Consider the following 96,719-nt stretch of genomic DNA (forward strand, 5'->3'; position numbering starts at 1 on the left):
TCTGCTGCCCCACACCATGCCCTTTATCGAGTTTGATAATGCTGGTGTATGCAACTGGTGCCGCAACAGCCTTCTGACGCCGCTGAAAGAGCGTGACGAACTGGATGCGCAGCTCGAAAAATTACGCAACATCACAGATCGCCCCAATTGCCTTATGGCGGTCAGTGGCGGACGAGACAGCTGCTATGGTCTTCACGTTGCAAAGACAGAACTCGGGCTGAACCCGATTGCCTTCACTTACGATTGGGGCATGGTGACAGACTTGGCCCGACGCAACACTTCGCGCGTCTGCGCCAAACTGGGCATCGAGCATATCATCGTTTCGGCGGACATTCCTCGTAAGCAAGAGAACATCCGCAAGAATATCGAAGCATGGCTCAAACGGCCGGAACTTGGGATGGTTCCGATATTCACAGCGGGTGATAAACAGTTTTATCAGCACGCGAACCGCTTGCAGAAAGAACTGGACGTGCCCGCGATTATCTTTTGCGAGAACGGGCGCTACGAGAAGACTTGGTTCAAAGCGGGGTTTGCCGGCATCAATGAGGGGAATCGGCGGCTTTGGAACCTGTCGATGATCGAAAAGTTCCGTTACATGTCGTATTATGCAGGTCAGTTTCTGCGGAACCCCGCTTATCTGAACCGCTCGCTACTGGACAGCATAGAAGCGTTCATCTCGAGCTATTTCCTCAAGCATGACTACATTCAGCTTTTTGACTATATCCCGTGGGAAGAAGAAACCGTCGAACGCGTTTTGATCGACGAATATGGTTTTGAAGTCCCAGAGGGTTGTCCGACTACGTGGAGAATTGGCGACGGAACGGCACCGTTCTACAACTTTATCTACCGCACGGTTGCTGGGTTTACCGAGTTTGATACCTTCCGCTCAAATCAAATTCGCGACGGTAAGATCACACGAGAATTCGGTGCCGAACGTATTCAAATCGAAAATGAACCCAGGATGGACGATCTTCGCGAATACCTGGCGACCGTTGGAGTGAATTTCGACAAAGCCATGACGAGGATTCTGTCAATCCCCAGACGGTATTGATTCACGGGGCATATCAGACGTGCGACCATTCTTTGAAGCCGGAATATCAAGTCGTACCGAACAATCTGGGTTTCCACACCCGTAGCAGATAAAGCTGCGCGATCTCTGCGATTCCCGTTGCTACCGCTGCGCCTTGTGGGCCGAAATACGGGATCAGCACGAGGTTGAACACCAAGTTTAGCATTGCGAGGATCGCAAAGAACGCTGTTTGTAAGACTGGTTGCCCTCCCTGGGTGAACGATTGATTGAGAACTATCGCAGGAGCTGCAACTGTCGTCGCGAGGCCCATGATCAAAAATACTTCGGTGGAGGTTCGACTATCTTCGGCACCCAGCAGCACTGGGGCGGCAAAAATCAGCAACCCCGAAGCGCATATCAGCGTGACGATACTGATTGCCCTGCCAACTAACGCCAAGGACGAATACAACTCGTCAAATGCAGCCCTGTCTTGATGGAACAAATAGTTGGCAACCCGCGGATTAATGACGCTTTGGACCGCAGCGAGAAGCATACGCAATCCGTCTGCAAACATCGCGCCAAGAGCGTACATGCCCACAACCCTGTCGGATGCCAGAAGACCCAGAACCAAAACATCTATCCTACTGTTCACATCCGACAGCAATCCGATTAATGCACCCCGCCAACCACGTCCGTTCTCGCTGATCATGATCGCAAATAGTCTACTAAACTCCAGACGTGTTCCCCTAGTATAGAGCCAAAGCATCACCAGCATGAGCGCAAATATTAGTGCCTCGGATGCCACAAACAGCCATCCAAACCACCCTGTCGGTGCGTGCAGGATTAGCAAAGCCAGAAATGCCAACAGCATAGTTGGCATACGAATACCCTGCAGGACCGCATAGGTTTTGAGATGTTCCATCCCATTGAGCGAGTGAACGCCAACCTTGTTGAGGCCAAACAACATTACCCCTAACCCGACCGCAGGCATGGTTTCTGCCAGCTCCGGGCTGTCGAGAACTGAACCGATGACCGGTGCCCCGTGCCACAGCAGCAATGCCATCAGCATGCCAACCGCGAGAACGGGCAAAAAAGCTGCTATCAAATAGGTACGTGCGCTGGGGTCCGATGCGCCATGGCGGGAAAAATAGTATAGTGCCGCAAAGGCAAAGCCACCCGCCGATACCTGACCCAGAATAAGGAAAAACAACAGGGATTGGCTGAATACGCCGAGCCCCTCAAAGCCGTAGTACCTACCGATCAACAGGTTTAGCGCAACACCTGAAGCCGCCAGAGCAGCCACAGAGCCGATGTTGGCGAACAAAGTTGCCGGGTCACTGACTTGGCCCAATGCCTGACGAATGTTTTGAATTGCCCCGTTTATCACGACAGGATTAATAGGCGTCTTAGATTGAATGTGCCAGTGTATGTCAGGCGGAATAAGCGGGGAATTGTCATTTTCACAGCGTCCTGTCTAAGTGCAGGCACCTGCGCCCTGACGATTGGGCAATGTCTACGAAAGGTGCGCTTTGTCCTCTATTTGTCATAATAGTCGCGAAACCAGTCGACAAATTTCTGAATTCCATCTTTGAAATCGGTCTGAGGGCGATATCCGGTCAGACGCTGCAGCAGGTCCGCGTTTGCCCAGGTTGCCGGGACATCACCCATTTGGATGTCCATGTAGTTTCTGATAGCTTTCTTACCCAGACAATCTTCGATTGCGTCGACAAAATCCAGCAACCGCACTTTGTCCGAGTTACCTATATTGACGACGCGGTAAGGTGCAACCGGGCTTAGGCTGTCACCTTCTTCGATGTCTTCCGGATTCTCCGGACGCACCGGCACGGCTTTGATTAAAAGAGAGATCGCGCGTACCAGATCGTCAACATATGTGAAATCGCGGTACATATCGCCGTGGTTGTAGATATCGATCGGCCGGTCATCCAGTATCGCATCGACAAATTTATAAAGCGCAAGGTCAGGCCGACCCCATGTGCCGTAAACCGTAAAGAACCGGAACATGGTTGTGGGCAGATCCCAGAGATGGGCATAGGAATGGCCCATGCTCTCATTTGCTTTTTTGGTCGCCGCATAGATCGTCAACTGCGTATCTGCCTTTTCGCATTCATCGAACGGCATTTCTGTGTTGGCACCATAAACCGAGGACGTTGACGCCATGAGCAAATGTTGAACTTTGTGGCGACGTGCGGCTTCCATGACATTAAACGTGCCAACGACATTGCTGTCGATATATGCGCGGGGATTTTCAAGGCTATAACGGACACCGGCCTGTGCCGCGAGGTGAACGATGACATCGGGCTCGAAGCCGTCGGCGACGACATCGAATTTCTCCGCGTCTTCCAGCATTCCTTCATCGCAGGAAAAATTGGGGTTCTGCAACAGTGCGGCATGGCGGCGTTGTTTCAAACGGACGTCATAGTAATCTGTCATCCCGTCAAAGCCATGCACTCTGTCTCCATTCGCGAGCAGCAGTTTGGCAAGATGAAAACCAATAAACCCGGCTGTGCCGGTAATCAGAACTTTTTGCACCCGTCTGTTTCCTTGTTTTGTTGCTTAGTTAAGAACACCCTAGGGCTCTGGATGCGAGTTGAGAGCCTTCTCAAATCATTATTCCAGCCATTCGGTCAAGCGATGACCCAGCATAATTGCGCCCGCACGGGTCAGATGGCCTCCGTCATATGAAATCAAAAGCCCGTCCTCGTTCGTATTGCGACACGTTTTACCATTGCCGCACATCAGGTTTGAGATGTCCACGAATTGTGCCGGTGATAGAGTTTCGTTCATGGATTGATTAGTAGCCAAATGGCCTTGGCTCATTTCAACCATTATGTTCTCGTTGCCGGTTTCGAATTCCGTCATGTAGCGCTTGAGAGACATACCGGAACCGAAGTTCTTGCGTCCCATAACCCGAATTCTTGCCAGTGTCACGTCGCCAAGGTTTTCAAGACTTTCAGGCAGATTCTCGACTTGCCAATCTTTCCAGCTGGATACCAGCCAAATTTCATCCGCATGCTCTATCCGGGCTTGCAGCGTTTCGTCCTCGTAGCCTGGCCTTTTTGCACACAACTCACGATCTTTAGGAGCGATAAGATCCGTGAAATCACGTTTCAGGAACAGGTTACCGCAGCGCCCAGATATGTAGAAGGTCGAAAGTTGAAACTTGTCTGCCAATGGAGATTCCAGCACGGCGTTAAGCATGTCCTGCGCGTAGCTGTCACCGATAATCAGCAACTTTTTTCGTTGATCAGTCCCATCAAACTCTGCATTTTGGAATTCTGAGAACTGCCCGCGTACATAGTTTGCTGGATCATCATATTGTTCGAATACGGCTTGATGGTTTGCGGCATAGCGACCCGGTACACCCTGCGTCCAAGTGATAGTCAGCCCAGCCACGATCAGCATGACCCCGGCCGTCCCTGCCGGCAACATTATTGTCATACCGGGGAAAATCGGACCTTTTCTAAAGGGCGTTTCAACAAACTTGTAGCTAAGGAATGCAAGCAGCAGCGTTAAGCCACACAGCACTGCCATCAACCAAAGCGGCGGCTCATGCCAACTCAGATATCGGGCATAGGCCAAAACGGGTTGATGCCAAAGATATGCAGAATAGCTGATCAATCCGACACCTATGCAAACCGGATTGGCCAAAATAGGGAAAGACCACGTGCCTCGACGCTCGAACAAGATGATCAGAACGGTTCCCAGCACAGGTGCTAATGCATAAGGGCTAGGGAATGGCGTGTGTTTGTCATAGAAATGGATAGCATACAGGATCAGCGCAATACCCAGAACCGATAGAACTCCGGACAGGGCCGAACTTGGTCGCCACGGGTTTGGGCGTCCCATATAAAGTGCGGCAAGCGCGCCGGCCATCAACTCCCAAGCGCGGGTTGGAAGCAGGTAGAATGCGGCTTCGGGTTTGCTCAACGCGCCGAGATCCCATGTGACAAATGCAAAACTGACCGCAAAAATCAGACTTAGCACGACAAAGACAATCTTGAGGCCAAATCGCCAGAGCAGCGCGAGCGCAATCGGGAAGAAGATATAGAATTGCTCTTCCACAGCCAATGACCAGGTATGCAGAAGTGGTTTTAGTTCGGTCGCGGTGTCAAAATATCCGCTTTCCATCCAGAAAAAGAAGTTAGACCAGAACGTTGTGACCGCAAAAACGCTGAGTGAGAAGCTTTTGAGATCTGCCGGAAGCAATATGAACCAACCCGCGACAAAGCTTACCACCACGACGCAGAAAAGGGCAGGAATGATGCGCCTTACGCGACGCTCATAGAACTTAAGGATCGAATAGCGACCCTGTTCAAGATCGCTAACGAGAATTGTTGTGATGAGATACCCAGAGATTACAAAGAACACATCTACGCCGACATAACCTCCTGTGAAATAGGGGAATCCTGCATGAAAAAGGATAACCGGGATCACTGCAAGCGCGCGGAGGCCGTCAATTTCTGGCCTGTATTTCATATTTTAGCACCACCCATAAGCTGTTTTAACAGCATTCAGCTGAGCGGCGCGCGAGAATTTGTTCAGGATCAAACCCGGACTACGCGCATGCACAGATGCGCGCCAATCTTCATTTTGCAACCCGTCAATAACGGCCTGAGCCAATGCATCAGCGCTTCGCATTGTCAGCCTTGCGGTGTCATGGTCGGCAATTGCTTCGTTTATGCCACCAACATCCGGGGCGACAACGGGCAATCCTGCGAGTTGAGCCTCGATCACCGCGTTTGGCAGGCTTTCTGTACACGTGGTCATTAGGAACAAGTCCATTTGCCGCAGATAGTCGAACAAGCCCTCGGACACCAGGCCGGGCAGTACGAACTGATCTGTCAGCCCGGCTGATGCAATGGCTTTTTCGATGTCTTTCCGCAGGGGTCCATCACCGACCATTAGAAAGCGGGTACCCGGGATTGCGGTGTTCACTCTTTTGGCGACCGAGACCCATAGCAGCGGATCTTTCACCGGAGAAAACCGAAAGACGCCGCCAACAGTCAATTGTTGGCCGGAATCTGGATTTGGTGGGCTCAGTTCCTCAAAGCCAAGTTCTTTGGGCTCAATGGCGTTGTAAATGGTTGTAAAGCGCGTATCGGGCAGACCTGTTGCTTGGGCCCAATCATTAGCAGCGGCCCTGCTGTTTGCCGCCAGAACAACCTGCGGGAACCCCGCGCATAGTTTGATGGTGTATTCGGACAGCCTCTCGCGCAGGCTTTCGATCTCGGACCCCGACGACTGCTGGCCGCGTGTCATCGATCCGAAATGCACAACAACACGCGGCGTACCTGAGATAACCGCTGCCAGCGCAAGTTCGGCGTGTAGGCCGCCTCTTATATGCACAACCTCCGGACGCAACTCGTAAAGGGTGCCCAAAGCCGCGCGAAGCCACCGCATTCCTATCGCTTCAGATAGTGACGCAACACTCTGTAGAGTAGGCTCGTCTTTCCACGGGTCGGGCAGCGAGACCGGCATGTCATCAAATTGATGATTTGACAGTTTGCTATACCCGCTTGGAAGCTTGTAAACGTTTTTGGGCTGCTCTTTTGTGAGCATATGCAAAGACGAAACCAAAGGGTCCTGAGCAAGGTTTGCGATTAGATGTGTAACCTGCCTCTCGGCTCCGCCAATTCCCAGCGAATGATTGTACAACAGAACTCGACCGGCGTGCGCCTTGTAGGGTTGCGTCGGTTGCTCTTTTTGGCATTTGACCCAATGCCTAAGTACCGAAAAGGCGATGTCATGTTCGGGATCAACCGATATGCCTTGCTTTGAGAACGCGTCCAATGCAGATGCAATGCGCGTGGAAAGGTGTTCATTGATGCTAAAGTGTTTGAGGTCTGAACTAACTTCCGCCGCCTCAGCGTAACGGCGAAGATCAGCCAATGACAGCAGCGCACTTCTTTCCGCGACTATGTCTATGTGCCAGTTTTCGCGATCCCCCAAAATTTCTATCGCGGATTTCGGTCTCCAGGATTTCCATAGCCTGAAAGCCATGTCTGAACGCGAGATTTTTTCGCGGCCATATAATTTGTACAGCCAGCTTACATAACGCTTTACGACATCCTCCTTGCCCAAAGCGTGCAACAGCTTGGTTCGCTGGAAATGATCATTGGGGCGAGCATAACGTGTGCGACAAATTTTGCGGCAAAGAAACATTGCTTCGGAGTACTCACGCTCTCGAATCAGTTCTTTAATTTGCGCTCGTGCCTGGTGAATCTCACGCTTTGCTTTCTTGTGTCGCCGCTTGCGGATGAAACCAGGTAGCCGAAGCCGTATCGAGAAAGGGATTCCGCTTACTTTATATAAGCTTATATCACCCAATCTCATCCGCTGCCCCATAGTCTTTTTGAAATACTTTTTGATAACCGTTGGTTGGTTTGAACACTACGCCTCTCAATCAAAGATGCTTATAGTAAGAAACCTAAAAGATTCAACCACGGGAAGCCCGTTCACTGGCATCAGGCGGTAAGCAGCGACATCTATTGAGTTTCCCGAATCATCATAGTAATTTTGCGGAGTTTTTTGCCCCGCACTTTCGAATGTCGGGGTATTGTGTGGCGATAACTTTTTCGTAGCATTTGTACCGGACTTCAGCTTTAGGAACACAGGTGAATACCCCTAGAAGAAAAAGCGGACGCAAAGGACGCAAGCTGTCTCGCTGGGCTCGTTTCCTGAGAGCTCTGCAACGACCCCAGATATTGTTTCTTTCTAAGAAAAGAAAAGCAGAGATGAGCAGCAGCATAGTCACTGCGTATGATCTGCTTTTTGCTGAGGGCCTTGAAAAGTCACTTGCACACCTTAGACGAAATGGCCTTTACCATTCGCCCGGAACGCAAGAGATGTTCAAGGCTATCGCCGCATCGAACGATTCGATATGGACTGAGAACTTCAACCTCTGGCTGAAACCGCACAGCCGCTCATCTATTAAACTGAAGCCTGGGGATGAGGCGAGGTTCTTTCGCATCGACTTTGAAGACTTGCCGCCCGTTTCTGGTGAATTGCCGAAGATATCCGTGTTCATGCCTGCCCACAATGCTGAGGCAACGATCAAGCAGACCGTGCAATCAATATTGCAGCAGACATGGACAAATCTGGAACTGATCGTCGTGAATGACAAGAGCACGGACCGTACCCCTGACATTCTTATGGACCTGGCACGGCAAGACCACCGTATTGTTGTTATCCATAGCTCGGCCAATGTTGGCCCCTATGTTTCCAAGAACCTTGCTCTTAGTAAAGCAACCGGCGACTTCATTACATGTCATGATGCAGATGATCTGGCTCTGCCGGATAGATTGGAACGGCAAATCCGGCCACTGTTGGACAACCCAACGCTTGTGGGCACCTATGGTCATATGATCCGAGTGGACGAGGCTGGGCGCCTGAATCACCCATCTCGCATGCTTAATCACAGTTTCGATGGAGTTTTGCGTCGCGCATTGATCTCGCTGATGTTGAAGCGAGACGTATTCTCGAAGGTTGGTTTTTGGGATAGTGTGCGCTTTGGTGCTGACTCTGAGTTCCTTGCGCGCGTCGAACACTCGTTCCCCGATCTGGTTCTTGAAGACAGAACTTGTACAATGCTTTGTCTTAACAGGGAGGGTAGCCTCACGAATAACCCGACAACCGGTATTGCTGTTCGAACCGGGCTTTCGCCAATTCGGATTGAGTACCGTGATAGCTGGAGGAAATGGCATCAAGAGCACAGGAACGAAGTACTCTATCGCTCTTTCAGCAATCAAACACGGGAGTTCGAGGCACCTGAGGGGATGGCTATCCCGCAAAATGACATCTTGAAAGTTCAAGGTTAAGTTGGGTTTAGACTTTTGGTCGCGACTTAGTCGTCGCGGTGAGGGGCTGTTGGAGTTGTCACATTAACTGCCGTCCGACCAAAGAATGCTGGCACCCATTTGGACCGAATTTCCAGTCAAATTGATCACGCCAATTCGATCCACTAAGCCATGGTTGAAAGAAGAAAATGCGAAGATACCTGACAAATGGGTTGCTTGAACTGAACAATGCTCAGCCTAGGGTTCAATCCGCTGTGTGTTCTTGGGCGGAAGAAATTCCCTTTTTGTCGGCTCCGATGCCGGTCGCGCGGCTGCCGCAATCGGCTATCCTCTGGTTGAGACCACCAAGCTCAATGGTGTTGATACCCAAGCCTAACTGAAACGGGTCCATGCCTAAATAGTCTGTCAAAAGCCACCCGCCTCAACGAAGTCATACCATGACGTCACATTGCGTAGGTGGTGCAACAGGGATCCGCGCTGCCCAGACAAAGCACACAGACCGAACCGTCGCATGTAGGGCCGACTTGACCTTGGAAACCCGCCGATGCAAAAGTGAATAACGGGATTGGTGGTAAGATCGCAGGCTCGTAAGGGCTTACTTGCCCTGGTGGATCGTTCCCCGGGCCCAATGTCATTCTCTAGCTGCCTCCCATAGCGGAGCCAAGGCGAATTTATCGAGTTCGGGTTGCAACACGGGGTGCTGCCGAATCAGGAAATGACGAAGAAATACACCGATGAATAGCGGTATTTCAAATCTGGATTATTAGCCTACCTATTTCCGAGAAAAGCTGACCTGTTCACTGCGGCGAAATATATGGTGATCGAGGTTGCTGACTGGCACACGGATAGGACCACGGCCGTCAACCAGATGTGACAGGCCGATTTCACCTGCTTTAAGATCATCGGTTAGGGTTGGTATTGACTGAGCTCGATCCTGGATGATTGCATCTATTAGATCATTTTCTGGAAGCTCCGCATAACCACGCGAGCGGGCGAAGTCACCCACTCATCCTGACAACAGATACCGGGACAAAATCTAACGATGGCACCGGGCCAATAAAAACGAGCCTCGCCAGAAAACCACAGTTTGCCTGGTGAATATGAACGTCAGTTCGACTCTTTCGTCAATTCCCATAATATCCAGCACAACCACGAGAGCCTTAACAATATATACCCGACGATATCTACTTCGGGCGCAATAAATCCCCATCAGAGAAAGGTACTAAATCAAGAAACCAACAATTCAGCAACGCCGCTTGCTACATCAAAAACAAGCGTGCATTCAAACACACAAACACATCAAGTGGGGCACTCCTGCGAACAAAGTCTCAGAAGAGCCTAACCAATCATGAGCGCACGCCCGCCTTTGAATTGGTTGTTGAGATCAAACAAAGTCAATATGCGTTTCAAAGTGATCTAACAGGAGGCAAGCTTTGCTCGAACAACTTAAATCTGACTTCAAGCGAAGCTCCCCGCTAATTCGAATATCGATCATAGCTTTGTTCCCTCTCTACCTGCTGTACAGGCTGCACCGATATCGGCGAGACATTAGGCGCAACCGCATCAACACTTCTTTCAGCGTGCAGCGGATGGGTGACATAAGCGGTACTTTGCGTGATGTGAAACAAGAGCTCATTGATCCAAAACTGGAATCTGAGATCAACGATTTGGCGGATACATTCGCGCTCTGTCGGATTGTCGGCAACGATCTCGAGCCAAGGCACAAGGTTGGCCAAAGTCTCTCAAATGTGCGCTTTATTTTGGACAATGAACCAGAATTCGATGGCGTAAAAAAGTTATGGTTGCTCAACAGGATATTTAACACCGAGACTGAAGCAAAGATTATCAGCTTACTTGAGGAACGAGGGCAGACCTATCGACGTATCGCCTTTGATCCAGAAGAATATCAGTCTATCGGGTACAGCTTCGATAAGTTCAAACAGCCTGATATGTTCTACGACGGACATCTTGAAATAGATTCAACCAGTACGCGCACGACGCAGGCAATTATGCAGGCTTACCGCGTCCGCAATAACTATGTGATGCACAACAACGGTGCACGAAATGCAGCTCTCGAGTTTTGTCTGGAATACGGCAAGTGGGCGCTGCCTTTTGATGGGAATTGCTTCCTTACGTCCTCAGGATGGGCGCGGCTGCATTCGAACATCTTAGAGGCCCGGGACAAGCGATATTTTGTTGTTCCAATGGCAAGGATCACCAACAATCAAGATTTGCTGGAACCTAACAATACCTTTTCTGCGGAAGAAGAGCCCCAATTGGTTTTTCGATGCGATGCACCATTGAGGTTCAACGAGGACCTTCCCTATGGTCGTCGTCCAAAGGTTGAGCTTTTCATGCATCTTGGTATCGAGGGTCCGTGGAAGCGATGGCCTGTGGAAGATTTCGACATTCCGCCACGCCGAGTTCACCCTGATGGTCATCGGGTTGGGCAAGCCGGTTGGGTCGCGCGGCTGGCGTCAGGAAAAGCCCACCTTGAACAGGCTGATCGGAAGGCATTTGTTAACCGTGGTCTCGCACGCGCTGCTGCGATCCGTTCGACTTTGGACATGTTGTCGATGCGTCCAGTCCGTGCGGCTCTAGCGCAAGACCAAGCCCTGACTTATGACCTGACCACGGCTGATCCGGCACAGTCAGAAGATTGGGCAGCTGTTCGGGAAGCTGCACAGCAGGCTTTAGACCGAGGGCCCTTTTCGGTTACGCAAAAACCCGAGCCCGGCCCCTCTGGCGATCTTCGCGACTATTTTCATCCAGCGCCATATTGGTGGCCGAACCCAAATTCGAAAGATGGTTTGCCCTATGTCAGGCGCGACGGTGAACGATTGCCGGGCACGGAACTTTATGAAGCAGAGAGTGGCCGCTTCGACCGAACACGTCTGCAACGCGTCTTCGACGACACCACAGCCCTTGCATTAGCGAGTACATTACAAGACGCCGATCCGAGTTTCCACGCACACGCCTGCTCAATTCTGAGGACGTGGTTTCTGGACGCTGAAACTGGCATGAAGCCCAACCTTTCTTATGCGCAGGTTCGGCTGGGTCACCAGGGTAACATGGGGGCTGCCCATGGGGTTATTGAAACCAAAGATTTTTATTTTCTTCTTGATGCGGTTCGGCTTCTTAGAGATTCGCACATAACCGACCGCATGAAAGAGTGGAGCTCGGAGTTTTTTGATTGGTTCACTGATAGTGTGCAAGGTCGCCAAGAATGCAGAGCAGCCAACAACCACGGGACATGCTATGACTTGCAGGCCGCCAGTCTTGCCGCATTTCTGGAAAAAGAAGATATTCTGCAAGCCATTGACTTACGAGCGCAAGCCCGCGCAATTTCTACGATCACCCCTGATGGAGATCAACCGCACGAACTGCAGCGCACGCTGACGCAGCACTATTGGGCTTTCAATTTACAGAGTTGGGTTAACCTGTTCGACCTTCTTTCAGCTGCAGGGCTGCGCCCTTGGCAGAGTGAAGCTGGCGAGAGGGTGCGGGTTGGACTACGCCGCATGTTGATGCTGTCAAAACAAAACTGGGAGCACCCCCAGATCAAGCCATTCGACAGCAATAGATTGCTACCTTTGAATGAGACACTGAAGAACCAAACAGGTGAGGATATCCTCGGACGCGCGGAAAGTGATGGGCCTGTCAGTTTTTTTCCTCATGATGGGGTTGCCCCGTTCTGGCGTTTGACAAGGCTAGGGCGCTGAGAAAAAAGTAACTAGCGCATCCTTAAATGCTGCGTCAGCTAAGGAGCTTGCAGTATTGCCGACAGCTGCAATCTCGCCAAAGCACGAAAGATCATCAAAAACTGCAGGATCGACCATAACACAAAGCGAGCGCGCACTTTTGTTGGCGGGCAAGTTTCAGATTATTAGGCGAATCTCGGTGTTCCTCATGCTTGCTTCGTTTGAGTTATTCAGTGGTTCCGCTTGGCAGGCATTGACCACAATTCAATCAATACGAAGAGGCAGAAACGGCTTTTACGTCCAAACGATCGGGATCCACGAGCAGGGTCACAGCTTAGCCTCAGATATTTAGCTTTGAGGCGGAATTTTAGTCCATTTAGGTTGTTGCCTTTTAATCGCCGGGCTGTCCACTTGATGACTGCTCTGAGTGACTTCTTTTTGATCCGTCTAATTTCGCTCTGCTCGCCCAGAGACATGCATATTCTTGCAATGCGGCCGGCTCGTCTTTGTGCAGCGCCATTAAAGCGCAGGCTGCCCACATCGCTACGTCATATTCCGAATTGGAGCGTTTCAGCCGGTATGCATTTGCGGCGGCACTGTTTGGGGTTGATGGTTCGAACATCAGTTCCTGAGCCGATCACAAAAAAGTATATATTGTTAGAAAGCCGGAAAAGATCCCAATTGAGGCAACCGTGAAGTTTAGAGAGAAGTTTAACATCGGGTCTTCCAATCTAGAAAGTTTGGCAGGTGCCGTATAATCGTCGGCGACATAACATACTGTTAGTATGCCGGAATGTCTTTGAATGGATCGAAAACGCATCGTTAACATTGCGTTAACAATTCGCGCGATTTCGGAGCTTTGTAGGTTGTAATCGTGCAGATCTACTGATCTTCGTCCGCCTCAAGCGGACAGCGCCTTCGTTCGGATCGATGCAAATATTTGAGGAAATGCGCCAACAATCTGCTACTCGACGCATTTCAATGAGTAAAAAGTGTATGAAAAAACTTAACCCTATTAGACGCTTAAGGGCGGTTAGAGGAACTCTCTATCAGTCACTGTGCTTGCAATATTCACTCGATGAAATCATAGCTCGATGTTGGCGTGCCTCCTCGGGGAACTTGGCTAAAGCATCAATACAATGCGGTTCGTTGATGGGTGCAAACCCCTCCATCTCACTGGCCAGCCGTCAAAATCAATTCACATTGGCGAACATAATTCTCCAACAAAACCATTCACTGAATATCCCGACCGTAACGGGGCTCCCCAAAGCGAGCGCTAGATATTTTTGAGGTGCCCGCCGCTCTTGTGGCTCAGAGTAGCATCTCGATTTTCGCCCCTGGAAACCGCGACGCCAGCGCGTTTGCTCCGCTATCCGGAGTCAGGCAAAGGGCGGTTGATAGTCCATCGGCAACAGCGGCCCGCGCCGCGGATACTGATACTGCGCGTTGCATAACTTTGTGCCCTTTCGGGTTCAGGATATGGCCATGTTTGCCCTGTAACATCGTACCGCCGGGCGCTGAGGTTGCGACAGCTCGATCCTGAAGCCTGATTCGTTTGGCCACCGTGCCATCGGGGGCGGCCAGCCCCACGCGCCATGGTACGCTAGTGTATCGCTGGCCAAGAGCGGCGACCTCACCCATATCCACCAATACATCGCGCAGATCGAAGGACCGCAGCAAAGCAGCAATCCGGTCGGTGATCGCACCTTGCGCAATCCCGTTCAACGTGATCGCCGAATGTCTGGGATATGGCAGGCGGATTCCATCCGAACCGACGTGCACGTTGTTCCATCCAATCGTTGCGTGCGCGCGTTCCACACTTGGCTGCTCCGCTCCGCTGGCCAGCGCTAGCCACAGCGGCTGGATCGTCGGATCAAACGCCCCGTCCGAGGCTTCGTGAAGCACGGAACACAGGCTCAGCACCTCCAGTAGCTCAGGCGCAGGTGCATTCAAGTGACCGGTGCGGTTCAGCTGGCTGATCTGCGAATGTGGTCGGTAGAGGCTGAAGATATCCTCAAGCCGGTTCAATTCGGCCTCGACCGCGGCAAAGATCGGCGCGGCCTGTACATCCGTCAGGCCTTCAAGCCGCAGGCTGGCAGGTGCGCCCAGCGCGATGCCGTGCCATTGGGCCGAACCGCTGGCGGCTGCGGGCATAGCGGCGCAGGCGGCAGTTATGGTCAGGAAGCGGCGGCGAGTCAAAAGGGTCATGCGGGGGTCTCCAGAATCAAGTCCAGATCGACGGGTCCAAGGACTTCGGCATCGGGGATCTCGGGCAGGGGCAAAGCAGACCCGCCATAGCGCAGGATAAACGCTTCGGCCTCGTCGAGTTTCGCAAATGGGACGACCTCGCGTGCGCCCATGCCTCCGGCGACATCTGCGCCGACGACAAAGGTCGCACCATCGGCTGCGATCCAGTTAGAGATGCCCGGTTGCCCCCAGCTGGGGGCGACACCCATGTCGCTGACGTAAACAGCGGTGATCTTGGCATCGCGCTCGGGGCTTTTCAGATAGGCGAGCATGTCGCGCACCTGAGCAAAGAACAAAGGTGCAGGATAGCCCTCAAGATGAATCTGACCTTTGGGCCCGCCATGTTCCGCGATGTTCATCTGGCAGAAATAACTCAGCGCATCCGGGGTCAGATCAACCGGGTCAGGGGCCTCGGCGACCTCTTCCTTGCAGGCCGCCAACGCGACCAAGGCGATCAGGGCGAGGCGCTTCATGGCTCAACCCTCCGGAATGCGATCCGGGCGAGTGCAAAGCCTATCGCCGGCCAGATCAGCAGTGAAACGGGCGCAGCCCAAACCGGCAGAGCTTGCGCCGCCCCGGTCATACCTGAGGCCATGGCAACACCCTCGGTCGCGGCGATATTCCACAGACGGAATGCGTCGGCCGGGTTGGCCACCATCACCCATGGAAAGACGGATTGGGTGAAAGTGCCGCCCTTGTCCATGACCACGGCCCCCAACAGGCCCAGATCATAGAGGACGACAAAAACCAGCCAGAGCCCGGCCGACAAACCTGCCGCCGCCGTGGCCCCCTTTGCCAGGGCGGACAACAGGTATCCAAGCGCCAGAAAGACAGCGCCCAGCAGGATGGATGTGAGGATGAGGCGGACCAGCGCCATCAGGCTCTCTGGCCCCGCGCCGCCAAAGAAGGCGGCTATTGCGCCTGCGGTGCCGAAACCGATGGTCATGGCAAAGGCCAGCGCGGCGAGGTGGGCGGTGAACTTGCCCAACAGGATTTCTCCGCGCCCGGCCGGGTAAGACAGCAGCAGCGAAAGGCTGCCGCGATCCACGTCGCCGGCGATGGCGTCAAAGGCAATCATCAGCGCCAGCAGCGGCGCAAGATAGACCGACAGCGTGGTCATTGACGCGACCGAGACGGTCAGCATGTCGACGCCTAGCGTGCCGGTAGGTGCGCTGCCAGCAAAGGTCAGAGCCAAGGCGAACAGAACCATGATCAGCGTTGCGACCAGCAGCCAGCGGTTGCGACGCAGGATTAGCATTTCAGTGCGGGTGATGGCGAGGAAGCGGGTCATTGCAAATCCTCCTGTGCGTAGTGGCGATAGAGGTCTTCCAGCTTGGGCGGGGTCATTTCCACATCCGCTACTGCGTCACCCAGTCCAGCGATCCGGCGCAGGGCCTCCATCTTGTCTTCGGGAGTGCAGAGCAATTCAATGGATGCCCCATTGATCCGGCTGCCGCCCAGCTCAGCGGCCAGCACATCCGGATTGGCGCTGGCGCGTACCTTCAAGCGGATCGGTAGACCAGCCAGAGCGGACAGATTGTTCAGGGTGTCGTCGGCGACCATCTGACCCTTGCGCATGATGGCGATCCGGTCGGTGCGCGCCTCGACCTCGGTCAGCGCGTGTGAGGCAATCAGAACGGCGGTGCCTTGGGCAGCTAGTTCGTCGATGATGGCGTACAGGTCCTGCCGAGAAATCGGGTCCAGCCCGCTTGTCGGTTCATCCAGCAAGGCCACTTTCGGTTGGCCCAACAGCACCTGCGCCAGGCCCAAACGTTGCCGCATGCCTTTGGAATAGGTGCCGATCCGACGGTCCAGAGCGTCGCTCAGGCCGACACGATCCAGCAAACCGGACACATCGGCTTTTGCGCCTGAAAGCTGCGCAAACAGGGTCAACTGCTCACGCCCGGTTAGCGCGGGATGAAATGACACCGCCTCGGGCAGATAGGCCGTCTCGCGCCGTGCCTGAGCACTACCGGGGGTGGCGTCTCCGATCCGAATGGCTCCGCCATGGATCGGCGTCAGGCCGAGGATAGATTTGATCAGGGTCGACTTGCCCGCGCCGTTATGGCCCAGTAGCGCAACGCGCTGGCCAGGGGCAAGAGACAGGGTGATATCGTCAAGAACGCGGGTTTTTCCACGGTCCTTGAGAACATGGTCGATTGACAGGGCCTTATCCGTCATGAGGCACCTTTTTCATAGCTGGGGGTTCAGGGGCTTGCATCAATGGGTTGCTGTCCATCACGCCCCCCGGCAGCAGTGCCGGAAAGGCCGATTGTGACCAGCGCACCAACTGCACGGCAGGCGAGCCGAGCAGCAACTTGGCTGAGGGTTGGGTCCACAGCACATGGTCCATACTGTCATTGGGGCGATAGGGGGCATCGGCAATGCCGTTGCCATCCACATCATAAGCGGCGAAATCGGACCAGTAATTGCCGCGCCCATCTTCTGACCATTCGACCCATTTGGTCGAGACGTATTTCACCTGCGTCCGGTTCCCGATGAATGAGTTGCCAACGATACGGTTGCGCTCAGACCCAGCAGTAAAGTGAATACCGATGCCGCATCCCTGGAACCAGTTGTCGGTGAATTCGTTCTTGTTCGAGTTATAGAGGAAGGTGCATTTTTCCTTGGCACCTTTCACCACGTTGCCGGTAATGGTGCTCTTGTTGGCATAGTTCAGCATCACGCCATGTTCGCGGTCACCAATCGAGACATTGTTGGCCACGGTCACATTGGTCGTGAACATCACCGCATAGCCCAGATCGTTGCCGATCGAGACATTGTCGCTGACAATAGAATTATCAGCATACATGTAGTGCACCGCAAAGCGCAGGTCGCGGAACAGGTTGTTGGTGAAGGTGTTCTTCTTGGACGAGTTCACAAAGATTCCGTCGCGCCCGTACCGGATGTCATTGCCATCAACCACTGCGCCGGGGGCATTCCAGACATAGACGCCATTGCCGCGGTCGTTCATCCGTTGATCCAAACGTCCTTCGATCCGGTTGCCACGCACGATGCTGCCTTTGGCCCCGTGAATATCGACGCCGTAGAGGTTGCCCAGCAGCACGTTATCCTCGACCACGGGCGCCTTAGCCGTTTTGGTCAGCTGGATACCACTGTCGATACCCTCATGGCTTGAACCGGAACCGATAACTGTCAGACCACGCACAGTCACGCCCGGCCCGGTCACGGTGATGACGCTGCCGTTTCCTTGCCCGTCTATTGTGGCCTGTCCCAGCCCGTCGAGGGTTACGGGCCGGTCCAGAACCAGTGTTTCGGTGTAGACACCGGGGCTCAGGCGGAGGGTGTCTCCATCCGCCGCCTGCGCCAGTGTTTCTTTGATGGCCCCCGCCCGGTTGGGCACATCCCAGTCCGCCGCCCAAAGGGGCGAGCCGAGCAGGAGCGGTATGAGCAGGGGCCAACGCATGGGTTATGCTCCCTGCGGCTCAACGAGCATCCGGCCGCGCATTTCCATGTGCAGCGCGTGGCAGAACCACTGGCAATAGAACCAGTGTACGCCCGGACGGTCGGCAGTGAAGGTGATCGACGCGGTTGCCATCGGTCCGATCTCGAAGGCGATGCCGTAGTTGCCCAGGCAGAAGCCGTGGGTCACGTCGTCCACGTCATCCAGGTTGGTGACGAAGATTGTTACCTCGTCGCCCTGTTTGACGGTGAACTTCTCAAGGCTGAAGGTCGGGGCCTGCGATGTCATGTAGACCCGCACCTTGTTACCGTCCCGGATCGGTTCCTCGGCGCCTTCTTCCAGATCGATGCCATCGGCTTCGGCCTGTTTGCGGGCGTCTTCCCAAGTGAGGTCGTTGCGGTCCCAGACGTTGACCGGGTTGACGATGTCACTGCGAACGATGATCGAGTCATGAGGTTCGGCAAAGGTCGGCCCGTCGTGAACCACCTTCATCTCATCCGACGAGATGTCGATCAGCTGTTCGTTCTCGGGCTTCAGCGGACCCACGTTCAGGAAGCGGTCTTTCGAGAACTTGTTCATCGAAATCAGCCACTTGCCATCGGCATCCTTGGTCTCACCCATCGATGTCGAGTTGTGACCCGGTTGATAATGCACATCGACCTTCGAGATGATCGGATCGACATCCTCACCCGCGTAGGCGCGGATCGCCTTGTCCATGTTCCACTTCACGATCTGGCTGTCGAGGAACAGCGTGGTGAACGCGTTGCCCTGACCGTCATACGCGGTGTGAAGCGGGCCAAGACCCAGCTGCGGCTCACCCACGATGCAGGACCGTGGATCGGCATCGCTTTCGAACAGGGCGTCCAGCTTGGTCACATCCATGATCGACACGGTGGGCGACAGCTTACCGTTGATGCAGACATGCTTGCCATCAGGCGCGGTGTTGATGCCGTGGGGCGAGTTCGGGATCGGAATGTAGCGGGTGTATTTCTTGTTCTGACCCTTACGTCCGTCCAGAACCTTGACGCCTTTCAGTTCCTGATAGTCGCCAGCCTCGATGCCTTTTTCGATTTCCGCGAGGTTGAAGACAACGACGTGATCCAGCTCGTTCTCGGTCATCTCGGCCAGGTTCATACCCATTTCCGAGTTGTACGAGGTCGAATAGGCGTATTTACCCTGATAATCGCAGTCGGTGTTGTCGAGATTACCCGACACGATTACCTGCCACGCAACTTCCATGGTGTCACCGTCCAGCGCGGTGAAGATGTTCACGTATTGCGACGGATCGTCCAGCACGGAGCCGTCATTGACCAGCGGAGTTTCATCTTCACCGTTGGCAAAGACATAGCCAGTGCGCGGGAATTTCTGCGGACGCAGACCGTGGATCGCCTTGGCATTCGGGATCTCGGTGATCTTGTCGCATTTCATCACATCGCAACGCACACGGGCAACGCGGGTGTTGGCCTTGTCGTTCATGAACAGGTAACGGCCGTCATAGGTGCCGTCGGTGAACGACATATGCGGGTGGTGCAGGTCGCCGTTGTCATAGGTTTTCATGCCACGCTTGGCGAGGAATTCCTTGGTTTCCGGCAGCAAGCCATCGGTCATGATCTTAAGCGACTCGTTGGTCTGACCCCAGCCAGTTGCAGAGCAACGGTTAAACACCGGCACCCGCATCAGCTCGCGCATGGACGGGAAGCCCAGGATGCGCAATTCGCCGGTCTGTCCCGAGGACCAGAAGCCGTAATATTCGTCCAGTTCACCGGGCTCCAGGTTGGCATTGGCCGCAGCGCTGGCCTGTTTCGCGGTCATCAGGGTCGAACCCAGGCCGGTCCCGGCCAGCACGGCACCGGTGGCGGTTGCCCCCAGCATCCCGCGGCGGGTGATGTTCAGTTTGTTGTCTTGTTCCGACATGATCGTTCCTCCTTTTTAGGAAACGGATTGCGGTTTGGCGTTCGGATGGTTCGCCGGTGGTTGCCCGAGGGGGGTCTTGAGGTTGACCGACCCTGTCTTGGCCCGCCGCTTAAGCTGGCGGATAACGACGGGACATTTGTCCTCGGACTGGTAGAGCACCTGACAATGCAGGCAGGTGACGCACTCGTTCGGGTTGATCTCACCAGTTGGGTGGATTGCCTGAACGGGGCATTCGTTGGCGCAGGTCTGACATGGGCTGCCGCATTCCTTGTAGCGGCGCAGCCAGTCGAACATGCGAATTCGGGCGGGGATCGCCAGCGCTCCACCCAGCGGGCAGAGGTAGCGGCAATAGAACCGTTCGATGAACAGCCCGATTCCCAGCAGTGTCAGCGCAAAGACCACAAAGGGCCAGTCGCGCATGAACTTCAGAATGATCGCAGTCTTGAAGGGCTCGATCTCGGCATAGGTCTCAGCCAGCGGGATCGAGACAAAGCTGAGCCCGAAGAGACCAAGGAAGATCATGTATTTCGCAGGCCATAGGCGTTCGTTCAGTCCCCATGGCAGCGTCCATTGTGGCACTTTCAGTGCGCGCGCGATCTTGTTGGTCAGTTCCTGCAGGGCACCAAACGGGCACAGCCAGCCGCAATAGGCCCCGCGCCCCCAAAACAGCAGGGCGGCGGCCACGGCAAACCACTGGATGAAGACCAGCGGATCCAGCAGGAAGGCATCCCAGCTGAAACCGGTGCGCAGGCTGCCGGCCAGCGCCATCAGGTTCACAACACTCAGCTGCGCATTGGCGTACCAGCCGATAAAGAACAGCGTCAGGGTCAGATATCCGATGCGGAACCAGTAAAAGACCCGGGCGTTCATCGTGGCGTGGAACTGGAAGAAGAAGGTTGCGGTCAGCACCAACAACATGACGCCCAGACCGGCAATCTCGACCGTGCGATCCTTCCAGATGCGTTTCCACAAGGCGGCTTTTGCTGCGGCTTCGCCAGTGGCGTCATCCACAACAGTGGGGACTGCGACTGGCAACAGATACTGCTCGGGCAGCTTGTAGCCCAGATCGAAGGTCAGGAAGGTTTTTTCGACCGCACCCACGGCCCGTTGCACCAGCAATTGCAGGCGGAACGGCTCGGCGGGGTTGAACTCGGCTTCGGCGGGGATCTTGAATATATCTAGCTCGGTGAAACTGGGCGCATCCGGGGCGGCAACCCGGCCAAGGCGCTCTTGCTGCTTGTCGAAGAACCGCACCGAATTATCGCCCTGTATAAGCTGAATCCGGTCGAAGATTCCGCCGCGGACATACCCTGATCCCTTGAAGCTGTAGGACCCGCGCCCCAGCACCAGAATGGCCTGTTCGCCTTCGTCCAGCCATTCGACAAGGTTCTGATATTCGGCCTCGCCCAACAGTGATTTGCCGATCGATGGAACCGAGACCAGCGCCACGTGCATGTCGATGAATGTGTCATCCGGCTCGCCCGGTTCAGGGCGTTTGATGGCGCGCTGATCGCCAGTGGCTTCAAAAGCTGCGTTGACCTGACCGACATCCAGTGTCAGCCGCCGTATCGAGCCGTCGCCCGAAAGCGTTGCCCAGTCATATACAGCGTCCTTTGCCATATCGACTTCGCGTTTCGGCCCGTCTGCCTGTAGCGGAGACAATCCGCCCAGCCCCAGCGCACGCGCCACCTTGATCCCACCACGCACGAGGCTGTCATCGATCACCATGATCGTCACTGTCGCGCCCGAGATAATGTCGAGGTCATGCCCCTCGCCACCGGTTTCGGCCTCAACCTTCAGGTCCAGACCGGCATAGCCTTCGGTCAGCTCAACCATCCTCGAGTTCGGGATGCCGATCAGAACGATGGGTTCCGAGTGTTTGACCAGCTGCACACCGGTCAGCACCGCGTCGTCATCGATGGCGGCAACCACATGGATCGGTTTACCGGAATATCCGGTGGTGCCCACGAAGTCAGAAGTCAGGAAGGCCCAGGCAACGGTCTCGCCGCCCTTCAGGACGGGGGCAACCGGAACGTCATCACGGACCGGCCCGAAGGCATCAGCACCGGGGGCCAGATCGGCGGGTTCGATATCGGGCAGGAAGCTGGCAAGGCTGTCGGCATGGGCGCTGATCGCCATCAGGCAGGACAGGGCAAGGGCCAGCAGGAAATGGATTGCGCGACTTACGACCACGGCGCACCTCCGATACTTAGGGTGGACGCCATGGACGCGCGCGGGGCGCGTTCAGTTGTTTCTTGGGTCGGGCACGGGGGTCCCCGGGTTTCGGGCCACAGCCGATCCGAGTTGTACAACAAGGAAGATTTGCTGTTCTGAACCTGTACAACACGGAAGATTCCGATTTGCGGCACTTGCGCCAGCTCGGGCACGGGTGCCGCGCTGGTGACCGCGCACAGCGCGCAATCGGCGCATTTCGGGCAGTACGCGGTCGGGTCTTCGGTGTCCTCCTCAAGGTCAACCTCAACCCAGACCGCGCCGCCTTCCGAGCAGATCTCCACCCAGACACTTTCACCGGGACTCGCCAGCGCCGGTCCAAAGGTCTGCAACAAAAGAAGGAGCATGCCCGCCAACCCAGCTGCCGCGCGAACCGCACGGGCAGGGAGATTGTGCAAAGGGACGAGGGCAGGCATGGAGACTCCGACTCGGGAAGCTATGCTGCGTGTTCTAGGGGATTCTCTCGGCGCGATACTTGACTTAGGTCAGGTTCTGGAAACTTTCGATTTTAACATTTGAAATCAACTATCTGCCTCATCCATCAACCCGCGCACCCAACGCCCCGCCAACCACGCGGCAGGTATGCCCAATGGGATCGACCACAGGATCGCGGGCACCGGCCCGATGGCACCAAATCCAGCGCTGTGCAGGATCAGCCCGGCCAGAAACAGGTTGATGGCCACGGTCAGAGCCGTGGCCGGGTAAAGCAGGATGGCCAGTTTCCAGACCGGCCATTTATCCTCAGTGGCTGGTGCCTTCCGAGAAGGTGATTTTGTTCCAGACATTGTACTTCCCAGACGGTTTACGCATCGGCAGGCGGCGGACCTCTTCCAGCGTCTGCGCGTCATAGACGATCACCGCGCCGTCATCTTCCCAGATCGAAACCAGCGCGTGGCTGCCATCCTTGGTGAACTCCACATGCGCCACGGTCTTGCCTGGCGCAGGGCGTAAAGTTTTTACGATTTCAAGGCTTTGCTTGTCGATTACATGCATGGCGTCCTTGTTCGGCCCAAAAAACACATCGGCCCAGACGTAAGGCGAATTCTCATGGCTGCGCATGAAAAAGCCGGGCCCTTCGGTCTTGATCCGCTTGACGGTTTCCCATGTCTCCATGTCGATCACCGAGACCGTGCCATCGGTCAGATGCGGCGTCGCCATCACGGTGGAGTCGCCATGTTTCCAGGTAATCCCCGAACCTAGGTGAGGCATCCCAGGCAGGTCCAGATCAGCCACTTTGTGGCCAATCACCAGATCGATCACCTGCCCGCCCTTGCCATCGCGCGAGGCGCCCATGACGTATTCATAGCTCTGATCAAAGAAGAAATCGTCCAGATAATCGGGCGTGGTAATCTTGCGCACCGGGAAGGGATCGGGGTTCTTGAACTGACCCTCAATGCGGAAATCATGCCCCAAACCGGATTGCGGTGGGTTCGCCCCGTAGAATACTTCCCAAATCTCGGGCACGTCTTTCAGCGCGAGAACGAAGCTTTCGCGCGGCGGTGCCTGATAGACCGCCGAGACGCGGCTGGGTTTTCCTTTTTTGCTTTTTACATCAATGACTTTCGCTACAGACAGGTCTTCGGTGGATAGCAGTGTCAGAGAGTTCGGCAAATAGTTCGCCACGGCCACCCACTTGCCGTCTCCTGACATGGCGATGTTGCGGCTGTTCAAGCCCGCACGCACGCGGCCCACCTGTTTCAGCGCCCAGATGTCATATTTCTGCACCCAGCCATCGCGGGACATGATGAAGACATAGCGCCCGTCCGGGCTGAACTTCGGCCCGCCATGCACGGCAAAAGGTGTCTCGAACCGGTCCAGAACCTCGAAAGTATCCCCATCCAGAACGCTGACATGGTGATCGCCGGTCTCAACGGCCAGAGTGATGTTCATAGGATCGCTGCCCCAGACCGGGGCATCGACTGAGATATAATCCTCATCCAGAGTTCGGCTGGCCATGATATCGGCCTCGCCCCATTCGGGATCGGTCTCCAGCGGTGATTTCAGCCACCCTGCTAGTTCCTCGATCTGCAGCGCGTCCAGTTCATACGAAAACGCCGGCATCTGTGTCGCGATACGCCCCTCGGCGATCACAGCGGCCACACGCGGCCCTCGCATCCGTTTCAGCGTTTCGGGAATAAGCGCCGGACCGACCCCACCCAGACGGTTCTCGCCATGGCATGAGGCGCAATGCTCGGCGTAATCAGATGGAGCATCGGCCCATGCGGTGCCCGCTAGCAGTAGCGAGCAGAAAGCGCCGATTTTCAGAGTGTCAAAAGAACTGATGCGCCGGATCATGGCTTTTCCCCCGGAACGGCGTGACCTGCAGGCGCTCGCTCGCGCCATCCACGCCGATTTCTTCGTTCGACAGATAGCAGGCCGGATCTTCGGCCCACGGATCACCAGTAAGTTGCAGCGCCCGGATGCGGGTGTTTCCGCCGCAGACGTCCTTTAACTGGCAGGCCCCGCAACGCCCTTTCAAAGGACGCGGACGGGTGCGCAGCATGGCCAGCATCGGGTCGTCACCGGTCCAAAGTTCTGAGAACGATTTGGTCTTCACATTGCCGACTGTGTAATCGGACCAATAAGTGTCGGGATGCACGCGGCCCAGATTGTCGATATTGGCCACGCCCAGCCCGCTGGAGTTCCCGCCCCACGCGGCCAGATGCTCGCGCACATGGGCGGCTTTGTCATCGTCGAAATGCGTCCGGACCCAGTTCAGGAAATACCCGGCATCGGCGTCGTTATTGCCGGTCACGATATCCAGCGGACGACCGCCAGACGCAGCCTCCCACGCACGTTCCAGCAGGAGGTCCAGACCCTTACGGGTGCGCAGGTGCTCGGCATCTTCGCCTCGGTTTTTGTCGCCGCGCCCGGCGTAGACAAGGTGAGACAGATAGAACTTGTCGACTCCCTCATCATCGCACAGCTGCAGCAGGTCAGGCAGGTGATGTTGCGTTCCTTCGGTCAGGCAGAACCGCAGGCCCACCTTGATGCCGCGTTTCTTGCATTCGCGCACACCGCGCAGGGCGTCGGCAAAGGCGCCTTCGACTCCTCGGAACCAGTCATTCGTGGCTCCGATGCCGTCCAGCGAAATGCCGACATAGTTGAAGCCCACGTCGGCAATCATATCGGCGGTTTCGTCGTAAATCCGTGTGCCGTTGGTCGACAGCGCCAGCATAGGCACCAATTCACGGGCGCGTTTGGCGATATCGTAGACGTCGAACCGATCCAGTGGTTCCCCACCCGAGAGGATCAAGGCCGGGACGCGAAACTGGCCCAGATCCTCAAGGGTTACCATGGCTTGCTCATGGCTGAGCTCACCCGGGAACGCCACATCCGCCGAGACGGTATAGCAATGGCGGCATTTCAGGTTGCAGCGCCGTGTCAGGTTCCAGATCACCACCGGTTTCACCGGGCCGGGGCGGCGTCTGCGCACTGGGGTCGGTTTCACGAGCTGGTGCATGTATTCGGTCAGGCGGAACATATCTCAGCCTTTCTTTTTCAGGCGCAGCCCGGTCTTTTTCAGGATGCGCGTGGAATAAAGGATATCTTTGGCCCGGCAGGCATCGCCGAGGATGGCGGCAATCTCGGCACGCTTCTCCTCGACCTCATCCCGGTCAGCGCCATGAACCATGGCGAACAGATTGTAAGGCCAGTCAGGCAAGGCGCGCGGGCGTTCATAGCAATGGGTGACGAAGGGCAGGGCACCGATCTGCGATCCGAGTTCGGCAACGCGGCCATCTTCGACATCCCACACAGTCATGCCGTTCGAGGTCATGCCCAGTTTATAGTGGTTGGGGGCCGCAGCGATGCGCCGGATGACACCGCGCGATTTCATATCGGCCAGACGGGACATCAGAGTCTTTTCATCCAGGCCCAAGCCGTCGGCCACCTGGGCGAAGGGGGCGGGCACAAGGGGCAGGCCGCCTTGCAGCGCCTCGATAATCTCTCGGTCTTTTTCGTCGATCATGCCGCCACCCGGAAGCCGATGAAGAATTCCTGAAGTTTGGGGAATTGCAGGACCGCGATCCCGGTTTCCCGTTCGATAGCCTCGGCTGTGGCTGCGATCCCTTCGGGTGTTTCGGTCGCCAGAACGAACCACATGTTCAGCCGATGCGTGCGTTCATAATTATGGGCAACCTCGGGATGCGCATTGACTTTGGTCAGGACGTTTTCGAAATCCTGTGAGGGCACGGCCATGGCGCACAGACAGAAGGCTCCACCCATCGCAGCAGCGTCAAAGAAGGGACCAAAGCGGGTGATTACGCGCTCGTCTTTCATGCGGGTCAGGCGGGCCAGCAGGTCGGACTCTGCGATCCCTATTTCCTGGGCAATTGCAGCGTAAGGATGCGCTGTCAGCGGCAGGTCATCCTGCATCCGGTTCAGGATCGCGCGATCGGTGTCGTCGAGCGTCATGCGGCGGCCTCCTTCGGTTGGATTAACGCACCGGTCTGTTTGAAACAGCGGGTCGAGAACAGTACTTTGCGCTGCGCACCAAATAGTTCGGGCAGGGCGGCGGCCCCGGCCAAAACCTCCATTGCCTCAGGGCGCGAACGCGCATGGATCATGGAATAGAGGCGATAGGGCCAGATATCCTCGACCGGGTTGCGCTCATAGCACAGTGTCACACCGGGATGCGCTGCCAGTGCCGGGCCAGCGCTGCTGACCTGCTCGGCCGGCATATCCCAGACCACCATTGCATTGGCGGACCAGCCTAAAGCGCGGTGGCGTACGATGACGCCCAGGCGAGAGACGATCCCGGCCCGGTGCAAGGCGGCTACGCGATCCATTACGTCTTCTGTGTCGCGGTTCAGGGTCCGAGCCAGCGCAGCATAAGGATCAGAGACCAGCGACAGGCCAGAACTGAGGGCCTGCAACAGGGGTCGGTCGCCCTCTCGCATGGCTGAACGATCCACTTTCCGCGGGCCAGGAGCATTGCGGGTCTCGCCCGACATACGAAAGCCCAGATCAATGTTGAACGGCCGCACTAGCCGCAAATCCAGAACCCGCAGCCCCGAGCGCTGCGAGATCCGGGCGAGGGTGTCGTTCACATGTGCCCGGTCCGGGCCGGTGGCCACGAACCAAAGGTTCCAGTCATCCTCGCGCTGGTAATTGTGGTTCACACCGGGTTCCGCATCGATCAGCGCCGCGACCTCTTCCAGCCGTTCTTCCGGAGCCGCCACAGCCGCAAGCGTACTGGCGGAAACCGCGCCGGGTGCAATCGTCGCGCCAACCCGCGTTATGCGTCCGGTTTTGCGCATCCGCGCAAGACGATCGAGCACTTCGGCCTCTTCCAGCCCAAGCGCGTTGGCCAGAACCTGAAACGGGCGCTCTACGATGGGAAAATCACGCTGGAAATCGTCCAGAAGACGGCGGTCGATCGGGTCGGTGATATGCTGCATGTCAAAGCCCCGTTCTGTGCGCACGCGCGGTGAAGAAAATGCCCGAGGGGCTGTCGGCCTCAATCTCGCGCAGCTTTTCAAAGGTCTGGGTGTCGTAGACCATGACTTTGTTGGCATCGCGGACGCTGATCCAAACCTCATGCCCTCGAGGCGTGAATTCCATATGCAGCACGGCGGGGCCGGGTTTGAACTCGTGGATGATTTCCTTGCTCACTGAATCAATGACCTGAATTGTATCATTCAACGGGTGGGCGAAATTCACCCAAACCTGCCGACCGTCGGGTCGGGCCATGGCAAAGACCGGCTGGCCGTGGGTCTGCGTGCGCCCGGTCTCGGTCAGGGTGTCGGAATCGATCCAGAGAACCTCGTGATGGCCGACAGCCGGCAGCACGAATTCGCGGCCGGTCAGCGCCCAGCCTTCGAGGTGGGGCATCTTGTAGACCGGCATCTCTTCCTGTCCGCGCCCATAGTTGGGCAGCACGCGGATGGGTTCGGGCGTCTCGGCCCAGAGGTCCAGCGCGGTCAGGCCGTCCTCGCCGAACAGACCCGTGATATAGGTGCGGCCGTTTGCGGTGATCAGCGCGTCATAGGGGTTTTTGCCCATATCGGTGATCTTGGTAATTGCGGGGTCACCCTTGGCGAAATCGGCGATCCAGGTCTCGCCCGTATCCCACATGGTAAAGACAAACCGGCGACCCGGTGCGTCGACCAGACCGATGGTTTTGCTGTCAGTTGGGATATCGGCCACCATCTCCAGCGTCTCGGCGTCAAAGACACGCACGCCACCGGGTTCATAGTTCGATACGGCGACCAGTTTTCCGTCATCCGAAATCGCGCCGCCAATGGCATTGCCCGCCTGAACGACGCGGTTCACGATCTGGCGGGTGACGATGTCTACTTTGGTGAGCCCACCGTCACGCCCGAAAACATAGGCAAAGCGTTCATCGGGCGAGTAGACCAGCGAGGCATGGGACAGATCGCCCAACCCTTCGATCCGGGCCAGTGCGGCGCGGTCGGATTGGTCCACCAGCAGAACTGAGCCTTTGGCGCGTTCAATGACAAGACCGAGATCGCCCGTCGCGGTGGGCTCAGCTTGGGCTGTGGTCATGAGCAAAGTGGTGGCGAGAGTAAGAATGAGCTGTTTCATTGTGCCTCCTGTGCCAGCAGATAACGCGCGATCCATTCAGCCTCTTCTTCGCTGATCAAAGGACGCCATGGGGGCATCGCGGTGTCGGGGATGCCATCGAGAATCACGCCGGTCAGAACGTCCGCGTCGTAGTGCTCCAGTGTCTCGGATCTCAGATCAGGGCCGAGACCGCCTTTCAACGACAGCCCATGGCACGAGCCGCAGTCCTGATGGACAAGACGTTTCAGCGCGTTGGGGTCAAGAGTGTCGGCGGCAAAGGCAGATGTGGCCACAAGCACAGCCGTTGTCAGTACAGCGCGCGCGGTCCAACCTGGACCCTTGGCAGCACCATCGGGCAGCGACCGACTGCCCCCTGATTGCCTGGAACCAAACTTAGCCATGCGCCTGCTCCAAAAGTTCGGCCACGGGCCGTTCTGCGTATAGCGATACGACCTTGCCGATGATGAACAGCGTCGGTGCTTTCAGATCAGCGTCGCGCACATCCGCTGCCAATCGATCCAGCCGGGATACCATGCGGCGTTCATCCGGTGTGGTCGCTTTGCCCACTGCCAGAACCGGGGTCGAGCCGGGCAGGTTTTCGGTCATCAGACCCATGGCGATCTGGCCGATATTGGCGACGCCCATATAGACAACCAGCGTCGAATCCGGGTCGGCCAGACGTTTCCAATCCAGATCCAGCACCTTGTCGGCCTGCCGATGCCCAGTGACATATTGCACCGAGGTCGCCAGCCCGCGATGGGTCAGCGGCACGCCGGTGGAACAGGAGGCCCCCTGTGCGGCGGTGATGCCCGGCGCATATTCGACCGGGATGCCGTTAGACATCAGATGCGCCGCCTCTTCCGAGCCACGCCCGAAGATCATCGGGTCGCCGCCTTTAAGGCGCGCAACGGTGTGACCGGCGCTGGCTTCTTCGACGAGGATTTCGTTGATGCGATCTTGCGGCACCGTATGGCATTTGGGGGCCTTGCCAACCGGGATCAGCCGTGCGCCCTCGGCATGCAAGTTGAGGATATCGGTCGAGACCAAACGGTCATAAACAACAACATCTGCCTCTTGCAGCATCCGCAATGCGCGCAGGGTCATCAGTTCAGGGTCACCGGGGCCTGCGCCAATCAGAAAAACCTTACCGCTCATGTGCAAACTCGCTTGGTCTGAATGTCTTCGGAGCCCGGAATTCCTGCGCGATCAGGGGACGTTGCTGGGTGAGCCGGGCGTGTCATGCGGCCAGACTGGCGAAATCGAAAAGGAACCTCCTTGACTAAAGTTAAGGAGCGCAGGAATTGATCCCGCGCTCCTCTCTCTCATGCCTGTATGGTGCCTCGGCTCAGGGTTCGACGGTGATCATGCCGATCATGTTCTGCGTTTCCCAATGGGGTCCGCACAAATATTCCTGCGGGCCGGGGGTGAGGAAGGTCAGTTCAACCGTTTCCTCAGGAAACAGCCTGTCGCTTTCGGGTTCGCTGCCATCTTTTAGCAGGACCGAGTGGCTGGTGCGTTTGTCCACGTTGACCCAGCGCACCGTGGTGCCTGCTTTCACGGTCAGCTCGACCGGGCAGAAGGTGTATTTGTACATCAGCACCACTTCCGCATCCTCAACGGAGGATGAGGGCTGACCAAACAGCTCGGCATAACGCTCTTCGGCTTCAGCACACAGCTCAGCGGTCTCATCCGCCCAGGCAGGTGCGGCCAGAAACAGCAAAGCGGGAAGAAGGTGTTGGGGTTTCATCGTCCAAGTCTCCTCTTCTAAGCGAAAGGGGCCGGTTTGCCCGGCCCCTGTTCCTTATTGTTTGACCACGTTGATGAAGGCGCTGTCGTCATCCAGTGCCAGGCTGGTATCCAGCGTTACGTGATGGAACCGTGCGGCGGCAAAGTCATCGTGGATAGCAAAGCCGACTGTGTAGGTCTGACCGACCTCCAGCGGCACGTCACCAGGCGCGCCCGAGTTCAGTGGGCGGGTGAAGACCACGGTCCACATGCCCGCGTCGAGGCTGGCCGAGGCGGCGATTTCGCCGTCATTAACCACGCGCTGTTCCAGCAGATAACCGTTGGTGGCGCTGCCGTCTGCATAGACGCGCATCAGGTCCAGATAGGTTCCGTCGGCCAGATACTGCTCGATCTGCTCAGCGGCTTGCAGTTTGTCCCAGCCACCCAGCGCCTTGCCACGACGGCCCTTGATCTCGACCTCGGTCCGGCTTTCGCTGATGTACTTGGTCACCGTGTCCTGCGTGTTCAACCGACCCGAGACATCGCCATTTGCGGCAATCGCCTCGGCACCCGGATCAAAGGGCATATAGCTGTTATCGGCGTGACACGACGCCCAACACCCCACCTGTTCGCCCAGTTCGATCCCTGTGCCGGTGATCATCATGGCAACCTTGATCTGGTTGTCGGGGTCCATTTTGCCACCATCAACGAAAGGTGCGGGATTGTGCCCGGCATCCGGCCACTGCAGTCGGACATAGAGGTTCTGATCATCATGCGCGGCCTGTACGGTCGCATCGATCACGCCCCGTTTGCCGGGGATCGGCGTCGGCTCAAGCTCACCACCTGCGACGATTTTGTTGCCGATGGTATCCAGCTCTTTGGCGTGACAGGTCGTGCACTGATCACCTCCTTTAGTCAGCGGCCGTGCGCCACCGTGGAATTTGCCATTCTGCACCCATTCAAACGAAGCTTGACCGGGGTAGAACAGCTTGAGATCTGCGGCGGCCACAGCGTTCCAATCGATATCCGACCCGACATCGCTGCCACCTCCACCACCCGAAGGCGCTGCGGCCTCTTCGCCGCCGGCTTTGGCGCGCTCCTCGGCCACCGCCGCATCCACCGCCGCCGCAATCTGTGCCTGCACGGCCTCATGCTGTGCCTGTTTGGCAGCTTTTTCGGCCTCAGCTTCGGCAGCTTCTTTGGCTTCGATCCGTTCCAGGCTGGCCAGGTATTCCGGCGGTATCTCGCGGATAAAGGACGGGTTCGGGGCCTCAAGCTTTTCCAGATACTCCTCGTCAGCCCGATCCCGGGCGTCCGAGTGTGCAATCCCTTTGTGACAGTCGATACAGGTTTGCCCGACGGTCATCGCATTCAGGTGCTGCTGACGCGCACGGGGTTTTTGGAACTCGGGCATCATCGACTCGAAGTCATGGCAGTTGCGACACTCGCGCGAGTCGCTGGACTTCATCCGTTCCCACTCGTTCATTGCCAGATGTACACGCTTGGCTTCGAACTTTTCGCGTGTGTTGATGGTGCCGACCATCTTGCCGTACAGCTCTTTCGACGCCTTGATTTTGCGGATGATCTTGTGGGTCCAGTCCTTGGGCACGTGGCAATCGGAACAGACAGCGCCTACGCCGGAACGGTTCACGTCATGGATCGTGCCCGTATATTCCTCATAGACGAAATCGCGCATCTCGTGGCACGAGATACAGAAATCTTTGGTGTTGGTGGCTTCCATGGCGGTGTTGAACCCGCCCCAGAAGATGATGCCGCCGACAAAAGCTGCGGCAATACCGGCCACGGGCATTCCCCACAGGAAATACCGGCGCCAGATCGGTTTTTTCTTATCCGGTTCGGAGGTCATATCCGTGCTCCGTTTTGGCTTTCTTATCTGGCCTTTGATGGCAGGCCGGTGAGTTTGGCTGATGGGTCAAACGAGGAAAGGGCGGGCGAGGGGCCCGCCCTTTCCGGTGTTGGTTCTCAAACCGTCAGGTGACGTGGTTCGAACGGTTGTAGACGTTGAACTTACCGGTCGGAGCATAAAGCCCTTCGATGCGGCCGATTTCTTCCAGTGTCTTGGCGTCGAAGATTACGATCTGACCATTGGGTTCTTTCGAATCCGACAGGTTCCATTTGGAGACCCAGACCTCGGTTCCATCCGCGTTGAATTCGAAGTGAACAGCAGCGCTGCCTTCGTCTTCGGTGATCTGGATGGTTTTCACGATCTCACCGGTCTCTTTCGAGATGACCTGAACAGATTGCTGAATTTCCGGCTCGGGGTGTTTAGTCTGGTCAGCCCAGATGTAGTCCGAGTTCGGGTGGGTACGGACAAACAGGCCGGGGCCGTCTGTTTCCACTTCGTAGCAGGTTTTCCAGGCCTGATCCGGATGACCTTCGGGGTCGTTACCCCAGACCGTTACGGTACCAACACCAAGGTGGGTTGTACCAGCCACCGGACCACAGTTCGGGTCGACCCAGTTGGCGCCCGGTCCCGGGTGCGGCAGGGCTGCAGTGTCAATCATCGCTTCCAGCTTGTGGGTCTCGGTGTCGACGACGACCATCTTGTTCGACGCGTTCGCGGCGATCTGGAAGTACCGGCCTGTCGGGTCGAAGAACCCGTCGTGCAGGAACTTGGCCGAGTTGATCTTGTCGATCCGCAGGTTGTCCAGGTCGGTATAATCGACCTGCCACAGCTGGCCGAGCTCTTTCACGGCAACGATCCAGGTGGGTTCGTTCGGCGTGGTGTAGATCGCGGCTACGCGGGCTTCTTCCACATACTCGCCGTCTACGTTGGTGCCGCGTGTCGAAACGACCTTTACCGGTTCCATGGTCTGCGCGTCGACGATCGCGAAATGCGGCGGCCAGTAGCCACCACCGATGACGTATTTGCCGTCGCCGGAAACGGCAACGTCGCGTGCGTCATAGGCGATTTTGACCTCGGAAACCAACATGTTCTCAGGCTTCTGCCAGAGGTCGATCTTGGTCATCTTGCCGTCGCGGCCCATCGTGTACCAGAAGCGGCCGGGATGCTCAGGCTCAGTGATCGAGTGGTGCTCAGACGCTTTCAGAACGTGTACGGCATAACCGGTCGGGATGTGGGTTAGCACTTCTTTGGTGTCGCCGTCGATAACAGCCACTTTGCCCACGTCACGTTCGATGACGACGAAGAAGTTTTCCCAGTTGCGGCCATGCAGCGGCTCGGTCGGATAGTCGGCCTCTTCCACATAGACCTTGCGGGTCTCTTTCATCTGCTCCAGCGACATTTCCGGCGGCTTGGGGGCCTCCATCATAATATATGTCGCCATATCCTTGATTTCCTGCTCGGTCATAATGTCCGAGAAGTTGTTCATCCCGCCTTCGGTTCCCCAGGCGATGATCTTTTCAAGACGCTCCTGACCCAGCTGAAGCGTACCGCCTTCTGTGACGGTGCCGTCTGCTGCAGTTTTTTTCCAGTGTGGTTCCAGGTTCTTACCGGTCGCACCTTTGCGCAGAACGCCGTGACAACCTGCGCATTGTTCAAAATAGAGCTGCTTGGACGACTCAAATGCTTCGTCGCTCAACGTTGGCTCTTCGGCAAATGCTGGCGCGGCGACAGAGCCCAGCAGCATTGCCAAACCGACCCCAAAGGCGCGGCCGGTCTTATCGTAGCTGATTCCAAGTGACATGATCACTCTCCATTTGCGTGGTGAGGCAGGTTGCAGCCTGAAACATTGGCGCCGATCACTCCTTGACGAAAGTCAACGGAAGGGTCGCAAACTGGAAAATGAAGGTCCTGATTAGCCTTCAAATTATGAGAAAAACCTATGTTTTAGGGTCATGTTTCTCCGGGTGCTTGATTTCGGTTAAGTCCGGCGCGGGTCGGTTTTGCTAGACCGAATCCAACAGCCACTAAGGCCGAGGAGAGCAGGCATGCCGGCAATGATCGCGCGGGTACTGGGTGATGGATTTCGCGTCTTTTTTCTGTCAGCGGGGCTATTCGGTCTATTCGCGGGTGGTGCTTGGGGTGTGTGGCTCACGACTCAGACCGGGTTGGTCGATTACGAATATCCGACCTACGCCATGAGCCCACCAATGTGGCATGCGCATGAGATGATATTTGGATATGCCACGGCTGCCCTTGGAGGATTTTTACTGACAGCGGTGCCAAACTGGACGGGTACGCCGGAAGCAAGGGCACAGTTTATTGTTATCGCCGCGGGTATCTGGTTGGCCGGACGGATCGCGATGTGGTTCTCCGGGGCTTTGCCGCCGGGTCTGGTCGCTGTCTTCGATCTGGCCTTTGTACCGATTCTGGCGGCAAAGATCGCAAGCCAACTGATCCGACGCCCCAAGCCGCAGAACATGATCTTTCTGTTGTTGCTCAGCTATTTCTGGATTGCCAATCTGCTAACCCATCTGGATTGGATGGGCATGACTGGCGGTTCGCTGGACATAGGATTGCGTGTAGGATTGCTGACGCTGTGCAGCATGATCGCGATACTTGGTGGACGTATAACGCCAGCTTTCACCCGGAATGCGATGAAGCGCGCTGGCGAGCCGGAAGCCGCGTGGCCGGTGTCGGTAGCTGCATTAGACAAAGCCAGCATGGGATTGGCGCTGCTACTACCGCTCAGCGTTTTTCTCTTCGGATTGGGTAAGATAGCGGGTGGCATGGCCGTAGCGCTTGGCATAACCCAAATCCTGCGCATGTCACGATGGCGCGCGCGCTGGGCCATACGTCAACCGATCTTGGTTGCCCTGCATCTGGGTCTGGGAATGCTGGCACTGGGGTTGGTTTTGTGGGGGGTGGCGGTTCTGGGTATCGGCAGCGAAATCGGCGCGTTGCACGTTCTGGGGATCGGTTGTGTCGGAGGCATGACCCTAGCTGTGATGAGTCGGGCTGCTTTGGGCCATAGCGGCCGCGCACTTGTTGCCCCACCACCTATGGCGGTCGCCTACGGTCTTATGGCTTCGGCTGCTATTTTGCGCTGGGTTGGTTCAGTGACCGACCAGGGGTATCTGGTCATGATGTTGGTATCTGACGGTCTGTGGATCAGCGCTATCGTTCTTTACCTGATCACGATGTGGCCTGCTTTGACAGGGCCACGTATTGCTTCCTGACTGTAGGCGCGCCGATGAATCCGTATCAAGACGGTCGGATCAAGGCTATGTCGTTTTTTTTGTGCCGTCGCAGCAATGAGTGGATTTTTCTTCCCTGCCTGGGAATCTGGCGCGCAGCCACAGGTTGATGATCCTGCGAGGCCAGTTCAGGGAAAAGCGCAACAATTTCAACCAGTGCTTCCGGGTGTATAGCCTTTAGCGCCTGTTGCCCGGTGAATAGGCTTTCGGATGGCGCACCTTCGGCCAACACGATCTCATGCCGGTCGAAGAGCATGTGATGGTAGACGACATTCTGAGCGTCCTCTTCGACAGTAATTCCCGAGATGCCAACAAGCTTGTGGGCTGGGACCAGGACTTCCTCGCTGTCGAACATGCGAATCGCGATGTTCGAACGGATCAGCATGCGGTGCTGGGGTGAGACCAAAAGATCACGACGTGGCAGGCCGCTGCCCAGACTACCGGCAGCGATCCGGATAGGGCGTAATCTGGGTTTGCGAGCCAGTTCAGACGCATCAAGCGTTCGCGATCCAATCCAACGAATAACTTGGGGACCGTGATCCAAGGTGACGACTTTGTCACCAGTGGATAGTGTTTCGATCGCGCGAGGTCCGGTTGGAGTATCTATCAGCGTGCCAGCGCAGAAGCAGGGAACAACGGTATCTACGTCAATATTCGCGCCGTTGTCGACAACCGAGCCAACAGTCAGCGTTGTATTAAGTGGGGGTACATCACCGATAAAGCCGAGAAAATAGCCTTGTTCCGCCGTTGGGAAATCGAAATCGCCATCGCCGTTTTCATCCCAGTCCATAACACCGATCTGATAGGTGTTGACGCCATCATTTACTTCGATCGTGTAGTCCCAGATAAACACCTCTCCCAAATAGGTCTGGGTCGGGTCGTTCGGGGATTCATTGACGATATTGTCGCCTTCAATAGCCGACCCATCCGCACCATCGTCAATCGTGATCTGGTTATATTGGGATATCTGAAACGTGGCCCCAAGCGTCGCAAAGGTCGCTGTGTTGTCTGTCATCGTCGTGTCAGTACGAAAGGCACCGTAGATATTAATTGGCATTGATATTTTCCGCCTGGCTTGAGTGGGCCACAGGCCGAAGGGAAAACTCCGACCGACAAAGAATTCTGCAAGAGACTGACCACCCTAATTGCAGTTTTCAAGGTTATTATTCGATTAAAAATATCGGTTTAATGAGGGAAAACTGCTGTTGTTTGATCAAAATAGATCGTTGTTGGCCTCTGATGACCAAAGATTTGGAATGGGGAACGCTCATCCTCTGCAGTCTTGACTTTCGTTAAGGCAGTTCCACTACCCACGCGGCATTGTCTCCATACTAGCTAATCTGCGCAAAGGAGAGCGCAATGCGAGAAGTCATGACAAAGAGCATGGCTCGCAACATATTCTATGGCGGGTCACTGTTCTTCATCCTCATCTTTCTGGCCCTGTCGGCCCATTCGCACTTGTATATCGTCAACTCCGAGAATTCGGCAAAGCTTGATGAAAGTGTGGTCCGGGGCAAGCATGTCTGGGAAAAACACGCCTGCATCAACTGTCACACCATCATGGGTGAAGGCGCCTACTATGCGCCGGAAGTCGCGAATGTGATGACCCGTTGGGGTGTGCTGGACGACCCGGAATCAGCCTTTGAAGCACTTAAGGGCTGGATGGAAGCACAACCGACCGGCATTCCCGGTCGTCGACAGATGCCCAATTTCAACCTCAGCGACGAAGAGATCCGTGATCTGGCGAACTTCCTGATCTGGACCGACAATATCGACGCTCAGGGCTGGCCGCCCAACGAGGCAGGCTGAGAAAGGGAACGGAGCAATGAAATACGAATCCCAAAAAATCGCCTATGCCTACTTTGCGGTAGCTATGGCCCTGTTCGCGATACAGGTGATCGGCGGCCTTCTGGCCGGTTTCATCTATGTATTCCCGAACTTCCTGAGTGAGCTTCTGCCGTTCAATATCGTGCGGATGCTTCACACCAACTCTTTGATCGTCTGGCTGATCCTTGGCTTCTTTGGAGCGGCCTACTTCCTGATCCCGGAAGAGGCGGAACGTGAAATCCATTCACCCAAGCTGGCTTATCTGCAGCTGATCATTCTTGTGGTCGGCACGCTGGGCGTGGTCGTGACCTATGTCTTCAACCTGTTCGAAGGCAATTGGCTGCTGGGCAAAGAGGGGCGCGAGTTCCTTGAGCAACCCAAATGGGTCAAGATGGGTATTGTCGTTGCCGCGCTGATCTTCCTGTACAACGTGTCGATGACAGTTCTGAAGGGCAAGAAGACTGCCATCACCAACATCCTGTTGTTGGGTCTGTGGGGTCTGGCGCTTCTGTTCCTGTTTGCCTTCTACAACCCGGGCAACCTGAGCCTCGATAAGCAATACTGGTGGTATGTCGTTCACCTGTGGGTTGAAGGTGTGTGGGAACTGATCATGGCCTCAATCCTCGCCTACCTGATGCTAAAGCTGACCGGTGTAGACCGTGAGGTGGTCGAGAAATGGCTTTATGTCATCGTCGCCGCCGCTTTGTTCTCGGGCATCCTTGGGACAGGTCACCACTACTATTGGATCGGTACCCCTGCGTACTGGCAATGGATCGGTTCGATCTTCTCAAGCCTTGAGGTGATCCCGTTCTTCGCAATGATGGCATTTGCCTTCGTCATGGTCTGGAAGGGCCGTCGTGACCACCCCAACAAGGCCGCTCTGCTATGGTCGCTGGGCTGTGCCACGCTTGCCTTCTTCGGTGCTGGTGTCTGGGGCTTCCTGCACACACTGCATGGGGTGAACTACTATACCCACGGTACACAGATCACCGCCGCGCACGGTCACCTGGCCTTCTACGGTGCCTATGTCTGCCTCAACCTGGCGATCTTCAGCTACGCGATGCCGATCCTGAAGAACCGTGATCCCTATAATCAGGTTCTAAACATGGGTTCGTTCTGGCTGATGACCAGCGGCATGGTGTTCATGACCTTCGTCCTGACCTTCGGCGGAACCGTACAGACGCACATGCAACGTGTGGTCGGTGACTACTTCATGGACGTACAGGACCAGATTGCGATCTTCTACTGGATGCGTCTTGGCTCTGGTGTGGTTGTAGTGCTTGGTGCGCTGCTGTTCATCTACTCGATCTGGGTTCCCCGGAAAGAGGTGGTCGAACCCGGCCCAATCGAACGCGACCGGCTGGAAAGCGATCCTGACCACGTCGCAGCGGAGTCATGAAGATGGACGGCTCCATGAAACTGAACGAGGGGGTGGCAAACGCCCCCTTCTACCTCGCCCAAGGTGATGAGTGCGATGTGTTCACCGCCGCTTACAACAACGACCTGCCGGTTCTGCTGAAAGGCCCGACAGGCTGCGGCAAGACCCGTTTCGTGGCCCACATGGCCGCAAAACTTGGCCGCCCGCTGTACACCGTGGCCTGCCACGATGACCTTGCCGCTGCCGACCTGATTGGCCGCTACCTGTTGAAAGGTGGAGAAACCGTCTGGGTCGATGGCCCCCTGACCCGTGCGGTGCGCGAAGGTGCGATCTGCTATCTCGATGAGGTGGTTGAGGCCCGCAAAGACGTGACCGTCGTGCTGCACCCGCTGACCGACGACCGGCGCATTCTGCCGATCGACCGCACCGGCGAAGAACTTGAGGCCGCCCCCGGATTCATGCTGGTGGCCTCATATAACCCCGGATACCAGAATATCCTGAAAACCCTGAAACCCTCGACCCGGCAGCGGTTTATTTCGCTGGAATTCGACTTCCCATCGCCTGAGATGGAAGCCGAAGTCGTCGCGCAGGAAAGCGGGCTGGCGCTGGAGCGCTGCAAGCCCCTGATCCGGTTGGCGAACAAGCTGCGTGGGCTCAAGGGTCGGGACCTTGAGGAAGGCGTTTCCACCCGTCTGGTTGTCTATGCCGCGACGTTGATCGCACAGGGCATGTCAACCGACCGCGCCATCCTTGCCGCTATGATTGAACCTCTGACTGATGACGAGGACATCAAACGCGGGCTCCTCGATCTTGTCACGGCTGTCTTTGGGTGAGGCCGGCCGATGGTCAGGATCGATTTTGAGCCATGGGAACCCGAAGAAACGATCGGGAAACTGTGGCACACCCTTGCCAGCCGCCTTGATGCACCAGAGGTGCATGATGGAGCCGCGGTCGACCTCTCTGAGGTCGCAGGGCGGCTGGCCGTCCTCTTCCGAGGGCTTGGGGGTAGTCCGGGCGTTGAATTGCGCCCGGTCTCACCCGAGGTTTCACGTCACCGTCTAAGCTGGCGCCGCAAGCTGGCAACCGAGGCCGAGCTAATGCCGCGCGCCTCGTTCGATGGCGAAGTTCTGCGCCTGCCGGACCGGCTGGCAGTTTTCCCCGCGCGCGAAGCCAATGGCGCGCTTTTTGTCTGGCTGGCCGCTGCTGCCGCCCATGCCGGAACCCGGATTGATGAAGATGACCCTCTGCGCGCTGACCTGCGCGCGTTGATCGCCGCGCAGAGCATGGTCGAAGCTACTTTGGACGACGCCCCCGGCCTGCGCCCACTTTACACCGAGCTTTGCAAGGGTGTTCTGCATCACCGCGATATCCCCGGCCTGCCTCCTGTGGAGGCCGCGGTCGAGGAACTGGTTCGTTACATGCTGGGCGATCCCGCACCCCTGTCAGAGCGGGCCGAGCAGCTTCTGACCTTGGATGATGATCTGACCGCCCCACGTGGATATCAGCATCTCCGCCCTGTTCCCCTGTGGCCCGAACTGCGCGCCGTCGGATTTTCCGAACACAACGAGGTCGAAAACCCCGATACCGAAGGTCCACCTGAGGAATCAGGGGAGAAAACCCACCGCGCCCGCCGCCGTAAATCGGATCAGGCCAACCGCAGTGACAGTTTCATCCTGCACAAGTTCGAGGCGATCCTCAGCTGGGCCGAGTTCCTGAACATCAACCGGCGCATCGATGATGACGATCCCGATAACGCCAAGAAAGCCGCCGACGATCAGGAAGAAATCGGTTTGGGGCAGATCTCCAAAGCCCCGCCGACCAAGTTGAAACTGCATCTGGACCTTGCGCCCGAGGACGTGAATCGCGAGCGTCTTTCAGGCCGCATCCTCTATCCTGAATGGGACGTGCGCACGGGGCAGTACTTGCCGGATCACGTCAACGTCTTGCTGTCGGATGCCGATATCCGCGAAGACTCGGCTGAATTCGGCAAAGACCCGGCCACCGCCCGCCGCATCCGCGCCGTAAAACGCCAGTTCGAGGCGCTGCGCCCGGGCCGCGTCATGACCCGGGGCCATTTGGACGGCGATCAACTGGATATCGAGGCTGCCGTGCGGGCCGAAACCGACCGCCGCGCCAGCGGAGAAGGCAATGAACGCGTCTGGATGCAATCCCGCCCCGAAGCCCGCGATCTGGCCGTTTCGATTCTACTGGATGTCAGCCGCTCGACCGAAAGCGCCGTGACAGGCCGTGCCGTGATCGACATCGAACGCGAGGCACTGGCCGCGCTGGCCTGGGGTCTGAACGCCTGCGGTGACGATTTTGCCATTCACGCTTTCAGCTCACTGAAACGCCAACGCGTCTTCGTGCAGCGCTGCAAACGGTTCGATGAGCCGATGGGCAGATTGGTAGAACAGCGCATCGCGTCCCTGCGTCCGGGCCACTATACAAGGCTGGGTGCGGCGATCCGCCATTGCTCGGCCGATCTGGCCAGTCAATCGCGCAAACGCCGGTTGCTGCTTGTGATCACCGATGGCAAACCCAACGATCTGGACCATTACGAAGGCCGTCACGGCATCGAAGACACACGCCAAGCCATCCGCGAGGCGCGCCGCGCCGGGCAATCGGTCTTTGGCGTTACCATCGACAAAACCGGTAAAAGCTGGTTCCCGCGCATGTTCGGCCAAGGCGGATTCGCGGTCATCCCCGATCCGCACCGCCTGACTATGGCCCTGCCGCAAATCTACCGCCAACTGGTCGGCGCATGAGTGATACCTCTTTGATCGACGAGCTTCCGGGCGAGTTGTTGATGTGGGTTCTGATCATCTCGGAACTGCTGGTATTCGGCGCTGGCCTGATTGCCTTCATGGGCGTTCGGCTGACCGATCCGGCCGGGTTCGCCGAAGCACAATCGCATCTTTATCGTACCGGAGCGGCGCTCAATACGGCGGTGCTGGTGACCTCAGGCTATCTGGCGGCGCAAGCGCTGCACTGGCGGCAGATCGCGCGTCGGCTCGCCGCCCGTCTGGCACTGATCGCCGCCGCCGCGCTGGGCGTTGTGTTCCTGATCATCAAGGGCGCGGAATACGCCGGCAAAGCAGCACAGGGGATCACCTACGAAACCCACCCGTTCTTCCTGTTCTACTACCTGCTAACCGGCTTCCACGCCGCTCATGTGCTGGCAGGTGTTGGCATCCTGCTGCTGGTCGCCTGGTGCGATGACCCCCGCAACATCGAGGCAGGTGCGCAGTTCTGGCACATGGTCGATCTGGTCTGGATCCTGCTTTTCCCCGTGATCTACCTGTTGGGATAATACGGATGCCCGCAGCTTCATCTTTTCCTAAATACGCCCGCCGGAGACTCCCGAATGCGCTCACACGCGCATGGCTAACCCTTCTGATGCTCAGCGTCGCATCTGCACTGCTGACTGTGCTGCCCATCCCGCCGGCCGTCCTAGCCGGCGGCATTCTGATCCTCGCACTGGCGAAATGCCGCGTCATCCTGGCTCGTTATCTTGATCTCGCAAACAGCCCGGCCTGGCTGCGGGGATTCACCATGGTGACTACAGGATTTGCCATCATCATCTTCGCCCTCTACCTGATCTGACCAAAAAAACGCCGCCTCCGAAGAGACGGCGAAGTGTCACGCAAGGGGGCGCTTCTTAATTACTGGGCGGCCATCGGCATCCGCGCGATCTGACAGCGTTGCCAGAGGGCAGACAGCGCGCCGACAAGATGGTCGATATCCTCATCCGTATGGACGGGCGACGGCGTGATCCGCAGACGCTCGGTCCCTTTCGGAACTGTGGGATAGTTGATCGGCTGGATATAGATGCCGAACTCTTCCAGCAGCGTGTCCGAGATGAACTTGCACTTCACCGGATCGCCCACCATCACCGGAATGATGTGGCTGGGGTTTGGGATATGAGGGATACCTTCCGCATCCAAACGGGCCCGGACCTGCGCCACACGGGCTTTCTGTAAGTCGCGTTCAGTATTCGATTGTTTCAGATGCCGGATCGAGGCTGCAGCTCCAGCTGCGATAGAAGGCGGCAAGGCGGTGGTGAAAATGAAACCGCTGGCGAAGCTGCGCACGAAATCACACAGCGCAGCGGAGGCAGCGATGTACCCGCCCACCACACCGAACGCTTTGCCCAGCGTCCCTTCGATCACCGTCAGGCGATCCATCAGCCCTTCGCGTTCGGCGATGCCGCCGCCGCGCGGGCCGTAAAGACCAACCGCATGAACCTCATCCAGATAGGTCATAGCGCCGTATTTATCGGCCAGATCGCAGATCTCTTTGATGGGGGCGATGTCGCCGTCCATCGAATAGACCGACTCGAAGGCGATCATCTTGGGCGCATCGGGATCAGCGGCGGCCAGCTTGGCCTCAAGGTCTTCCAGATCGTTGTGTTTCCAGATCACCTTCTGGGCCCGCGAGTGGCGGATGCCTTCGATCATCGAGGCGTGGTTCAGGGCATCCGAGAATACGATCAGGCCAGGGATCTTTGCGGCGAGGGTTCCCAGGGCCGCCCAATTCGAAACATACCCGGAAGTAAACAGAAGCGCAGCTTCCTTTCCGTGCAGATCGGCCAGTTCGGCCTCAAGCAGCACGTGATCATGCGTGGTGCCCGATATATTCCGCGTGCCGCCAGCCCCTGCGCCGCAGCGGTCCAATGCGTCATGCATCGCGCCGATCACCGAGGGGTGCTGACCCATGCCGAGATAGTCGTTCGAGCACCAGATCCGCACATTCCGCTGGACTGAGCCATCCGTTTGACGTGCATTCGGAAAAGAGCCGCAACGACGCTGCAAGTCTATGAAAACACGATAATTTCCTTCATCCCGAAGGTCATTGAGGCTTTGGCTGAAATAACGCTCGTAGTCCATGTTACGTGCTCCCCGGAATACTGGCTTTGAGCCGAGAATAGGGCAGCGAACCAACCCGCAACATGACAATAGTCAAGTTTAGGCAACATAAAAACTATGGTGTACAACTGCCGGCTCTGGCATAGCGTGGGACAGGGATGGACCAACCGAGCGCGCGCGCCGGCAGGAAGTAACAGGGGTATTCTCTTGTCTCACGAAGCACAAAAAGCGATCGCACGTCAGTCGCTGCTGTTGCGCAGTTTACCGGAACAGCATGTGGAAACTTTGCTGAGCCACGCGATCTGGCGTCAGTATGACCGCGGTGAGACAATATTTCTGCAGGAGGAAACGGCGCAGGCGATCCACGTCGTACTGGCGGGGTGGGTTAAGCTGTTCCGTATGACACCTACCGGTGCCGAGGCCGTTGTGAGCGTCTTTACCCGTGGCGACAGTTTTGGTGAGGCCGTGGCGCTGCGCAACGTGCCCTATCCGGTCTCGGCCGAGGCCGTTTCGGCCTGTGATGTCATGCACATTCCCAGCCCAATCCTGATTTCGCTGATGAAGGAAGACCCCGAGATCGGGATCTCGATTCTGGCCGCGACCTTCACCCATCTGCACTCGCTGGTGGCGCAGCTGGAACAGCTCAAGGCGCAGACCGGTGCACAGCGCGTGGCCGAGTTTTTGCTGAACCTCTGTGACACTGATGCGGGTGAGTGCGAAGTATCGCTGCCATATGACAAGATGCTGATCGCGGGTCGTCTGGGTATGAAACCCGAAAGCCTGAGCCGGGCGTTTTCAAGGCTTAAGGCGGTGGGTGTAAAGATCAACCGCAACCACGCTGTGATATCGGATATAGCATTGCTGCGGGATTATGCCGAAAGTGATCCGGCGGAAAACTGGGGTCGGTAACCCGCCATTGCTGCCGGGTTGACCTGTTCAGACCGTCGCGCCCTTGCGGCGAATGGCGGTGCCAAGGGTACCGGCACAGACGCCAACGATGATCGCGATGATTAGCGCCATGGCTCCGACATGGGAAAATTGCCACCCGGCAAAAAGCAGTGGTGCGATCAGGCCTACCAGACCGCCCAATAGGGCCCCCAACCAATATTGGCGGGTCATCATGCCCAGTGCCAGACCCAGAATGCCGGGCAGGCCCAATACGTTGCCGCCGATGGTTCCAAGTATTTCTAACATCTCTGTCCCACCTTAATCCGAGCTTTTGTTCAGGAACGCGCGGATGTCGTCTCCTGAAGCGGCTGCGTGTTCCTGCAGAACCTCGCCGTCTATCTCTTTCGCAATCTTTTCATACGTTTCCAGATAGTTGGGTGGGAGGCTGTGCGCGATACCCTGATGGCAGTCGATACAGGTCATGCCGTTATCGATCGCGCGCTGGTGTTCATTGGCGGCCCGGGTTTCCTGAATCGTGAAGTCCATATAGTCGAAGTTGTGACAGTTACGGCATTCCCGGCTGTCGGATGCTTTCATCTTCTTCCAAACGGCCGTCGCCATAGCGAGACGATGATCCTCATACTTCTCGGGCGTGCTGATCGTGCCTGCCAGTTCGTGGTAGACATCCTTCACGGCCATGATCTTGGCTTTGATCTTATGGTTCCACTCGTCCGGGACGTGGCAATCCGAACAGATCGCCCGCACGCCCGAATGGTTGTTGTAGTGGATCGTCTCACGGTATTCGCCGAGATTGACCTCCATCGTGTGACACGAGGTGCAGAACTCTTCTGTATTCGTCAGTTCCAGCGTCCAGTGGAACCCACCCCAGAACAGGATGCCTGCCAGAAATCCGGCAAGCAGGGTGAAACCAACGCTGAGGACGGCGATCGGGCTCCAGAACCAGGTCCAGAGGCGCCGGATGAGCCCTTGTTTTTCTTGGGAGTCGGACATTTCGCGCTCTCCTTTTCGACCTGAGTTTAGTTTCCGGAGGAAGGTTCAAAAGTGTTGTCGACCAGCGGCAGCGCATCGGCCTGCGGCACGTGACACTGGTTGCAGAAATACCGTGTGCCCGCGATCTGATCCAACTCACGGCCTTCGCGGTCCAAATAGTGGGTCATCGACAGTGTCGGCGCATTGCGCTCACCGGCTTTGGTCCAGTCGTGGCACGACAGGCACTGGTTGGTACGCAGGTCGATCTGGTACTGTTCGATCGAGTGCGGAATCAGCGGCGGCTGCTGGCGATAGTTGCGCTGCATGCGGCCTTCGACTGTGCGATGCACCTGATCAAGAACGGCAGGTTCATCTACCTCGGCACCGCGCAGGCTGTTGACCCCGGCAGATTGTGCAAGGGCCAGGCCACCGAGGAGCAGCGGCGGGATCAGGGCAAGGCCCACTAGGATCGGCTTTTTCATCTTCTCACTCCTTCAAAAAGGTCTTGAGGCGCGCGGCTCGGGCGCGGCGGTTGGTTTCGGTGGCGCGACAGTCAGGGCGTCGAACCGATGGGTGAATTTGAAAACGTCTTCGGCGCAGATATCGATGCAGCGCCCGCAATTGGTGCAGTCGGGCGACAGGATCAGCGGGGTGTCTTTGCCCTTCAGCGCCGGAGAGATGACGTGGTTTTCCGGGCAAACGGCGTAACAATCCATGCAATCGTCACAGGCGGTTCGGTTGGTGGCGCTGACCCGCAGCATCGCTTTGCTGCCGATCAATCCGTAGAACGCGCCCACCGGGCAGACATGTCCACACCATCCGTGGCGCGAGACAAATAGATCGAACAGGAAGATCGCGGCGACCATCGCCCAGACAAATCCCATGCCAAAGATCAGCCCGCGATGCAGCATGGTGATCGGGTTGACCAGCTCCCACGCGATGGCTCCGGTCAGGCCGGACACGATCAGTACAGTGACCATGATCCACAGACGAGTGCCACGTTTGGGTTGCCAGCCTTTTTGCAGGCCCAGCTTGCGGTGCAGCCAATGCGCGCTGTCGGTTACGGGGTTGATCGGGCAGACCCACGAGCAATAGACGCGACCTCCGATCAGGGCGTAGGCCACCAGAACAATGGCAGCGCCAATCGCGCCGGTCAGTTCGGGCCAATGCCCAGCGATCAGGCTTTGCAGAAAGACAAACGGATCGGTCAGGGGCAGCAGGCCCAGCGTCAGCGACCCGGCCAGAGTGCCTTGCACGATCCAGATACCGAACCACGGGCCCAGCAGGAACAACACCAGAAAGAACAGCTGACTTGCCCGGCGCAGCAGCAGGTATTTATGGGCACCCAGCCAGCCTTTGGCTGCGATGGCTTCCTGCCCCAGTGGCATATGTGTGCGGGCGGTCATTGGGTGACCTCCGGCAACTTGAAGCTGGGTTCAAATCCGCCCGGAGCGACAAGGTTATCGGTGCCCGGCCCCGGTAGGCGGTCAGGCAAATCGATGATGCCTTCGACGACGGGCGCGCCTTTGGCCTCTTTTTCTTCCCAGCCCTTAAGGTAATGATCAGCGCTGCTGCCCCGGGCTAGACGGATGGGCAGAACCTTAATCGCGGCTTCAGGAAGAACACAGCTTTTCTCGCACACACCACAACCTGTGCAATGATCGGCGTGAACGGTCGGAATGAAGATTGCGTGACTGCCTGAGCGGGCGTTGTGTTCGGTCTCCAGCGTGATCGCCTCGTCGATGACGGGGCAGACGCGGTAACAGACGTCGCAACGCAGGCCGAGGAAATTCAGGCAGTTCTCCTGATCGACCAGAACAGCCACACCCATCTTGGCGTCGTCGATATTGTCCAGTCCGGGGTCCAGCGCTCCGGTCGGGCAGGCCGCGACGCAAGGAATGTCGTCACACATCTCACAAGGCACTTCGCGGGCGGTGAAATACGGTGTGCCGGTGGCCACCGCATCGACACCCAGTTCCGCCAGTTTCAGCGTGTCATAGGGACATTCCCGCACGCACAATCCACAGCGGATACAGGCCGACAGGAAGTCTTTTTCCGGCAAGGCTCCGGGGGGTCGCAAGGCCTCGGCCGGCAACGCCCGTGCGTCCCGCGCCAGCCAGGCCAGCAAGGACCCGGCTGCCACGCAGCCACCCGCTGCGCGCGCCGAGTCCTGCAGGAACCGGCGCCGCTGCGGCGAAAGGGGTGTGCCAACACGAGACATGGGGACGACCTTTGCCTTGCCAGCCTTTTACGCGCGCTCGACCTTACAGGCGCATTTCTTGAAGTCGGTCTCTTTCGACAGCGGGCACGTCGCGTCCAGGGTCAGCTTGTTTGTCAGCTGGCCTTCGTCGAACCACGGCATGAACACCAGACCACGCGGCACTTTGTTCCGGCCGCGGGTTTCAACCCGGCTGTTAACCTCGCCGCGGCGGGTAGATAGAACGATCTCCTGCCCGCGCCGCAGACCACGCTCGCGCGCATCGTCGGGGTGCATGTAGACCACAGCGGCAGGATAGGCGCGGTGCAGTTCGGGCACGCGGCGAGTCATTGAACCCGAATGCCAGTGTTCCAGCACCCGGCCCGTGCAGAGCCACAGGTTGAACTCTTCATCCGGTACCTCGGGGGCGGGCTCGTATGGTGCAAAGATGATCTTGGCCTTGCCATCCTTGTGGCCGTAGAACTTCACATCCGCACCTTCGGGCACGTAAGGATCATAGCCCTCACGGAAGCGATAAAGCGTCTCTTTGCCGTCCACGACCGGCCAGCGCAAGCCGCGCGCCTGGTGGTAAGTTTCGAACGGTGCCAGATCGTGCGCATGGCCGCGACCGAAATTGGCATATTCCTCGAACAGGCCCTTCTGCACGTAGAAGCCAAAGTGCTCAGATTCGTCGTTGTCGAACCCTTCCGCGGTTTCAGACAGCGGGAACTGGTCGATCGTGCCATTGGCGAACAGCACGTCATACATGGTCTTACCGCGATGTTCGGGCATAGTGGCCAACAGTTCCTCGCCCCAAACTTCTTCAACGGTGAAGCGTTTGGAGAACTCCATCAGTTGCCAGAGGTCCGATTTCGCCTCACCCGGAGCCTTGACCTGTTGCCGCCAGAATTGCGTGCGACGCTCGGCGTTGCCATAGGCACCTTCCTTCTCGACCCACATGGCGGTGGGCAAGATCAGGTCAGCAGACAGAGCCGTTACGGTCGGGTAGGGATCGGATACGGCAATGAAGTTCTCAGGGTTGCGATAACCGGGATAGCCTTCTTCGTTGATATTGGGTGCCGCCTGCATGTTGTTGGTGCACTGCACCCAATAGGCATTCAGATCACCGTCTTTCAGTTTGCGGTGCTGCAGTACGGCGTGGAACCCGGGTTTGGGCGGGATGGTGCCCGCAGGGATTTTCCACGCAGTCTCGCAGATCTCGCGGTGCTTGTCGTTTGCCACGACCATATCGGCGGGCAGACGGTGCGCGAAGGTCCCAACCTCACGTGCCGTACCACAGGCCGAGGGCTGACCGGTAAGCGAGAAGGGCGAGTTGCCGGGCTCTGAAATCTTACCGACCAGCAGGTGCACGTTGTACATCAGCGAGTTTACCCACGATCCGCGGGTGTGCTGGTTGAAGCCCATGGTCCACAGGCTCATCACCTTACGGTTTGGATCGGCATATTGCTGGGCCAGACGTTCGAGCTGTGAGGCAGGAACGCCGGACAGTTCCGATGTGTATTCCAGCGTGTATTCCGAAACGGCTTCGGCATATTCCTCGAAGCTGATCGGTTCCAATTTACCCGAGTTCGGGTTTTCAGCCTCTTGCTGCAGCGGGTTGTTGTCACGCAGGCCATAACCGATATCGGTGGCGGTCTTGGTGATGTTGACGTGGTTCTTGACGAAGTCTTCGTTCACAGCGCCGTTCTGGATGATGTAATTGGCGATGTAGTTCAGGATCGCCAGATCGGTTTGTGGCACAAAGACCATCCCGTTGTCTGCCAATTCGAACGAGCGGTGTTCATAGGTCGACAGCACATGCACTTCGGATCCTGGTTTGGTCAGACGCGTGTCGGTCAGGCGTGACCACAGAATGGGGTGCATCTCGGCCATGTTCGAGCCCCAGAGCACGAACGTATCGGCATGTTCAAAATCGTCGTAGCAGCCCATCGGCTCGTCAATGCCAAATGTCCGCATAAAGCCGACAACCGCAGAGGCCATGCAGTGGCGCGCGTTGGGGTCGATGTTGTTGGACCGAAATCCCGCTTTCATCATCTTGGCAGCGGCATAACCTTCCCAGACAGTCCACTGGCCCGAGCCGAACATACCCACACTGGTTGGCCCTTTCTTGGCAAGGGCCTCTTTCCACTTGGCGGCCATGACGTCGAAGGCTTCGTCCCAGCTGACGGGTTCGAATTCACCATTCTTATCGTATTCGCCATTGGTCTTGCGCAGCATCGGCGTGGTCAGACGGTCTTTGCCGTACATGATCTTGGATAGGAAATAGCCCTTGATGCAGTTCAGGCCACGGTTCACCGGCGCGTCCGGGTCGCCTTGAGTGGCAACCACGCGCCCGTCTTTGGTGCCAACCAGGACCGAGCAGCCAGTGCCGCAGAACCGGCAGGCGGCTTTGTCCCAGCGAATATCAGGGTTCCCGGCCTGAGCGTTTACTTGTCCGGTTGCAAGCGGCAAACCTGCGGCTGAGGCTGTCGCAGCGGCGGCAGTTGATTTCAAAAAGGTCCGGCGGGATTCAGAGATGGTCATGACATGGGTCTCCGGCTTTAGTTCTGGCGAGAAGCGTTAAGGTGCGGACGGGTCTCCGCGAGGTCTTCGAAATGGTGATAAGTCAGGGTCAGAGAGATCACACCCGGGATCTGATGCAGATCCATGATCGTCTCGGATGCCAGTTTTTCCGGCGTATCCTCGACCACAACAACAATGCGGCCATCCTCGGATGCCGCGTGAACCTCTGCCCCTTTTGTACCCGCAATCGTGGCCTGTGCACTCTGCGTGGTTTCGGGGGTTACATGGACGAGGCATCCACAGATGTTCATAAGGCGACCTCCTGCGTGGGCGGGGTGTGGCGTTCAAAGCTGACGGAACCGGCGGGGCAGGCGCTGGCGCAGGCGCCGCAGCCGGTGCAGGTATCGGTGTCGAGTACGGGTTCGGCGCGGCCACCGGTCTGCAATTGAAAGCGGATTGCACGGTGGTCGCAGATATCCTGACAGACACGACAACTGATACCATTCATCGACAGGCACGTGGCCGCAACTCTGGCGCGCCAGGGCCAGTAGGCGATATGTTCGGGGTTCAATGCTCCGGTCGGGCAAGCATTGGCGCAATCACCGCAGAATGTGCAGGGGCCTGCATCCAGTTGGACGACGGGGAAGCCTTGTGTGTCGAACTTGATTATGTCTTCGGGACATGCCTCGCGGCATTCGTCGCATTGCGTGCACAGCTCAAGAAACTCGGCTGCATCTGCCCCAGGCGGGCGGATGGAGTTTTGATCATTGCGCAGCACTTTTCCCTTAAGAAACGCACGGCGGCTGGCTAGCTTGTTCATTCGCTTGCGACCTTATGCATAAAGGGCAAGGAGCAGCCTCACCCCGAGTCGGGTTCTAGTGTAACCCGAACATCAGGATATTGACCTATGTCATTTTCAAAGCTGTTATTTCCCCGCAGAGGCAAAAAACATGTGCAAAAAATGCACAATTTCAGATGTGTCTATGAAACTTAAATCACGACCACGCGTTTGCGCCAAACGAATTCGCCGATTCAGGCGCGTTTTTCGCCAATCGTCGTGACGCCCAGAATCGACAGTACTTTAGCCTCGATCTGCTCTGCATCCATACCAGCGACCGCGTACATATCCGCCGGGCTGGCCTGATCGATGAAGATATCCGGCAATACCATCGAGCGATACTTCAAACCTTCGTCGAACACGCCCTCATCGGCCAAAAGCTGCGCAACATGACTGCCGAAACCGCCAACTGCGCCTTCCTCGATCGTGATCAGCGCCTCGTGGTTCGCGGCCAGATCAAGGATCAAATCCCGATCCAGAGGCTTGGCAAAGCGCGCATCGGCGATGGTGGGGGTGATCCCGCGCGCGGAAAGCGCCTCGGCCGCCTTCTGCACCTCGGCCAGCCTCGTCCCGAAGGACAGAAGTGCTACACGCGCACCTTTCTGGATTATGCGGCCTTTGCCAATCTCCAACACTTCGCCGCGCTCGGGCAAGTCAACGCCCACCCCTTCGCCGCGAGGATAGCGGAAGGCGATCGGACCATCATCATAAGCGACGGCAGTGGCAACCATGTGCATCAACTCAGCCTCATCCGCGGCGGCCATGACAACCATGCCCGGAAGGTTGGCCAAGTAAGCAATATCAAACGATCCCGCATGGGTCGCGCCGTCGGCTCCGACCAAACCAGCACGGTCGACTGCAAAGCGCACCGGCAAGCGTTGGATGGCTACGTCATGTACCACCTGATCGTAGCCACGCTGCAGGAAAGTGGAATACATTGCACAGAACGGCTTCATCCCGCCGGCGGCCAGCGCAGCCGAGAATGTCACACCATGCTGTTCGGCAATCGCCACATCAAAACACCGCGAAGGGTAGCGCTCAGCAAACAGGTTCAGCCCAGTCCCATCCGGCATTGCAGCGGTGACCGCGACGATCTTGTCATCCCGCGCCGCTTCCTCGACCAGGGTCTTGCCAAAGACCGAGGTGTAAGACGGCGCGTTGGATGGTGCCTTTTTCTGCTCACCCGTCACTACGTCGAACTTCGCGGTTGCATGACCCTTGTCGCGCGCCTGTTCGGCAGGGGCATAACCCTTGCCCTTTTTGGTCAATACGTGGATCAGGATCGGACCTGTCGCTTTGGCCTTGACCGCACGCAGGACCGGCAACAACTGGTCCAGATCATGCCCGTCGATGGGGCCGAGGTAAGAAAAGCCCAATTCCTCAAACAACGTCCCGCCCATGGCCATGCCCTTTAGCATGTCCTTGGCGCGCTTTGCCCCCTCGCGAAAAGGTTCAGGCAATAGGGATACTGCGCCCTTGGCGGCTGCTTTCAGATCGTGGAACGGCTCTTCGGCATAGATACGCGATAGGTAGTTGGACAGAGCACCCACGGGTGGCGCAATGCTCATCTCGTTGTCGTTCAGGATCACGATCAGGCGTTTGTTCAGATGCCCTGCATTGTTCATCGCCTCAAATGCCATGCCCGCAGACATCGAGCCATCGCCGATTACTGCTATCGCATCGCCGAGACCTTCGGGCGTCACACCGCCCAGATCACGAGCCACTGCAAACCCCAGCGCGGCGCTGATCGAAGTGCTGGAATGGGCCGCGCCAAACGGGTCATATGGGCTTTCGCTGCGCTTGGTAAATCCGCTCAGGCCATCTTTCATGCGCAGGGTGCGAATCCGATCGCGGCGCTCGGTCAGAATCTTGTGCGGATAGCACTGGTGACCGACGTCCCAAATGATCTTGTCTCTCGGAGTATCGAACACAGCGTGCAGCGCTGTGGTCAGCTCGACCACTCCCAAACCTGCCCCCAGATGTCCGCCCGTGACAGACACAGCCGAGACCGTTTCTGACCGCAGCTCATGCGCCACTTGATGCAGCTGCGCATCCGTGAATTGCTTGAGGTCCGCAGGGCGGTTCACAAGATCCAGCAGAGGCGTATTCGGGCGGTCTGACATTTGGCGTTCCTGGCTTAGCTGTCCCGGGCAATAACGAAGCGGGCAGCCTGCTTCAAGGTTTCAGCTTTTGAACCATATTCATCCAACGCAGCACAAGCCTGATCCACAAGCTCAGCGGCACGGGATTTAGCCGCATCCAGGCCAAGAAGCGAGACAAAAGTCGCCTTGCCCGCCTCTGCATCCTTCTGCAAGCGCTTTCCTGCCTTTTCGGCATCTCCTTCGACATCCATGATGTCATCCGCGATCTGAAAGGCAAGCCCAAGCGCTTGGGCATATTGGCGCAAGGGGGTGGGATCAGCCTGCGCCAGCCGTGCGCCTGCACAGGCGGACCATTCGATCAACGCGCCGGTCTTGCCCGCTTGCAGTTGCGTAATCTCATCCAGTGTCAGTGGCCCTGCTGCCGTCTCCGCCGCAATATCCAGCGCCTGACCCAGAACCATACCCTGCGCGCCGCTCGCTTTTGCCAGTGTTAGAGTCAGTTCGGCGCGTATTTCAGCATTTCCGACCTCTGGCCGCACGCAAAGCTCAAATGCAAGTGTCTGCAGCGCATCCCCGGCCAGAACGGCCGTCCCGTCATCCCATTTCACATGAACCGTGGGGCGACCGCGCCTCAGGTCATCATCATCCATGCAGGGCAGGTCGTCATGAACCAGCGAGTATGCATGCAGCGCTTCGATCCCCGTCGCTGGCCAGATCGCCCGAGCCGCATCGATGCCATGCAACCGAGCACTTTCCAGCACCAGAAACCCTCGCAGACGCTTGCCGCCTTGCGTGGCATAGGTCATCGCGCGGGTCACATCCAGTTCATCCAGCGCGCTCAGAACCAGATCAAAATGGCTCTGAATCAGCGCGGCATCCTGTGCCAGCTTTTCACGAAACATTTACTGACCTTCGACAGGCGTCGTCCCGGTTGGCTGGCCATCTGCGTCCAAAGTGATCGCGGCCACCTTTTCCTCGGCGCGCTTCAGCTCATCCTCACAGCGTTTCTTCAACGCCGCACCCCGCTCATACAAAGCGATCGACTGATCCAGCGCCACATCCCCTCGTTCCAGCTGGCCCACCACGGCCTCAAGCTCTTTCATCGCCTGTTCAAAGGTCATCTGTTCGACTGGGGTATCGGTCATTGTGCTGCCTTCATCAATTCTTCCACATGGGCGCGTGTCGCCTCGGCCAATGCGTTCAGATCATACCCGCCTTCCAGAGTCGAGACGATACGCCCATCACACACTTCATCAGCAATCTTGCACAGCTCCGCCGTGATCCAGGCGAAATCACCCGTGGACCAGTTAAGATTTGCCAACGGATCATCCTGATGGGCATCAAACCCGGCGGAGACAATAATTAGTTCCGGCTTGAAAGCGCGCAGTCGTGGAAAAGCTTGCGCCTCATAAGCGGCTCGCATCTCCGCTCCGCCTGTGCCCGGTGCCAAAGGAATATTCAAAACCGTCTCATAAGCGCCGGTTTCGTCAGTACGGCCAGAGCCGGGCCATAACGGCATCTGCTGACTGGTGATCACCAGCGCGCGCTTTTCGTCCCACAGCAAATCCTGCGTGCCATTGCCATGATGAACATCGAAATCCACCACTGCCACGCGGTTCAACCCGTGATGATCCAGTGCATGCTTTGCAGCCAACGCGGCATTGCCAAACAGACAGAACCCCATGGCCGCTTCCGTCTCGGCATGGTGGCCTGGCGGTCGTATCGCACAGAACGCATTCGGTGCTTCACCGCCCAGTACCAGATCGACTGCTCGCACCACCGCACCTGCCGCGCGATAGGCCGCATCAACAGATCCTGGAGACATGAATGTATCCCCATCAATCTGCTTGAACCCATCCGAGGGCCTTTGGTCAAGAATATCACTGATATGGCTCTGCGGATGAACTCGTAGCAAATCATCATCCGCCGCCAACGGCGCTGTCACACGCTGCAAATCCAAATCCTCAAGCGCATGAAGGATATGTTCCAACCGCGCCACCCGCTCTGGATGCCCCTCCGGTGTCGCATGGTTCAGGCAATCTGCGTGGGTCAGCAAAGCGGTTTTCATCAGGATCCCATCTTCATCTGGCTAAAAATATCCTCGCCCAAGGCCTAAAAACGCCGCGCAGCGGCTCATCAGTCCGGCGCCAGCATATAGCCCGCACCGCGCACAGTCTGCAGATACCGAGGTTGTTTCGGATCCTGCTCCAGCTTCCGACGCAAGCGGGTGATCTGCACGTCCACCGCACGTTCCTGCGCCTGTCCCTTGTCGCGCCCCAGGTCCTCGACCAGCTTGGCACGGCTAATCGGTTCGCCGGGCTGGGCCGAGAATATCTTCATCAACTGGCTTTCCGTTGCAGTCAGGCGCACTGGGTCTTCGCCCTGCCACATCTCTCCCCGCTCGATATCGTAGCGAATTGGTCCAAGATGCAGAATCTTGGCCACTGCGTCGTGCGCGGGCGTTTCCGGCATCCGGCGCAGAATGGCATTGATCCTAAGTAGCAACTCTTTGGGTTCGAACGGCTTCGCCAAGTAGTCATCCGCTCCGGCTTCCAAACCAGCAATCCGATGCTCGGTTTCGCCCTTTGCCGTCAGCAACAAGATCGGGGTGGAATGCGTTTCGCGCAAGGCCCGGGTCAGGCTGACGCCATCCTCGCCGGGCATCATCACATCCAGCACAATCATATCAAAATCCAACCCTGACAACACCCGCCGCGCATGGGCCGCGTCGCGCGCAGAAGTCACCAAGAACCCGCTGCGCATCAGGAATTTCTTGAGCAAATCGCGAATGCGCTCGTCATCGTCGACGATCAGAAGATGGGCGTCCATTTCGCTCATGAAGTCGTATCCCGCAGTTTTGTATATGCACGACGCATATCAGCATCCATCATCGCTTCAAGCACTTTGCGAAACCCGGCCACTGCTTCGGGGCCCGCATCTTTGTAGGCCGCGCGCATCCGGGCGCGCTGGGCGTCGGAGAGTTTGGCCTCTAACGCCTTCCCCTTATCCGTCAGAAATAGGTGGCGTTCACGTTTGTCCACTGTTCCGACTCGGCTTTCGACCAGACCATCTTCGATGAGGCTACGCAGAACGCGGTTCAGCGATTGTTTGGTAACACCCAATATGGCCAGCAGGTTGTTGACCGTTGTCCCCGGCGCGCGGTTGATGAAGTGGATGGCCCGGTGATGCGCCCGACCATAGGCCAATTCAGTCAGGATACGATCAGGATCGGCGGTAAAACCGCGATAGGCAAAAAACATAGCCTCAATGCCCTGCCTCAGTTGCTCATCTGTCAGAAACAACAGGCTTTCTCCGCCAAATACCGGGGCGGGACGGATGTCGGACATGTCGGACCTCATACTCAGTATGATCTGACTTTATGTCAGCCTTATTGACATTCCAAGAGCGCACAGGTATCGAATCGCAGTTTTTGCGCAACATTATGTCCGGATCGGACTTAATTGGCGCAACATTTGGAAATACAGCCCGGCTCAGGAGGTTTCGCATGGCGGGATATGACGATCGCGACGGTGTCATCTGGATGGATGGCGAACTGGTGCCCTGGCGCGAAGCCAATGTGCACATTCTGTCCCACGCGATGCACTATGCGTCCTCCGTGTTTGAGGGTGAGCGCGCCTATAACGGTAAGATCTTCAAAAGCCGCGAACATTCGGAACGCCTGATTGCCTCGGCTGAGGCGCTGGATATGCCGATGCCCTACTCGGTCGATGAGATCGAGGCCGCCAAGGAAGAGGCGCTGAAAGCTAGCGGACTTCAGGATGCTTATGTGCGGGCGCTGGTCTGGCGTGGCTCGGGCGAGGACATGGGTGTCGCTTCCGCCAAGAACCCCGTTCGGATGGCCATCGCTGTTTGGCCTTGGGGTGCGTATTACGGTGATGCCAAGATGCAAGGTGCCAAGCTGGACATCGCCGAATGGAAACGACCCAGCCCGGAAACCATTCCGGTACATGCCAAGGCAGCGGGTCTTTACATGATCTGCACCATTTCAAAGCATAAGGCCGAAGCTAAAGGCTGCTCGGACGCTTTGTTCATGGATTACAACGGAAACGTGGCCGAGGCGACGGGTGCCAACGTCTTCTTCGTCAAGGATGGTGAAGTGCACACCCCACTGGCCGATTGCTTCCTAAACGGCATCACCCGTCAGACGGTCATCCAGATGCTGAAAGACAAGGGCGTCACTGTCCACGAACGCCGCATCAGACCCGAAGAAATGGCAGATTTCGAACAGTGTTGGCTGACTGGCACAGCGGCCGAAGTCACGCCGGTCGGGCAAATCGGTGACTATACGTTTGAAGTAGGCGAGCTGACCCGCGAAATCGCCGAAGACTACGAAAAGCTGGTCCGCGCGTAAGTTAATACCGCTTTGAACCCCCGCTCAGGCGGGGGTTTTGATCGCAGGTCGTGCAAATTTTTGTGCAGATCGTCCCGAGATATGGACGCCTGCGTGTGAGACCGTATTCTTGATCTATGTTGGATCTTCTCAGCGATATTCTCACCCGCCTGTCTCTTCGTGGTACATTTTACTTTCGCACATCCTTTACCCCTCCGTTCGGGATACAGGTGCCGAGCTACGAGAACGTGGCCCGCTTTCACTTTGTTCAGCGCGGTGAGCTTAAGGTTTACCTGTCTGCAACTGGCGAGACGCTGCGGTTGCGGCAGGGCGACCTGATCTTGATCCCACATGGCGCGTCACACGCGCTGCTGTGCAACGAGGTCAAACCCTATGACGCTCTGCCACTTGAGCAGGTGTTGGATCAGTCCGGCTACAACGGCGACGGTGTGCTGGTCTATGGCGGGGCAGAAGAAGAACGCGATACGCAGCTGATCTGCGGTCATTTCTCGTTTACGGGACCCGCCGGTCGGAAAGGGACTGGGCATATGCTGATCGATCGGCTGCCGCCCTATATTCTGATCGAGAATTACGGGGAGGACGCTGGCACCTGGATTGAGGCGACCCTGCGCATGATCGGATCAGAGGTGTCCGGCGCACGCATTGGCGGCGATTTAATTGCTTTGAAACTGTCTGAAGTGCTGTTTGCGCAAGCAATACGGGCCTATCTGGAACACCAAAGCCCGGATGATGCCGCGCTGGCCGGGTTTGCCGACCCGCGCATCTCGCGGGCGCTGACGGCATTTCATCAGTCCCCCGCACAGGAGTGGAGTGTTGCCTCACTCGCGCGCGAGGCAGCGATGTCGCGCACCGCGTTTGCCCAGCTTTTTGCCCAGAAGATGGGAACAACTCCGATACAATATCTGACAGATTGGCGGATGCAGATAGCCTGTCATGGGTTGACCGAAAACCGCTGGAATGTTGCGGATGCGGCTGCCGAGGTGGGGTATGCCTCTGAGGCCGCGTTTTCGCGCGTGTTCAAGAAGCAGGTTGGCGTATCTCCCGCCGCCTATCGGGCACTGCACTGAACGTTTAGTATTTCGAACGATCTGCAAAGTTTATCAAACGACCAAGTATACTCCGTTCGGATCGCTGCTCCTATCCTTTAGCCATCACTGATTAAGGAAAGGAAGTTGAAATGTCCCTGCGTTTTGTCACCCGCTCTGTCCATGCGTATCTCGACTACCCAGTTGCGATTGCGCTGATGGTGTTGCCCTTTGTTCTAGGGCTTGGTCAGTCCAACCCCTTGGCACTCTGGCTGTCCGTGTTTACAGGCGTGGCCGCCTTCGTATTGACTATTCTGACAGATCATCATCTCGGAATCTGGAGGGTGCTGTCCTACAAGTTCCACCTCGCTGTAGATCTTCTTGTTGGTATTGCCTTTCTGATGGCGCCCAGCCTGCTTGGATTTTCCGGCATTGACGCCCTGTTCTACTGGATAAACGGTGCCGCTGTTGTCGCGGTCATATCGCTTAGTGCGCCCGAAAAAGATGTTGTTGTCTGACCGAATACCAAATCTGTAAATCATTGATGGGCCGTGCGGATTTCTGCGTGGCCCTCTTCCTTTTTCGGCTCTAATAAGGCGATTTGCCCAAATTGAGTTGGCGATGATGTAATCGAATTTAGGGCTTGAAATTTCCGATTAAAACAATCAGATATAATGCAACGCCAGATTTTGATATCAAGCTCCAGGTTCTGGGGCGATCTGTAGGCTCAGCTTGTGCAGATGTGAAGGCCTGCCATCGCCCCGGAAACGACCACAAAGAGGCTGCGATTGCGCGAACGTTTCGAAGAATTGATGGGCGATCCCTGTTGCGCGTCATGTGATTGCGATGCGCTGACCTCAGATGTCGCCGCTTATCTTGATCACAAGACCTGTGATGCCGAACGTTGTCGCAAGCTCGAGGAACACCCCGTCGTGACACCTGAGCCTGTCAGGCGCGCATCACTGCGCGCGCTGAATGAAGGGGAAGTGCGGGTTTAGAAATCCACACCCCGCTGGGCTTTGATACCGGCCTGAAACGGATGCTTCTCTTCGGTCATCTCGGTCACCAGATCCGCATATTCGCGCAAAGCTTGGGGTGCATCCCGGCCTGTCAGGAATACGCTGGTTTTGTCCGAACGGGCCTTAAGACCGTCAATAACAGTCTCTACTGAAAGGTATTCATAGCGCAGCGCGATATTGATCTCGTCCAAAACAACAAGATCATAGTCGCCGCTTTTCATCAGATCACACGCCTTGCCAAAGGCTGCCGTCGCGGCAGCAATGTCACGTTCGCGGTCTTGCGTATCCCAGGTGAAGCCTTCGCCCATTGTGTGCCAGGTGACCAGATCACGCTCTTCAAAGAACCTGCGCTCACCCGTCTTCCATTTGCCTTTGATGAACTGAACCACAGCCACTTTCTGACCCCAACCCAAGGCGCGAATTACTACACCAAATGCGGCCGAGGACTTGCCCTTGCCCTTGCCGGTGTTGATCAGCACCAATCCCCGACCGGGATCAACCGCTTCCGAGACTTTTTTGCGGTGCTTCGCCTGCACCTCTTGCATTTTTTCTTTGTGGTTTTGTGCGTCGCTCATTGGGAAACCTCATGGGAGTATCGCGCCCTAAACTAGGGGAAGTTTGCAAAAGGTAAAGTCACGCTTTGGGGTCGGTTACAGACCGCGCCTTGGTCCGATCGAGTCCAAGTTGGCGTTCGCGTAGGATGACTACGACATTGCCGGCAATCACCAGCGTCGCGCCGCCCAGCATCACCAGGGTCGGAAGCTCATCAAACCAGATATAACCGATGATGATGGCAAACAGCATCGTCGTATAATCGTAAGGCGCCAACATTGAGGCTTGGCCGAATTTGTACGAGGATGTCACGAGAATCTGCGCCACTCCGCCGATCAAGCCCATTGTGACCAGCAATGCAGCTTGTTCCCAGCTTGGGACAACCCAGCCCCAAAACACCGATAGGCTTGAAAGCAAAGTTGCCGTGAGCGAAAAGTAGAACACAATCGCAGCTGGATGATCCACCTGCACAAGTTGCCGAATGTGTATCTGAACAAAAGCGCGCGCGACAGTAGCCGCCAATACACAGAGCGCGCCGATCATTGCGGCGGTTTCAGCAGTACCCGAGCCCAGGCGCGGCCAGATCATGATCAGAACGCCGACAAGACCAAGCGCAACGGCGCCGATGCGGATCATTCGTATCCGTTCACCCAACATGATTGCGGCCATGATCAGCGTGAAGATAGGGGTGGCATAGCCGATGGCCGTGACCTCGGGCAAAGGCAGCAGGCTAAGTCCGGTAAAGGTCAACCCCATGGCCGACGTGCCCAATACACCGCGCCAGAAATGGCCCATGGGCTTCTTTACGATGAAACCTTGCGTCAGCTCTCCGCGCCATGACAACCAAGCAATGATGACCGGAATGGCGAAGAGCGAGCGGAAAAACACCATTTCGCCCGGAGGGAAATCATCCGACAGCGCCTTGACCAAGGCGGACATTACTGTGAACAGCACCAGCGCACTGAGTTTCAGCGCCACGGCTAATGCCGGACGATGCGATGTTAAGGATTTCGCCATGGCGCGAACCTGCGCTTTCGCGCGCAAAAGATCAACGATGGGATTGTACCAATCAGACAGATTTCCAGTTGATTGGGAGTGGGTGCCCGATTTCTTCCGAGAATATCTCAAGAAACCCGAGCATTTGAGTAACCCGCTTGTGCGCTAAATCACGTCCGCCATCAGTCACCATTTCAGCTGGCAGATTCAGCAGCTTGGTCTTCCAATGGTCAATTGCAAATTTCTGATCATCCAAGACGCGGTCTTCGGCGAAGGGATCGGCGATATCATATAACGCCCGCCCCAACGCTCCCGACACGGCGAAGGTGCGGGCAATCCCGATCGCGCCAAGTGCGTCCAGTCGATCCGCATCCCGCAGGATACATGCCTCGGGCGATTCAGGAGGGATGTTGGCGGAGTAGCTGTGCGCAGCAATGGCGTGTTGCGTGTTGCAAATTTCCGAAGCCGCAAAGCCAAGTTCTGCAAGAATAGGCTCTGATTCAGTGGCCGATTGTTGCGACGCCAGATGCCGGTTGGGATCGTCCTTGGGCAGATTGACCAGATCATGCAGATAACAGGCGGCGAGCAATACACGCTGGTTGGTGCGCTGGTCAGCAATAGTCTGAGCGATTAACCAAACCCGATCCAGATGCGCCAGATCATGCGCTGGATCGGTCAGCATTCGCTGCGTGACGACCGCCCGAAGCGCCGCGCGATGATCAGCCAATCCGTCCACGGTTCTCGCCGATCTGGCCGCGATGTAGAAGCAAGTGATCGAGGATTACACAGGCCATCATCGCCTCACCCACCGGCACGGCGCGGATGCCAACGCAGGGATCGTGGCGTCCTTTGGTAATGATCTCGGTCTCTTCACCGGATTTGGTGATGGTTTTGCGAGTGGTCAAGATCGACGAGGTCGGCTTGACCGCAAACCGCACGACGACGTCCTGCCCTGTGGAAATGCCGCCCAAAATGCCACCTGCATGGTTCGAGCTGTATTGCGGGCCGTTCTGACCCATAAAGATTTCATCAGCGTTGGCTTCGCCGGTCAGTTCTGCTGCCGCCATACCCTCGCCAATCTCGACGCCTTTTACGGCGTTGATCGACATCATGGCAGCGGCCAGATCAGTGTCTAACTTTGCGTATATTGGTGCGCCCAGCCCCGCAGGGACGCCACGTGCCACGACCTCAACTACCGCGCCGACCGAGTTTCCGGACTTGCGCAGATCATCGAGATAGACCGCCCAATCCTCGGCAGATTTAGCGTCCGGTGTCCAGAACGGGTTTTGTTCGATCTGCGACCAGTCGAAATTGGCACGGTCGATTTTGTGCGGGCCGATCTGCGTCATATAACCGGTGATCTGCACATTCGGGGCGATCTGCCTGATTGCTTCGCGCGCTAATCCTCCGGCGGCGACGCGCGATGCCGTTTCCCGAGCCGAGCTTCGGCCGCCACCGCGATAATCGCGAATACCGTATTTCTGCCAGTAGGTAATATCAGCGTGACCAGGGCGGAACTTGTCCATGATGTCGCCGTAGTCTTTCGAGCGCTGATCGGTGTTCTCGATCATCAATTGTACAGGCGTGCCGGTGGTCTGGCCTTCGAAAACACCGGACAGAATTTTGACCTGATCGGGCTCGCGTCGCTGGGTCGTAAACTTGTTCTGCCCTGGTTTGCGCTTGTCCAGCCAGTGCTGGATCATAGTCTCATTGATTTGCACACCCGGTGGGCAGCCGTCGACGGTGGCCCCCAATGCAGGGCCGTGACTTTCACCCCAGGTGGTGACTCGGAAGAGGTGTCCAAAGCTGTTCATCGACATGGGGCGTGCTCCTTTGCGGAACGTGATTAGCGGGCGCGGGGCTTGGCCTCAAGCGGATTTGCGGTCGAGGGTGACCCCGACCGCTAGCTGTCAGGCCGCAGCAGCGATGTGCGTGCGGGTTTCGGTGACCTTTAGGGCCGCCTGTGCGGCTTCGCGCCCTTTTTGCACAAAGTGCTCGCGGTAGATGGCGTTGTGATGATCGGTTTCCTGATATTGATGCGGCGTCAGCGAGACCGACAGCACAGGGACACCGGTATCCATACCGGCGCGCATCAAACCATCAACCACGGCCTGAGCAACAAAATCGTGCCGGTATATGCCCCCATCTACTACAAAGGCTGCACAGGCTATGGCTGCGTATTGACCGGTTTGAGCCAGATCGCGGGCAATCAAAGGCATTTCAAACGCGCCGGGGACGTCAAATATATCGACCTGTTCGGCGGGGATGAGTTGCAAGAACCCATCAAGGGCGCGATCCACGATATCAGAATGCCAATTGGCTTTGACGAAAGAATAGCGGGTGTGTGTCATCATGATCTCCTTAGCAAACAGACACTTCACCCAAGGCGATCACGAGCGGGCACACCGCATTACCGGCGTGCTGCACGTTCTCTTTCATCCGGACTGTAACCGTCGGCTCTGGCCTCTCACCAGATCTGCTGACACCCCGAAGGTCGGGGCCGCTCGCGGGCTTACGGGTCGAGCCCGCATACCGCCGGTGGGGAATTTCGCCCCGCCCTGAGAACGAGGTGGACCTTGCCAATTCGATACTGGTTCTGCAAGAGAAATTGGACGGAGGACCTAAATGCATCCTAACCCTGCCTTTCGCAACGAGGCGTGTGCGCGTCATATCGATTTTGCCCGAGAGCGCGCCTTTGGCGTTCTGGCGGTCTCGACACAAGAAGCTCCGTTGCTGAGCCACGTTCCATTCCTGCTGAGCGAAGATGCCGGATGGGCGGATCTGCATCTGGTGCGGTCAAACCCGATCGTTCGTGCATTGAAGCAGCCGCAATCTGCGCGGATCGCCGTTTCAGGGCCTGATGGGTACATCTCGCCTGATTGGTATGGCGTCGATGATCAGGTCCCGACCTGGAACTATGTTGCGGTGCATCTGACCGGCGTGCTTGAGATGCGCCCCGTGGAAGAGTTGCGAGGCCTGCTGGATCGACAGGCTGCTGATTTCGAGAATCGCCTGTTGCCTAAGCCTCCATGGCTGGCGTCGAAGATGACACCAGATGCGCTGGATCGGATGATGCGGATGATCGTGCCATGCCGACTGACGGTATCGGACATAGATGGCACTTGGAAACTTAACCAGAACAAGCCCGACGTTGCGCGCCAACGCGCCGCTGATCACGTCCAATCTGCTGGGATTGGGGCTGAGGTCGGGACATTGGCCTCGCTTATGCGCGAGGCCAAAATTTAAAAATCACCTAGTTTACTGAGTAGTGAAGGTGGCGAGATAGGCGGCTATGTGATCCGCTCCTTTCTTTAGCTTCACGCTCATATTCGGGCGGGCGGTTTCATCATTCAGATACTGTTTGATGAAGTCGATGGGGTCTTGTGAATAGGCGGCGATGTTTTCTTCGGTCCATACCAGCCCTTCTTGCCCGGCACGGATCATGTCATCGGTAAACATGCCAATGGGCAGACGCTCGCTTCCGTTCAGATAGTCGTTTTCAGTCCCGGCCACGCGACCAACCACGCCATAGAGATTCGGCCCCGTGATTCCGCCTTTAACCAAAACTTCGCCATCTTTGATGATCGCGTGGCAGGATGAACATCGGTTATAGAGTTGCTCGCCTTTTGCGGGGTCTCCGGCAGCAATCGCTTGTGCTGTAGTCAGAATCGTAAAAAGACACGCAGTTACGGCAATTTTTGGCATTGGAATTCTCCGGCTACTTGGTGATTTCCTTCGGCCTTTCGCGTATTCCTACAATGAGTGCAATCGGAATTGGATATTCTGCTATATCTTTGAAATATCTATTTTAAATTAACAATTTAATCTCATCATGTTCGCGTTAACTTGGAAAATATCGTGGCAAAACTCTGGCAAATTCAGTGTCATTTCGACGATCTTAAGAGGGAGTCAAGGTGGATAAACCCGGATGCGCCAATCCGCAGGCCAGCCCCGAATCACACCACATGACCGCCGGACCTAGTGGCTGCCCAGAAGACTAAAATCTGCATTTGATATTGAAATTTTACCCTTTCACCGTGACATGATTGCTTAGATGCGGCGTATTGCGCGTTTAAGAGCGCTGGACGAACTCTATTCTCCCCGATAGATACCCCCTTTAAGACGCCGCAGTTCATGCGGTGCGCGAGCTATATGCCCGTTCGCGGGCGCCAGACAATTCGGAGATAACCTCGTGTCCCACGCTGAAGACCACGAAGGCACCCGCAGAGATTTTCTGTACTACGTCGCTGGCGGCGCAGGTGTCGTTGCGACGGGGGCTGCCGTTTGGCCCCTGGTAAATCAAATGAATCCCTCGGCAGACGTTCAGGCGCTGTCCTCGATCCGTGTTGACGTCAGCGGGGTTGAGACGGGCACGCAGCTGACCGTGAAGTGGTTGGGCAAACCTGTTTTCATCCGTCACCGAACTGGTGCCGAGATCCAGGAAGCCAAAGAGCAGGACGCCGAAGGCGTGGATGCTCTGCCTGATCCGCTGGCGCGTAACTTCAATATTGCAGCCGATGCACCGGCAACTGACGCCAACCGCGTCATGCCGTCGCCCGAAGGCGAAGCGCCGGGTGCATGGATCGTTCAGATGGGCGTCTGTACTCACCTTGGATGTGTGCCGCTGGGCGATGCCGGTGATTTCGGCGGCTGGTTCTGCCCCTGCCACGGTTCGCACTACGATCTGGCCGGCCGTATCCGTAAGGGCCCCGCGCCCGAGAACCTGCCTGTCCCACCCGCTGAATGGGTGGACAACAGCACAATCAAACTCGGCTAAGGGAGACCCAACTTATGTCCGGAATTCCCCACGATCATTACGAGCCGAAGACAAGCGGCGAAAAGTGGCTGAACAGCCGCCTGCCGATTGTCGGCCTGCTGTATGATACCCTGATGATCCCGACCCCAAAGAACCTGAACTGGATGTGGATTTGGGGTATCGTTCTGACGTTCTGTCTGGCGCTGCAAATCGTCACCGGTATCGTTCTGGTGATGCACTATACCCCGCATGTCGATCTGGCCTTTGCCAGCATCGAACACATCATGCGCAACGTGAATGGCGGCTATATGCTGCGGTATCTGCACATGAACGGCGCGTCTCTGTTCTTTGTTGCGGTCTACATTCACATTTTCCGCGGCCTGTTCTACGGCTCGTACAAAGCCCCGCGTGAGATCACGTGGATCATCGGTATGCTGATCTACCTGATGATGATGGGCACTGCCTTCATGGGTTACGTTCTGCCCTGGGGCCAGATGTCCTTCTGGGGTGCGACCGTGATCACCGGCCTGTTTGGAGCGATCCCGTTTGTGGGTGACGCGATTCAGACCTGGCTGCTGGGCGGACCTGCGGTGGACAACGCCACGCTGAACCGTTTCTTCTCTCTGCACTACCTGCTGCCTTTCGTTATCGCAGCGCTGGTCATCGTGCATATCTGGGCCTTCCACACCACTGGCAACAACAACCCTACGGGTGTTGAAGTACGCCGTGGTTCGAAAGCCGAGGCCGAGAAAGACACGCTGCCGTTCTGGCCCTATTTCGTGATCAAGGACCTGTTCGCTCTGGCCGTCATTCTGGTCGTGTTCTGGGCCATCGTGGGTTACATGCCGAACTATCTGGGCCACCCGGATAACTACATCGAAGCCAACCCGCTGGTCACACCTGCGCACATCGTTCCTGAATGGTACTTCCTGCCGTTCTACGCGATTCTGCGTGCGTTCACCGGCGAGGTCTGGGTCGTTCAGTTCGCCAGCTTCATCACCGGCGGCATCATCGATGCCAAGTTCTTCGGTGTTCTGGCGATGTTCGGTGCGATCCTTGCAATGGCTCTGGCACCTTGGCTGGACACATCGACCGTGCGTTCGGGCAAATACCGCCCGATGTTCAAATGGTGGTTCTACCTGCTGGTCATCGACTTCTTTGCCCTGATGTGGCTGGGTGCGATGCCCGCGGAAGAACCCTATGCGACCTTCTCGCTGATCGCGTCCGCCTACTGGTTCGCATATTTCTTCGTGATCCTGCCGATCCTTGGTGTGATCGAGAAACCTCTGGCACAGCCGGAAACCATCGAAGAAGACTTCAACGCGCATTATGGCAAGGCTGACGCCGACGCCACGCCGGCCGAGTAAGAAGAGGGACCGGAATCATGTTCAAGAAACTTGCAATCGGTGCCGCGTTTGCTCTGGCCCTTGCGCCCGCCTCGACCTTTGCGGCAGGTGGCGGTGAGCAGCACATCGAGGACTTTGACTTTTCGTTCGAAGGTCCGTTTGGCACCTGGGATCAGAACCAGCTTCAGCGCGGTCTGCAGATCTACACCGAGGTCTGCGCGGCGTGCCATGGTCTGCAATACATACCGCTGCGGACGCTTGAGGATCTGGGATATTCGGAAGAACAGGTCATCACCTATGCGGCCGATAATTTCGAAGTGTTTGATCCCGAGCTGGACGATTTCCGCCCGGCAATCCCGACCGACCACTTCCCGGCCAATACTGGCGTTGGCGCACCGGACCTGAGCTTGATGGCGAAGGCCCGTGCCGGATTCCATGGCCCATACGGCCTGGGGATTAACCAACTGGTCAAAGGCATGGGTGGTGCGGAATATATCGCATCATTGCTTGACGGCTATACCGGCGAAGAGAAGGAAGAGGCGGGCACGGTTCTTTATGAGAACAAGGCCTTCCCGGGTGGCTGGATCTCGATGGCACCGCCATTGGCCGAGGATCAGGTCGAATTCGCAGATGGTCATCCAGCAACGGTTGAAGCCATGTCGGAAGACGTTGCGGCCTTCCTGATGTGGACCGCTGAGCCAAAGATGATGGGCCGCAAGAATGCCGGGTTCGTCGGTGTTCTGTTCCTGACGGTTCTGTCTGTGCTGCTTTATCTGGTGAACAAGCGCCTGTGGGCGCCCCACAAGGGCAAGATCCGCAAGGACTAATATCCAACCGGATTGTCTATTAAAGGACCCCCGCACCTTTCGGTTGCGGGGTTTCTTCTTTGGTGCCTACTAGAATTCAGGCCACGAGTTCCCAGATAGCGAATACAGAAATTCCGAAGGAGCTTATCGATGGCAGACAAAATCGAAGCCACACGTAAACAGGTTGTCATTCAGCATTGGGATGGCAGCAAGAAATACATGATGGCCCCGAATGAGTATGTCGGAGTTGTTGTGGGCAAAGAGGCCACCGACGGAGAATACGTAATCTCGGACGGCGTTATGGCTCCAGGAGGCGCGGTGCCCGATCATTACCATAAATGGGAGGATCAGACGTTTCACATTCTTCAAGGCACGGTTGATGCGAAGATTGGTGACACGTGGGTCAGCGCCGGCGCAGGGGATACCATTCACTGCCCGCGCGGAGTTTCCCACTATATGAAAAACAATAGCGATCAGGATGTGCGTATGATCAGCTACATTTTCCCCGGCGACCGCGTCGAAGCGTTCATGGCCGAAACCTCCCGGCAGAACGAGAGTGGCGAACAGGACTTTGAGTTGATCGAGCGGGAATTCGGTGTCGTCTATCTTTGACTGACCTGAGCACAGGGTTGGGCCTGCAACTGCGTACCTGATGTGCCTGTGATCACCCCGCGCACGATCTGCCCTTCAATTTGAGGCTGCGCAAAAGTGACTTCGGTGAACTGTTCCGTCCGCCCCATATGAGGGTTTTCCATCAGTATGTTGTGATGCCTTCCAACCTGTTCTGAAAGATGCTTCGCAACCTTGGCATCCCCGGCAGCGCGTAAGCGGGCGGCCCGCTCCTTGATTACGTTTCCGTTCACCTGCTGTGGAATGCGAGCAGCGGGAGTTCCTTCGCGTTTTGAATAAGGAAACACATGCAGCCAGGTCAGGTCGCAGTCGTTGACCAGTTTTAGAGAATTCTCGAAATGGTCTTCGGACTCTGTCGGGAAGCCTGCGATGATATCGGCCCCAAATGTCATATCCGGGCGCAACTTACGAGCCTCTTCCGTAAAGCGGATGGCATCATCGCGCAGGTGGCGACGTTTCATGCGCTTCAGGATCAGATCATCACCATGCTGTAGCGACAGATGCAGATGCGGCATCAGGCGCGGTTCGGTCGCAATAGCTTGCATCAGATTCTCGTCCACCTCGATCGAGTCGATCGAACTGATCCGCAGGCGCTGAAGGTCCGGCACCAGTTTCAGGATGCGCATGACCAGATCACCAAACTTGGGTTGCGCAGGCAGGTCCGCGCCCCATGAGGTCAGGTCAACTCCGGTCAGGACAACTTCGTTATAGCCCCTATCGACCAGCCGCTTGATCTGGTCCACCACGACGCCTGCAGGGACGCTGCGAGAGTTTCCGCGGCCATAGGGGATGATGCAGAAAGTACACCGATGGTCGCACCCGTTCTGGACCTGTACGTAGGCGCGTGAGCGGGTGCCAAAACCGTCGATCAGATGGCCCGCCGTTTCGGTAACAGACATGATGTCATCTACCTGCACGGCTTCGGTCTGACCGATGAAATCAGCAGCCATTCCTTTCCAGGTTTCGGGCCGCATCTTTTCGGTGTTTCCGATTACCGCGTCGACCTCATCCATGCGCGCGAATGTCTCTGGCTCAGTCTGCGCGGCACAGCCGGTGACAATCAGGCGAGCGTCGGGATTTTCCCGCCGCAGCTTGCGAATTTCCTGCCGCGCCTTGCGCACGGCCTCAGCAGTCACCGCACAAGTGTTTACGATCACCGCATCGCTAAGGCCCGCCAGCTGTGACAGCTCTTTCATCGCCTCGGTCTCGTAGGCGTTCAGGCGGCAACCCAGAGTACTGAACTTGGGCGGATTCATTCCAGAGACCTCAGAAATTCCGGCGTGAGCGTACCCGAAAAAACGTGGACTGTTGGCCCCGTCATCCAGACGCCATCATCGCGCCAGTCGATCCATATAGTCCCACCGTCAAGATCAACTTGTACCTGGCGCCCGGTAAGTCCACGCCGGGCCGCTGCGACGGCAGTGGCACAGGATGATGACCCCGAAGCCAAGGTGATCCCAACACCGCGCTCCCAGACGCGCATGCGGATTTTGTCTGGCCCTGCGATCTGTGCTACCTGCACGTTGGTACGTTCAGGATAGAGCGGATGGTGTTCATAACGCGCACCGAAATCTTCGAGAGGGATCGCCTCCGCATCGTCGACAAAGAAAGTGCAATGCGGATTACCCATTCCGGTTGCTGTTGGCCCCCCTTCGATGGGGAGTTCAAGCGTGTCCATTTCTTCGGTCAGGGGAATCTCATTCCAAAGAAGCTGAGGTTGGCCCATGTTGACTGATGTCAGGCCATTTCCTGCGTCCCGTGCCTGCAGAGTGCCGCGTTCTGTCGTGAGAGTCAGATCCGATCTGCCAGTTTCATCCAGCAAGAACCTGGCAATACATCGCGTTGCGTTGCCACAGGCTGCCGAGGTCGACCCATCGGCGTTGTAGAACACCAGATGCGCATCTGCATCTCCGCTTTCGATCACCGCGAGCTGGTCGAAACCCACGCCAAACTGCCGATGTCCAATTCCCCTGGCCATCTTGGGTGTGATCGGAATCGTATGCGCGCGCGCATCCACAACGACAAAGTCATTGCCCAGCCCGTGCATCTTCATAATGGGCAATCCGGTATCGTTTAGGGTTTGCATTGCGGGCATATAACCCCGGCGACAAAATGAATCCAGCCTGTCCTAAAGATTCCACAAAATAGGGGTTGACCCCCCAGCGCCACCTGCCTAATTAGGCCGCCTATCGGGGCGCTGGACTGACATCAGACAAAAGCGTGCCGAGGTGCAAATTTAGGTCTTGAACCCGGTTGGGTAAATACCTTACAGAGCGCCACGGATCATCGAGATCCAACAAAAGAGTGGGCCGTTAGCTCAGTTGGTAGAGCAACTGACTTTTAATCAGTGGGTCGCAGGTTCGAATCCTGCACGGCTCACCACTGTGTTCAATGAAAGATGACACGAAGTTTGTCTCTTTTGACAGAGGTTTATCCCTGTTGCGGGATAAATTCTGAGCTCTGCATCATGTGTCTCGTATGCGCAATAGGAAGCTCAATGCCCGTAGATCTGGTTGAATAACTACCCCTACTCAACGAGTCCGGTATAGATGGGCTTAGTTATTGTTCTGCAGTCGAACCAAATCCCAAATAGGTTGCTGGAACCTTGGCTGTGAGCCAGACACCGTTGTCAGCGCGTAAAAACTCAAAACCGTCGTTGAACATTCGTTGTGCCTCGACGCGTAGCACAACAGGTTTGCCGTGTCGTTGGCCAACGCGCTTGGCTGTGTCTGGATCCAAAGATAGATGAACCTGGTGGCGACGCCCAGAAATTAAGCCCTCGGAGAATATTGCATCAAGATTTGCGCTGGCTGTACTGTGGTATAGTTCGTCAGGTGGACATTGAGGCTCCAGACCCAGATCCACATCAATTGAGTGACCTTGAGCTGCCCTGATCCGCAAGCCATCCTCGGACAGAGTGAAGCGCTTCTTATCGTTGTTTTCGACAAGCTGAATGAGTTCGTCGCGGCTAAGCTTGCGATTGGCTTTCTTCAGCTTCCGCAAGAGTTCATCAACACGAACCCACCCATGCTTATCGAGCTGAAGACCGATCTCCTCAGGCTTGTGCCGAAGCACCAGGCTCAAAAACTTGCTTTCTCTGCTCATTGATGAATTGCTTCAGATACTGGATTGATTGGCTTTTACCACGAAGCTTGTCAGTTAGGAATTGAATAGGTAGTTTCACGCATTAGCGCGAATTTGGCTTTTCGCTGTGATTGGATTTCGACCGGTCTTCAGTGAAGTGAACAAGCTCAGCATTACCGATGGCTGGAACGCATCTACGCCATCAGAACGGCTCATCAATCATGCCTTTCAGATCACTAGGCCTGTCTGTCGGTGCCAGAAAAGCTCGGGTCTAGTACGACACTGCAACGCGAGGGGTTGAGGGCGGTTTTTCAATCATTGCCCCGACGGGGCTCAAAAGCCGGGCTTTCAGGGCAAACTTCCAGCATTCACAGCATAAGAGTTTCTTCTTGGTTCAGCATGGAAACAACCAAGAGGCACAATATTTGTGAAGCATACTTGCTTGATGGTTGAGTCGATACTCGAGTAGTTTCAGATCCATGGAAGCGAAAGAAATTACACAGGCATTGAACCATCTGACGATTGAATGTGTCGGATCTTTCTTGGGTTTGGAGCTTCCGGCGAACCTGCGGATTACATTCGGTGAACCGTTGATTGCTCGAAGGATCGTCGTATCGCTGGCCTCAATAAGTTCAGATGGATCAGCCTTCACGAGGTCTAAAAAAGCCGCCACCGAAGGATTGCTTGGGGAAACTCCGCAAAAGCAGCCGATGTAGGGCTCAGGAGGTCCTCCGCCAAACCGCGAAACAAGCTCAAATGGTTGGAAGTTGCTGAGCTTATCTAAGACACGCTTTTTGTCGCGGTTTTCAAGTAGGCTCGACCAAAGTTCCGGATCACCAAAAGCGATTTTGCGTGCTAGGTGCAGCGTGGCTTCAACGTCACCGAGCGCGTCATGCGCATCATGACTGTCGAACCCGTTCTCAGGGGCCAAACGGTCCAACTAAAAACCGGTCGGCCTTTGTCGTCAATCGGCCAGTTTAACAAGCTTCGGCTGCGACACCATACTGCATAGACCGCCGTGAGAATGTCCAATCTCTTGTTGCCGTTCAATTGTGTGGCATAGATCTTCGGTTGGAGATTTTGATAGAATGCTTGGCTTAGGACTTCTTCATCAAATCTGATGGAATTATAGCCAACCCACGTAGCGGGCGACCATCGCGTCAAACAATCCATAATGGCCTGAGTAAACTCAAAGAGCTCCGGTAGATCCGGGTCAACAAGCTGTTCGTGACAAATACCAGTTACGATCAATGCGTACGGAGAAGGAATAACATGTGGTGCCAATCGACACCGCAGTTCGACCCGTTCGACTTCATTAAGTCTTTCGTCTGTGAGAACCGCAGCGAACTGAAGCGGTTGGTCGAATGCGACTGAAACTCCTGTCGTTTCGAAATCATAGAACACAAAACCCATGTTCTGAAACTGTTCACCCAGAGCACGGAGACGCTAAAAGGATCTTGTTTCCTGCGTTTCAACGATAACCCATGTACCTGCCAGTCGTTATGGCCCACGTATTCCTGACCACACTTGAATGAACTGCGGCTTACTAGGCACGAAATTACACAGCCATCCATTTGAGCTTTGAAGTATCCGTGTCTTTGCTGAAACGTCTAGTGTCCATTTCTGCGGACTGCATAGCATCAAGCGCGCGGGTTGGCTAACGACAGCTTTGCATCGTCTGAGAAATTATTGCTATCGCGCCTTTGAACTCAAGAACAAGCTCTTCAGAGGCGGCGGATTTGCCTAGCATCATAGTCAAGCCGACCAGATGCGGATTGCGGATTATTCCAACTGAGACGCGACACAAAAAGCAAAGTAAGGACGCCGATCATTTGAACGGCGCCCTCCAAAAATGATAACTTGTGCCCAACTAAGTTCGGTACACGAGGGTGGTTTATTATTTCTTTCCGCGAGAGACTTGCTGTCCCGAAACCACACGACTGCCGGCGTTGCCCCAACCGCTATCACTCTTGATACCATCGATAGCGTTTTTACCACTGACCGACGGTGCGGCAGCTCCAATTCCCGGCGTACTGGAAAGAGTGTCCGCCATATTTTTCGCGGCATCGGAATTACCGTTAGCCATGGCAGGTGCAGTGAACGCGATGAGCGCGGTAGTGGAAAGTACGAAAAGCTTTTTCATTTTTAGCCCCCATTTGTTTCGATATAGGGCTTACGTTTGACGTCGTTCACCGGATCAAATTTGACAATTAATATATTCGAAACAAGCTGTTTCTAAAAAATCCACAACGCACGCAACCGCGATGCAAAATGCCAGGCACCCAGAACATGAAAAAGAGTAGATTGCCCGAAATTCCAGCAGCCGCAGTTGAATTCGCAAAGTAGGCAAGTGTTGCGTCTCGGGAAGGGATGGAAATAGCCTCACCCCCGCAAACAATAGAAATTGGGCGCTGGTGTTGCACGGAACGCCACATGGATGACAGCTTAACAACGCTCGTATAGACGGTAAATGACGGCTTTGTCCGCGAAGAGGTCAGTCAGACGGATCGCAGCGAATGGCTGCACTTAGCCCAATCTGTCTTATGCTGCGGAACAGCCGAATGTCCGCTTTTCTCCCAGGCGACCATCACGGCACGCGCCATCGCAATGACCTTAAGCCAACGTGGAATAAACCTCGGCAACTCGCTTAAAGGTCCAATAGCAAGCGATAGCCGCACATCCACCGGCCAAGCCCACACGTAGGTACATCCACAAGCTCGAGTTCACGCGCCGACACATTATCAAGGCAGGCCAGAGCGCAAGAATAATGGCGACTTGGCCAAGCTCGACGCCAAGATTGAAGGCAAGTAGGTTTTGCCAGATATTTGGGGAGGTGAAGGTAAGAGAAGCGTATCAAAGAACCATCGGCAAACGATTCCAGTTCGCCGCCTGGATGTTTGAACAGGCCGGGTTTTCGAAAGAAGAAGCGAAAGCGCGTGGTAGATTGATGGTTACTTCGCTAATGGGAGACTCTTCGACCGGTCTGAAAGCACAAGGCGATTGGGAAAAGGTTATAGAGCGGGAACATGCAATTCTTGTCAGAAAGTAGAAGATAGAACAAGAAAGTTGCCGGGCATTGTAAGTTTGCTCGAAACGGACAGCCAGTTTTTAATTGCCCCGTAGAAACAGCTCACGCAACAATGCCAGAAGCCGACGTTCAGTCTGTGACCATCAAGGTCCGCTTCGTCCGCAAAGTAGACGTTCAAGCAAGTTGCAGCGAACGACCGCAATGCGGACGAAGCTCCAGTTCGCTACTACGCAGCATCCTGGCAGAAAAATGTTAGAAACGCGCGGAAAGTGGACTTTGCGAAATCGAGCTTGAGCCCTCAACGGACGTGCACCGAATTCGAAGAGAATTGACTTTCACCGCTTTCGGATGAAAGGGTTGCGAATTTTTTAGCTCGCAGTACCCCAGATATGGCCATGGTTGGAGGAGTGATTATGAAAACAGCGGTTGTGACCGGCGCTGCGGGAAGGATGGGTCAGGCCATCTGTCGCCAATTGCGGACAAATGGGTTTCATGTAATTGGGCTGGACCTCAGTGAAGAGCGACTAGACGAACTTGCGGCAGAACTGGGTTCGGATTTCACGCCTATCTGCGTTGACTTAACAGATCCCATTGCTACCGCTCATACGTTTGATGGAATTAGGTCAGAGTATGGCGGTCTGGATGCTTTGATAAACAACGCGGGCACCTGCTACATGTCTGACTTCCCGCACATTCCGCCCGAAGAACTCGAACAGCAGATGACAATCAACTTCAACTCCGCGTTCCACTGTTGCCAGCAGGCGGTTCAGTTGATGTTGGAACGCGAAGGCATCAAAAAGATTGTAAATATCTCATCGAACGGAGCTTACAATTTCGATGTGTTCGACCCTCCGCACTACCGGGCGTCAAAAGCGGCGTTGGATACTCTTACGAAAGATCTCGCCCGTCGATACGCACAGGAAAAGATCTGTGTGAATTCTCTGGCTCCTGCCATGACTGAGACACCATTGTTCAGTGTATTAACTGAGGAAGTCTTGGAGAAAGCCGTTAGTGCCATGCCGCATGGTCGCGCGATGCTACCTGAGCAAATCGCGTCTTGGGTCGGTTTTCTAATTTCGCCGGCCGGTGATGTTTCCAGTGGGAATGTGATTATTCTGAACCAAGGACGCGACGTCAGATAACTCCTAGGCGCACCGTTGTATTTATGGAAAATGGTTCACGGGGTGGGATCATCTGTAGACTCCTGGTGCTTTTTTCAGAACAGGCCACTGCTTTGGACAATGCCCATAGATTACAAAGGCATCTCGCTCGGATGCTAGACGCATCAACCTGTCTGCGCTGGCAATCGCTGCATCTTCGTCCCAAGACCCGGCAAACTTCTCGTCGATTTCTGCTGGTCGGGAAATCGCATCACTGGTTAATAAAATCGCCCCCGACGGAAGATCGACCATTATCGCGATCTGGCCAGGCGCATGACCGGGTGCCTTCAAAACGAAGATACCCGGCCCAATCTCTACGTCGCCATCAACCAAGAGATAATTCTGATCGGGCCATTCCAAAGGCCGCATGTCGCCCCAATACAAGGGGCGAGGTAAGGCTCGCTCCGCAGAAGAGATAAGAATTGGACTGCTTGGAAAGTCGCCCAAAGCGCCGATGTGGTCGATATGGGTGTGCGTACAAATTTGCAACGTAATATTCGACGGAACGAGTCCGAGTTTTGCCAGCTGTGCGCGTGGCAGATTATCTGGTTCGCACTTCAGAACCTTGCCAAACTCGAACAATCGATCTTCTTTGACTGCGGCGTCGGTATCAATCGCGTATTTTTCAGGAAATCCAGTGTCGATGAGTATTGCCTCTCCTAAATCTGTCCGGATCAGAAACCCGCAGATACCTATGATACGGCCAGTGGAATGGACCTTGAACAGCCCGTAGTCCAAAACCGCAAGGTCAATCGGTCGCCCTTTGACAAATCCCTCTGCTTGCACAGACTATCTCCCTGATTGACTAAAAAGATTTAGAGTAGAGCATGAAAGTCAAGATACACACACTCTTTCAGTACCTACTGGATACCACAGAAACGGATCCAGAAGCTTTCGTTGGGTTTTCCTTGTCCGAGTCGCCGCGTTTGGGTGAGTTCATGGATGCGCTGGATCCAGCGCTGCCGTTGGATTGGAACCAAATGAGCTTTCGGGGTCTGCCTGCTTTACGACGACATGTCTTGGACCGCGCCGGCTTGTCTGATGTCTGCAAGCCAGACGACGTTCTGATCACCGCCGGCGCTGCAGAAGCCAATTATCTTGCATTCATGCAATTGGTCCAACCGGGCGACGAAGTCGTAACGGAACGCCCGGGTTGGCCACAAGCGGGCGTCTTGGCAGAGGCGGTTGGAGCGACACTAAGAGTTGTCGACAGTGAAGAGAGTGCTGGTTGGGTATTGCCGCTCGACAAAGTTGAGGCTGCAGTAACAGAACGCACGCGGCTTATCTTTATAACCAACCCCAATAACCCCACCGGGCAGTTGATGAAACAAGCAGAGCTGGAAAGGCTTGCCCAAATCGCAGATCGTGTCGGCGCATGGCTGGTTGTTGACGAGGTTTATGCAGGATTGGAGTGGGTCGGATCCCGCGCCCCTTCGATTGCCGGTTTGTATCCTAGGGGTATCACGACGGGCAGCGTTTCCAAGGCACTGGGGCTCCAGAGGCTACGCACCGGGTGGATGATATGCCGTGATCCAGATCTGATTTGGGACGCTATTATTCTGCGGGAAAACTCGAGCGAAATTATGAATATTCTCGGTGAAGTCATCGCCGAAATCGCCCTAAGGCCTGGCCGATATAATCAGGCTATAAAAACTGCACGGGCAACTGGGATGGAAACGCTGGAACGCCTGGATCGGTTTGCTGCCGATCAACCCCGCCTCGATTGGGTCAAACCTCAGGCTGGATTGATTGGTTTGGCACTGCTCGATGGGATTGATGGCGACGTTTTCGCCAAACGCTTGCTCGCCGATCCCTATCGGACATTTCTTTTACCGGGTTCGTCTTACGGGATGCAGAACCACATCCGACTGGGCGTGGGGGGAGGTACTGCTGCCAACCTCGACCTTGGCCTAGAGCGCATGGGCGAACTATTGGCGAACTGGTAGATTTAGGACACTCATTTCGGCTTCTCGGCCTGCAACGCCGGTCAAAAAGTGCTGCCCGATCAAAGCTGACATTGAGCGTCTTGATGGTGCAAGTTCACCCGCCATGTGCTGGAAGCTTTGCCGGTTTGAGCAGCATGACGGCAGGCATTGCGGGGAACATGGCAGCACGCGCCCTAAGAGAGATCGGTCGCGGTGCGCGACCCGATATGCGTGGTTTGTTGATGACACCCGGCAACGTGACACGAATCGCGGATCAGCTTGCGCGTATGCGAGGGGCCGCGATGAAGGTGGGTCAGTTGATTTCGATGGATGCAGGTGAGGTCTTGCCGTCTGAACTGGCTGACATCATGGCGCGTTTACGAGATCAGGCGCATTTCATGCCGCCTAAACAATTGCGTGATGTCTTGAATCGAGCCTGGGGTCCAGATTGGCGAAAATCCTTCAAAGCTTTCAATGTTAGGCCTGTAGCGGCTGCAAGCATAGGGCAAGTACATCGTGCAACTATTAAAGACGGGCGCGATGTGGCGATCAAAATGCAATATCCCGGTATCGCGCGCAGTATCGACAGCGATGTCGCCAATGTTGCTGCTCTGGTTCGCATCTCAGATTTGCTCCGTTGAGATCGGGCATTATGCTTCTTGCCAGGGCGCTGAACACCTGCGGTTTGTCGACGTTTCAGAACCCAATGCTCGTGTTGGTCCAAATCTAACGCGACAAGAAGCGATGAATCGATTCACTGTGCGCCGACCAGATGGAAAACTTGTGTCCGGTGCGCGCGGGTTCGCGGAACTCTGGGGTGCTTTACCCAAATGGCGTTGGTTGGCACGCGTGGCAGGCTTACCGGGGGTAACGCCTCTGCTAGAACTTGCATACCGGGTTTTCCTGCCCTTAAGGTCGACGCTTTCGAGCATCGCGTCTTGCTTTGGAGCGAAGCCAGTTAACAGGACGAGTTCGTCAACATGATCAACCTAGACTATGGCTATTTCCAAAGGCGGGATTAGCCCGTCAATAACGTTCTCGAATCCGTACTTGGCAACATTTGCGCCTTATTCACGCTTCGTATACCGTAGTAAGGGATTGATCGGTGTCATTAGAATTGAGTGCAACGTCAGCATTATCCGTTTTGTACATTTTGTTCGCCCATACCTCTTGGGTATCGCCGGTACATTTGTAAGAGCTAGCGCAAAAACCAAAGAAAAGAGGGGGCAGCTGTGGCGCACAGATGCGCTATGAAGTCGCAACTTGGGATGCTGCAATTCAGACTTAACGGCAGCTTCGCTGGAATTGCAGGTGTACCGGCAAATATGTCGAATGAGGCGTGAGGTTTGTAGTTACATCGATGATTGCCGAAGAGTACTTAAAAATCGCCGGCACAAAAGAATGACTATGGCAGAAAATTCAGTGGTTTTCGTATCGAATGATCGGCGAGGCTATATGCTGCATGAGCCTAGATTACCGATTTCGATACGCAAACTGGATGGTTCGGTTTAAATTTAGCTTTCTCCCACCAACGGTGCTTTGGGGGCGGATGTTCTGGGGTTCGCCGCCAATGGTGCCAGAGGTGCATGGTGGCATACAGATCGTTGTGGTGGTCTTTTTCTTAACCTGTACTTAGAAATCAGAATTCGAACAAAATAAAGCTGGGCCATCCGGTTCTGGGCATGGTGTTGTTGGGCTCAGAGTCTTCAACAACTATGTCACTTTCGCCTAGGTCTCCTTCTTCAGGCCAAACGCTCATCAGTGAGTTCGCGGAAACTTCCAAACTTCGAGTGCCAAAGGCCGATAGCGCCGGTGCAAAGGCTGCGTCGACAGCGGAATGGAGAGGAGTTTGGAACAAAGATCCATTCTTTGCGGCCACACGTACAATACTTGAAGAACGGAGGTGTCGTGCAGGTTGTTTGGTTCAAACGGGATTTACGGATAAATGATCATCCGGCAATAGCGCAAGCGTCTGAGGTCGGGCCAGTTCTGCCACTCTACGTGGTTGAACCAGAGCTTTGGCAGCAAGGCGACGCTTCAAAACGGCAGTGGGACTTTGTTGCTGAGACAATCGCTGGTTTACGAAAAGAGCTCGGGAAATTGGGCCAGCCACTTGTTGTTCGCACCGGGCAAATTGTGTCGGTCCTTTCCGAGTTGAAAGACCGTGGTCTAATTGACGTCCTTTGGTCACACGAGGAAACAGGAAACAGATGGACGTATCAGCGGGATCGCCAGGTCGCTGCATGGTGCAGGAATCATACTGTGCGGTGGCACGAAGTGCAGAACCATGGCGTTTTTCGCAGGCTCAAATCCCGTGACGGCTGGGCGGAACGTTGGGATAGATTTATGGCTCTTCCCATTTCTTCACCAGTTGCGCTAGAGCATATCAGCATAGAACCAGGATATATTCCCACGGGGCGCGACCTCGGCTTGGGGAACGATTCATGTACGAGTCGTCAAGCCGGTGGGCGAACTGCGGGTTTGGAACGGTTGAACAGCTTTTTGATCCACCGTGGCAAAAGATACCAACGCGAAATGTCCAGCCCGTTGGAGGGGGCCGTTGCGTGTTCGCGGCTATCGCCCTACCTGGCTTGGGGGGCGCTTTCGATGCGCGAGGTTTCGCAAGCTACTGAAAAGCAAAGACGCAGATTGCCACCGCATGCAAGGGAATGGCGCAAATCGCTTCGCTCGTTCTCGGGCCGATTGCATTGGCATTGCCATTTTATTCAGAAACTTGAGGATGAACCTCGGATTGAGTTTGAAAACCTGCATCGGCTATACGACGGTCTTCGTCCCACGGCACCAGATGCTGAACTCTTGGCTGCTTGGTCCAACGGCGAAACCGGGTATCCATTTTTCGACGCATGCATGCGGTCGTTGCAAGCGACCGGCTGGCTCAATTTTCGGATGCGCGGAATGGTGATGGCCACGGCGAGTTATCATCTCTGGCTGGATTGGTGGGCCCCGGGGGAGCATTTAGCGCGCATGTTTACTGACTACGAACCAGGCATTCACTGGAACCAGGTACAGATGCAATCAGGCACTACCGGCATCAATACTGTGCGGATTTATAATCCGGTTAAGCAGGGCCATGATCAGGATCCAAAAGGGTTGTTCATTCTGACATGGGTGCCGGAGTTACGCCAAATCGCGGATCAGCACATCCACGAACCCTGGAAAGCTCAAAACGCGAAGCAAATCCTTGGAAAGCTCTATCCAGAGCCCGTTTTTGACCATCTCACGGCAGCCAAGGCCGCGCGCGAGCGGGTTTGGGGCGTACGCCGAAGTGCGGAGTTTCGCACCAAAGCACGAGCCATCGCGACAAAACACGCAAGCCGAAAGACAAGACCGAATGCTCGCAGAGGCCCGCGGGCGTCTCAAGGTCAAAAGCAACTCGACTTACCTTTTGGGGAGCAGTCATGAAAATGCGGAAGAAAGTCGATTTGCCGCAAAAAATCTGCCCGGTCTGTCAGCGCCCTTTCACCTGGCGCAAGAAATGGGAAAGCGTTTGGGATGAAGTGAAATACTGCTCAAAAAAATGCAGGTCGGCTGCATGACCGAGAAATTTCTAGAACTCGCGAAAGCGAAAGAAACAATCAGCTTCAAACCTACACGTACCACTGGTCTGGAAAGGCTGAAGCAGTTCGTTGGCCGCACTGGGCGGCGATATACAAGTACGCGGAACTACGATTTTGGGACCGAGCGACGCTGCAATGTATCAGCTTTGTCGCCGTGGCTGCGCCACCGTTTGATAACGGAGAAAGAGGTTCTGGCAACGGTACTGGCCGCGCATGGTTTCAACGTGGCAGAAAAGTTCGTGCAAGAAGTGTTTTGGCGCACGTACTTCAAGGGCTGGCTGGAACAAAGGCCCAGCGTCTGGGCACTATATCAGCGGGACTTGTTGAGCGCTTGTGAGCGGCTAGCAAGTGACGAAGACCTAGAGATCCGCTTCAATGAAGCCGTTAAGGGCAATACAGGCATCGACTGTTTTGATCATTGGGCTCAGGAACTGGTGGCGACTGGCTACCTTCATAATCATACGCGCATGTGGTTTGCTTCAATTTGGATTTTTACGCTTCGTTTACCGTGGCAGCTTGGGGCAGATTTCTTTTTGCGACACTTGCTGGATGGCGATCCCTCATCGAACACGCTGAGCTGGCGGTGGGTTGGCGGATTGCACACGAAAGGCAAAACCTACCTCGCGCGACCTGACAATATTGCCAAATACACTGAAGGACGGTTTCAACCAAAAGGCCTCGCCAAATTTGCAGAACCGTTGACCGAGCAAGTAGATCACCCGCTCATTCCTCTTTCGAGCCCGCGCTCACCCCCAGACTGTCCTTATCTGTTGCTGTTGACGGAGGATGATCTGTCAGGTGAAAGCGTAATGCCGACATCGCCTGCTACCGCGATCGGGCTTTTAGCGACGCATGGCCGGTCTCCAAACCCGATGGGAGACGCCGCAAAAGACTTTGCCAAGGGCGCGATCAGCAGCGCCCTTGAACCCTACGAAAAACCCGTAAAATCGGCCGACGACTGGTGTGGTCCGCTGATCGAGGCAGCGCGAAATGCGGGTGTCACGACCATTGCAACAGCCTACTCGCCTGTTGGCCCCACTCGGTCACGATTGGATCGTGTGGAACCCTTATTGAGAGATGCAGGTCTATCATTGATCAGGATAATGCGGCCGTACGACGCGATAACGTGGCCTCATGCAAGGGCCGGATACTTCGGCCTTCGAAAGAAGATCCCATTGCTCTTGGATCAATTGAACCTGCCCTTCCAACGAAGACTTTAACCCGTGTCCACTGCCACCCTTCTACTCCCCAACCAATTGTTTGCCCAACACCCGGGTCTGGTCGCCCAGCCAGACACTGCTGTGCTTTTCGAGGATCCGCTGTTCTTTGGCGATGCGCATTATCCGGCCACAATGCACAAGCAAAAGCTTTGGCTGCACCGCGCTTCTATGGCGCGCTATTGTAACCGCTTGGTCGCCAAGGGACTTGATGCCACGATATGGCCCTTTGAGCGGCAACCGGGCGCATGTCTGCGATTGTTTCAAAGTCTGCGCGATCGCGGTGTCAGCCGAATAGTTATGGCTGATCCAGTAGACTTCATCGCAGAAAGACGGTTGCGCGCGGCGGCTAGCAATACCGAAATCACGCTTGATATCCAGCCATCACCCGGCTTTCTGAATACGCGGGCCGACAATCTGAATTGGTCTGCCGGTCGAAAACGTTGGCTCATGGCCGAGTTCTACAAAAGCCAACGCCGGCGCTTGAACGTGTTAATGGACAGCGGTCAACCGACTGGCGGACAGTGGAGCTTTGACGAAGAAAACCGCAAAAAAGTACCCAAAGCGCTGTTGGATAGCCTGCCGTGGATCGACTGGCCTGACCATGATGCAGTTGATGAAGCCGCAAAAGTGAGCGTTCTAGCTGATTTTCCAAATGCACTGGGCAGTCTGGAAACGCTATATTATCCGACATCACATAAAGCTGCATCCGATTGGCTAGCGCAGTTTCTGGAGCGGCGATTCGAACGTTTTGGCGACTATGAAGATGCCATTGTCGAGGGCGAAAACTGGCTATGGCATGCCGTTCTCACGCCTGTTTTGAACATAGGATTGTTGACGCCCAAACAAGTTTTGGACGCGGCCCTCGCGCATGCGGATCGAAAGAGCATTCCCCTGAACTCGGTAGAAGGATTCATCCGGCAGATCATTGGCTGGCGCGAGTTCATGCGCGCGACATATGAGGACCTTGGAGTGCAGATGCGCACAACAAATCATTGGGGCCATCACCGCCCCATACCCCGCTCTTTCTATGATGGAACCACTGGTATTGATCCGCTGGACGACACGATCAAAAGGGTACTCAAAACTGGGTATTGCCATCACATTGAACGCCTTATGGTACTGGGCGGTTTCATGTTTCTGTGTGAGATTGATCCGGACCATGTCTATCGCTGGTTCATGGAAATGTTCGTCGACAGCTATGATTGGGTAATGGTTCCAAATGCCTACGCGATGAGCCAGCATGCCGATGGCGGTTTAATCACCACCAAACCGTACTTTTCCGGTTCAAACTACGTTCGCAAAATGAGCCATTGGGGCAAAGGGCCTTGGTCCGACATATGGGACGGCCTTTACTGGCGATTCATTCTGAAACACACCGACAGACTTGCTGGCAATCCTCGATGGGCGATGATGTGCCGTACGGCGGGACGCATGTCGCCAGAAGTCAAAAACAAGCATGTCACGACAGCCGAAACCTTTTTGCGACGGATAGCATGAGCGCGGGCTTTATGACAGCGGATAACTGAGATTGAGGACTCACCTAAAGATAGGCTTTGGGACCGGCTAAGTATGACAATTTAACGCTATTACCAAAGAAGACATATGACTGTTTGATTTTTTTAATTTAGCTCTTTGATCAGGTTTTCGAAGGCCAGCGACACTTCTGATCGGTGAATTGTCTTTGTGCCCAACCGCTACTTATTTTTCTTTGGGAATCTCTCGGATCAAACCGGAAGCATACTAGCGGCATTTGATATTAAGTCTTGTACCGGCCACATTGGGCTCAAAGTCGCCATTCGCTACAACGGTCACCAATGACTGTTGCGCGAACTTGGCAAACCTTCGAACTCAGTCAAAATAACTTCCCGAGCAGAGTTATGCTATGGTGCCTTCAATTATGGAGGAAAAATTGTTTCGCTTTGTTTTGCCAGCAGCTCTCATTCTGGGGAGCCCAGTCTTAGCTCAGGATGCAATAAATCCGTCAGGCCTTTCCGGTCCTTCCGGTCGACCTTATTCACCTTACGCTGAACGCGCATATCCAACTCAAGTCTATTTTGGTGACACTCACGTTCATACTGGTCTTTCCGGGGATGCTGGTGGGGGTGGTACGCGCCTCATGCCTCATGATGCCTACCGGTTTGCGCGTGGCGAAGAAGTTGTGTCTAACACGGGGCAACCTGTAAAGTTGTCGATGCCTCTCGATTTCTTCATGATTACAGATCATTCGGATGCTATGGGTGCTATCACCGACATCATCGGAGGTGCTCCCAACATCTTGGCAGATGAGCAAGGCAGGTATTTCCATGAAGAATTCAATAAGGGTGGGGAAGCCGCTCTAGCGGCTGCGCTTGAGCTTACAGCCGCGTTTGCGCAAGGACAGGTTTCCCCTGCGCTGAACTATCAACCAGGCAACCCCGCGTATGCCCGTGTTTGGGACGACATTATCGACGCCGCAGAGCAGTACAATGACCCCGGCGTATTCAGCACCTTTATCGCCTATGAATGGACATCTCTCGTTGCAGGGAACAATTTGCACCGAAATGTGATCTTTCGCGACGGCCCTGAGCTCACAAGAATGATACTCCCTTATACAACAACGCCACCTGTGGGCTCACCAAACCCTCGTGATCTTTGGAAGTGGTTGGAAAACTATGAGCAAACGACAGGCGGGCGTGTTCTTGCAATTCCACATAATGGGAATTTGTCTAACGGCTGGATGTTCCCGTTAGTCGATGACTTCGCGGATAGTGTGCCGTTAGATCCGGCATACGCAGAAGCGCGAAACAAATGGGAAAGACTATACGAACCAACGCAGATTAAGGGAGATGGTGAGGCCCACCCGTTCCTATCGCCTGACGATGAATTTGCTGACTTCGAAACATGGGATTACGGCAATCTGGATGCTTCGGTTCCGAAAGAGCCAGAAATGTTGCCCGGTGAATACGCTCGATCCGGATTACTTCGTGGCTTGTCTTTGGAAAAGGCTTTGGGAGTAAACCCTTTCAAGTTTGGCTTGGGTGGGGCAAGTGATACACACACAGGTTTAACGGCTCCAGATAACGACAATTTCTTCGGGAAGTTCACCGGTTACGAGCCCAGCGAAGAGCGCAGCCAACATGTCAGTAAGACCTATGCTGACGGGGCGGTTGCGCTGCTTTCGTCGCAATACATTACTGGCGGTCTGACCGCAGTATGGGCGCAGGAAAATTCCCGAGAAGCCATTTGGGATGCGATGCATCGGCGTGAAACCTACGCAACAACAGGACCCAGAATGCGCGTTCGTATGTTCGGAGGTTTTTCTTTTACCGAAGAGGATGCCTTGCGGCGGGACTTGGCGCTTGTGGGATACACCAAAGGTGTGCCGATGGGGGGGGGATCTTGACCCTGGTGAGGGCGCACCTTCCTTTCTGGTATATGCGCTTCGTGATCCGATGGGAGCAAACCTGGATCGAATTCAGATCATAAAGGGCTGGCTAGATGCAGATGGAGAGCAACAGGAAAAAGTCTACGACGTGGCCTGGTCTGGTTCCCGCGAACCAGATGGCGCTGGCAAGTTACCGTCAGTAGGCACCACAGTTGACCTTTCTATCCCCTCGTGGACCAACACAATTGGAGCCTCTGAGCTTGGAACCGTGTGGGAAGACCCAGATTTCGATCCTTCGGAAAGCGCATTTTATTATGCCCGGGTTATAGAAATACCGACCCCTCGCTGGACGGCGTATGATGCAGTTAAGTTCGGAATAAACATGCCGGATGGCATCCAATTAACAACGCAGGAACGCGCCTACACTTCGCCGATTTGGTACTCGCCACAACAGTAGTTCGATTTACGATGTCGGTCCGGTATGGGCTCGAAGTAGACGTTCAGCAAAACTCGTTGAATGACCGCTTAGCGGACATAGCGGACATGTTAAATTAGTGACTTTTTTGCGACACGAAGCTCAAACGCCGACACTAATAGACAGCTGCTGAATGCGGTTTATTCAACGTGATGAGCAAGCTTTCCGTCCCATTCTTCTGTCGAAACTTTGGGTTCCGGCGGGTCTGCAATGTAAGACGGTGTCATTAACTGTGTTCCGTTTTCATCAAACACATCGACAATGTTTTCGCGCAAATCGGACAAAATCTTAGGCAAGCTCGATCCGCGCGAAGTATATGCGTTAGCCGCCATTCGTTAGTGGCGCAGCAAAGTTTTGCACTGCGATTTACGGGTCGTGGGACTAAGCGGAAATCTGGGACATGCAACCAAAGCTTCGCACCATACGAGTCGTGAGGGCGGCGAAACGCACAAATGCGGTATCCGGGAACTTTTTGGGGCAGCTCACTCAATTCTGGCGACGCCGATAGTGGACCGCCGCTACGTGCGTGAAAAAGGTAGCGTTCTCTTTCTCTGAGCGACAGCCCAAACAATCGGGAGTCCTTTCATGAGGGATCAATGTCGTTGCCACTTTCGCGGTACTGTCTTTCGAGTAGAGTTATAGCGATATTTGGATCAGAGGGGCTCCATGGATTACCAAGAACAGGAACTGACCGCAGCCAAGAAGACAGTCTTGTCGCACCAGCGGCACATAGACACTGCACCGAACCTCGCACTAGCTGACGCGCTTTCGATTGAAACCAGTGCGAATTGCAAGTTTCAATTCACGGCCCCGTTCGCAGAAGGTATCGGTGCTGAAGATGCGGTCACGAACTTTTGGAACACGCTTCGCAATTCGTTTTCGCCACTTCAACGTAGACCGGATATCTTTTTTGCCGGCTTTAACCACCTAAGCGACGAACCTGGTGTCTGGGTCGTCTCAATGGGGCACCTACTGGGCTTGTTCGATCAGCCGTTCCTTGGGATGCGTCCGACCCGGCAATCGACCATGCTAAGATACGCCGAGTTCAATCATGTCGTGGACGGCAAAATAACCGAATCTACGACGTTCCTAGATGTGTTGAACCTGATGGCGCAGGTGCGGGCCGAGGCGCTGCCGCCATCAACCGCTGCGATGATGGTCACACCCGGACCTCGTACACATGATGGTTTACTCTACGCTGGCCAGCCCGCAAGCGAAGGTCAAAAAACCCTGAAGCTGTTTCTCAGGATGATCGGCCGATTGCTGGCGGAGGATGTCCATACAACGAACACGGATCTGTCTCTTGATTGGACGGACGACATGATCTGGTGGGGTCCGGGTGGTATTGGTGCGCCCTACACCCAAGGACGCTATCTTGAACAGCACTGCATACCATTCGAAGAGGGTCTGAAATGGGGCGATTTCTTCGGGCACCGAACTGAGTTTGCCGAAGGTCACTACGGCGGCTTTTTCGGTTGGCCGACATTCGATGTAACCTCGCTCGGAGGTTACATCGGGCTTGCCCCCAAATCCGAGAAGAAGGCAACGATGCGAGTTGTCGATCTCTATCGACGCCAGGGCGAAAAGCTTGCCGAGAACTGGAACTTCATAGACCATCTACACTTTCTTGAACAACTGGGTGTCGATCTTGTTGCGCGACAGCGCATGCTGACCGGATTGGATTGAGATTTTGAGATTTCGAGAGAATCGAGTATAGTTAGCTCGCATACGTATGCGATATCGAGTGATGTAACCGCTCGTATCCGCTTCTAAGTTGATCCAACGAGGTCGAATCCAGGGAGAAAAACATGTCTATCATCACTCGTCTGACAGTCGCTTCAACTGCGCTCGGAATGACGGCAGGGGTCGCGTTCGCTGATTGTCCGGTCACTAGCGGAAGCGTTAGGATCCTGGCTAACGATTTTCCTGCGCTGCATGCGGTTGTCGATAACGCCGAAGCGTGCGTCGGAGAGGGAGCCGAATTCTCGAAGAACCACTCGACCAAGCACAATGAAATTCAGGTTGCAGCGCTTACGGCTAATCCGGCCGAGTATACGACTAAGATCGTGGCGAACTCGTCCATTGTTCCCCTGTTGAATGACGGGTTGATACGCCCGCTGGATGATCTGGTCGCCAAGCACGGTCAGAATTTGCAGCCAAACCAGTTGATCCGAATTGATGGCAAGATCATGGCGATTGCCTTTATGGCAAATGCACAACATCTGATCGTGCGTCAGGACATCCTTGACCAGGTTGGAAAAGAGGTGCCGACATCCTACGAAGAAGTGCTCGACGTCGCCGAAGCCATCCGTGCGGCTGGCATCATGGAATACCCTTTCGCGATGCTGACCAAGTCGGATTGGAACCTCGGCGAAGAAGTTGTGAATATGTATCTCGGCCACGGCGGAGAGTTCTTCAAGCCTGGTACGGCAGAGGTTTCGATTAACAACGAACAGGGTGTTGCAACTCTGAACATGCTGAAATCGTTGATGGAGTATTCCAATCCCGATTTCCTGACCTACAACACCGGAGCCGTGACACCGCTTTGGGAATCCGGTGAATTGGCCATGGCCGTATTGTGGGGAAGCTCTGTGGGTGGTCTCATCGACGACGAAGGTTCTACCCCGGAGATCGTGGCAGCAACCAAACCGGCAGGAGCCATGACAGTAGCTGGCGGTGCGACGCCGGCGTCTTCCCTATGGTGGGATGGTTTCACCATCGCATCAAACATCAGTGACGAGGATGCCGAGGCTACCTTCATAGCGATGGTTAATGGCATCTCGGATGACATGGTCATGGCCAACAACGACAAGGCGGTATGGCTGATGGACAGCTACACACCAGGACTAGCAGCCGAAGGCGTTGCCGCTGCGGCGTCAGCCGGTGCAAATCCCTATCCCATGCTGCCATACATGGGGCTTCTGCATTCGGCATTCTTCCAAGAGGTGCCAGACTTCCTGCAGGGCAACGAAAGCGCTGAGCAAACTCTAGCTGACATCGAGGCGGCTTATACCGCTGCTGCGAAGGAACAAGGGTTCCTCAAGTAAACACTCAATTGGTGCGCGGCGCTCTTTCAGCGCCGCGCACAACTTTGTCGGGCTTTCGCTATGCCGCACGGAACTTTTGCACGATTTATCTGGCCGTCATTCCTGGCAATGATCTTGTTCATTGCCCTGCCGATCGTGTCGGTCGCAATGCAATCATTCTTTGTCGAACATGAACAGGTGATGCGTGAGGTCGAGAATTGTGGGCCTTTTAAATGTACCACGGTTCTACAGGTCGATCTGGAAGCAACCGAAGCTTTGAAGGCCGACGCACCCCTAGGGCGCTACAACGGCCTGGGAACCTACACAAACCGTGGGCATCTGGCCTTCGACGAAGTGAGCGAGATCTGGGCAGGAGCTGATTCTTTCGGGAATTTTATCGCGGGGGTTTACAACCTGCCGTTCTACAAGGCGTTGTTCTTCACGCTTGCCTACACATTTGTTGTTACACCATTGGTGATCGTTTTTGGTCTTTTGATTGCATTGGGCGTGAACCGACTTCCAAGAGTCACTAAGGGACCGACGATCTTTGCCTCGCTCTTGCCTATGATCGTGACGCCTTTGATCGGGGGATTGATCCTGTTTTGGATGGTGGATGCAGACGGCATCATCGGAGCCACGCTGCAGATCATCTTTGACGATCCAGACCTGAGCCTGAAAGCTTCGGCTCCGCTCACTTGGATTATGCTGATGGTCTACGGCGTCTGGCATTCGACGCCCTTTGCCTTCGTTGTGTTCTACGCGGGGTTACAAACGGTTCCCTCCGACACCCTCGAAGCCGCAAAGATCGACGGGGCAAGCCGATTTCAACAGGTCCGCTATGTCATCGTGCCCTACATGATGCCACTTCTGGTCTTTATCACCTTAATGCAACTGATGGACAATTTCCGCGTTCTTGAACCCATCGTGTCTTTTTCGGCCGAGGCGAAAGCCAGGTCGCTCAGCTGGATCATCTACAACGATCTTTCGGGGCAAGATAAACTTTTTGGTTCGGCCGCCGCGACGTCTATGCTGACAATCCTCGGCGTTGCCATCCTGCTGACACCAGTGCTGATCAAGACCTGGCGCGACTTTAATCGGAGGGCCGTCTGATGGCATCAACGGCGAGTAAATCTCCACGTCTGCTCACATGGTTCGCAACCTCCATGATCATCTTCTGGTTGATGATCGCGATCGGGCCGTTTGTCTGGACGGTCTGGGGATCTTTCAAGGTTCAGGGCGATTTCTTTTCCAAGGCCGATTGGCGAAACGCGATCTACGGCGTCTACACACTTGCCGAAACCGGCGGCAATTTCACTGGCAATGGCTACTTCGGTGCATGGATCCAGGAAGAGTTCTGGAGAAATGTGCTGAACACGTCCATCGTCGTTGTTTTTACTGTCGTCATTTCATTGACCCTTGGAACCTTGGGCGGATACGCCTTGGCGCGGTCCGGTTATCGTTATGCATTCTGGCTTTTGATCGCAGCGCTTGTGTTCCGGGCCATGCCGCACATTACGCTTGTGTCTGGATACCTACTGCCGTTCTTCGAATGGAATGTCTGGGGGCGGCTCTCGACCACCATTGTCGTTCTGGTCGCAATCAATCAACCTTTCACGCTTTGGATGTTGCACTCGTTCTTTTTGAACATCCCCAAGGATATGGACGAAAGCGCTATGGTCGATGGCTGCACCCGGTTCCAGGCGTTCCGGCATGTGATAATTCCGGTCATGTGGCCGGGCGTCATTACCACCGGGCTGTTTTCTTTCCTTCTGGCCTACAATGATTTTGCAATTACCTCGATGCTTCTGAGTTCGGAAAACCAGACGATGGTGCCCAAGATCGCAAGTTTCCTGACCCAGATACGCGAACAGGGCAACGTGATGTTTGCAGTTTCGGCTGTGGTGAGTGCCATGGTGCCTCTGTTCTTCCTGGTTTTGTTCTTCCAACGTCAGATCGTTAGCGGGTTGACCGCCGGCGCGGTGAAAGGGTGAGCCGATGGACCACCTGAGACTACCTCTCGACTCCGCACCTTTGATTTATACCTGGTACCTAGGGGATCGGCTTCAGACCTAGGGATATGTCGCTTCGATGCGCCTGCCGCAACTAAACCGACAAATCGAAACTTAGGGACCATCCATGACCCAAGATCTGAAATCCGCCAAAGCGCTTGTGCAAGGCTACAATGCTGCACGCGATGTCGCCGCGTCCGGCGATGCGACGGCCGCCGCTTGCCAATCTTACCTGTCATCTGATCACACTTATCGCGGCATGCGCCCGTTCTACGACATCAAAGGGCCCAAGGCGCTGGCCGAGACTGTCTGGTCGCCGCTGAAATCCGCCATGTCGACCATTCAACGCCGCCCCGACATATTCTTTGCCAGCCACGCCGATCTTGACCCTGAAGCAGGCGCTTGGGTTGTCGAAATGGGCAACCTTCTTTGCGACTTCACCGCCGATTGGCTGAGTATCCCTGCCACCGGAAAATCCATTTATCTGCCTTATGCGACGATGAGCCGGGTCTTGGCTGGCACCATTGTCGAAACTGTCGAATTTCTCGACATCCTCGCCGTCCTAACCCAGGCGGGCCGGAACCCGCTTGCGCTGCACCAGACTGGCGGGATGATGATGTCACCCGGTCCGAAGACTCACGACGGGCTAGTGTGCAACCCTCTACCCGAGGATCTGACACGGGACACCTATGACCTGACCCATGCAATGCTCACCGACTTGGCGCTCGGCTATACCTCGCCCGGTGATCATCTGGTGCGCTTTTGGCACCCGAACATGAACTGGTTCGGCCCCACGGGCATTGGTGTAAGCCTGTCCATCCCAGGCTACCAACGTGGCCACACCCTTCCTTTCGAGAAGAAACAGGACGTGGTGAAAATCCACGACTGGGAACTGGCGCTGGCGGAGGGCAACTTCGCCGCCTTCATGTGGTGGCCTTGCCTGACCCTACGCAATACCGGTGACTACCTCGGGGTCCCGGCCAACGATGCGGCGGCAGAGATGCGCGTAGTCGACCTATATCGCCGCGACGGCGACAAGCTTGCCGAGAACTGGATATTCATCGACATCCTGCATTTCCTTGCCGAACAGGGCGTCGATCTTCTGGCCAATACTGGAGAGACCGAATGACCCGCTTCATGCCCGATCGCTCGAAATCGCATCACCCGGCTGCCGCCCTTTCGCGGGCGCACATGCCCACGTCGTACGACATCTCGCTCATCGACTACACCAAGGACGGAGCGCATCGCATCCCGCCCTATCTCGGGCCGTCTCAATCGCTTGCCGGGTTCGATCCCGAGTATCGCAACATCGTCGACTATATCGTCCGCATCACCTATCGCATCTGGGAAACCGAGGCCCGTGAAGTCGAATATATCGAAGCGTGTTACTCCGACGATAGCCTTGTCTATGATGACTATGGTCTGCAGCACGGCAACGCCAAGATCGTCGGCGACACGCATCACACGACCGGCGCATTCCCCGACATTATCCTTAACGCGGAAGAGGTGATCTGGGCTGGCGACGATAGCGTCGGGTTTCACACCTCGCACCTGACGCGCATCAAGGGCAAGAACACCGGGCCGAGCAAATACGGCGACCCGACCGAAGCTGAGGTCGACGTCATGGTCATTGCCAACTGTGTGGCACTTGGCAACGATATTTTCCTGGAGCACGTGCTTTACAACACATCCGCCATGCTCAAGCAGTTGGGCCTTGATCTTTGGGAAGAGGCGGACAGGCTTGCCGCAGACCCATTCCCCGGCTGGCCGAGGAGCGCCGAAACATGGGCCGACCTGCGCGCAGGCGTGCGCCCCGAGCGTCCCTTGAGCCTTGGCGAACCGGTTGAGGGCTTTGATCCAGATGCGTTCTCGCGGGCGATCCACAACAACATCTGGAACGGCGACGGCTCGGTCTTGGATGAAAGCTATGCCGCCGATCTGCCCTTCGAGGGCACCACGGATCGAAAGTTCTCGGGGCGAGATGCCTATCGTGACCATGTCGGCGAACTGCGCGCCGCCTTCCCCGACCTGAAGCACCAGGTCGACGAAGTCTACTGGATGGGCAACGATGCCGACGGCTTTCTGATCTCCACCCGCTGGAGCGCGGATGCCACACACTCTGGTGGCATGCTTTACCGAGACCCCACAGGGCAGACTTGTCAGATCTGGGGGATCACTCAGCAGCGGGTCAAAGACGGGATCGTCGAGCAGGAATGGCAGCTTTTCAATGAGTTGGACCTGATGATCCAAATCGCAAAGGCGCGCCGGGATGGCTGAATATCAGGACGCCAAGGCGCTTGTCCGTACCGCGAACACCGCCATCGACGCCGCAGACGGCGACGCGGTCGCCTCGGCGATGGAGCCTTACTACGCGTCCGATGTACTGTGGCGCGGGATGCATCCGTTTCACGAACAGGCCGGCATTGCGGCAGTCGCTGACACCTATTGGCGGCCGCTCAAGGACGCCATGGGCCCTTTGCTGCGCCGCCCGGACATCTTCTTCGCCGGGTCGAACGAAATAGACGGCTTCTCGTCCACTTGGGTGGTCGAGATGGGGCACCTCATGGGCACCTGGGACCGCCCCTGGATCAGCCTTGCCCCGTCGCGCAAGCTGGCGTTTCTGCGGTACTGCGAATTCCACCGCATCGAGGACGGCCGCATCGCCGAAACCGCTTGTTATGTCGACATCCTGAACCTTCTGGCACAGTCGGGCCGCCATCCGAACTCAGGCACGACCGGGTCGGTTGTACTGACACCCGGCCCTGCCACCCATGACGGTCTCTTGTACGACGCGCACCCCGAAGCCGAAGGTCGGGCGACCGTGCAACTCATCGCTGACATGGTCACCGATCTCAGGGCCAACAAAGTCGGCTCGCCTGAAGACCACATGACCCGTTTCTGGACCCCCGACATGTGCTGGTTCGGCCCCGGCGGCATCGGCGCAAGCGCCTTCTTCGATGGCTATCGCCGTGGCCATTCCGGCCCTTTCGAAGACGGTCTGGAATATGTCACCCACACCGAACACGTCGCCCGCCTTGGCGAGAGCAACTTCGGCGGGTTCTTCGGCTATCCCAGCCTGACCGTCCGCTCGACGGGCGGGTTCATGGGCTTGCCGCCCAGCGACGTGGTGGCGGATATGCGGATCGTCGATCTCTATCGCCACGACGGCGACAGGTTGGCTGAGAACTGGATCTTCATCGACATCCCCCATTTCATGGCCACACAAGGAGTGGACATTCTGGCAGAGCTTGGGCGCGAAAGCTGATCAGTTTCTGTTCGCCACGCTGCCACGCTCAACAAGTTCTGGCACAATGCTCTCGTTCATGACTGTGTCGTTTCCCGCTATCTCAGCCAGCATAAGCGAGACGGACTGGTCGATCATCTTGTTAATCGGCTGGCGCAATGTCGTCAGATCATATTCAGGCGATGCCGCCATCGGAATGTCGTCAAAGCCGACAATGGAAACGTCTTGTGGTACCTTCAGTTTCAATTCGCTGCGAATGACGCCGAGCGCTTCGATCGCCATGTAGTCGTTGGCAACGAATATCCCATCTGGTCTTTCGGACGCGGGCCTGTCCAACAGATTGCGGGCAGCAGTTCGCGTCGCAGTCAGATCAAAATGCCCGGCAGCACGATCAAACAAGCTGTGTCCCTGATCAGACAGCTCCCGCTCAAATCCCAATTGGCGGTCGCGCCCAGTCGACGATTCCGCCCAACCGGACAGCAACGCAATCTTCTGGTGACCTGTTTCAATGAGATGGCGCGCGGCCAATCGTCCGCCAAGGACATTGTCCGTCGACACGCAAGACACGCCTTCCTCGGCCTTGATCCGGTTGAACATGACGACAGAGATACCTTGATCCTGGCAATGCTTGCAAAGTGACGAAGACAGTTCGACCGATGCAGTGATGATCCCGTCAACCTTGTATTCCAGCAGTTCGGATACCGTCTCTTCGACTCCGACGGCGGTTTCCGGCATCATGAAAACCATCGCGTGGTAGCCGTTTTTCTGCAATTCTATACAGAGCTTTTCCAATGCAACGGCATAGAATTGATTGTCCAGATAGCTGAACAACAAGGCGATAATCTTTGAGTTTCCCGTAATCATCGATCGGGCAAGCGCATTGGGCCGGTAGCCCAACTCCTTGGCCGCTGCGAAAATTCTCTCCTTCGCTTCCGCCGATACGCCGGACTGAGTGGGTACGCGAGAGAAGGCGCGACTCACGGCGGATTGCGACACGCCCGCCCGTTTGGCGACGTCGACCGAAGTTACTGAATTCTTCCTGGCCATGTTCCAGATGCCCCAATTTTCTTGTTCCATTTGCCCCGTAATCAACGGAGAACCCGAGGATATTTTCTGCGTGGGCCGGAAGACTTTCCACGATCCTATCGCTACCGAATGACCCAGGTCAAATGACGGACAGGTAGCAAGTTTTGAAGCCTTGAGCTGTCTCCACGTCCGCTCATTTCGAGGCGTTCTGAGCGGTAGTGGTTTCATCCTTCGTCTTGACACCGCACAATCTCGAACCAAAGGTGTCCTGCAGACATGACATTTTGTGGCGACCGTATTCACGACACACGCTCCTGCATTGCCAGTCATCGCCATGGCGGCCAAGGCGCGTCCTCAACATCCACAATGTCGGCTTTTGAAGATGGCCGCCCGGTTTTGCTTGTGCATAACTTGCAAAACAGCTTCCGTTTTGGCGGCGCGGTGATCGGCAGGATTGCTCCGCATCTCGCCATTCTGTCCCGGCAGCAGCGAAGTTGTGATTTGGTACAAGCCAAACCGACGCACTTGAACGACTGCTTCGGTGAAATGTGCCGCGTCGCAACAACATACTGGCTGCACGCGCGAGAAAATGCTGCGTCAGCGAAGCAGCAAAAATCGAATGGCGGCAAAGTCCGCAAAGCAGACTTTGAGCGAGTTTCCCCAAATGACCGATATGCGGACAAAACCGAACTTGAGCACAATGGGCGCAAATTCCGCGTTCAGATCAAGCTTGATCTACTTCGTTCTTGCTT

At 55.9% G+C, this 96,719-nt stretch carries 95 protein-coding genes, 1 tRNA gene, 1 pseudogene and 1 riboswitch (1 of these 98 only partly in view); of the genes and pseudogenes, 40 read left to right on the forward strand and 57 right to left on the reverse strand.

All coding sequences use genetic code 11. The features are described from left to right. Nucleotides 1-1,051, forward strand: the 3' portion of a protein-coding gene (locus tag AC2FI7_RS18545; RefSeq protein ID WP_496815699.1) for a hypothetical protein. The gene continues 833 nt to the left of window position 1, outside the view; only the last 1,051 of its 1,884 coding nucleotides appear in the window; its start codon lies off the left edge, out of view; the stop codon is at nucleotides 1,049-1,051. 46 nt (nucleotides 1,052-1,097) lie between these two features. Here the strand turns inward: AC2FI7_RS18545 and AC2FI7_RS18550 are convergent, their stop codons facing one another. The 4 genes from AC2FI7_RS18550 to AC2FI7_RS18565 form a co-directional block, all read right to left on the reverse strand. Next, nucleotides 1,098-2,396 carry an oligosaccharide flippase family protein gene (locus tag AC2FI7_RS18550; protein WP_496815700.1) on the reverse strand — a complete coding sequence of 433 codons (1,299 nt, stop codon included), beginning with the start codon at nucleotides 2,394-2,396 and terminating at the stop codon, nucleotides 1,098-1,100. Between the two features lie 149 nt (nucleotides 2,397-2,545). Beyond that, nucleotides 2,546-3,559 (reverse strand): NAD-dependent epimerase/dehydratase family protein, encoded by a 1,014-nt coding sequence (locus AC2FI7_RS18555; protein ID WP_496815701.1) that lies wholly within the window; start codon nucleotides 3,557-3,559, stop codon nucleotides 2,546-2,548. Between the two features lie 78 nt (nucleotides 3,560-3,637). Then, the gene (locus tag AC2FI7_RS18560; RefSeq protein WP_010443080.1) at nucleotides 3,638-5,506 is read right to left on the reverse strand and encodes an acyltransferase family protein; all 1,869 of its coding nucleotides are present in this window, start codon (nucleotides 5,504-5,506) and stop codon (nucleotides 3,638-3,640) included. A gap of 3 nt (nucleotides 5,507-5,509) precedes the next feature. Beyond that, nucleotides 5,510-7,030: a glycosyltransferase gene (locus AC2FI7_RS18565; RefSeq protein ID WP_496815703.1), complete on the reverse strand. Its 1,521-nt coding sequence runs from the start codon at nucleotides 7,028-7,030 to the stop codon at nucleotides 5,510-5,512. Nucleotides 7,031-7,614: 584 nt separating this feature from the next. Between AC2FI7_RS18565 and AC2FI7_RS18570 the strand changes: the two genes are divergently transcribed. After that, nucleotides 7,615-8,847, forward strand: coding sequence for a glycosyltransferase family 2 protein (locus AC2FI7_RS18570; RefSeq protein WP_496815704.1), 1,233 nt, complete (start codon nucleotides 7,615-7,617; stop codon nucleotides 8,845-8,847). 223 nt (nucleotides 8,848-9,070) lie between these two features. Here AC2FI7_RS18570 and AC2FI7_RS18575 read toward each other — a convergent pair whose 3' ends face one another. Further along, entirely contained in the window at nucleotides 9,071-9,235 is a 165-nt protein-coding gene (locus AC2FI7_RS18575; RefSeq protein WP_010443083.1) for a hypothetical protein, read from the reverse strand. A gap of 1,210 nt (nucleotides 9,236-10,445) precedes the next feature. Between AC2FI7_RS18575 and AC2FI7_RS18580 the strand changes: the two genes are divergently transcribed. Then, nucleotides 10,446-12,548, forward strand: coding sequence for an alginate lyase family protein (locus AC2FI7_RS18580; protein WP_496833555.1), 2,103 nt, complete (start codon nucleotides 10,446-10,448; stop codon nucleotides 12,546-12,548). 1,290 nt (nucleotides 12,549-13,838) lie between these two features. On the opposite strand, the gene AC2FI7_RS18585 is transcribed toward AC2FI7_RS18580, so the two are convergent. The 20 genes from AC2FI7_RS18585 to AC2FI7_RS18680 form a co-directional block, all read right to left on the reverse strand. Continuing rightward, nucleotides 13,839-14,735: an FAD:protein FMN transferase gene (locus tag AC2FI7_RS18585; RefSeq protein ID WP_010443086.1), complete on the reverse strand. Its 897-nt coding sequence runs from the start codon at nucleotides 14,733-14,735 to the stop codon at nucleotides 13,839-13,841. Next, entirely contained in the window at nucleotides 14,732-15,247 is a 516-nt protein-coding gene (locus AC2FI7_RS18590; protein ID WP_170773419.1) for a nitrous oxide reductase accessory protein NosL, read from the reverse strand. Before AC2FI7_RS18590 ends, AC2FI7_RS18585 begins: the two co-directional genes overlap by 4 nt. Then, on the reverse strand, nucleotides 15,244-16,065 hold the full coding sequence (locus AC2FI7_RS18595; RefSeq protein WP_496815706.1) for an ABC transporter permease: 822 nt from the start codon (nucleotides 16,063-16,065) through the stop codon (nucleotides 15,244-15,246). Before AC2FI7_RS18595 ends, AC2FI7_RS18590 begins: the two co-directional genes overlap by 4 nt. Beyond that, nucleotides 16,062-16,955, reverse strand: a complete 894-nt coding sequence (locus AC2FI7_RS18600; RefSeq protein WP_496815707.1) for an ABC transporter ATP-binding protein — start codon at nucleotides 16,953-16,955, stop codon at nucleotides 16,062-16,064. Before AC2FI7_RS18600 ends, AC2FI7_RS18595 begins: the two co-directional genes overlap by 4 nt. Next, a complete protein-coding gene (locus AC2FI7_RS18605) occupies nucleotides 16,945-18,201 on the reverse strand; it encodes a nitrous oxide reductase family maturation protein NosD (RefSeq protein WP_496815708.1) in 1,257 nt (418 codons plus the stop codon). The genes AC2FI7_RS18600 and AC2FI7_RS18605 overlap by 11 nt, the downstream gene beginning before the upstream one ends. A 3-nt stretch (nucleotides 18,202-18,204) precedes the next feature. Further along, the gene (gene nosZ / locus AC2FI7_RS18610; protein WP_496815709.1) at nucleotides 18,205-20,112 is read right to left on the reverse strand and encodes a TAT-dependent nitrous-oxide reductase; all 1,908 of its coding nucleotides are present in this window, start codon (nucleotides 20,110-20,112) and stop codon (nucleotides 18,205-18,207) included. 15 nt (nucleotides 20,113-20,127) lie between these two features. Then, nucleotides 20,128-22,251: a NosR/NirI family protein gene (locus tag AC2FI7_RS18615; RefSeq protein WP_238528840.1), complete on the reverse strand. Its 2,124-nt coding sequence runs from the start codon at nucleotides 22,249-22,251 to the stop codon at nucleotides 20,128-20,130. Between the two features lie 44 nt (nucleotides 22,252-22,295). Further along, nucleotides 22,296-22,760 (reverse strand): DUF2946 family protein, encoded by a 465-nt coding sequence (locus AC2FI7_RS18620; RefSeq protein ID WP_010443093.1) that lies wholly within the window; start codon nucleotides 22,758-22,760, stop codon nucleotides 22,296-22,298. A gap of 105 nt (nucleotides 22,761-22,865) precedes the next feature. Beyond that, complete coding sequence (locus AC2FI7_RS18625) at nucleotides 22,866-23,129, reverse strand: hypothetical protein (protein ID WP_010443095.1); 264 nt, start codon at nucleotides 23,127-23,129, stop codon at nucleotides 22,866-22,868. Next, on the reverse strand, nucleotides 23,086-24,639 hold the full coding sequence (locus AC2FI7_RS18630) for a nitrite reductase (RefSeq protein ID WP_010443096.1): 1,554 nt from the start codon (nucleotides 24,637-24,639) through the stop codon (nucleotides 23,086-23,088). The genes AC2FI7_RS18625 and AC2FI7_RS18630 overlap by 44 nt, the downstream gene beginning before the upstream one ends. Then, nucleotides 24,614-25,828, reverse strand: coding sequence for a heme d1 biosynthesis radical SAM protein NirJ (nirJ, locus tag AC2FI7_RS18635; RefSeq protein ID WP_010443097.1), 1,215 nt, complete (start codon nucleotides 25,826-25,828; stop codon nucleotides 24,614-24,616). The genes AC2FI7_RS18630 and nirJ overlap by 26 nt, the downstream gene beginning before the upstream one ends. 3 nt (nucleotides 25,829-25,831) lie before the next feature. Next, complete coding sequence (gene ahbB, locus AC2FI7_RS18640; RefSeq protein ID WP_010443098.1) at nucleotides 25,832-26,314, reverse strand: siroheme decarboxylase subunit beta; 483 nt, start codon at nucleotides 26,312-26,314, stop codon at nucleotides 25,832-25,834. Next, nucleotides 26,311-26,760, reverse strand: coding sequence for an Lrp/AsnC family transcriptional regulator (locus AC2FI7_RS18645; protein ID WP_010443099.1), 450 nt, complete (start codon nucleotides 26,758-26,760; stop codon nucleotides 26,311-26,313). Before AC2FI7_RS18645 ends, ahbB (AC2FI7_RS18640) begins: the two co-directional genes overlap by 4 nt. Further along, on the reverse strand, nucleotides 26,757-27,746 hold the full coding sequence (ahbB, locus tag AC2FI7_RS18650; protein ID WP_010443100.1) for a siroheme decarboxylase subunit beta: 990 nt from the start codon (nucleotides 27,744-27,746) through the stop codon (nucleotides 26,757-26,759). The genes AC2FI7_RS18645 and ahbB (AC2FI7_RS18650) overlap by 4 nt, the downstream gene beginning before the upstream one ends. 1 nt (nucleotide 27,747) lies before the next feature. Beyond that, the gene (locus AC2FI7_RS18655) at nucleotides 27,748-28,893 is read right to left on the reverse strand and encodes a cytochrome D1 domain-containing protein (protein ID WP_260023514.1); all 1,146 of its coding nucleotides are present in this window, start codon (nucleotides 28,891-28,893) and stop codon (nucleotides 27,748-27,750) included. After that, nucleotides 28,890-29,273 carry a c-type cytochrome gene (locus AC2FI7_RS18660; RefSeq protein WP_010443102.1) on the reverse strand — a complete coding sequence of 128 codons (384 nt, stop codon included), beginning with the start codon at nucleotides 29,271-29,273 and terminating at the stop codon, nucleotides 28,890-28,892. The genes AC2FI7_RS18655 and AC2FI7_RS18660 overlap by 4 nt, the downstream gene beginning before the upstream one ends. Then, nucleotides 29,266-30,027 (reverse strand): uroporphyrinogen-III C-methyltransferase, encoded by a 762-nt coding sequence (gene cobA, locus AC2FI7_RS18665; protein ID WP_496815710.1) that lies wholly within the window; start codon nucleotides 30,025-30,027, stop codon nucleotides 29,266-29,268. The genes AC2FI7_RS18660 and cobA overlap by 8 nt, the downstream gene beginning before the upstream one ends. Nucleotides 30,028-30,217: 190 nt before the next feature. Then, nucleotides 30,218-30,619 (reverse strand): cupredoxin domain-containing protein, encoded by a 402-nt coding sequence (locus AC2FI7_RS18670; protein ID WP_010443104.1) that lies wholly within the window; start codon nucleotides 30,617-30,619, stop codon nucleotides 30,218-30,220. Nucleotides 30,620-30,673: 54 nt separating this feature from the next. Next, nucleotides 30,674-32,464: a NapC/NirT family cytochrome c gene (locus tag AC2FI7_RS18675; protein ID WP_260023511.1), complete on the reverse strand. Its 1,791-nt coding sequence runs from the start codon at nucleotides 32,462-32,464 to the stop codon at nucleotides 30,674-30,676. 124 nt (nucleotides 32,465-32,588) lie between these two features. Beyond that, entirely contained in the window at nucleotides 32,589-34,265 is a 1,677-nt protein-coding gene (locus tag AC2FI7_RS18680; protein ID WP_010443106.1) for a cytochrome D1 domain-containing protein, read from the reverse strand. Nucleotides 34,266-34,509: 244 nt separating this feature from the next. On the opposite strand from AC2FI7_RS18680, the gene AC2FI7_RS18685 reads away from it, so the two are divergent. Beyond that, nucleotides 34,510-35,700, forward strand: coding sequence for an NnrS family protein (locus tag AC2FI7_RS18685; protein WP_010443107.1), 1,191 nt, complete (start codon nucleotides 34,510-34,512; stop codon nucleotides 35,698-35,700). A gap of 25 nt (nucleotides 35,701-35,725) precedes the next feature. Here AC2FI7_RS18685 and AC2FI7_RS18690 read toward each other — a convergent pair whose 3' ends face one another. Next, complete coding sequence (locus AC2FI7_RS18690) at nucleotides 35,726-36,733, reverse strand: Hint domain-containing protein (RefSeq protein WP_238528836.1); 1,008 nt, start codon at nucleotides 36,731-36,733, stop codon at nucleotides 35,726-35,728. Nucleotides 36,734-37,077: 344 nt separating this feature from the next. Here AC2FI7_RS18690 and AC2FI7_RS18695 point away from each other — a divergent pair, with 344 nt between their 5' ends. The 6 genes from AC2FI7_RS18695 to AC2FI7_RS18720 are packed head-to-tail and all read left to right on the forward strand — an operon-like array spanning nucleotide 37,078 to nucleotide 42,526. Further along, nucleotides 37,078-37,527 carry a c-type cytochrome gene (locus AC2FI7_RS18695; protein WP_010443109.1) on the forward strand — a complete coding sequence of 150 codons (450 nt, stop codon included), beginning with the start codon at nucleotides 37,078-37,080 and terminating at the stop codon, nucleotides 37,525-37,527. 16 nt (nucleotides 37,528-37,543) lie between these two features. Then, complete coding sequence (locus tag AC2FI7_RS18700) at nucleotides 37,544-38,944, forward strand: cbb3-type cytochrome c oxidase subunit I (RefSeq protein ID WP_010443110.1); 1,401 nt, start codon at nucleotides 37,544-37,546, stop codon at nucleotides 38,942-38,944. Between the two features lie 2 nt (nucleotides 38,945-38,946). Beyond that, nucleotides 38,947-39,756: a CbbQ/NirQ/NorQ/GpvN family protein gene (locus AC2FI7_RS18705; RefSeq protein WP_010443111.1), complete on the forward strand. Its 810-nt coding sequence runs from the start codon at nucleotides 38,947-38,949 to the stop codon at nucleotides 39,754-39,756. 9 nt (nucleotides 39,757-39,765) lie between these two features. Then, complete coding sequence (locus tag AC2FI7_RS18710; protein WP_480607169.1) at nucleotides 39,766-41,688, forward strand: nitric oxide reductase activation protein NorD; 1,923 nt, start codon at nucleotides 39,766-39,768, stop codon at nucleotides 41,686-41,688. Then, nucleotides 41,685-42,233: a cytochrome c oxidase subunit 3 gene (locus tag AC2FI7_RS18715; protein ID WP_010443113.1), complete on the forward strand. Its 549-nt coding sequence runs from the start codon at nucleotides 41,685-41,687 to the stop codon at nucleotides 42,231-42,233. Before AC2FI7_RS18710 ends, AC2FI7_RS18715 begins: the two co-directional genes overlap by 4 nt. Nucleotides 42,234-42,238: 5 nt before the next feature. Beyond that, nucleotides 42,239-42,526 carry a cytochrome C oxidase subunit IV family protein gene (locus AC2FI7_RS18720; RefSeq protein ID WP_037321969.1) on the forward strand — a complete coding sequence of 96 codons (288 nt, stop codon included), beginning with the start codon at nucleotides 42,239-42,241 and terminating at the stop codon, nucleotides 42,524-42,526. Nucleotides 42,527-42,585: 59 nt separating this feature from the next. On the opposite strand, the gene hemA is transcribed toward AC2FI7_RS18720, so the two are convergent. Continuing rightward, entirely contained in the window at nucleotides 42,586-43,809 is a 1,224-nt protein-coding gene (gene hemA / locus AC2FI7_RS18725) for a 5-aminolevulinate synthase (protein WP_496815712.1), read from the reverse strand. Nucleotides 43,810-43,995: 186 nt separating this feature from the next. Here hemA and AC2FI7_RS18730 point away from each other — a divergent pair, with 186 nt between their 5' ends. Continuing rightward, nucleotides 43,996-44,697: a Crp/Fnr family transcriptional regulator gene (locus AC2FI7_RS18730; protein ID WP_010443116.1), complete on the forward strand. Its 702-nt coding sequence runs from the start codon at nucleotides 43,996-43,998 to the stop codon at nucleotides 44,695-44,697. Between the two features lie 27 nt (nucleotides 44,698-44,724). Here AC2FI7_RS18730 and AC2FI7_RS18735 read toward each other — a convergent pair whose 3' ends face one another. From AC2FI7_RS18735 to AC2FI7_RS18800, 14 genes are all read right to left on the reverse strand, one after another. Continuing rightward, nucleotides 44,725-44,982, reverse strand: coding sequence for a hypothetical protein (locus AC2FI7_RS18735; RefSeq protein WP_010443117.1), 258 nt, complete (start codon nucleotides 44,980-44,982; stop codon nucleotides 44,725-44,727). A gap of 12 nt (nucleotides 44,983-44,994) precedes the next feature. Next, complete coding sequence (locus tag AC2FI7_RS18740) at nucleotides 44,995-45,687, reverse strand: NapC/NirT family cytochrome c (RefSeq protein ID WP_170471354.1); 693 nt, start codon at nucleotides 45,685-45,687, stop codon at nucleotides 44,995-44,997. A gap of 26 nt (nucleotides 45,688-45,713) precedes the next feature. Continuing rightward, nucleotides 45,714-46,148 carry a nitrate reductase cytochrome c-type subunit gene (locus AC2FI7_RS18745; RefSeq protein WP_170398181.1) on the reverse strand — a complete coding sequence of 145 codons (435 nt, stop codon included), beginning with the start codon at nucleotides 46,146-46,148 and terminating at the stop codon, nucleotides 45,714-45,716. Nucleotides 46,149-46,160: 12 nt separating this feature from the next. Further along, the gene (napH, locus tag AC2FI7_RS18750; protein WP_496815713.1) at nucleotides 46,161-47,072 is read right to left on the reverse strand and encodes a quinol dehydrogenase ferredoxin subunit NapH; all 912 of its coding nucleotides are present in this window, start codon (nucleotides 47,070-47,072) and stop codon (nucleotides 46,161-46,163) included. After that, the gene (gene napG / locus AC2FI7_RS18755) at nucleotides 47,069-47,887 is read right to left on the reverse strand and encodes a ferredoxin-type protein NapG (protein ID WP_010443121.1); all 819 of its coding nucleotides are present in this window, start codon (nucleotides 47,885-47,887) and stop codon (nucleotides 47,069-47,071) included. Before napG ends, napH begins: the two co-directional genes overlap by 4 nt. A 27-nt stretch (nucleotides 47,888-47,914) precedes the next feature. After that, the gene (gene napA / locus AC2FI7_RS18760) at nucleotides 47,915-50,407 is read right to left on the reverse strand and encodes a nitrate reductase catalytic subunit NapA (protein ID WP_010443122.1); all 2,493 of its coding nucleotides are present in this window, start codon (nucleotides 50,405-50,407) and stop codon (nucleotides 47,915-47,917) included. 17 nt (nucleotides 50,408-50,424) lie between these two features. Beyond that, nucleotides 50,425-50,697, reverse strand: a complete 273-nt coding sequence (locus AC2FI7_RS18765) for a chaperone NapD (RefSeq protein WP_010443123.1) — start codon at nucleotides 50,695-50,697, stop codon at nucleotides 50,425-50,427. Beyond that, nucleotides 50,694-51,206: a ferredoxin-type protein NapF gene (gene napF, locus AC2FI7_RS18770; protein WP_010443124.1), complete on the reverse strand. Its 513-nt coding sequence runs from the start codon at nucleotides 51,204-51,206 to the stop codon at nucleotides 50,694-50,696. Before napF ends, AC2FI7_RS18765 begins: the two co-directional genes overlap by 4 nt. Nucleotides 51,207-51,418: 212 nt before the next feature. Continuing rightward, nucleotides 51,419-53,347, reverse strand: coding sequence for a 1-deoxy-D-xylulose-5-phosphate synthase (gene dxs / locus AC2FI7_RS18775; protein WP_010443125.1), 1,929 nt, complete (start codon nucleotides 53,345-53,347; stop codon nucleotides 51,419-51,421). Between the two features lie 14 nt (nucleotides 53,348-53,361). Continuing rightward, nucleotides 53,362-54,228 carry a polyprenyl synthetase family protein gene (locus tag AC2FI7_RS18780; RefSeq protein ID WP_010443126.1) on the reverse strand — a complete coding sequence of 289 codons (867 nt, stop codon included), beginning with the start codon at nucleotides 54,226-54,228 and terminating at the stop codon, nucleotides 53,362-53,364. Then, entirely contained in the window at nucleotides 54,229-54,471 is a 243-nt protein-coding gene (locus AC2FI7_RS18785; RefSeq protein WP_010443127.1) for an exodeoxyribonuclease VII small subunit, read from the reverse strand. It lies immediately after the preceding gene. After that, nucleotides 54,468-55,394, reverse strand: coding sequence for a histone deacetylase family protein (locus AC2FI7_RS18790; protein WP_010443128.1), 927 nt, complete (start codon nucleotides 55,392-55,394; stop codon nucleotides 54,468-54,470). The genes AC2FI7_RS18785 and AC2FI7_RS18790 overlap by 4 nt, the downstream gene beginning before the upstream one ends. 68 nt (nucleotides 55,395-55,462) lie before the next feature. Beyond that, nucleotides 55,463-56,164, reverse strand: coding sequence for a response regulator (locus AC2FI7_RS18795; protein ID WP_010443129.1), 702 nt, complete (start codon nucleotides 56,162-56,164; stop codon nucleotides 55,463-55,465). Continuing rightward, nucleotides 56,161-56,673, reverse strand: coding sequence for a MarR family winged helix-turn-helix transcriptional regulator (locus AC2FI7_RS18800; protein WP_010443130.1), 513 nt, complete (start codon nucleotides 56,671-56,673; stop codon nucleotides 56,161-56,163). Before AC2FI7_RS18800 ends, AC2FI7_RS18795 begins: the two co-directional genes overlap by 4 nt. Before the next feature lie 158 nt (nucleotides 56,674-56,831). On the opposite strand from AC2FI7_RS18800, the gene AC2FI7_RS18805 reads away from it, so the two are divergent. From AC2FI7_RS18805 to AC2FI7_RS18820, 4 genes are all read left to right on the forward strand, one after another. Beyond that, nucleotides 56,832-57,698, forward strand: a complete 867-nt coding sequence (locus AC2FI7_RS18805; protein ID WP_010443131.1) for a branched-chain amino acid aminotransferase — start codon at nucleotides 56,832-56,834, stop codon at nucleotides 57,696-57,698. A 116-nt stretch (nucleotides 57,699-57,814) separates the two neighbouring features. Next, nucleotides 57,815-58,765 carry an AraC family transcriptional regulator gene (locus AC2FI7_RS18810; RefSeq protein ID WP_010443132.1) on the forward strand — a complete coding sequence of 317 codons (951 nt, stop codon included), beginning with the start codon at nucleotides 57,815-57,817 and terminating at the stop codon, nucleotides 58,763-58,765. A 110-nt stretch (nucleotides 58,766-58,875) separates the two neighbouring features. After that, the gene (locus AC2FI7_RS18815) at nucleotides 58,876-59,241 is read left to right on the forward strand and encodes an SPW repeat domain-containing protein (RefSeq protein ID WP_010443133.1); all 366 of its coding nucleotides are present in this window, start codon (nucleotides 58,876-58,878) and stop codon (nucleotides 59,239-59,241) included. 270 nt (nucleotides 59,242-59,511) lie between these two features. Continuing rightward, nucleotides 59,512-59,721 carry a hypothetical protein gene (locus AC2FI7_RS18820; protein WP_010443134.1) on the forward strand — a complete coding sequence of 70 codons (210 nt, stop codon included), beginning with the start codon at nucleotides 59,512-59,514 and terminating at the stop codon, nucleotides 59,719-59,721. Here AC2FI7_RS18820 and cobO read toward each other — a convergent pair. From cobO to AC2FI7_RS18845, 5 genes are all read right to left on the reverse strand, one after another. Continuing rightward, entirely contained in the window at nucleotides 59,718-60,317 is a 600-nt protein-coding gene (gene cobO, locus AC2FI7_RS18825; RefSeq protein ID WP_010443135.1) for a cob(I)yrinic acid a,c-diamide adenosyltransferase, read from the reverse strand. The two genes, AC2FI7_RS18820 and cobO, sit on opposite strands and share 4 nt — an antisense overlap. 58 nt (nucleotides 60,318-60,375) lie before the next feature. Beyond that, complete coding sequence (locus tag AC2FI7_RS18830; protein WP_010443136.1) at nucleotides 60,376-61,311, reverse strand: DMT family transporter; 936 nt, start codon at nucleotides 61,309-61,311, stop codon at nucleotides 60,376-60,378. A gap of 52 nt (nucleotides 61,312-61,363) precedes the next feature. Then, nucleotides 61,364-62,026 (reverse strand): HD domain-containing protein, encoded by a 663-nt coding sequence (locus tag AC2FI7_RS18835; protein ID WP_496815714.1) that lies wholly within the window; start codon nucleotides 62,024-62,026, stop codon nucleotides 61,364-61,366. Further along, the gene (gene aroC, locus AC2FI7_RS18840) at nucleotides 62,010-63,110 is read right to left on the reverse strand and encodes a chorismate synthase (RefSeq protein WP_010443138.1); all 1,101 of its coding nucleotides are present in this window, start codon (nucleotides 63,108-63,110) and stop codon (nucleotides 62,010-62,012) included. Before aroC ends, AC2FI7_RS18835 begins: the two co-directional genes overlap by 17 nt. 90 nt (nucleotides 63,111-63,200) lie before the next feature. Next, on the reverse strand, nucleotides 63,201-63,641 hold the full coding sequence (locus tag AC2FI7_RS18845; RefSeq protein ID WP_496815715.1) for a 6,7-dimethyl-8-ribityllumazine synthase: 441 nt from the start codon (nucleotides 63,639-63,641) through the stop codon (nucleotides 63,201-63,203). Between the two features lie 72 nt (nucleotides 63,642-63,713). Further along, nucleotides 63,714-63,860: riboswitch (FMN riboswitch) on the reverse strand. 55 nt (nucleotides 63,861-63,915) lie between these two features. On the opposite strand from AC2FI7_RS18845, the gene AC2FI7_RS18850 reads away from it, so the two are divergent. Further along, a complete protein-coding gene (locus tag AC2FI7_RS18850) occupies nucleotides 63,916-64,536 on the forward strand; it encodes an FMN-binding negative transcriptional regulator (RefSeq protein ID WP_496815716.1) in 621 nt (206 codons plus the stop codon). Nucleotides 64,537-64,548: 12 nt separating this feature from the next. Here AC2FI7_RS18850 and AC2FI7_RS18855 read toward each other — a convergent pair whose 3' ends face one another. Further along, entirely contained in the window at nucleotides 64,549-64,995 is a 447-nt protein-coding gene (locus tag AC2FI7_RS18855; RefSeq protein ID WP_010443141.1) for a c-type cytochrome, read from the reverse strand. A gap of 487 nt (nucleotides 64,996-65,482) precedes the next feature. Here AC2FI7_RS18855 and petA point away from each other — a divergent pair, with 487 nt between their 5' ends. The 4 genes from petA to AC2FI7_RS18875 all read left to right on the forward strand — a co-directional run bounded on the left by petA (nucleotide 65,483) and on the right by AC2FI7_RS18875 (nucleotide 68,810). Next, a complete protein-coding gene (gene petA, locus AC2FI7_RS18860; RefSeq protein ID WP_010443142.1) occupies nucleotides 65,483-66,067 on the forward strand; it encodes a ubiquinol-cytochrome c reductase iron-sulfur subunit in 585 nt (194 codons plus the stop codon). A gap of 14 nt (nucleotides 66,068-66,081) precedes the next feature. Beyond that, on the forward strand, nucleotides 66,082-67,413 hold the full coding sequence (petB, locus tag AC2FI7_RS18865) for a cytochrome b (RefSeq protein WP_010443143.1): 1,332 nt from the start codon (nucleotides 66,082-66,084) through the stop codon (nucleotides 67,411-67,413). 17 nt (nucleotides 67,414-67,430) lie between these two features. Then, nucleotides 67,431-68,219: a cytochrome c1 gene (locus tag AC2FI7_RS18870; protein ID WP_010443144.1), complete on the forward strand. Its 789-nt coding sequence runs from the start codon at nucleotides 67,431-67,433 to the stop codon at nucleotides 68,217-68,219. Nucleotides 68,220-68,348: 129 nt separating this feature from the next. After that, nucleotides 68,349-68,810 carry a cupin domain-containing protein gene (locus AC2FI7_RS18875; protein ID WP_496815717.1) on the forward strand — a complete coding sequence of 154 codons (462 nt, stop codon included), beginning with the start codon at nucleotides 68,349-68,351 and terminating at the stop codon, nucleotides 68,808-68,810. On the opposite strand, the gene mtaB is transcribed toward AC2FI7_RS18875, so the two are convergent. Together mtaB and dapF are read right to left on the reverse strand one after the other, a co-directional pair. Continuing rightward, nucleotides 68,801-70,084: a tRNA (N(6)-L-threonylcarbamoyladenosine(37)-C(2))-methylthiotransferase MtaB gene (gene mtaB / locus AC2FI7_RS18880; RefSeq protein WP_010443146.1), complete on the reverse strand. Its 1,284-nt coding sequence runs from the start codon at nucleotides 70,082-70,084 to the stop codon at nucleotides 68,801-68,803. The two genes, AC2FI7_RS18875 and mtaB, sit on opposite strands and share 10 nt — an antisense overlap. After that, nucleotides 70,081-70,923 (reverse strand): diaminopimelate epimerase, encoded by an 843-nt coding sequence (gene dapF / locus AC2FI7_RS18885; protein WP_010443147.1) that lies wholly within the window; start codon nucleotides 70,921-70,923, stop codon nucleotides 70,081-70,083. The genes mtaB and dapF overlap by 4 nt, the downstream gene beginning before the upstream one ends. Before the next feature lie 211 nt (nucleotides 70,924-71,134). Between dapF and AC2FI7_RS18890 the strand changes: the two genes are divergently transcribed. Next, nucleotides 71,135-71,210 (forward strand) — tRNA-Lys (locus AC2FI7_RS18890). Between the two features lie 177 nt (nucleotides 71,211-71,387). Here AC2FI7_RS18890 and AC2FI7_RS18895 read toward each other — a convergent pair. From AC2FI7_RS18895 to AC2FI7_RS18915, 5 genes are all read right to left on the reverse strand, one after another. Further along, nucleotides 71,388-71,933, reverse strand: coding sequence for an RNA 2'-phosphotransferase (locus AC2FI7_RS18895; RefSeq protein WP_010443148.1), 546 nt, complete (start codon nucleotides 71,931-71,933; stop codon nucleotides 71,388-71,390). A 373-nt stretch (nucleotides 71,934-72,306) separates the two neighbouring features. Beyond that, nucleotides 72,307-72,852, reverse strand: coding sequence for a hypothetical protein (locus AC2FI7_RS18900; protein ID WP_238528843.1), 546 nt, complete (start codon nucleotides 72,850-72,852; stop codon nucleotides 72,307-72,309). After that, complete coding sequence (locus AC2FI7_RS18905; RefSeq protein WP_010443150.1) at nucleotides 72,768-73,325, reverse strand: exonuclease domain-containing protein; 558 nt, start codon at nucleotides 73,323-73,325, stop codon at nucleotides 72,768-72,770. Before AC2FI7_RS18905 ends, AC2FI7_RS18900 begins: the two co-directional genes overlap by 85 nt. 484 nt (nucleotides 73,326-73,809) lie before the next feature. Further along, on the reverse strand, nucleotides 73,810-74,055 hold the full coding sequence (locus AC2FI7_RS18910; RefSeq protein ID WP_010443151.1) for a hypothetical protein: 246 nt from the start codon (nucleotides 74,053-74,055) through the stop codon (nucleotides 73,810-73,812). 470 nt (nucleotides 74,056-74,525) lie between these two features. Further along, nucleotides 74,526-74,735, reverse strand: coding sequence for a HupE/UreJ family protein (locus AC2FI7_RS18915; RefSeq protein ID WP_083829033.1), 210 nt, complete (start codon nucleotides 74,733-74,735; stop codon nucleotides 74,526-74,528). A 10-nt stretch (nucleotides 74,736-74,745) separates the two neighbouring features. Here AC2FI7_RS18915 and AC2FI7_RS18920 point away from each other — a divergent pair, with 10 nt between their 5' ends. After that, the gene (locus tag AC2FI7_RS18920; protein ID WP_147437046.1) at nucleotides 74,746-74,961 is read left to right on the forward strand and encodes a hypothetical protein; all 216 of its coding nucleotides are present in this window, start codon (nucleotides 74,746-74,748) and stop codon (nucleotides 74,959-74,961) included. 392 nt (nucleotides 74,962-75,353) lie between these two features. Then, the gene (locus tag AC2FI7_RS18925) at nucleotides 75,354-76,082 is read left to right on the forward strand and encodes an SDR family NAD(P)-dependent oxidoreductase (RefSeq protein WP_010443153.1); all 729 of its coding nucleotides are present in this window, start codon (nucleotides 75,354-75,356) and stop codon (nucleotides 76,080-76,082) included. Nucleotides 76,083-76,130: 48 nt separating this feature from the next. On the opposite strand, the gene AC2FI7_RS18930 is transcribed toward AC2FI7_RS18925, so the two are convergent. Continuing rightward, nucleotides 76,131-76,886 carry an N-acyl homoserine lactonase family protein gene (locus AC2FI7_RS18930; RefSeq protein WP_496815718.1) on the reverse strand — a complete coding sequence of 252 codons (756 nt, stop codon included), beginning with the start codon at nucleotides 76,884-76,886 and terminating at the stop codon, nucleotides 76,131-76,133. Nucleotides 76,887-76,927: 41 nt separating this feature from the next. On the opposite strand from AC2FI7_RS18930, the gene AC2FI7_RS18935 reads away from it, so the two are divergent. The 9 genes and pseudogenes from AC2FI7_RS18935 to AC2FI7_RS18975 all read left to right on the forward strand — a co-directional run bounded on the left by AC2FI7_RS18935 (nucleotide 76,928) and on the right by AC2FI7_RS18975 (nucleotide 86,644). Then, nucleotides 76,928-78,046, forward strand: coding sequence for a pyridoxal phosphate-dependent aminotransferase (locus tag AC2FI7_RS18935; protein ID WP_496815719.1), 1,119 nt, complete (start codon nucleotides 76,928-76,930; stop codon nucleotides 78,044-78,046). An 83-nt stretch (nucleotides 78,047-78,129) separates the two neighbouring features. Continuing rightward, nucleotides 78,130-78,660 (forward strand): annotated as a pseudogene (locus tag AC2FI7_RS18940) (AarF/UbiB family protein); the annotation flags it as partial. Continuing rightward, nucleotides 78,626-79,009, forward strand: coding sequence for a thiol-disulfide oxidoreductase DCC family protein (locus tag AC2FI7_RS18945; RefSeq protein ID WP_202945043.1), 384 nt, complete (start codon nucleotides 78,626-78,628; stop codon nucleotides 79,007-79,009). The pseudogene AC2FI7_RS18940 and the gene AC2FI7_RS18945, both read left to right, overlap by 35 nt. A 924-nt stretch (nucleotides 79,010-79,933) precedes the next feature. Continuing rightward, nucleotides 79,934-81,448, forward strand: coding sequence for an FAD-binding domain-containing protein (locus tag AC2FI7_RS18950; protein ID WP_496815720.1), 1,515 nt, complete (start codon nucleotides 79,934-79,936; stop codon nucleotides 81,446-81,448). A gap of 2 nt (nucleotides 81,449-81,450) precedes the next feature. After that, nucleotides 81,451-81,582, forward strand: coding sequence for a DUF2256 domain-containing protein (locus AC2FI7_RS18955; protein WP_238528841.1), 132 nt, complete (start codon nucleotides 81,451-81,453; stop codon nucleotides 81,580-81,582). Beyond that, on the forward strand, nucleotides 81,579-82,823 hold the full coding sequence (locus AC2FI7_RS18960; RefSeq protein ID WP_496815721.1) for an FAD-binding domain-containing protein: 1,245 nt from the start codon (nucleotides 81,579-81,581) through the stop codon (nucleotides 82,821-82,823). Before AC2FI7_RS18955 ends, AC2FI7_RS18960 begins: the two co-directional genes overlap by 4 nt. Nucleotides 82,824-82,826: 3 nt before the next feature. Next, entirely contained in the window at nucleotides 82,827-84,320 is a 1,494-nt protein-coding gene (locus AC2FI7_RS18965; protein ID WP_496815722.1) for a cryptochrome/photolyase family protein, read from the forward strand. A 400-nt stretch (nucleotides 84,321-84,720) separates the two neighbouring features. Further along, nucleotides 84,721-86,205, forward strand: coding sequence for a DUF3604 domain-containing protein (locus tag AC2FI7_RS18970; RefSeq protein ID WP_496815772.1), 1,485 nt, complete (start codon nucleotides 84,721-84,723; stop codon nucleotides 86,203-86,205). Beyond that, nucleotides 86,138-86,644: a DUF3604 domain-containing protein gene (locus AC2FI7_RS18975; protein WP_496833559.1), complete on the forward strand. Its 507-nt coding sequence runs from the start codon at nucleotides 86,138-86,140 to the stop codon at nucleotides 86,642-86,644. The genes AC2FI7_RS18970 and AC2FI7_RS18975 overlap by 68 nt, the downstream gene beginning before the upstream one ends. 158 nt (nucleotides 86,645-86,802) lie before the next feature. Here AC2FI7_RS18975 and AC2FI7_RS18980 read toward each other — a convergent pair whose 3' ends face one another. Next, nucleotides 86,803-86,994, reverse strand: a complete 192-nt coding sequence (locus AC2FI7_RS18980; RefSeq protein ID WP_010443163.1) for a hypothetical protein — start codon at nucleotides 86,992-86,994, stop codon at nucleotides 86,803-86,805. 334 nt (nucleotides 86,995-87,328) lie between these two features. Here AC2FI7_RS18980 and AC2FI7_RS18985 point away from each other — a divergent pair, with 334 nt between their 5' ends. The 7 genes from AC2FI7_RS18985 to AC2FI7_RS19015 all read left to right on the forward strand — a co-directional run bounded on the left by AC2FI7_RS18985 (nucleotide 87,329) and on the right by AC2FI7_RS19015 (nucleotide 94,962). Continuing rightward, nucleotides 87,329-88,348 (forward strand): ester cyclase, encoded by a 1,020-nt coding sequence (locus tag AC2FI7_RS18985; protein ID WP_010443164.1) that lies wholly within the window; start codon nucleotides 87,329-87,331, stop codon nucleotides 88,346-88,348. Nucleotides 88,349-88,470: 122 nt separating this feature from the next. Next, the gene (locus tag AC2FI7_RS18990; RefSeq protein ID WP_010443165.1) at nucleotides 88,471-89,709 is read left to right on the forward strand and encodes an ABC transporter substrate-binding protein; all 1,239 of its coding nucleotides are present in this window, start codon (nucleotides 88,471-88,473) and stop codon (nucleotides 89,707-89,709) included. A gap of 60 nt (nucleotides 89,710-89,769) precedes the next feature. Further along, nucleotides 89,770-90,798, forward strand: a complete 1,029-nt coding sequence (locus AC2FI7_RS18995; protein WP_010443166.1) for a carbohydrate ABC transporter permease — start codon at nucleotides 89,770-89,772, stop codon at nucleotides 90,796-90,798. Next, nucleotides 90,798-91,679, forward strand: coding sequence for a carbohydrate ABC transporter permease (locus tag AC2FI7_RS19000; protein WP_010443167.1), 882 nt, complete (start codon nucleotides 90,798-90,800; stop codon nucleotides 91,677-91,679). The genes AC2FI7_RS18995 and AC2FI7_RS19000 overlap by 1 nt, the downstream gene beginning before the upstream one ends. 145 nt (nucleotides 91,680-91,824) lie before the next feature. Then, entirely contained in the window at nucleotides 91,825-92,826 is a 1,002-nt protein-coding gene (locus AC2FI7_RS19005; protein WP_010443168.1) for a nuclear transport factor 2 family protein, read from the forward strand. Then, entirely contained in the window at nucleotides 92,823-93,974 is a 1,152-nt protein-coding gene (locus AC2FI7_RS19010; protein ID WP_010443169.1) for a nuclear transport factor 2 family protein, read from the forward strand. The genes AC2FI7_RS19005 and AC2FI7_RS19010 overlap by 4 nt, the downstream gene beginning before the upstream one ends. Further along, entirely contained in the window at nucleotides 93,967-94,962 is a 996-nt protein-coding gene (locus tag AC2FI7_RS19015; RefSeq protein WP_010443170.1) for a nuclear transport factor 2 family protein, read from the forward strand. Before AC2FI7_RS19010 ends, AC2FI7_RS19015 begins: the two co-directional genes overlap by 8 nt. Here AC2FI7_RS19015 and AC2FI7_RS19020 read toward each other — a convergent pair whose 3' ends face one another. Further along, nucleotides 94,963-95,988, reverse strand: coding sequence for a LacI family DNA-binding transcriptional regulator (locus AC2FI7_RS19020; protein WP_037322014.1), 1,026 nt, complete (start codon nucleotides 95,986-95,988; stop codon nucleotides 94,963-94,965). It lies immediately after the preceding gene. Nucleotides 95,989-96,243: 255 nt separating this feature from the next. On the opposite strand from AC2FI7_RS19020, the gene AC2FI7_RS19025 reads away from it, so the two are divergent. Next, on the forward strand, nucleotides 96,244-96,719 hold a 476-nt coding region (locus AC2FI7_RS19025), incomplete at its 3' end, for a hypothetical protein (RefSeq protein WP_496833562.1).

Source organism: Ruegeria sp. YTSA064, assembly GCF_059610325.1.

Excerpts from the sequence above, each read along its gene's own strand:
- AC2FI7_RS18655 (WP_260023514.1), bottom strand. The coding sequence starts at position 28,893 with ATGAAACAGCTCATTCTTACTCTCGCCACCACTTTGCTCATGACCACA.
- AC2FI7_RS18790 (WP_010443128.1), bottom strand. The coding sequence starts at position 55,394 with ATGAAAACCGCTTTGCTGACCCACGCAGATTGCCTGAACCATGCGACA.
- napA (WP_010443122.1), bottom strand. The coding sequence starts at position 50,407 with ATGACCATCTCTGAATCCCGCCGGACCTTTTTGAAATCAACTGCCGCC.
- AC2FI7_RS18980 (WP_010443163.1), bottom strand. The coding sequence starts at position 86,994 with ATGGCGGCTAACGCATATACTTCGCGCGGATCGAGCTTGCCTAAGATT.
- ahbB (WP_010443098.1), bottom strand. The coding sequence starts at position 26,314 with ATGATCGACGAAAAAGACCGAGAGATTATCGAGGCGCTGCAAGGCGGC.
- AC2FI7_RS18810 (WP_010443132.1), top strand. The coding sequence starts at position 57,815 with ATGTTGGATCTTCTCAGCGATATTCTCACCCGCCTGTCTCTTCGTGGT.
- AC2FI7_RS18705 (WP_010443111.1), top strand. The coding sequence starts at position 38,947 with ATGGACGGCTCCATGAAACTGAACGAGGGGGTGGCAAACGCCCCCTTC.
- AC2FI7_RS18945 (WP_202945043.1), top strand. The coding sequence starts at position 78,626 with ATGTTGCTGCTCTGGTTCGCATCTCAGATTTGCTCCGTTGAGATCGGG.
- AC2FI7_RS18710 (WP_480607169.1), top strand. The coding sequence starts at position 39,766 with ATGGTCAGGATCGATTTTGAGCCATGGGAACCCGAAGAAACGATCGGG.
- AC2FI7_RS19015 (WP_010443170.1), top strand. The coding sequence starts at position 93,967 with ATGGCTGAATATCAGGACGCCAAGGCGCTTGTCCGTACCGCGAACACC.
- AC2FI7_RS18740 (WP_170471354.1), bottom strand. The coding sequence starts at position 45,687 with ATGTCCGACTCCCAAGAAAAACAAGGGCTCATCCGGCGCCTCTGGACC.
- AC2FI7_RS18690 (WP_238528836.1), bottom strand. The coding sequence starts at position 36,733 with ATGACAGACAACACAGCGACCTTTGCGACGCTTGGGGCCACGTTTCAG.
- AC2FI7_RS18935 (WP_496815719.1), top strand. The coding sequence starts at position 76,928 with ATGAAAGTCAAGATACACACACTCTTTCAGTACCTACTGGATACCACA.
- AC2FI7_RS18715 (WP_010443113.1), top strand. The coding sequence starts at position 41,685 with ATGAGTGATACCTCTTTGATCGACGAGCTTCCGGGCGAGTTGTTGATG.
- AC2FI7_RS18675 (WP_260023511.1), bottom strand. The coding sequence starts at position 32,464 with ATGACCTCCGAACCGGATAAGAAAAAACCGATCTGGCGCCGGTATTTC.
- AC2FI7_RS18895 (WP_010443148.1), bottom strand. The coding sequence starts at position 71,933 with ATGAGCAGAGAAAGCAAGTTTTTGAGCCTGGTGCTTCGGCACAAGCCT.
- AC2FI7_RS18660 (WP_010443102.1), bottom strand. The coding sequence starts at position 29,273 with ATGGCTAAGTTTGGTTCCAGGCAATCAGGGGGCAGTCGGTCGCTGCCC.
- AC2FI7_RS18905 (WP_010443150.1), bottom strand. The coding sequence starts at position 73,325 with ATGGGTTTTGTGTTCTATGATTTCGAAACGACAGGAGTTTCAGTCGCA.
- AC2FI7_RS18585 (WP_010443086.1), bottom strand. The coding sequence starts at position 14,735 with ATGACCCTTTTGACTCGCCGCCGCTTCCTGACCATAACTGCCGCCTGC.
- AC2FI7_RS18670 (WP_010443104.1), bottom strand. The coding sequence starts at position 30,619 with ATGAAACCCCAACACCTTCTTCCCGCTTTGCTGTTTCTGGCCGCACCT.
- AC2FI7_RS18815 (WP_010443133.1), top strand. The coding sequence starts at position 58,876 with ATGTCCCTGCGTTTTGTCACCCGCTCTGTCCATGCGTATCTCGACTAC.
- AC2FI7_RS18680 (WP_010443106.1), bottom strand. The coding sequence starts at position 34,265 with ATGTCACTTGGAATCAGCTACGATAAGACCGGCCGCGCCTTTGGGGTC.
- AC2FI7_RS18765 (WP_010443123.1), bottom strand. The coding sequence starts at position 50,697 with ATGAACATCTGTGGATGCCTCGTCCATGTAACCCCCGAAACCACGCAG.
- AC2FI7_RS18985 (WP_010443164.1), top strand. The coding sequence starts at position 87,329 with ATGGATTACCAAGAACAGGAACTGACCGCAGCCAAGAAGACAGTCTTG.
- ahbB (WP_010443100.1), bottom strand. The coding sequence starts at position 27,746 with ATGCAGCATATCACCGACCCGATCGACCGCCGTCTTCTGGACGATTTC.
- AC2FI7_RS18975 (WP_496833559.1), top strand. The coding sequence starts at position 86,138 with ATGCCTTGCGGCGGGACTTGGCGCTTGTGGGATACACCAAAGGTGTGC.
- AC2FI7_RS18875 (WP_496815717.1), top strand. The coding sequence starts at position 68,349 with ATGGCAGACAAAATCGAAGCCACACGTAAACAGGTTGTCATTCAGCAT.
- AC2FI7_RS18600 (WP_496815707.1), bottom strand. The coding sequence starts at position 16,955 with ATGACGGATAAGGCCCTGTCAATCGACCATGTTCTCAAGGACCGTGGA.
- cobO (WP_010443135.1), bottom strand. The coding sequence starts at position 60,317 with ATGAGCGACGCACAAAACCACAAAGAAAAAATGCAAGAGGTGCAGGCG.
- AC2FI7_RS18970 (WP_496815772.1), top strand. The coding sequence starts at position 84,721 with ATGGAGGAAAAATTGTTTCGCTTTGTTTTGCCAGCAGCTCTCATTCTG.
- AC2FI7_RS18565 (WP_496815703.1), bottom strand. The coding sequence starts at position 7,030 with ATGGCTTTCAGGCTATGGAAATCCTGGAGACCGAAATCCGCGATAGAA.
- AC2FI7_RS18630 (WP_010443096.1), bottom strand. The coding sequence starts at position 24,639 with ATGATCCGGCGCATCAGTTCTTTTGACACTCTGAAAATCGGCGCTTTC.
- napH (WP_496815713.1), bottom strand. The coding sequence starts at position 47,072 with ATGACCGCCCGCACACATATGCCACTGGGGCAGGAAGCCATCGCAGCC.
- AC2FI7_RS18830 (WP_010443136.1), bottom strand. The coding sequence starts at position 61,311 with ATGGCGAAATCCTTAACATCGCATCGTCCGGCATTAGCCGTGGCGCTG.
- AC2FI7_RS18990 (WP_010443165.1), top strand. The coding sequence starts at position 88,471 with ATGTCTATCATCACTCGTCTGACAGTCGCTTCAACTGCGCTCGGAATG.
- AC2FI7_RS18625 (WP_010443095.1), bottom strand. The coding sequence starts at position 23,129 with ATGTCTGGAACAAAATCACCTTCTCGGAAGGCACCAGCCACTGAGGAT.
- AC2FI7_RS18685 (WP_010443107.1), top strand. The coding sequence starts at position 34,510 with ATGCCGGCAATGATCGCGCGGGTACTGGGTGATGGATTTCGCGTCTTT.
- AC2FI7_RS18605 (WP_496815708.1), bottom strand. The coding sequence starts at position 18,201 with ATGCGTTGGCCCCTGCTCATACCGCTCCTGCTCGGCTCGCCCCTTTGG.
- AC2FI7_RS18720 (WP_037321969.1), top strand. The coding sequence starts at position 42,239 with ATGCCCGCAGCTTCATCTTTTCCTAAATACGCCCGCCGGAGACTCCCG.
- AC2FI7_RS18645 (WP_010443099.1), bottom strand. The coding sequence starts at position 26,760 with ATGACGCTCGACGACACCGATCGCGCGATCCTGAACCGGATGCAGGAT.
- nosZ (WP_496815709.1), bottom strand. The coding sequence starts at position 20,112 with ATGTCGGAACAAGACAACAAACTGAACATCACCCGCCGCGGGATGCTG.
- petB (WP_010443143.1), top strand. The coding sequence starts at position 66,082 with ATGTCCGGAATTCCCCACGATCATTACGAGCCGAAGACAAGCGGCGAA.
- AC2FI7_RS18910 (WP_010443151.1), bottom strand. The coding sequence starts at position 74,055 with ATGAAAAAGCTTTTCGTACTTTCCACTACCGCGCTCATCGCGTTCACT.
- hemA (WP_496815712.1), bottom strand. The coding sequence starts at position 43,809 with ATGGACTACGAGCGTTATTTCAGCCAAAGCCTCAATGACCTTCGGGAT.
- AC2FI7_RS18560 (WP_010443080.1), bottom strand. The coding sequence starts at position 5,506 with ATGAAATACAGGCCAGAAATTGACGGCCTCCGCGCGCTTGCAGTGATC.
- AC2FI7_RS18850 (WP_496815716.1), top strand. The coding sequence starts at position 63,916 with ATGCATCCTAACCCTGCCTTTCGCAACGAGGCGTGTGCGCGTCATATC.
- AC2FI7_RS18960 (WP_496815721.1), top strand. The coding sequence starts at position 81,579 with ATGACCGAGAAATTTCTAGAACTCGCGAAAGCGAAAGAAACAATCAGC.
- AC2FI7_RS18590 (WP_170773419.1), bottom strand. The coding sequence starts at position 15,247 with ATGAAGCGCCTCGCCCTGATCGCCTTGGTCGCGTTGGCGGCCTGCAAG.
- napF (WP_010443124.1), bottom strand. The coding sequence starts at position 51,206 with ATGAACAAGCTAGCCAGCCGCCGTGCGTTTCTTAAGGGAAAAGTGCTG.
- dxs (WP_010443125.1), bottom strand. The coding sequence starts at position 53,347 with ATGTCAGACCGCCCGAATACGCCTCTGCTGGATCTTGTGAACCGCCCT.
- AC2FI7_RS18700 (WP_010443110.1), top strand. The coding sequence starts at position 37,544 with ATGAAATACGAATCCCAAAAAATCGCCTATGCCTACTTTGCGGTAGCT.
- AC2FI7_RS18800 (WP_010443130.1), bottom strand. The coding sequence starts at position 56,673 with ATGTCCGACATCCGTCCCGCCCCGGTATTTGGCGGAGAAAGCCTGTTG.
- dapF (WP_010443147.1), bottom strand. The coding sequence starts at position 70,923 with ATGCCCGCAATGCAAACCCTAAACGATACCGGATTGCCCATTATGAAG.
- cobA (WP_496815710.1), bottom strand. The coding sequence starts at position 30,027 with ATGAGCGGTAAGGTTTTTCTGATTGGCGCAGGCCCCGGTGACCCTGAA.
- aroC (WP_010443138.1), bottom strand. The coding sequence starts at position 63,110 with ATGTCGATGAACAGCTTTGGACACCTCTTCCGAGTCACCACCTGGGGT.
- AC2FI7_RS18785 (WP_010443127.1), bottom strand. The coding sequence starts at position 54,471 with ATGACCGATACCCCAGTCGAACAGATGACCTTTGAACAGGCGATGAAA.
- AC2FI7_RS18735 (WP_010443117.1), bottom strand. The coding sequence starts at position 44,982 with ATGTTAGAAATACTTGGAACCATCGGCGGCAACGTATTGGGCCTGCCC.
- AC2FI7_RS18995 (WP_010443166.1), top strand. The coding sequence starts at position 89,770 with ATGCCGCACGGAACTTTTGCACGATTTATCTGGCCGTCATTCCTGGCA.
- AC2FI7_RS18615 (WP_238528840.1), bottom strand. The coding sequence starts at position 22,251 with ATGGCGATCAGCGCCCATGCCGACAGCCTTGCCAGCTTCCTGCCCGAT.
- AC2FI7_RS18805 (WP_010443131.1), top strand. The coding sequence starts at position 56,832 with ATGGCGGGATATGACGATCGCGACGGTGTCATCTGGATGGATGGCGAA.
- AC2FI7_RS19010 (WP_010443169.1), top strand. The coding sequence starts at position 92,823 with ATGACCCGCTTCATGCCCGATCGCTCGAAATCGCATCACCCGGCTGCC.
- AC2FI7_RS18745 (WP_170398181.1), bottom strand. The coding sequence starts at position 46,148 with ATGAAAAAGCCGATCCTAGTGGGCCTTGCCCTGATCCCGCCGCTGCTC.
- AC2FI7_RS18795 (WP_010443129.1), bottom strand. The coding sequence starts at position 56,164 with ATGAGCGAAATGGACGCCCATCTTCTGATCGTCGACGATGACGAGCGC.
- AC2FI7_RS18695 (WP_010443109.1), top strand. The coding sequence starts at position 37,078 with ATGCGAGAAGTCATGACAAAGAGCATGGCTCGCAACATATTCTATGGC.
- AC2FI7_RS18845 (WP_496815715.1), bottom strand. The coding sequence starts at position 63,641 with ATGACACACACCCGCTATTCTTTCGTCAAAGCCAATTGGCATTCTGAT.
- napG (WP_010443121.1), bottom strand. The coding sequence starts at position 47,887 with ATGTCTCGTGTTGGCACACCCCTTTCGCCGCAGCGGCGCCGGTTCCTG.
- AC2FI7_RS18780 (WP_010443126.1), bottom strand. The coding sequence starts at position 54,228 with ATGTTTCGTGAAAAGCTGGCACAGGATGCCGCGCTGATTCAGAGCCAT.
- AC2FI7_RS18620 (WP_010443093.1), bottom strand. The coding sequence starts at position 22,760 with ATGCCTGCCCTCGTCCCTTTGCACAATCTCCCTGCCCGTGCGGTTCGC.
- AC2FI7_RS18955 (WP_238528841.1), top strand. The coding sequence starts at position 81,451 with ATGCGGAAGAAAGTCGATTTGCCGCAAAAAATCTGCCCGGTCTGTCAG.
- AC2FI7_RS18925 (WP_010443153.1), top strand. The coding sequence starts at position 75,354 with ATGAAAACAGCGGTTGTGACCGGCGCTGCGGGAAGGATGGGTCAGGCC.
- AC2FI7_RS18595 (WP_496815706.1), bottom strand. The coding sequence starts at position 16,065 with ATGACCCGCTTCCTCGCCATCACCCGCACTGAAATGCTAATCCTGCGT.
- AC2FI7_RS19000 (WP_010443167.1), top strand. The coding sequence starts at position 90,798 with ATGGCATCAACGGCGAGTAAATCTCCACGTCTGCTCACATGGTTCGCA.
- AC2FI7_RS19005 (WP_010443168.1), top strand. The coding sequence starts at position 91,825 with ATGACCCAAGATCTGAAATCCGCCAAAGCGCTTGTGCAAGGCTACAAT.
- AC2FI7_RS19020 (WP_037322014.1), bottom strand. The coding sequence starts at position 95,988 with ATGGCCAGGAAGAATTCAGTAACTTCGGTCGACGTCGCCAAACGGGCG.
- AC2FI7_RS18870 (WP_010443144.1), top strand. The coding sequence starts at position 67,431 with ATGTTCAAGAAACTTGCAATCGGTGCCGCGTTTGCTCTGGCCCTTGCG.
- mtaB (WP_010443146.1), bottom strand. The coding sequence starts at position 70,084 with ATGAATCCGCCCAAGTTCAGTACTCTGGGTTGCCGCCTGAACGCCTAC.
- AC2FI7_RS18855 (WP_010443141.1), bottom strand. The coding sequence starts at position 64,995 with ATGCCAAAAATTGCCGTAACTGCGTGTCTTTTTACGATTCTGACTACA.
- nirJ (WP_010443097.1), bottom strand. The coding sequence starts at position 25,828 with ATGTTCCGCCTGACCGAATACATGCACCAGCTCGTGAAACCGACCCCA.